Origin of the sequence: Streptomyces sp. NPDC050388 (assembly GCF_040655635.1) — a bacterium.
In the GTDB taxonomy this organism is placed as follows: Bacteria; Actinomycetota; Actinomycetes; order Streptomycetales; family Streptomycetaceae; genus Streptomyces.
In genome coordinates, this window is sequence record NZ_JBFAKH010000025.1 from 1 (window position 1) to 105,516 (window position 105,516).

The following is a 105,516-nucleotide window of genomic DNA, read 5'->3' on the forward strand; positions in this document are numbered from 1 at the left end:
CCCGGGGGGGGGGGGCGGGGGGCCCGGGGGGCCGGGGGGGGGGGGGGGGGGGGGGGGGGGGGGGCGCCGCCCCCCCCCCCCCCCCACGCCGTGGTCCGAACAGCCCAGGTCACCTCCCCCGGCCGCGCAGAAAGCCAAGCGGGCCAAGGCGGCACCGGCCGGGCGTGCGGGCGGCAAGAAGCCTGCCCCGAAGAAGTCCACGGCGAAAACGCTGTGCAGAAGCCGAAGCCCGCGCCCGTGCGCGACCTCGGTGACCGTTTCATCAACCGCGCCGCCCTCGGCTACGGCCCCACGGATGAGACCAAGGGCCCTCGAACGCGGTGAGTGCGTGCCGCCCGCTACTTCAGCGGACGGCACGCACTCAAGTCGCTCAGCACTCCGACGCGAACCGCACGAACTGCCCCCAGCCCTCACGGCCGACGGCGAAGGCCGGGCGGGTCACGTCCTTGGAGTCCCGTACGTGGACGGCCTGTTCCGCGATCGCGACCTCCACGCAGTCGTCGCCCTGGGTGCCGCTGTAGCTGGACTTGAACCAGGCGAGTTCCGACATACCGCTGCTCATAGCTCTCCTCGCAGTCGCTCCAGCAGGTCCCGGGATTCCTTGGGGTTCAGGGCCTGCGAGCGCAGTGTGTCATAGCGTCGGCAGAGCAGACTCATCTCTTTCGCGTCGGAGATCAACCGTCCGTTCTGCTGCCCCTCGGAGTAGCCAACTCGACGTCCCTCCGGGGTTTCCAAGATCCGCATAGGCCCGTCCAGGCACCCGTGGAACTCCAATGCCAACGGCACCACTTGAAGCGTCACGTTGCGCGGCGCAGTGAGCTCAAGCACATGGTCCAGCATGTTCGCCTGGACTTGCACCCCACCCAGCCCGCGCCGGAAAACCGATTCCTCCACGATGAAGCCGAACGGCACGGTCGGCCGCTCCCTCATCATCGTCTGCCGCTCCATCCGTGCGACGACCTGGGCCTCTCGTTGCTCATCAGTCAGCAACGGGATGCTGTTGTCGAACACCGCCCGCGCATACGCCTCCGACTGCAACAACCCCGGCACCAGTCGGCACTCGTACGTGCACAGACTCACCGCTTCCCGCTCCAGCCGCGCCCACCGCCGGAACCACGCCGCAAGCCCCGCCTCCCCCCGCGTCAGATGCCGTGCCGCCTTCCGCAGCGCACCCGTGTTGCCCAGTGCCTCCTCCGCCTGCTCCACGAACGCCTCGTCCGGCATCCGGCGGCCCAACTCCACCGACTCCACGGTGTGTTTGGAGTACTGGACCCGGGCGCCGAGGTCGACCCGGCTGAGCCCCGCGTGCTCGCGCAGCGCCTGGACGAACGCACCAAACGTGCGCAGGCTGTCCGACGGATGCGGTTCCCGCTCCCACTCCCCCGCCGGAGCCACCCGCGCACCGGCGCCCCCGGCCGCCTCCCCCTCGACTCCGACCACGTCCATCCGCCGCCCTTTCCTCCGCTCCGTACCTCACCGCGACGGCTCCTCACGCCGCCCGCGTTCACCTCCAGCCTGACGGACAATCAGACGTACCGCCCACTCTTCGTGTCCGTACGCTGACTCAGCGTACGGGGTGCCACACTCGTCCCCGCCCCGTCCGACCGCCACTCTGAGGTCACGGAGAGCCAGGAGAAACCGTCCGCGTCCGCCGCTCACTGGCGGAAACACCTGGGCGGCCATCTCCCCTCCCGTGAACTCCCGCCCAGAGCGGGCGGCGGCCGGTCCTGGCCGCGTTCAGACGAGCTGGAAGGTGCAGTCATGCAGAACGGAACCAACCTGTACGCGCTCGACATCGGCGGGGCCTCGTTCACGAAGGCCTGCGGCGGCCCCTGCACCGAGGGATGCGTGACGCTGGCCCGGATCGGTGAGAACGCCTGGGCCCTGGGCGACAGCAAGCGGCCGGACGCGCAGCCGCTGCGGTTCACCACGCAGGAGCTGGACGCCGCCGGTATCGACCCGGCGCGCTTCGGCCTCGGCGTCTGACCCTCCTCCCCCTCCCCTCCCCGCCGCCGGCCGGACCGGGTCCCTCCCCGCGTCCGGCCGGCGCTCCTCGAGACGGGAACGGCTCGTGCACCACCACGCCTACCTCTGGACCGGCCCGAAGGCGCGCTTCGACGACGAGGCCCTGCGGCGGCCCCCGCACCCCGAGCCGCCCCCGGCCGGGAGCAGGCCGGAACTGGTCGAGCGTTACCGCCAGGCGGCCGCGGAGTTCCGGACGTCGGACCTCCCGCCCCTGGAGACGGCGTACTGGCTCGTCAAGCCCCGCTCACTGGTACGGGGCACCTGGGACGAGGCGAAGGAGGCGGCGGCCTGGCTCGGTGAGCGGCTGGCCGAGTACACCCCGCGGTTCGCGGCGGAGGCCGACCGGGACACCGCGCGCCTGGCCCGGCTGGTGGACGCCGCCGCCGAACGACTGCGCTCGGGCGCCGACGTGTCGTACGGCCACTACCTCGAACGCCCCTCGTACCTCTCCCTGGCCGTGGTGACCTGCTCCCCGAACCGCACTATGCCCGAACTGCCCTGCCCGTGCACATAGAACAGACTCGGCACTCGTCCCCGCCCTGACCGCACGCCTCGGCGTCAGCCAACCTCAGAGAACTCCACCAAACGGGTGATCACATCCCAAAACCCAACGCATGTTCTCGCATCGCGCATAGTTTCACGCCATGCCCAACGTCAGTCACCGGATTCCTCCGAGGACGCCCCGGCCTTCAGGCCGGGGTGGGGGTACCTCCCGCTTGCGGGGGAGAGTCAGACTCCTGCGGAGCAGGGCAGGAATCGCCGAATCGCCGTCAGGGCGATTCGGCGTCAGCCACGGCGGTGGCGCGCTCAACCTCCAACCGGTAGACGATCTCGGAGTTGAGGGACCTGCGGGCGGACTTGGCCTGAGCGGCCAGCCACGCATGCAGGTCGGCGGGCAGGCGGAGCGTGATTCGCTTCTCTTCATCCATGACCACAGAGTAGTGGATTTCAAGTGGTGAACAAGTGTCAAAATGACACCATGACGACACAACAGAAGGCTTCGGAGGATGCCGGGCATGCCCGGTACACCTACCGTCTCCGTGTGTCGTCGACCGCCCACACGGGCCTGATGGCCGAGTGGGCGCGCTGCCGGTGGATCTGGAACGAGTGCGTAGCCATGTCCCGCAAGCTCCACGCGCTGAATCGCGACGCAGCCGAGAAGGCGACGTGCGGCCCGGCCCAGCTCGACAAGATGCTGACCGCGGCCCGCAACGCCATGACGTGGCTGCGTCAGGGCGCCTCGGTACCGCAGCAGCAGACCATCCGCGACTTCGCCAAGTCCCGCGCCAAGGCGATGAAGGACATCAAGGCGAAGCTGCCGGTCCGGCAGCGCGCCGGGATGCCCCGCATCAAGCGCAAGCGGAACGCGCTGCCCACGCTGAATTACACCGTGCGCGGGTTCCGCCTGAAGGACGGCCGCCTGCACCTGGCGGGCGGCATCGCCCTGACAGTCGTGTGGTCCCGCGAACTGCCCGCCGCACCCTCCTCGGTGCGCGTATACCAGGACAGCCTGGGGCACTGGTACGCGTCGTTTGTCGTCGCGACCGGGACCCAGCCGCTCCCCACCACGGGCCGTGTGCTCGGTGTGGACTGGGGCGTCAAGGAGACCGCCACCACCACATCCGACGCCCACGACCTGCCCCACGCCGAGCGCGGCAAGCGCGCGGCGCAGCGTCTCGCCCGCTACCAGCGGATGATGGCCCGCCGCCGCCCCGCGCGCGGGCAGGCCGCATCCAACGGCTACCGGAAGGCCCAGGCGCAGACCGCGAAGGTACACAAGAAGGTGGCCCGGCAGCGGCAGGACACCGCCCGCAAGTGGGCCAAACACGTGGTCCGGGACCACGACGCCATCGCCGTCGAGGACTTCAAGCCGAAGTTCCTAGCCAAGACCACCATGGCCCGCAAGGCCGCCGACGCCGCGATCGGCGCCACGAAGACGGCCCTGATCGAGATGGGCCGCAAGCACGGACGCGATGTGCGTCTCGTGCATCCCGCGCACACCACCATGGACTGCGCGTCGTGCGGAGCGAGAACCAAGCACGCACTTCCTCTTTCGGAACGTACCTACACCTGCACCGCGTGCGGAGTCGTCTCCCCTCGGGACAAGAACTCCGCGCGTGTGATGCTGGTCCGGGCTGGTCTCAACCCGGCTGGTGCTGATCGTGTAAGAGCTGGAGGACCGCTGGTCCCCAGCCAACGTGAGCCAGGAATCCCCGTCCTTCAGGACGGGGAGGATGTCAAGACACCCTGCACGGCTTGGTAGTGAGCGAGGCATTGGCCCAGGACACGGGCCGCGAAGCGCGGGACGACGTGGCGGGACCGATCGAGAACGGCTTGGGCAGCGAACACATCCCCGGAACATCTGGAGGAACCTGATGCAGACCCTCTTCACCCCCAGGCCAGGCACCATCGTGGGCGACGCCCGCCTCGCAGGACAGGAAGAAGGGTTCAAGGAGGGATTCAGGGAGGGATTCAGGGAAGGACGTGCGGCCGGAAAGGCCGAGCAGTTGCTGCACCTGATGGAGCGCCGCGGCTTCTCGCTGACGGAAGAGACCCGACAGCGCATCACCACCTGCACGGACGTGCCGCTCCTGGATCTCTGGTTCGACCGCGCCATCGACGCCACCACCCTCGACGAGATCTTCGCCAGGCCCTCCGCCACGGACCGCGTCCCCGCTCCCGCCCAGAGCCCCGAGCGCACCGCGGTCCCCAGCCAAGAGCCGAGGAACCCCGGGCCCTCGGCCACCTGACACCAGAAGCGCACACCCGGCCGCACCCCACTCCGGGGTGCGGCCCGCTCGGTTCACGGCCCGGCCCCCAACCCCTCGCACGTGCCCGTTCCGCAAGCGCGCCGACTCCTCTCCGCCGCCGTACGGTCACCCCGCGTACGGGGCGCGGCACTCGCCCCCGCCCCCACCCGGCCGCCAGTCTGACGGCATGAACCACGCAACATCCCCAGTGGGCGCCCCCGCCAGCACCTTCACCCAGCTGCTGTCGTCCACGCGGCGCGGCGCCCGTCTCGCCCGGCTCCTCGCCGTGACCGAACTGCGCTCCCGGGGCGCCTCGCAGGACCTCACGGAACGTGCCGAACTCGTCGTCGCGGAACTCGCCGCCAACGCCGTCCTGCACGGCCGCGTGCCCGGCCGCTGCTTCCGGCTCACCCTCGCCCTCGACCCGGCGGCCGGCCGTCTGCGCGTCGAGGTCACGGACGCCCGCGGGGACCTGTGGCCGTGGCCGGCCCCGGCGGAGGACGGGCCCGGCGCGCTCCCCCTCGGCGGGCGCGGCCTGGCACTCGTCACCGCCCTCGCCGACCACTGGGACTGCGTCCCCCACCCGCCCGGCGGCAAGACCGTCCGGGCGGTGCTGACGACACCGGCCGACGGGTGAGGGTGTCGACCGAGGAGAGCGGAAGCCCGCGCGCCTACGCCTCCGCGGGCAACGCGGGGAAAACGACCACCGAGCCGTCCCTTTCGCGGGCGATCTCGATCGCCACATCCGTCGGGCGGCCGTTGACCGCGACGCCGTCGCCCAGCCCACGGAGCTGGTACGCCGTGCGCATCAGCCGGTCGACCTCACCGGTCGTCAGGACGGGACGCACACTCTTCGGGCGGGCCAGCTCCAACGCCGACAGGCGCAGCAGGACACCGGCAAGGCCCTTCTCCAGCTCGTCGAGGCGCTGCTCGTCGCTCCTCAGCGCGCGGGTGAAGTTCTCGAACAGGTTGTCGGGCTCGCTCTGGGCCTGCTCGACCGCCTGGAGGACGTTGACACGCCGCTTCAACGCGATGGCCAGGGCTGCCAGTTCGAGGTAGGTGCGGAACGTGCCACCCTGTTCGTCCACACCGGGGAACGACTCGGTCAACGTGCCGATCTCGACGGGCTCACCGTCGGGAAGCCGGTCGAGCGCGCTCGTCCACCGGGCCAGGCGGATGTCAGCCTTGCTCAGTGCCGTGTCGATGGCGTGCACCGCCGAGTCGAGTCCCAGCGAGACACCGAGCTTGCCCTGGTCGAGCAGGATGGCCGTGGCCTTGTCGATGGCGGGACGGCAGCCGTTGAGCGCGCTGTGCTCGTCGTCGAGCTTGTCCGCCTGAAGCTGCTCCAGCAGTTCCGTGATGTGCGCGATGGCCTCCTGCCGCTTGGCGTCGGCATGCGCGCTCACCCCGACCGCCACGGCCATGAGCACGAGCGGAGCGGCCACGGTGAGCAGCGTGCCCCCGGCGGCCGCGGCACCGGCGGTCGCACCGGCCCCGCCGACCGTGCCCGCCGCTGCCGCTCCTTCGACCCGCACGAACGTCGGGTTGGCGACGATCTTGCCCGTCGTCGAATTCACGAAGGTGCCGTAGAAGCAACCGGTCGCCCCCTTCGGCACCATGGGGCGAACAATGCCCTGCCCCAACTGCTTGGCGACCTTCGCCGGAACCACCATGCGGTACAGCCCCTCGCCGGCAGCCGTCGCCTTGGCCGCCGCGGCGGAACCGCGCGCCGACTGTGTGATCAGCTGCGACAGGTGCTGTGCCAGCGGACTCGCGGCATCGAGCGAGATGCCCCGGCCGCGGTCGAGCTTGTCCGGCAGCGGATGCACCTCGAGCGTGGCGATCGGCCGGTCGGCCAACGCGGCCAGCGCACCGCGCAGTTCGGCCAGACGCTCAGCCGTCATCGGCCCACCCCCGGCCACCGCCGGCACCTGGACGTCACCTGTCGCCAGCGTCCACACCGGAACGGCTGCCTTCTTGCGGTAGTCGATCATCGTCCCCCCTGACTCATCCCCACGTCAGCCCACAACTGACGTCCCAGCAGAACCGTATAGCCGAATCACAGCACCCGAGTGTCACTCGATCCACATCGGACCGTCCCGGAACCAGGCCGGCTTCCTCGCACGCCTGCACCTTCCGTCGCGTCGTCACCGCGTCTGCGCCCCGTGCGACCCCTTCAGCCGACGGGTGACGCACACCGCTTCGCACCACCCCGTCACGAACGCCGGAACCCCGACCCGCTCACCGCCGGTAACGCCAGATCTGCCGCAACCGCAGGGCCTCCATGGCCCGATGAGCCTCAAGCTCCGTGTCAGGGACCGGCTCCCGGCCGAGGCCGAGGCGCACCTGACGATAGAGCCGGTGCGGGGCGGCGACGGAATGATCGACCAGCGTGGACAGGAGCGGCTCGTCGACCGGTGTGTCCCGGTCCACCGCGACGAGCAACGCGACCTGGTCGTCGGGGTGCAGGAACGGAAACTGCCCACCTGCCCTGAGACGGAGGTCGCCCCAGCTCAAGGGAGTGCCGTCAGCGCGGGCCAGTTCCTCGAGGATGCCGCGGACCGTGATGGCCGACTTGCCGATCCTCTCGGCCGGCAGGCGGTCGTCCTGCGGTGGCTCGGCGGTGCGGCCTGCTCCCGACGACGCGTTCCGCGAGGCGGCCGCGGCCCGGGCGGAGCGCTCGGCGGACACCCGGTTCTCCAGTACGCGTCGCCACCGCCTGAGCTGCTTGGCCTGCGCGACCGGCAGTGGCTGGGCGAACTGAACGCAATGCTTCTCGATCTCCTCAAGCAGCCGCACCAGGTCCTGGGTGGGCCGATTTCTATGGGTCTGACTCAGTTCACCGAGCAGGCGACAAATCTTCCTGAGGAGCGGATCCTTGTTCTCGGCCGGCTTCGGTTCGAGGACCTTGACCGGCTTCGGTTCGGGAGAAACGGTCCGAGGCTCCGTCTTGGCGTAGGTGACGGTGATGGGGCGGCCGATCAGACGGTCGAGGAGGTCCAGGACGCGGTCGCCCTCCCCCAGCCAGGCGCGGAGAGCCCGCTTGCGGGAGCAGACCTCTTCGTACCGCTGGAAATGTGCCTGCCCTTGTTGAATCGCCTGTGACAGGCGCTGGACGCGCGCCCCCTTCGTCCGGGCTCGGGTCTTCGCCGCCTCTTCCAGCTTTTCCCGTATCTCCGCACGCTTTTGGCGTGCCTGACGCAGGTCGCTCTCGAAGGGTGCCTGCTCCTTGGCGGCCGACCGGTTCGTGCCGGACGGCGGAGCGGTCGGCACGCGTGTCGGCCGGCTCCCGTACGCCTCGTGCGTCTTCCTGGTCTCGGCTGCCGCCCACTGCTGCAGAGCGAACTCCGAAGCCGGCTCGGCGGCCCCGAGTCCGCGCAGCACCTGGTCCAGGTAATGAAGGGGCCTGCCCAAGTGAGTGACGACCAGGACGCTCAGCAACGGGCGGTCAGGGACCCGCGGCTTGTCCACCTCGACCAGCAGATCCCGGCGCTTGGGGTTCGGCAGGTCATACAGCGGCATTCCGGTGCGCACGGTCAGCTCGCTCCACGTGATCGTGGCGCCCTTCGCCGCGACCTCCTCCAGCACTTTCCTGAGCACGTCGGCTGTCTGCCCCGATGTGGTTTCCGGCGCTTCCGGCACGCTGGGCACGGGTTCGGTAAGCGGGGTCCGCTCGCGAACGCGGGAGGCACGAGGCGCCGGGACGTGCCTCGCGTCGAGCGCGACGCTGGGACGCCACAGTCCGGTGCGCTCCGCCTCCAGGCCGTTGAGCGGCATCAGGGTGTCGGCCCGGACCGCCCACGAGGAACCGTTTCCCTCGACGACGTCCGTGACCAGCAGCCGGACCGAGCCCACGAGACGGTAGACGTACTGGTCCGTGGGAGCCTGCACCGTCTCGGGCAGGGACAGACAGGCCCGGACGATGCGGCTTCCCGTCGGCTTGACGAAGCCGGGAATCAGGCGCCTGCCCGGCACGTCCAACGGCGACGAGGACAGGGGTGCAGCTTCTGTGTCCACCGCGAACACGACCTGTCCGCTGGGAAGGGACACACTGCTGGGAAGCGGCTCGCAGCCGATGCCGTCGTCGCGGACCGCTCCCTTGGCTCGCAGCTCCTCGAGTTCGGGCGTGACGAGGCCGCTGTCGGTCATCCGACAGTGTTCCAGGGGGTCCCAGCCCGTCTTCTTCCCGTCGGTCACGGTGCCGATGAACACATGACGGTCATTGCCCTCGGTCTCGCACCGTACGAGCAGCGCGTACCCCCGGCGCGCCACCATGTCGCGTGCAAGCGCGTCGTCCCGGCCGAAGACCCACTCGATACGGCCTTCCTTCGCGCCCAGGCTGTCCGCCGCCTTGCGCCAGCTCCGGTAGTCCTCCGGGTGGAGCTCGAACCGGAGGTGCGTTTTCGTGGGACGCAGCCAGAAGTCCACGGCGTCACCCTGGCAATGCCCGAAGCTGCGCAACTCGCCCTGAGCCGCATGCCCCTGCGCGGCCAGCCAGCGAGTGACATGGGCCTTGATGAACAAGTGGTCGGCGCCGTCCGCGCTGTGGGTGGTCCGGTGGCATTCCCCACGGCCGGGGTCGGGTTCGTGGGCGAAGTGGCAGACCTTCGTCACATACCGCTTGGGCCGCAGCGGTTCTCCGCAGCCGCCGAGAAGCGTGCCGCACCAGAAGTCGTCCCTCCCGAACTGGCGGAGGAACTCATCGAGATTGTGCGGCTGTTCAGGAAGGATCACCGGCTGGTCCGAGTCGCGGCCCCCGATGACCGCGGTCTGGATGAGACGGGTGTCGATCTGCCTCAACTTCGAATCCTCCGGTGGACGCGTGAGACGAATGCCGTGCGAAACAAGACTCAAGGAGCCCGCGGATCTTCATGTCCGGAACGTCCTGACCAGTTCTCTCATCGCGGCGCGCCGGGAGTCCTCCTGATCCGTCCGTCCGGAAACCAAGGTCACGGAGTCGAATTCGCCGAGCCAGGACCGAAGGGCACCTCGTCCCCACGATCATCGTCGGCCCAACTCGATGGGGGCTGTCCGAAGATGGTACGTGCGGACTTGATCGTCAGTCGCCCGAAGACGTGGTTGCCGCCGGCGCCGAGCGCGGCACCGACACCGAGTGGCACCTGCTTACTCAGGACCAGGACCCCTTGCTTGGTCCCGTACTTGGTGATGAACCGCGGGCCCAGCACCTTGTTGGCCCGGTTGATCGCGCTCATGGGGATCGCACCGACGATGCGCCGTGCCCAATAGGGACCGGTGCGTCCGACGGCTTTGTCCAGAGCCCTCACCGCTCCGTCGCCGAGGAGGACGGTCAGGACCAGGAGCCTGCGGCGCTCGAGGTCCTCCGGATGCATGCCATGAACCTCGGCCAGCGACAGCGTGTAAAGCACTGACGCTTCGGTGAAGAGCATGACATCGGCCAGAGCCGTCGGGATCCCGGCGCCGGGCACGATCCCAGCCGCGCCGGACGCTCCTCCGGAAGCGGTGACGCCGGCAAGGTAGTAACGGTCCAACCGGCGGATCAACTCCTGTGGAGTGTCACCGGGACGGACTCGCCGCAGGCGCTCGACGTTTCTCTTCGCCAGCGGCTGCTGGGTGAGCAACGCCTTATCGAGAACCTGCTGGAGCAGGTTCTTGGCGTCGTCGGTCTTGGCCATCGAAGTTCTTGTCCTCTCGGATAGCGAGCGCCTCGAGGGCGTCGGTATGGGGTCACGTCTGAAGCAGACGTCGGCGGTGCGGGTGAATACATCAATTCCGAAATGCGATCCGTCACTTCCTCGACCAGTCGATCGGGGCGGACGAAAATACCCACGACCGTGGGCCGGGGGCCGAGCACTCGCTCGGATCATCGGTCGCGGACGGTCATCGCACGCTCGTGGCCGCAGTCGCGCCATCAACGCGTCTGCGCCCACCCATGCAATCCCTCCAGGTGGCGCGGCAACCGGCTGCCCTGCCAGCCCAGGACCAGCCGCTCACGGGCTCGGGTGATCATGACGTAGTAGGCCATGCGGAGGGCCGCGGCCGTGGGGTCCGTGTCGGAGTCGGTCTCGGTGTCGGCGATGACGACGGTGTCGAAGTCGAGGCCCTTGGCACTGGCCCGGTGGACGAGGACGACGCCGGGGCGAGCGAGGTCCAGGTCACGGTAGCGGCCGGCGGAGGCCGCCGAGCTGTAGAGCTGGGGTTCGTGGGCGAGGCCGGCCCGTTCCAGGCGCCGCATCAGGTCGGCCGCGGTGCGCAGGGAGCTGACGATGACGCCGATGCGGTGCTTCGGCTGCCGGGCCGCCATGGTGGTGATGTCCTCGGCGAGGTCCTGGTTGCCGGAGTAGTGGCGGATCACGGGCAGGGTGCCGCTGCGCACGGGCATCTCTGGGCCGGGGCCGCCGGTGCGGAAGTGTTCGGCGAGGGAGGCGATCTCGCGGGTGTTGCGGTGGTTGCCGGCGATCTCGACCCGGCCCGCGGCGCGGCCGAGGGCGTCAGTGATCTCGGTGAGGGTGGAGTTCGTCTCGGTGAGGCGCTGGCACTCGTCGGCGAACACCGTGACGGAAGCGGAAGCGAGGCGGACCATCCGGTAGAAGCCCGGCGGCACGTCCTGCCCCTCATCGACAACGAGGTGGGGTCTGGCGTCGGCGTTCCCTCCGAGGGGGGCGGCGGCCTGGTGGGTGAGGGCCGTCCAGTCGAACCAGCCGTCCTCGGTGCGCGGTGCGTCACGGCCGAAGCGGCGAATGACCCAGCCATGGACCGTGGCGGCCTCGACGGGCGCGCCGGGCACCGTGAGGCCTTCGAGCGTGCCGTGCAGGAGCTGGCGCAGGAGGTTGGAGCGGGACAGCAGCAGGGTGGGGCGGCCGGTGAGGGCGAGGTGAACGGCGCGGTGCGCGGCGAGCAGGCTCTTGCCGCTGCCGGGCGGGCCGCTGACGACGTGATGGCCGGTCAGCGGCAGGTCGTCCAGGCAGCCGCGCTGGGCCGGGGTGAGGTCGGGGTGGAGAACCGGTGCGTTCACAGGAGTCATGGGCGTCGTCCCAGGGCGGTGGCGGCCGCGTACTCGCGGCTGGCGGTGAGGACATCGGTGAAGTAGCCGGGGACCCGGGCGGATCCGACGACCAGGGCGCGGTCGAGGAGGGTGTTGCCGGTCTGGCAGCTCGTCTCAGGCAGCAGGGTGCAGGCGTGGCAGGCGGCCCGGTTGAGGTTGCCGAAGCCCTGGCCGGTGTGCTCGGCGCACAGCGGGTCGGCCGAGCACCAGGCGGCCGCCTCCAGCATCCGGACGAGCGTCTCGGCGAAGTGCGGGGCCTCGCCCTGCCGGACCAGGCCGCCGAGGGTGCCTTCCGCGTCGTCGGCGGCCGTGTAGATCAGCAGGCCGCGCTGGCCGTACTCGGGACGGCCGTACACGCGCTCGCGCAGGCTGGCGGTGGTGTAGCCGGAGTCGAAGGAGAGCTGGCGGATGAGCAGGTGGGCGAGGGTGTGCAGGAGGAGGAAGCGGGGGGAGAGTTCGCTCCCGGCGGTCTCGGCGAGCTGGTCTGCGCGGAACGAGCCGTCGAGGTCGGTACGGACACCGTGGACGTGGGCCTGGACGCAAGAGTCGTCCTCCCAGGCAGTCAGGCGCTGTTCGTCAAGGGTGAGGACGATGCCCTCGCCGTAGACCTCGGTCGCGGGCAGCCAGCGCAGGCGCCCGCTGGTGTCGGCGGGTACGAGAGTGCCGCCCGGGGAGTGGCGGCGGAACCCGGTCAGTGCCCGCACCTCGCGGAGGCGGTCGGCGAGGACGACGCCGTCGACGTGCACGTCGAGAGTGGCCCAGGGCTCCTCGGTCTCACCGTCGAGGCCGAGTCCACCGCGGCGGATTGTGAACTCCTTCGTGGCCTCCGGGAGTTCGACGGCGTCGAAGGCGTACCACTCGTCACGGCTCAGGTCGACCTTCTCGGCCTCCGGCCGGTCGGTGGGCGGCGGCGCGGCAGGGGACCCCGTGGCCTCCGCGACGAGCTGGTCGATGAGGCTGTCGGGAGCCTCTGTGTCCTCCTTGATCAGGTTGCGGAAGGTCTCGGCCCGGGGCGTACCGACCGCGTCGAGCAGGATCGTCCAGTAGTCGTGGCCGAGGACGGCCTCCGCCGCGTCCTGCTGCGCCCGCGGGGGCTCGGCGGACCGGGGGATGTCGAGGGCTGAGTACACGGCCGGGTAGTAGACGTTGCCGGCGGTGCGCTGCACGATGTGGACCTGCTGGCCGCAGGTGGCCTTCCCGTTCGGTCGCTGCCAGGGATTGCGGCCCGCGCAGCGTCCGCCCTGGGGGCCGAGGATGTCGAGCAGGTCGCGCTCGGCGCCGCACGGCTTGCCGTCCTGCCGGGTCGCTCCGCAGCGCACCGAGAGCGCTTCGAGTCCGGAGGCGCGGTCGGCGACGCGGAAGCTGAGCCGGCCCGCCTTCCAGGCGTGCTCCGCCTCGGAGCAGGAGGTCCGCAGTTCGGGCGCGAGCTTGGAGTGGGCCCAGTACCACCAGTCGACGTCGTCGAGGTGCCCGTCCGCACAGATGCGGACGAACCGCATGGGGGTGAGGCGTGGTGCGGCGGCGCAGGACGTGCAGACGGGCGGCTCGCCGGGCTTCTCGTGCTCGCGCAGGAAGCGGACCATGGCACGGCAGGAGCCGCAGAACAGCCAGCCGGGGAAGCGGACGTAGGGGACGCCGGGGCGGTCGGGCCGGTCGTAGAGGTCGTTGAGGGTGTGGGGCGCGGCGAAGAAGCCCTTGACGCCGAGGCGGGCGGCGAGCCGCTCGGAGGCGATGGGGGTCTTGAGATCCGGCCAGTTCTCGATGCCTGCGGCGACGAAGGACTCGCCCTGGACGTCGAGGACGGCGCCGACGCCGAACGGCAGCACGGTCTGCGCCTGGCGGACCCGGAGTTTGCGCGTCACTTTCCTGCTCCCGTCACGGTGATCTGGCACTCGCGGTCGACGCTGCGCATGGAATTGAGGGTCTCCCACAGCCCGTAGCGCTGCTCGAAGGCCTTGAGCAGGTTGTACTGGCCCTTGCCCTGGCTGCGGTAGTGGAGGTCCTTGCCCTCGGCCGCGGCCGTCTCGGCCTGCCGGTACCAGACGTCCAGGAGGTAGCCGAGTTCCGTGCGGACCTCGGCGCGTACGGCGTCGGCGTCGGCTCCCGTGGCGCCGCGCTCTGCGATCGCGGCGCGCCCGGCGAGGGCGTCGGCGATCCGTCCGGCCTCTTCCTTGTGGCGGGTGATCCGTCCGGCCTGGTTCTCGGCGGCCAGGCCGACTCGGTGGCGCACAAGAACGACGAGCGCGGCGTGCAGGGCGCGGCGGCGGGCGGGCAGGGACCACGGGGTGATGCTGGCGGGTTCGACATACCGGTAGAGGGCCCGGTGGTAGTCGTTGAAGGTCTCGTAGTGGGACCGGTCGCGCGGGCGGGTGGCGTTGAAGTAGGTGACGACGAGCCCGGGCACCCGGTGGCGGCCGACGCGGCTGGTGGCCTGGATGTACTCGGCGGTGGTCTTGGGCTGGCCCTGCATGAGCATGTAGGCGAGCCGCTTCACGTCGACGCCGACGGAGAGCATGTTGGTGCACGGTAGGAAGGCCACCGACCGGGGGTCTGTCCAGGGCTTTTCGAGGTGGTCGAGGAGAATGGGCTGCTCGGCGCGCGGCACGGTGCTGTCCAGTTGCTGTACGTCGCCGCCACCGAGCGTGCGGACGCCGGCCCCCTCGTCCAGTCCCCGGAGCTGGGCGGGGATGTCGTCGCCCGCCGCGGTGACGGTGCGGCCGAGTTCGCGCAGGCTGTGGTGGTAGGCGACGAGTGTCCAGTAGTCGTCGCGGTGCTCCTCGGCGAGCTGGTGGACGCCCTGGAGCATGGCCGCCGTGGTGGCGACGGCACCACGACCCGCGGTGTGGCCCTGTGCCATGACGCCGAGATAGAGACGGCCGGGGCGGCCGGTGTCGGGGACGGCGAAGTAGCTGTCGCGGGCGTCGAGTCCGGACGGCGGGAAGAGCTGGACGTCCTGGTGGTGCAGGGCGCGGACCTGTTCGGCAGAGCGCCGGATGGTGGCCGTGGCCGCGACAATCTTGGGCGGGCGGCCGTCCGGGCCGGTGCACAGTTCCAAGATTGCGGCTTCGTAGAGGCCGACCGTGGTGCCCAGCGGGCCGGTGAGCAGGTGCAGCTCGTCCTGGATGATCAGGGACGGGGGCGGGTTGCCGGCGCCGAAGAGCCGGCCGGAGTCGCGTTCCCAGGCGAGCCGGGCGAACTTGTCGACGGTGCCGAGGACGAAGGTGGGCGGGTCCCGGTAGAGGTGCTGGTCGATGACGGCGACGGGCAGGACGTCGTGGAAGGCGCACTCGTCACGGGTGCAGTGGAAGGCGAAGTCGTCCGTGTCGGCGCGGACTCCGTAGTCGGAGCGGACGCTGGACCGGGTCGCCGGCAGGATGCGGGTGCCGCACCAGGGGCAGCGGTCGAGGATGAAGACGTCCTCGGGGTGGCTGGCCTCGCGCTGCTCCTCGAAGGCGTCCTTGGCCGCCTGGAAGCTGTTGGGAGTGGTGCTCTCCCCCACCCACAGGCCGATGGTGATCGGTCGGTCGCCGAGACCGAGTCCGGGTTCGGTGCGGCGGAGGTGCTCCAGGGCGCAGATCGTTGTGGCGGCGCGCTGGAACTGCTGGGTGGTGAGCAGACTGAGGGTGTAGCGGCTGAGCACGGCGGTTCCGTCGCCTTCGTCGCGGATCCGACGCAGGGCGATGGCGAAGGCGGCGAGGAGCAGGTACGCCTCGGTCTTGCCGCCGCCGGTTGGGAACCAGATCAGGTCGGTGGTCCCGCGGTCGCGGTGGCCGGGGTCGGCGACGCCGTCGAGGGCGAGGAGGAAGAAGGCCAGCTGGAAGGGGCGCCAGGTGGCCTCCGGGTCGACGGACGGATCGAGGGCCACGGGGTCCGAGCGGTGGCGGCGCTGACCTGCCTGGTCGGGGGCGGAGTGCCGCATCTGCAGCAGCATGGAGCGCTGGGCGATGCGGAAGGCAGCGAGGAGTTCGGGGCGATCCGGGTCGCAGAGGGTGCGTACGCCCGCTTCGATGCGGATGACGGCCTGGCGGATACGGTCGAGGATCCGGTCTGCCGCCTCCCTCCCCCACGGCGGCACCTCGACGGACCGCTGGCCCACATACCAGGCGTGGTACGAGGCGGCGAACTCGGCGAGCTCCTCGCGGAGTTGATCACTGCTGACGGCTGGGTCGGCCAAGTGGGAGATGGTGAGCACGGGGGCGTCGAGCGGGCCACCGGCCCGGACGGCGGGGACTTCGGCGCGCGGCAGGACTTCACAGGCGAGGAGTTCGACGCCGCCGTCCTCACCGCGGTCCTCGTGGACGGCGCAGCCGTGGCCGACGGCATGGGTGACGACGTGCCGGTACTGCAGGCGCAGTTCGCGTTCCTCGGGGTCGCGGCTGGCGAGCCGGACGCTGGGGTAGGGCAGCACGGCACCGTCGGCGGGGCGGACGGTGAGCCGGCACTGGAACAGCATGTCGTCCCAGCTCGGCGCCTTGCCGTCGGAGCCGTCGTGGTGCGCTTCGTTGACCAGGGCCACAGTGATGAGCGTGCCGTCGCCGTAGGAGCGGCGGGTCAGTTGGATCTTCGCGCGGCCGTCGAGAACGGGTACCTTCTCTCGGTCGAGGCCGATCGTGTAAGTCTCGGACGGGAGGGGGACGCGCTGCCAGCGCCGCCCGCGGCCGGGTTCGTTCCTCTGCGTCTCGTAGTGAGCGGCGGCGCAGCTCACCTCGATGTGGGCGGCGTCGGTGTAGAAGCTGATACCGAGGGAAGCGGGCAGCCAGCTGTTGGTCTCGGGCACCGGGTCGGGGGCCGGGTCCACGTCGGGAGCGTCCTGCTCGGCCCCGGGTCCCTCCGGGTCGTCGCCCGCGTGGGCGAGTTGGCGCTGGAGGTCCGCCTGTTGCGGGTAGAGCGTTCCCATCAGGTACTGCCGGTCGGGCGGTGCGTCGAGCACCTCGTCGTCACCGCCGGCCGGACCGACGAGCTGGCGGGTGAGGTAGTCGACCAGCTCCTGGCGCGGGTCCATGTGCGGGTTCCTTCGGATCGGGTGGGAGCGTGGAAAGGTAACAGCGGCGAGCTCGCCGTGAGACGCGGTCGGTTCAGAGGTGCGACGGGATCATCCCGTGACGAATCAGCTGGCCACGGAACTTCGCCCTGGCCTTAGGTTCGATCTGGCGGATGCGCTCGCGGGTGACGCCGAAGACGGCGCCGATGCCCTCCAACGTGTCCGGCTCGTCACCGTCGAGACCGGTGCGCCGGACAAGGACGTACCGCTCACGCTCGGAAAGGTGCTCCAGGACGTGCCGCAGGCGCGCCTGAAGCTCCTTGCGGATCAGCACGACGGGAGGTCCGGGCAGCCGACTCGGCCCGATGATCAGGTCACCGAGTGCGATGTCGTCGCCGATGATCCGGTCCAGGGAGTCGGTGGGCCTGCTGATCTTGCGCACCTTTTCCACTTCGGCGAAGGTGAGACCGGTCGCGTAGGCCACGTTGTCGATGGTCCTGGGGCGGCCTTCGCCCAGGAGCTTGCGCTCGGCCACAGCGACCTTGCTGACCTTCTCGTGGATGTGTGCGGGAAGCCTGATCAGGGTGCCCTCGTCGGCGATGGCCCGGGTGATGGCCTGCTTGATCCACCACGTCGCGTAGGTCGACAGCTTGTAGCCCTTGGTGGCGTCGAACCTGCGAACTGCGCGCAGCAGTCCGATCGTTCCGTGCTGGACGAGGTCCTCGATGTCCAGTCCGCGCTCTTGGTAGCCCAGCGCGATCTTCCACACGAGCCGCTGGTTGTGCCGGACGAGGCACTCGTAAGCGCGCCACCGCTCGCTGTCCCGGGGCAGCGCCGCGATCTCCTCCGCCGGGACATCGCGGCCGAGGCGGTCGGCACCGCCCCGGAGAAGAACGGCCAGCCCCACTTCCTCTTCCGCCTTGAGCACCACCTTGCCCGGGTTCCGGCGCCACCGGTCCTCCTCCATCACGGCCCGCGCCGCGCGGACGGCGCCGGACAGCCCGTCGTCCACAGCGGAGAGCGGGGAACGGGCGCGCTTCTTGCCGACCGGCGACTTCGAAGATGCGGTGCTCGACGCCGGAGACTCGGACACCGCGGGCAGGCTCGGAGTGCTTGTCACCGTCCGGACGGACGCGCCGAGCGGGCGGGGACGGGTGATCGGGAAGTCGGCGGTCAGCTCACGCGCTTCGGCAGGGCCGAGCCCGTGGAGCCGCACCACACCGTCGTGGGCGAGCTTGCCGACGGCGCCGTCGGCGTCGGCGTAACGGGCCATCATCCGCCGGGCCTGGGCCAGGCGTTCGGCTGCTCCGGCGACAACAGGCCCGGGTTCAGGGGCGATCGGCGGGGCAGACACCCTCGCCGACGGGACCGCAGCACGCGTCTCGAGGCCAGAGGCGGACACGGGGCGGTGGTCCGCCCGCCCCCGGCGCGAGGGCCTCACACGGAGGCCGACAGTGGCGAGCCCGTTGCGGAGCCTTCGCTGCTGCTCGTCGGTCGTGAGTCCGAGCCTCTCCGCTTCCAGGACGAAGGCCCGTTGACTGACGACTCCCGCACGAGACGCGCAGCGCTTGAGCCTTTCGATGACGGAGGGCAACTCCGCCTCGATCACGTGCCGCTCGGCTTCAGTCATCGGCTTCCCACCCATAGCGCCCCCACTTCGACGACCAAGCGCCAGTTCCGCCCGAAAGAGCCGACCGGATACATTCACAACATAGAGTCAACTCGTTTACATCGTCAACATGTTGATCGAATCTTTTCATCTATAGGCATGAAGCGATTGACAACGTCAACAGGTAAGGTGTGCGATGCTCTGCAGACCTCGCCCCACCCGGAGGGCCACCCATGCCGCAGCCCGATCTCCTCCCCGGCACTCCCGAGTTCCGCATCAAGCTCTCCCAAAACAGCGGTGAGGCGCGTGGGCACCTGCTCACCGAGTTCGGCGGCAACGGCACGTACAAGTTCCTCCTCCAGGCAGGCTCGACGGTCGCCGCCGAGGCGTGGCCCGGGCTCGGCGACCACGCACGCCGGTTCCGCGCGGAGCTGCGCGCGAGCGGGGCGCTCGTCGATCCGGACCGGCCGCAGACACCGCCGCGCTGGATGGTGGCCCGGGACATCGAGTGCAACTCCTCCTCGGCCGCCGCCGCGTTGGTGTACGGCTACGACGCCTCCGGCCCGGAGTCCTGGCGCACCGTCGAGGGCCACCCGCTCGGCGACTACCTGTCCACCGGCTGGCGCGCCCCGCGCAAGGCGTGGCTGGTGCGCGGGTCCAACGTCTCGGGGCACAACCTGGTGCGGCGGCTGTGGCTGGAGGAGGGGTTCGTCTCGCTCGCGGGCGCGCACCTGCCGCCTTTGGAGGAGGCCGATCCGACCAAGAGCGCGCTGCGCCGCTTCGTCGAGGAGGGGTACGAGGGGGCGGCCTCGTACCACCAGAAGCATGGCCTGGTCGACGAGTTGCACGCCTTCCTGACGCAGATGCGCGTCGGCGACACGGTGGCCACCATCGGCGACGGCCGACTGCACGTCGGGCAGATCACCGGGGAGGCCGTGCAGAACGCGTCGCCGGGCGGGCTGTCCAATCTGCGCCGGACCGTCGCCTGGCAGGCGGACAGCCACGCGTACGAGGAGCTGCCGGAGGAGGTGCAGCAGAAACTGTCCGTGCAGCACGACGTGGTCGATCTGACCGGTGTCCTGGACGCACTGAACGGGCTCACCGGGCGTACGGGGCCTGTGGACCCGACGGCGGCCGACGGCACCGGCGACCGCCCCGCCGCGGAACGGCCGGCGCAACGGGAGCTGACCCTGCCGGACATCACCGAAGCACTCGCCGCCGACCTCCTCGTCCACGACCGGGCCTGGCTGGAGGAGATGCGCGAACTCCTCCTCGACGAGAAGCAGATGGTGCTCTACGGCCCGCCGGGCACGGGCAAGACGTACCTGGCGATGAAGCTGGCCGAGTACTTCGGCGGCGGCCCGGAGCAGGTCAAGATCGTGCAGTTCCACCCGTCGTACGCCTACGAGGACTTCTTCGAGGGGTTCCGGCCCGCGGAGGACCCGGAGACGAGGGAGGTGGCGTTCCGGCTGACGGCGGGTACGCTGCGGGAGCTCGCCGATCTCGCCTCCCGCGAGGGCAACCGGCACGTCCCGCACTTCCTGATCATCGACGAGATCAATCGTGCCAACCTGGCAAGGTGTTCGGCGAGCTGTACTTCCTCCTGGAGTACCGGGACCGGTCCGTCCGTCTCACCTACTCCGGAGACGACTTCCCACTGCCGCCCAACCTCTTCGTGATCGGCACGATGAACACCGCCGACCGGTCGATCGCGCTGGTCGACGCGGCGATGCGGCGCCGTTTCGCGTTCGTGGAGCTGTCCCCGCGCACCGAGCCGACCGCAGGACTGCTCGCACGCTGGCTGAAGCGCAAGGGCAGGGACTTGGAGCCCGCCCGTCTCCTCGACGCCCTCAACGCCCGTATGGACGACGCCGACTTCGCCGTCGGACCTTCGTATCTGATGAAGCCGGGTGCCTACCGCGACGGCGGTCTCGAACGGACCTGGCGCACGAAGATCCTGCCGCTGCTCGAGGAGCACCACTACGGCGAAGGAATCGACGTCGCCGCCCGCTACGGCCTCGACGCGCTGCGCGAGCAGCTTCCGTGACCGTGACCGTGCCCGTGTCCGTGCCCGAGGTGGCGCTGCGCGAGTACGGGCCTGCCGTCTCCGTCCCGCTGGACGCCGCGGCCGGGCGGACCCTTGCCGCCTCCGGCATCCTGGAGAGCGCGGCCCCGGACCCCGGCCGGGACGGGCACTGGTTGCTGCGGGCGGGCAGCCGGGTCGGCGCCGTGCGCAGCACGCCCGGCGGTCCGGTCATACGGATCACACCCAAGACCCCGGTGAGCCGGCTGTTCTTCCTGCTCGGGTTCAGCCTCGATCCCGCACGCGCCTGGCGCGACAGCCGGGAGGGCACCGTCGACACCGGCGCGTACGACGATGTCGTCCCCGCGCTCGCGCACGCCGTGGAGCGGCAGATCGACGCGGCGCTGCGGCGGGGGGTCCTCCAGGGCTACCGGGAGGTGGAGGAGTCCGCGCTGGTCGTGCGCGGGCGGCTGCGCGAGGCCGAGCAGATCCGGCGGCACTTCGGCCGCACCCCGCCCGTGGAGATCTCCTACGACGCGTACACCGCCGACACCGCCGAGAACCGCATCCTGCACGCCGCCGCCGAGCGGTTGCTGCGGCTGCCCGGTGTTCCCGGTCCCGTCCGGCGGCGCCTGGCCCATCAGCGCGTCCGTCTCGCCGACGCCCTGCCGCTGGTACGGGGGCAGGAGCTGCCGCGTTGGCAGCCGTCGCGCCTCAACTCCCGCTACCAGCCCGCACTCCGGCTCGCCGAGGCCGTCCTGCGCGGCTCCTCGCCGGAACACCGGGCCCCCGCCCCCGGGTTCGAACCGCTCGCCGTGGACGGCTTCCTGCTCGACATGAACAAGCTGTTCGAGGACTTCGTCACCGTCGCCCTGCGCGAGGCCCTTCGGGAGCACGGGCTGACCGCACGCCTCCAGGACCTCCACCACCTCGACACCGCGGGTCTCGTGCGGATGCGCCCCGATCTCGTCGTCCGCACCGGCGACGGCCGCACCCCGCTCGCCGTCGTCGACGCCAAGTACAAGGTCGAGAAGGCCGACGGACTCCTCAACGCCGACCTGTACCAGGCGCTCGCGTACGCCACCGTGCTCGGTCTGCGCGAGGCGCACCTGGTGTACGCGGCCGGACGGCAGCCCGAGCGCTTCCACGAGGTGCGCGGCACGGCGGCAGGGCCGGACGGACAGGCAGTACGGCTGTATCAGCACGGTCTCGACCTCTCCCGCACGCCGGCACAGCTGCTGTCGGCTCTCCGGGGGATCGCCGGACGGCTGGCCGCTGACGCCCCACATCCCCGATCATGAAACGCCGCCAGGCGGAAAGGAAGTGCCCTCATGCCCCGGCTCGCCTTCGCCCAGAGCTTCTGGGACGGCTACGACACCCTGGAGAAGCCGGTCCGAGCCGGAGTGCGCAAGGCCATGGCGAAGTTCCAGGCCATGAGCGTCGCCGAACTCAACGCGGACAAGGGACTGCACCTGGAGTCCGTCCAGAACGCCCGTGACCCGCGGATGCGCACCATACGCATCACCGACTTCTGGCGGGGCGTCGTCCTCGCCCCCGATGACGGCAGCGACATGTTCCTGCTGGTCAACGTCCTGCCGCACGACGACGCCTACACCTGGGCGGCGAAGCGCCTGTACAGCGCGAACTCCGCGACCCGGGCCCTGGAGGTACGCAACGCCGTCGCCCTGGACGAGCTGACACCGCTGTACGAAACGGCCGCACGCACGGCTCCCCGGCTGCTGTTCGCGGACGTCTCCGACGGCACGCTGCGCGAGCTCGGCATCGACGACCAGGTGCTGCGCGCCGCGCGCTCCCTGGTCGACAAGGCCCAACTGGAAGCGTTCTCCACGCTCCTGCCGGAGGATCAGCTGGAGGTGCTGCAGTACCTCGCCGAGGGTTTCGGCCCGGAAGAGGTCTACCGGGACGTCGTGGCCGTCCGCCGACCGGCCGACGCGCCCGCCGAGCCGGTCGAGGACCTGGCCACGGTGATCGCCAACACTCCCGCACGCATCCGCCTGGTCACCGGGCCGCAGGAGCTGGAGGAGGTCCTGGAGAAGCCGTTCGCGGCCTGGCGGGTCTTCCTCCATCCCTCCCAGCGGCGCGTTGCCCACCGCACCTCGTACGGGGGTCCCGTCCAGGTCACCGGCGGCCCCGGGACGGGCAAGACGGTGGCCGCCCTGCACCGGGTCAAGCACCTGCTCGGCCGTTCCGACGACGGCCGCGTCCTGCTCACCACGTACACGAACGCGCTCGCCGCCGGACTGCACGAGATGCTCGGCCTGCTCCTCGACGAGGACGAGAAGCTGCTGGCGCGGGTCGACGTGACGACGGTCGACGCCTACGCGAACGGCGTCGTGCGCGCGAAGTCGGCGGCCGCGCCCAAGCCGATCGGGGACCGGGAACAGCGGCAGTTGTGGGAGAAGGCCGTCAAGCAGCTCGGTCTGCCCTTCACCGACCGGTTCCTGGCCCAGGAGTACCGGCACGTCGTGCTCGGCCAGGACCTGCGCGACCTCGACGCCTACCTCGGTGCGAGCCGCCGGGGCCGCGGCACCGGTCTCGGTCCCACGCGCCGCCGGGAGGTGTGGAGCGGCGTGGAGCGGTTCGAGCGGTTCCTGCGCGACCGCGGCGAGACCACACACCTGAGGGTCTGCGCCCGCGCGGCGGAACTCCTCGCCGAGGAACCGGCTCCCTACGCCCATGTCGTCGTCGACGAGGCACAGGACCTGCACCCCGCCCAGTGGCGCGTGCTGCGCGCCGCCGTGTCCCCCGGCCCCGACGACCTGTTCGTCACCGGCGACCCGCACCAGCGGATCTACGACTCACGGGTGTCGCTCGGCTCCCTGGGCATCGCCACGGCCGGCCGCAGCTTCCGGTTGCGCGTCAACTACCGCTCCACCGAGGAGATCCTCGCCTGGTCGGCGCGGCTCCTCGCACCCGTCACCGTCGAAGCGCTCGAAGGTGAGGGGACGGACTCGCTGGCCGGGTACCGCTCCCTGCTCCGCGGGCGCCGCCCCCAGGCGCAGGGGTACGCGACCCGGCAGGAGGAGACCGAGGCCCTGGTGGACCGGGTCCGGGCGCTGCTCGACAAGGGCCTCGCACCGCACGAGATCGGTGTGTGCGCACGCTTCAACCTCTCCCTGGACGCGGCCGAGAAGAAACTGAGGGCCGCCGGTGTCCCGGTGCTGCGGGTCAAGGGACAGACCCCCCAGGGTGCCGAGGGGGTACGGCTGGCGACGATGCACGCGATGAAGGGGCTGGAGTTCCGGGCGGTGTCCGTCCTCGGCGTCGACGAGGGCGCCGTCCCGTTCGCCCGGGAGGTCACCCCGCGCGAGGCGGACCCACTGCAGCACGACGCCGACCTGCTCCGGGAACGTTGCCTCCTCTTCGTCGCCTGCACGCGCGCTCGCGAAGCGCTGAGTGTCACGTGGAGCGGAGCTCCGAGTCCGTTCCTGCCACACGCCGCCTGAACCGACCGTTCGGCGCGGACCAGTGCGGGCCCGCGTACCCTCCCGGATCCGGCCACGACGGGGCGGCTCGGCCGACCGGCCGTGCCCACCCCTCAGCTTGAGATTCAACCCAGCAGATTCGAACACCTCTGACCGGCGCTTTCAGGCGCGATCAACGCGCCCGCAGCGGGATCGAACCGGGCGAAAGCACCCAGCCGACACGGCAGAAGGTCGTGTTCGAACGGCGAGGTTGAATCTCAAGCTCAGGGCGCGGAGCCGGACCGGGGCGCGGGGACGGCACCCTGCCGTTCCGGTCCTGCTCCCGGCGTCAGTCCGGGTCCGTCGTGGAGATCACCACCATCTTGGTCACCGTGCCGTCGTCACCGACCACGTCGCGCACGTGTCGGGTGCCCAGGCGGCGGCACAGTGCCAGGCTGGCGGTGTTGTCGGCGCCGACCATGCCGTAGACCTCCTTCAGGCCCAGGTTGTCGGCGGCGTGGCGGAGCAGGCCGCGGATCACTTCGGTGCCCAGGCCCCGGCCCCAGTACCCGGGGGCGAGGGCGGTGATCAGTTCGTGGCCGTCGACGTTGCCGGTCTTCTTCACCTCCGCGTGGCCGACGTAGACCTCCTCGCACCACAGTCCCCACACGTCGAACCTGCGCTTCGGGTAGACCTCGGTGAGGATGGCGCGGAACAGCGTGCGGAGGTCGGCCTCCGGCACGCGTTCCTGGCCCATCCAGCGGCAGACCTCCTCGTCGCGCAGCAGGGCCACGAAGACGTCCTCGTCCTCGGGGCGGTAGGGCCGGAACGTGAGTCGTTCGGTGTGCAGGACCGGTGTCATGACGGCTCCTCGGGACGGGCTGGCGGACGGACGGGGCCGAGGCCGGGGTGCGGTGGTACAGGAGGCACCCCGGCCTGCGCTTCGTGGCTGCGCGGGACGCGTCAGGCTTCGGCGTTCTCCATGCGCTCCCGCAGGCTGCGCGGGCGCATGTCGGTCCAGACCTCGTCGACGTAGGCGGAGCACTCCGCCTCGGTGCCCTCCTTGCCGACGGGCTGCCAGCCGGCGGGCACCTCGACGTCCACGGGCCACAGCGAGTACTGCTCCTCGTCGTTGCGCAGCACCTGGTAGCGGGTGTTCTCGTCCATGTCTGTCGGTCTCGCTCTCTCGGGTCGAACGGGTGGGTGGCAACGGGCTGCTGGTGTGGTGGCGGGCGGTGGGGAGCGGGCCGGGGGGCGGGGCGTCACCGGTTGTTCCGGGCGTAGTGGGCGATGTGGCGCAGCGCCTCGGCGAAGTCGTCCGCGACACGTCGCACCGTGTCCGTGGCGTGGAGGGCGGGTCGGTGGTGCCAGGTGAAGGACAGCCGGCCGCCCTGCACCGCGCCGACGACCTCCAGCGGGTGGGAGCCGCTGTCGCGCGGGTCGTGGTGGCGTCCGAACGACCCGTGCTCGGCGCGCACCAGGCCGTCGCCGGAGTGCTCCGGGCGGGCGTCCCACTGGCCCAGGTAGTTGAAGACGACCTGTCCGTGCGCGGCCCGTCCGAGCCGCTGACGCACCTCGGGCGGGCCGAAGGTGCGCAGCGCACCGAAGCCCAGGCCGTTGCCGGGCACGGCGCGCAGCTGGCGGCGCACCGACTTCACCAGGGTCCGCCAGTCCCGGGCGGGGCCGAGGTCGGCGGGTTCGGGCACCTGGAGGGCGACGGGGTGAACGGTGGTGAACCAGCCGACCGTGCGGGAGAGGTCCACGTCGTCGAGGACGTCCTCGCGGCCGTGCCCCTCCAGGTCCAGGCGGACCTCCTCGCGGCCGGTCCAGCGGGCCAGGGCCAGGGCGAGGGCGGCGAGCAGCACGTCGTTGACGCGGGTGCGGTAGGCGGTCGGCGCGGCGCGCAGCAGTGCCTCGGTGTCCGCCTCGTCCAGTTCGACGGTGAGCATGTCGACGACACCCGTCTCCGGCCCGGTCGACGCCTCGACCGGCAGCGGCTCGGCGTTCACCGCCCGTTCCCAGTAGGGCAGTTCGTCGTCGAGGGCTCCGGCCGCGACGTGCGCGGCGAGGCTTCGGGCCCACTCGCGGAAGGAGGTGCTGCGTTCGCCGAGCGCGACGGTCTCGCCCTGGACGGCCTGCCGGTAGGCGGCCTCCAGGTCGTCGCGCAGGATGCGCCAGGACACGGCGTCCACCACCAGGTGATGGGCGACCAGGAGGAGGAAGGCGGGTCGGCCGGCGTCCCCGGTGAACAGGGCCGCCCGCAGCAGCGGGCCGCGCGCCAGGTCGAATCCGGTGTGCAGGTCGTCGGCGGCCTTCTCCATCGCCGCGTCGGCCTCGGCGGGGTTCAGCCCGCTCAGGTCGTGGCGGTTCAGGAGCCGGTCGCGGTCGGTGTCGGACGGCGGCGGATTGAACTGGCGCCAGCCGTCCTGGTCCTCGGTGAAGCGCATGCGCAGGGCGTCGTGGTGGTCGAGGAGGGCGTTCAGGGCCGTTTCGAGGGCGGTGGCGTCCGGGGCGGTGCCGAGCTCCAGCAGCAGCGACTGGTTGAAGTGGCTGTGACCGGCGCGCGGGCTGGTCAGGAACCACTCCTGGATGGGGGTGAGCGGCACGTCTCCGCTCACCGGGCCGTCCCCCGAGTGCTGGGGCGCGCCGGTGACGACGGTGGCCAGTTCGGCGACCGTCTGGTGGGTGAACAGGTCGCGGGTGGCCAGGTGCAGTCCGTCCCGCCGCAGCCGTGACACGACCTGCATGCTGAGGATGGAGTCGCCGCCGAGGTGGAAGAAGTTGTCGTGCGCGCCGACGTCCGCCACACCGAGGACGTCGGCCCAGATGCGGGCGATACGGCGTTCGGTCTCGGTGCGCGGTGCCGTGGGCGGCCCGGCGGCGGCGTGCGTGGGTCCGGGTTCGGGCAGGGCGCCGCGGTCGGTCTTGCCGTTCGGGGTGAGCGGCAGGTGCTCCAGCGGGACGAACGCCGACGGGACCATGTGCGGCGGGAGCAGCCCGGCGAGGTGGTCGCGCAGCTCCGGCACCGGCAGCTCCTGCGTGGTGCCCTCGGCGGGCACGACGTAGGCCACGAGCCGTCCGCCGGACCGGCCGTCCGGGCCGGCCCCGCCACCGCGTACGGTGACCACCGCCTCGCGCACCCGCGGGCTGCGGCGCAGCGCGCTCTCGATCTCTCCGGGCTCGATGCGGAAGCCGCGCAGCTTCACCTGGTCGTCGGCGCGTCCGGCGAAGCGCAGTTCGCCGGACGCGTCCCAGCGGGCCAGGTCGCCGGTGCGGTACATCCGCTCCCCCGGTGCGCCGAACGGGTCGGCGAGGAAGCGCGAGGCGGTCAGGCCGGGCCGGTTCAGATAGCCGCGGGCCAGTCCGGGTCCGGCCACGTACAGTTCGCCGGTGACGCCGGGCGGGACGGGGCGCAGCGCGGCGTCCAGGACGTGGACGCGGGTGGCGCCGGCCGGGCGGCCGATCGGCGGGGCGCCCGTGCCCGGGGCGAGGGGGCCGGTCCAGGTGGCGACGACGGTGGCCTCGGTCGGTCCGTACGAGTTGATCATGCGTCGGCCGGGGGCCCACCGTTCGACGAGGTGGGCCGGGCACGCCTCGGCGCCCACGATGAGGGTGCGCAGGTGCGGCAGGGCGTCGGAGGTCTCGGGGGCGACCGTGGCCAGGGCGGCGGGCGGGATCAGCGTGTGGCTGACGCTCCGCTCGGCGAGGACCTGGGCGAGCCGCTCGCCGACGAGTGGGCCTTCCTCCCCGGTGACGAGGGTGGCTCCGCCGAGCAGGGACACGCACAGCTCCAGCACCGAGGCGTCGAAGCTGGGCGAGGCGAACTGCAGGACCCGGTCGCCGGGGCCCGCGTCGTAGCGGTCGGCGGCGGCCGCGGCGAAGGCGGCCAGGCCGCTGTGGGTCACCGTCACGCCCTTGGGTGTGCCGCTGGAACCGGACGTGTAGATCACGTACGCCGGGTGGGCGACGGTCAGCGCGGCCGTGCGGTCGGCGTCCGTGGGCGCGGTGTCCGGCCCGTCCGCGTCCCGTACGGTGGCGGGGTCGTCCAGGACGAGCCAGGCGTCCGCGTCGCGCAGCATGAACTCCCGCCGCTGCTCGGGGTAGTCCGGGTCGACGGGCAGGAAGGCACCGCCGGCCTTGGCCACGGCGAGCTGGGCCACCACCGTCTCCGTGCCGCGGGGCAGGGCCAGCGCCACGACCCGCTCGGGCCCCACCCCCCGGGCGATGAGCCGGTGCGCCAGCCGGTTGGCGGCGCGCTCGACCTGCGCGTACGTCAGCTCGCGGCCGTCGGCGTCGGCCAGGGCCACGGCGTCGGGCGTGCGGGCGGCCTGCTGTTCGAACAGCTCCGGCAGCGTCGCCGCCGGTACCGGGCGGGCGGTGCCGCGCCCCTGGCCGAGGACGGCCTCGAGTGTCTCGCCGGTGGCGAGGGGCAGGGCGCCCAGGGGCCGGTCGGGGTCGTCGGCGACGGCGGTCAGGAGCGTGCCGAGCTGGTCGGCCATCCGTTCGGCGGTGGCCGCGTCGAACAGGTCGGTGTTGTAGGTGAGCAGGCCGTGCAGTTCTCCGGCGGGGGTCTCGGCGAACTCCAGGGTGAGGTCGAACGCCGCGTGCCGCAGGTCCGTGTCGACGCCGGCGACCTCGATGCCGGGCAGGTCGAGGTCGGCGGCCGGGGCGTTCTGCAGCACCACCATGACCTGGAACAGGGGGGTGCGGCTGGTGTCGCGGACCGGCTGCACCTCGTCCACCACCCGCTCGAACGGCGCCTCCTGGTGGGCGAAGGCGTCCAGTACGGTCCCGCGTACCTCGGTGAGGAACTCGGGGAAGGGACGGTCGGGTTCGATGCGCGAGCGCAGGACGAGGGTGTTGACGAAGAACCCGACGAGGTTCTGGGTCTCGGCCCGGTCGCGGCCTGAGGTGACCGTGCCGACGGTGATGTCCCGGCCGCCGGTCAGCCGGGCCAGATAGGTCTGGGCGGCGGCGACCAGCGTGGCGAACAGGGTGGCCTGCCGGTCCCGGCCCACCTGGACGAGGCGGCGGGTCACACCGCGCGGCAGGGCGAGGCGCACGGTGGCGCCGTCGTGGGTGCGCACCGCCGGACGCGGCCGGTCGGTGGGCAGGTCCAGCGTTTCCAGGCCGGCCAGGTGCTCCTTCCAGTACGCGAGGTGTTCGTCCGTGCCGCTGCCGCGCTGCCAGTGGGCGTAGTCGGCGTAACTCACCGGCAGTGGCGGCAACTGCTTGGCCGCCGCGCCCAGTTCGGCCCGGTAGAAGTGAGCGAGGTCGCCGGTGAGCACTCCGGTGGACCAGCCGTCGGTGACGATGTGGTGCAGGGTCAGCGTCAGGACGTGCTCGTCGTCCGAGAGCCTGATCAGCCCCGCGTGCAGCAGCGGGCCGCGCCGCAGGTCGAACGTGCGGGCACGCTCGGCCTCCAGCAGCTCCTCCAGCCGGGCCGCCCGGTCGGTCCCGGCCGTTCCCGACAGGTCGTGCAGCGGCAGCGGCACGTCCGGCGCCGGGTGGACGATCTGCACGCCGTGGCCGTCCACCGTGTCGAAGGTGGTGCGCAGTGCCTCGTGCCGCTCCACCAGGGCGCGCAGGGCCGCGGTGAGAGCGGGCACCTCGAGCCCGCCGCGCAGGCGCAGGGCCAGCGCGGTGACGTACTCGCCGCTGCCCGGTGCGAACTCCTCCAGGAACCACAGGCGTTGCTGGGCGTACGACATCGGGGCGGGCGTGTCACGGGGGACCGGGACGATCGCGGTGGGCGCGGCGTCGCCGGACGGCTCCGCGGTGAGCAGGGCGGCGAGGGCGGCGGGGGTGGGGTGGGTGAACACCGCGCGCGGTGACAGGTCGGTGCCGAACGCCTCGGACAGGCGGGCGGCCAGCCGGATGCTGAGGATGGAGTCGCCGCCCAGCTGGAAGAAGTCGTCCTCCACGCCGGGTTGTTGCACGGAGAGGACCTCCGCGAAGACGTCGGCGGTGCGCCGCTCGGCGTCGGTGCGCGGCGCGGTCGGCGCGTCCCGCCGGTCTCCGCCGACGCTCTCCGGCGCCGGAAGCGCGGCCCGGTCGACCTTGCCGTTGCCGCTGAGCGGCAGCGCGGGCAGGGCGACGAACACCGAGGGGACGAGGTAGTCGGGGAGCGAGCGCCGGGCGGACTCCCGCACGGCCGTGAGGTCTTCGGGGCCGACCACGTAGGCCACCAGGCGCCGGCTGCCGGGCCGGTCCTCGTGGGCCACGACCGCCACGTCCGCGACGCCGGGATGCGCCGCGAGGGCCGCCTCCACCTCGCCGGGTTCGACGCGGAAGCCGCGGATCTTCACCTGGTCGTCGGCGCGGCCCAGGAACTCGACCGTGCCGTCGGGGCGGCGGCGGGCCAGGTCACCGGTGCGGTACATGCGCGTGCCGGGCGGGCCGGCGGGGTCGGCGAGGAAGCGGGCGGCGGTGTCGCCGGGACGGCCCAGGTAACCACGTGCCACGCCCTCGCCGGCGAGGTACAGCTCGCCGGCGCAGCCCGGCGGTACGGGTCGCAGACGGCCGTCGAGGACGTGGACCCGCATGTCGTCGAGCGGGTGGCCGATGGGCACGGTGTGGGGGACGGCCGTCGCGTCGGTGAGCGCGAAGGACGTCGCGAACGTCGTCGTCTCGGTGGGGCCGTAGCCGTCCACGACGGTCAGGCCGGGGCAGGCGGACAGCACGCGGCGTACGGCCGCGGCGGGCACCACGTCGCCGCCGGTCCACACCTGGCGCAGGCCGGCGAAGCAGTCCGGCGCGTCCTGCGCCAGCAGCCGGAAGAGGCCGGCGGTCAGCCACAGCGCGCTCAGGCCGCCGTCGCGGACCAGGTGCCGCAGCAGCGCCGCGTCCATGGGCCGGGGTGGTGCCACGACCACGCAGCCGCCGGTGAGCAGGGGCGCCCACACCTCGAAGGTGGCGGCGTCGAAGGCCACCGGGGAGTGCAGCAGCACCCGGTCGCACACCCCTCCGGCGAAGCGGCTGTCGGTGGCGAGGGCGGCCACGTCGCGGTGCCGTACCGCGACCGCCTTGGGCTCGCCGGTCGACCCGGAGGTGAACATCACGTACGCCAGCCGGTCGGCGTCCGCGGGAACGGCCGCGGGCGCGCCCGGCACGGGGGTGCGTGCGGCGACGACGTCCGCGGCGGTCAGTTCGGCCGTCGCGCCCGCCCGCTCGACCAGCGTGCGGCGTCGCTCCTCGGGGGCACGGGCGTCCACCGGTACGTAGGCGCCGCCCGCCTTGAGGACGGCGAGCTGGGCGACGACGAGTTCGGCGCAGCGGTCCATCAGCAGCGCCACCCGGCCCTCCGCCCGCAGACCGTCGGCGAGGAGCCGGGACGCCACGGCGTCGGACCAGTCGTCGAGGCGGCGGTACGTCAGCTCCGTGTCGCCGTCGCGCAGGGCGGGCGCGTCGGGGGTGCGGCGGGCCTGCTCGGCGAACAGCTCGACGGGGCTGCGCGGCGCCGTCCGCCGGGCGGTGGCGTTCCACCGCTCCAGCAGGGCGCGGTCGTCCTCGGTCAGCAGCTCGAGGCCGGTCACCTCCGCGTCGGCCTCGATGCCGTCGGCGAGGGCGGTCAGGACGACCACGAGCCCGGCCGTGAGGCGTTCGGCCGTGTGCGCGTCGAACAGGCCGGCGTCGTAGGCGAGGTCGATGCCGAGCCGGTCGCCGAGGTGGGCGCGCAGGCACAGCGGGAAGGTCGGCGCGTCCTCGGCCCGCACCTCCTCGACGTGCACGCCCGTCCGGGCCGTGGCGGACTCGTCGACGGGGTAGTTCTCGAACACCACCATGCTGTCGAACAGCGCCTCGCCCGCCGGGACCTCGCTCAGCGCCTGGATGCGGGGCAGCGCGAGGAAGTCGAAGCGCCGGGCGTCGCTCTGCCGCTCCTGCACGCCCCGCAGCCAGGACGCCGCTCCCCCGCCCGTGACGCGGATCCGGGTGGGCACGGTGTTGATGAACATGCCGATCATCGCCTCCACACCCGGCAGTTCGGCCGGACGCCCGGAGACGGTCGTGCCGAACACGACGTCGTCGCGTCCGCCGTGGCGGGCCAGCAGCAGCGCCCAGGCGCCCTCGATCACGGTGTTCACCGTCAGCCCGGCCCGTGCCGCCGTCTCCCGCAGCCGCGCCGAGACCCGCTCGTCCAGCTGCCGGTGCACCGTGGAGGCGGCGCGGGCGCGGTGTGCCTCGGCCGGTGTGCGGTCGTACGGCAGCGGGGTGCGGGCCGGGAAGCCGGCGAGGGTGCCGGCCCAGTACGCCTCGGCTGCCTCCTCGGCCGAGGCGTGCTGGTCGCGCAGCCAGCGCAGGAAGTCGGAGAACGGGCGCCTCACCGGTGCGGGGGCTTCGCGGCCGCCGGTGAGCGCGGCGTAGCGCTCGCACACCTCGGTGAGCAGCTGCCCGGTGCTCCAGCCGTCCAGGATCAGGTGGTGGGAGGACCACAGCAGCAGGATCTCGTCACCGGGCAACGCGGCCAGGGTGATGCGGGTGAGGGGTGCGGTGGTGAGGTCCATGCCCGCCGCGCGGTCGGCGGCCAGCAGTTCCTCGGTCTCCCTCTCTCGCTGCTCGGGCGTCAGATGCCGCCGGTCCAGGTGGGTGACGGGCAGCTCCACGTGGTGGTGGACGACCTGGACCGGGTGCGGCAGGCCCTGCCAGTGGACGCTGGTGCGCAGGGCCTCGGTGCGGTCGGCGACCTGCTGCCACGCGACGGCGAAGGCCTGCGGGTCGGCCACCCCGGACAGCCGTACGGCCGTCCGGTCGAAGTAGGCGCCCGCCGTGTCCACCAGGCCGTGGAAGAGCATCCCGGTCTGCAGGGGCGTCAGCGGCAGGACGTCCGCCACGTTCCGGCCGTCGCCCACCAGGCGGTCCAGCTCGCTCTGGCCGAGCCCGGCGAGCGGGAAGTCCGACGGGGTGCGGCCGCCCGCGTCCGGGCGCGCGCAGTGGGCCGCGATGTCGCGCAGCGCCGCGCACATCTCGTCGGCGAGCCCGCGGACGGTGGACTCGTCGTAGACGGCCGGCGGGTAGGTCCAGCCGAGCTCGAGCCTGCCGTCCTGGACCACGCCCGTGATGTCCAGCAGGTAGGGGCGGGGTGCGTCGGGGTCGGTGTCGGAGCCGGCCGGGGGCAGGACGGCGCCGTAGAGACCGCTCCCGCCGCCGTCGGCGTCCCACCGGCCGTGGTAGTTGAAGCCGACCTGCGGCACGGGAGCGCCGGTCAGCGGGCTGTCGGGCAGCAGGTGGCGCAGCGCGCCGTGGCTCAGACCGTGCAGGGGCACCGCGCGCAGTTGCTCCTTCACCGAGCGCAGGGTGTCGTGCCAGCCGGCGTCGGGGGCGACCCTCAGCGCGAGGGGGAACTCGGCGGTGAACCAGCCGACCGTCCTGGAGAGGTCCACGTCGTCGAAGAGGTCCTCGCGGCCGTGGCCCTCCACACCGACCAGCACGGTGTCGCGCCCGCACCAGCGGGCCAGGGTGCGGCCGAGGGCGCTGAGCAGGACGTCGTTGACCTGGGTGCGGTAGACCTCCGGGACCCGGCGCAGCAGGGCCTCGGTCGTCTCCGGCTCCAGCAGTACGGTGACCGTGGCGGCGGTGCCGTGGGTGTTGGGGCCGGGCCGGCCGGCGGGCAGGCCGGCGGGGGCCGCCGCGGTGCGCTCCCAGTGGGCGAGGTCGCCGTCCAGGGCGCCGGAACGGGTGTGCGCCCGGAGCCGGGCCGCCCAGTGCCCGTACGCGGTGGTGGCCGGGGGCAGGTCGACGGGCCGTCCGTCCGCGGCCGAGCGGTGGGCGGTCTCCAGGTCGGCCAGCAGGATCCGCCAGGAGACGCCGTCGACGACCAGGTGGTGGACGGTGACCAGAAGGTGCGCGGGCAGGTCCGGGCCGCGGTCGAAGAGCAGGACGCGCACCACCCGGCCCTCGGTCGGGTCGAGGGAGGCCCGGGCCGCGTCCGCCGCGCGCCGCACCTCGGCCTCCAGCGCGGGGCCGTCCAGGCCGGTCACGTCGTGGTGGGTGAGGAGGCCGTCCGGGACGTCCGGCAGGACTTCCTGGCGCCAGCCGTCCTCGGTGCGGCGGAAGCGGGTGCGCAGGGCCGGATGGTGGAGCACGAGGGCGTCAACGGCGGGGCGCAGGGCGGACCGGTCGGTTCCGGGGGCCAGTTCGATCCGCTGCGACATGGTGAAGCGCAGCGGGTCGTCGGGGCGGCGGCCGTCGAGGTACCAGCGCTGGATGGGCGTGAGCGGTGCCTCGGCGGGCCAAGCCGCGTCCGCCGCCGCGGGGGCCGCCCGGGTGACGCGGAGGGCGAGTTCGGCGACGGTCTGGTGACGGAAGACGTCCTTGGTGGTCAGCGCCAGTCCGGCCCGGCGGGCCCGGGAGACGATCTGGATGCTGAGGATGGAGTCGCCGCCGAGCGCGAAGAAGTTGTCCCGCGCGCCCACCCGTTCCACCCGCAGGACGTCCGCCCAGATCTCGGCCAGCGCCTCCTCGGTGCCGGGGCGCGGTGCCACGTACGTCGTGGCGGGGTCCGGCTGCGCGGGCGGGGCGGGCAGGGCGCGCCGGTCGGTCTTGCCGCTGCTGGTGCGCGGTATCCGCACCAGCGGGACGAACGCCGTCGGCACCATGTGGTCCGGCAGGGTGCGCCGGAGCGCGAGGCGCAGTTCGTCGGCGGTCGGGACGGCGTCCCGGGCGGGCACCAGGTGGGCCACGAGCATGAGCCGGCCCGCGTGTTCGCGTGCCGTCACGACGGCCTCGGACACGTCCGGGTGGGCGAGCAGCGCGGCCTCGACTTCGCCGGGTTCGATGCGGAAGCCGCGGATCTTGATCTGCTCGTCGGCGCGGCCCAGGAACTCCAGCAGCCCCCGCTCGTCCCAGCGGGCGCGGTCGCCGGTGCGGTACATCCGCTCCCCGGGCGCGCCGAACGGGTCGGCGAGGAAACGCGACGCGGTCAGGCCGGGGCGGCCCAGGTAGCCGCGGGCCACCTGTGCGCCGGCGAGGTACAGCTCGCCGGGCACGCCGGGCGGCACCGGGCGCAGGGCGCCGTCGAGGACGTAGGCGCGCAGGTTGCGGCCGGGGCGCCCGATGACCGGTCGGTCCGGGTGTTCGGCGCAGCGCCCGTACGTGGCGTCGACGGTGCACTCGGTGGGCCCGTACATGTTGTACGCGGTGACGCCGAGGCCGGCGGCGGCGCACAGCTCCCGCCAGGTGTCGGGGCCCGTCGCCTCACCGCCGACCAGCAGGACGCGCGGGTGGTGGCGGCCGGGTGCGAGGAGTCCGGCGGCGGTGAGTTCGCGCAGGAAGGACGGGGTGACGTTCACCAGGTCCAGGCGGCGTTCGGTGACCTGGGCGCAGAACGCTTCCGGGTCCAGGCGCACGTCCTCGTCGACGAGGTGGACCTCCTGCCCGAGGGCGAGCAGCAGCGGCCCCTCCCAGGAGGTGTCGAAGGAGAACGAGGCGCTCAGCGCGGCGCGCAGCCGGCGCCCGTCCGCGGTGTGCGGTGCGACGAGCCCTTCGCGGTGGTCGTGACAGAGGTTGACCAGGTGGCGGTGTTCGACGACGACGCCCTTGGGGCGGCCGGTGGAGCCGGAGGTGTAGACGATGTAGGCGGCGTGGTCCGGGCGCAGCGGGGCCGGGCGGTCACGGTCGGTGGGGTCGTGGGCGGGCAGCCGGTCCCACGGCACCTCGCGCAGCGCGTCGGCGGTCAGCACGGTGTGCGGGGCCGCGTCCGCGAGGAGGTGGGCGACGCGTTCCTCGGGCAGGTCGGGGTCGAGGCAGAGGAGGACGCCGCCCGCCTTGACGACGGCGAGCACCGCCACCAGCAGGTCGGAGGTGCGCGGCAGCCGTACGGCGACCACCCGCTCGGGGGCGACGCCCCGGGCCACGAGGTGGTGGGCGAGCCGGTTGGCGCGCTCGTTGAGGGCCGCGAAGTCGAGCGTGGCGTCCCGTGCCACCAGGGCGGTGACGTGCGGGGTGCGGGCGGCCTGCGCCTCGAACAGGGCGGGGAAAGTGGTCCCCGGAACCGCGCGCCGCGGCCCCTGCCAGTCGTGGAGGACCCGGCGCCGCTCGGCCTCGGTCATCAGCTCCAGCGCCCGCACGTCCCGGTCGGGGTCCTGCGCCGCGGCCTCCAGCAGCAGCCGCAGACGGGCGGCCAGGCGCCGGACGGTGTCCTCGTCGAACAGGCCGGTGTCGTACTCCAGGTGGCCGGTGACGCCGCCGTCGCCCTCCACGAAGTCGAAGGCCAGGTCGAACGTGGCGCGCCGGACCGGCGGCACGACCGGCTCGACGTCCAGGTCCACGAGCGCGGGAGCCTCGACGCCCAGGTTGTGCAGGGCGACCATGACCTGGAACAGGGGGGTGCGACTGGTGTCCCGCTCGGGCTGGAGGACGTCCACCAGCCGCTCGAAGGGCACGTCCTGGTGGGCGAACGCCTCCAGGACGGTGCCGCGCACCTGCTTCAGCAGCGCGCGGAACGACGTGCCGGGGCGCACCCGGTTGCGCAGCACCAGCGTGTTCACGAACATGCCGACCACGTCGTGCAGTTCGGGGCGCTCACGGCCCGCGGTGACGGTGCCGACGGCGAAGTCGTCCTGGTCGGCCCAGCGGGACAGCAGGGCCGTGCAGGCGGTCAGCAGCGTCATGTACAGGGTGGCGTCGGCCTCCCGGCCCCGCTCGCGCAGCCGGTCGGTCAGCTCCGCGGGCAGGGTGAAGGTCACCAGCGCGCCGTCCCGGGTCCGTACGGCGGGACGCGGCCGGTCGGTCGGCAGCTCCAGCGGGGGCACCGCGTCCAGCGTCTCGCGCCAGTGGGCGAGTTGGTGCTCGACGCGGTCGGCGCGGGCGCGCTGCCAGGCGGCGTGGTCGGCGTACCGGACGGGCAGCGCGGGCAGCCGGGGGCGGCGGCCCTCGTGTGCCGCCGCGTACAGTTCGCCCAGGTCCCGGCCGAGGACGCCGAGCGACCAGCCGTCGGTGACGATGTGGTGGACGGCGAGTACGAGAACGTGCTCGTCGGCGGCCGGGCGGGCCAGCCGGGCGCGCAGCAGCGGCCCGGCCGCCAGGTCGAAGGGCGTGGCGGCCTCGCGCTCCAGCAGCGCGTCCAGCGCCGCCCGCGCGTCCGGGGCCGTGGTGAGGTCGTCCACGGGCAGGTCGACCCGGTACGACGGGTTCACCGACTGCCGTGCCTGTCCGTCCTGTTCGGTGAACGTGGTGCGCAGCGCCTCGTGCCGGGCGACCAGGCCGTCCAGCGCGGTGCGCAGGGCGCCGGCGTCGAGCGGTCCGCGCATGCGGAGCACGGACAGCGTCGTGTACTCGGTGCTGCCGGGCTCGAACCGGTCGAGGAACCACAGGCGTTGCTGGGCGTACGACAGCGGCGCCGGGGTCCCCGGGGCGGTCTCCGGTATCGCGTCGGCCTGCGGGGCGGACGGGTCGTCGGCCGGTTCGCCGAGCTCGGCGGCCAGGGCGGCCACCGTGGGACGGGTGAACAGCAGCCTCGGGGAGACCTCGGGACCGAACGCGGCGCGCAGCCGGGCGGTGACGCGGACGGCGAGGATGGAGTCGCCGCCGAGCGCGAAGAAGTCGTCGCCGGCGTTCACCTCCTCGACTCCCAGCACGTCCGCCCAGGCGGCGGCGACCAGCCGTTCGGCGGGCGTGCGCGGCGGCGTCCGGTCGGTGCCGGTGGCGTAGCCGTCCGGTCCCGGCGCGGGCAGCGCGCGCCGGTCGAGCTTGCCGTTGACGGTGAGCGGCAGCGCGTCCATCGGCACGTGGGCGGCGGGCACCATGTGGGCGGGCAGCAGGCGCTCCAGGTGGGCGCGCAGCTCGGCCGCCGCGGGGGCCTCGCCGCCGGAGCCGACGACGTGCGCCACGAGCCGGCGGGTGCCGGAGGCGTCCTCGAACACGCCGACCGCGGCCTCGGCGACGCCGGGGTGGGTGTGCAGGGCCGCCTCGATCTCGCCGGGTTCGATGCGGTAGCCGCGGATCTTCACCTGGGCGTCCGCGCGGCCCAGGTATTCCAGGGTGCCGTCGGCCCGCCACTTCGCCCGGTCGCCCGTGCGGTACATGCGGCTGCCGGCCTGTCCGAAGGGGTCGGCGAGGAAACGGGCGGCGGTGAGGCCGGGGCGGCCCAGGTAGCCGCGGGCCAGGCCCTCGCCCGCCACGAAGAGTTCGCCGATGGCGCCGGGCGGCACCGGCGCCAGGTCCGCGTCGAGCACGTACACCCGCAGGTCCTCGATGGCCGTGCCGATGGAGCCGGCGGGGCCGTCCGCGTCGGTGGCGGGGCCGAGCGGGGCGTGGGTCACGTGCACGGTGGTCTCGGTGATGCCGTACATGTTGACCAGCCGCGGGGAGGAGGCCGGGTGGCGCGTCCACCAGTCGGCGAGCCGGCCGACGTCCAGGGCTTCGCCGCCGAAGATCACCGTGCGCAGCGCGAGGCGGGCGCCGGTTTCGGGGTGTTCGGCGTCCGCGCGGATCAGCGGGTAGAACGCGGACGGCGTCTGGTTGAGGACGGTGACCTGCTCGTCCGCCAGCAGGCGCAGGAAGTCCTCCGGGGAGCGGGCGGTCTCGTCGGGCACGACCACGAGCCGGCCGCCGTGCAGCAGCGGGCCCCACAGCTCCCACACGGAGAAGTCGAACGCGTAGGAGTGGAACATCGTCCACACGTCGTCCGCGCCGAAGCCGAACCGGTGGCTCGTGCGGGTGAACAGCCGCACCACGTTGGCGTGCGGGATCACCACGCCCTTGGGGCGGCCGGTGGAGCCGGAGGTGTAGATGGCGTAGGCGGGGCTCTCCGGCAGCGGGCGGCGGGCCGGGGCGGGACCGGTGACCGGGCGGCGGGCGAGGTCGGCCTCGACGTCCGGGTCGTCGAGGAGGAGGACGGGCACGTCGGTGCCGTCGGCCCGTGCCGCCGTGCCGGCCGTGGTCACCAGCGTCACCGGGGAGGCGTCGGCGAGGAGGTGGCCGATGCGTTCGGCGGGCGAGGCCGGGTCGATCGGCAGGTAGGCCGCGCCGGTCTTCAGCACGGCGAGGACCGCGACGACCTGGTCGCAGGAGCGGGGCAGCGCGAGGGCGACGAACCGCTCGGGCGCGGCGCCGAGTTCGGCGAGCCGGTGGGCGAGCCGGCCGGCGCGGGCGTCGAGCGTCGCGTAGTCCAGGTGCTCGGCCCGGCAGGTGACGGCGACGGCGCCGGGCGTGCGGGCGGCCTGCGCCTCGAACAGGTCCACCAGGGTCTGAGCGGGGCGGCCCCGTTCGGTGCCGTTCCAGTCGGTCAGCATCCGCCGCCGTTCCCCGGCCGTCGGCCGGGCCAGGGTGCGCAGCGGCCGGTCGGGGCCGTCGGCCAGCTCCGTGAGCAGCAGGCACAGCCGGTCGGCGAGCGAACGGACGGTCGCCGCGTCGAACAGGGCGGGATCGTAGGCGAGGTCGAAGCCGAGGCGTTCGCCGTGGTGGGCGCGCAGGACGAGCGGGTAGTTGGTGGCGTCGCGGGAGGTCACCTCGGTCAGGCGCACCCCGGAGCCGGCCGTGCGGGCCTCGTCGAAGGGGTAGTTCTCGAAGGCGACCATGCTGTGGAAGAGCGGGCTGCCGGACGGCACGTCGCTCAGCTGGGTCAGCTCGGCCAGCGACACGGCCGCGAACCGCCTCGACTCGGCCTGGGCGTCCTGCAGTTCCCGCAGCCACGCGCCGGCCGTGCGTTCGGCGTCGACGCGTATTCGGGTGGGCACGGTGTTGATGAACATGCCCACCATCGACTCGACGCCGGGCAGGTCCTCGGGCCGGCCGGAGACGGTGGTGCCGAACACCACGTCGTCCTCGGCGCCGTACCGGGCCAGCAGCAGCGCCCAGGCGCCCTGCACGACCGTGTTGAGGGTGAGTCCGGCGTCGCGTGCGGTGCGCACCAGCCGGGCCGACGTCCCGTCGTCCAGGCCGGCCGTGTGCACGTCCGCGGAGCGGGCCAGGTGGGCCTCGCGCAGGGGGCGGTCGACGGGCAGCGGGGTGGGGGTGGCGAAGCCGGCGAGGACCTCCTGCCAGTGCGCGCGGGCGACGTCGGGGTCCTGCTCGGCGAGCCGGCGCACGTAGTCGCCGAAGGGACGCCGTACCGGCGGCCGGGACTCGGCGCCGACGGTGAGCGCCGCGTACTCCTCGCACACCTCGGTCAGCACCTGGGCCAGGCTCCAGCCGTCCAGGATCAGGTGGTGGGAGGTCCACAGCAGGCGCAGCCGCGCGTCGGGCAGCCGGACCAGGGTCAGCCGCATCAGCGGCGCGGCGGCGAGGTCGATGCCGCGGGCCAGGTCGTCCGCCCGCAGCCGGGTGAGGCGCTCGGCCCGCTCCGGCTCGTCCAGGTCGCGCCAGTCGAGGTGGGTCACCGGCACCCGCACGTCCCGGTGGACGACCTGGAGGGGCACCGGTACGTCCTCCCAGACCACGCGGGTGCGCAGGGCGGGCGTCCGCTCGGCGACGCGCTGCCAGGCCGCGGCGAAGGCGTGCGGGTCGGCGACGCCGTCCAGCAGGAGCGCCGCCTGGTCGACGTAGACGTCCTCGGGGCCGCCGACCAGCCGGTGGAAGAGCATGCCCTCCTGCAGCGGGGTCAGCGGCAGTACGTCCTCCACGTCCCGCCCGTCGCCGACCAGCCGGTCCAGGCGGTCCTGGTCGAGGCGGGCCAGCGGGAAGTCGGACGGGGTGCGGCCGCCCGCGTCGGGGCGGGCGCAGTGATCGGCGATGGCGGCGAGCGCGCGGGTCATGCCGTCGGCGAGGGTGCGGACGGTGCCCTCGTCGTGCACCTGGTCGCTGTAGTGCCAGGTGATCTCCAGTTCGCCGCCGGCGACCACGGCGGAGATGTCCAGCAGGTGGGCCGGCGGCTCGTCGGCGGCGATGTCACGGCCGGGCGCCTCGTCCGCCGGGGCGAAGTCCCGCCCGTCGCCGGCCTCCCACTGGCCGTGGTAGTTGAAGCAGACCTGCGGCAGCGGCAGGTCCCGCAGGGCGCGGGCGGCCGGGTCGGGCGAGCCGAGGCGGGCCAGGGCCTCGTAGCCGAGGCCGTGCCGGGGAACGGCCCGCAGGCGCTCCTTCACCGTCTTGAGGGTCGTGCCCCAGTCGGGCGCGTCGGACGGTCCGGCGGGCGCCAGGGTGACGGGGTACTGGGCGGTGAACCAGCCCACTGTGCGGGACAGGTCCAGCGTGTCGTCCTCACGGCCGTGGCCCTCCAGGGCGACGGTCACCCGCTCGGTGCCCGTCCAGTCGGCGAGGACCCGGCTCAGCGCGCTGAGCAGCACGTCGTTGACCTGCGTGCGGTAGACGGCGGGCACCTGGCGCAGGAGGGCCTCGGTGGTGGCGCGGTCCACGCGGGTGCGGAGGGTGCGGACCGAGCCGGCGAGCGGGGTGCCGTGGCGGTCCACGGGCAGCGGGGTGCGGGGTTCGGCGGCCTCGGCCGTCCAGTGCGGCAGGTCGGCGTCGAGGTCACCGGCGCGTACCCGGTGGGAGAGGTGCGCGGCCCAGTCGGCGAACGGCGTGGAGACGGGCTCCAGTCGGGGCGGATCGCCCTGGGCCGCCTGCCGGTAGGCCTGTGCGAGGTCGGCGAGGAGGATGCGCCAGGAGACACTGTCCACCGCCAAGTGGTGGACGGTGAGGAACAGTTGGGGACGCTCGCCGGGACAGGACAGCAGGGCGGCGCGCAGCAGGGTGCCGGTCTCCGGGTCGAGGGCGGCGCGGGCGGCCCCGGCGGCCTCTTCGCGGGCGGCCGCCCGGTCGGCGGCGCGGGAGAGGTCGTGGCGGGTGAGCAGGCCGGTGGCCGGACCGTCGCCGGGGTGCTGGCGCCAGGTGTCCCCCGAGCGGGCGAAGCGGGTGCGCAGCGCGGGGTGGTGGGCTACCAGTGCCTCCAGGGCGCGTTCCAGGGCCCGCTCGTCCAGGTCGTGCGGCAGGTCCAGCAGCATCGACATGCTGAAGTGCCGCAGCGGGCCGTGCGTGGCGAAGAACCACTCCTGGACCGGCGTCAGCGGCGCCGGGCCCTCCTCGCGCGGCCGCCGGGGCGCGGGCACGTCGGCGGTGCGCGGGGACGCGGCGGCGGCGGCGAGGTCGGCGACGGTCTGGTGGCGGAAAACGTCCCGCGAGGTCAGGTGCAGGCCGGCCGCGCGGGCGCGGGAGACGGCCTGGATGCTGAGGATGGAGTCGCCGCCCAGCTCGAAGAAGTTGTCCGTCACGCCGACCCGGCGCGCACCCAGCACCTCGGCCCAGATGCGGGCGAGGGTCTCCTCCTGCGGGGTGCGCGGGGCGACGAACTCCTTGTCGCGTTCGCCGCCGTCGAGGTCGGGGGCGGGCAGGGCACGCCGGTCGATCTTGCCGCTGACGGTCATCGGCAGGGCGTCGAGCACGGTGAAGGAGGACGGCACCATGTGGTCGGGCAGCACGCGCCGGCAGGCCGCTCGCACGTCGCCCGCGGTGAGCCGCGCGTCGCGGCCCGCGGGGACGAGGTAGGCGGCGAGCCGGGTGTGGCCGTGCGGGTCGGTGACGGCGACGACCGCGGCGGCGGCGATCTCGGGCCGGTCCGTCAGGGCCGCCTCGACCTCGCCGGGTTCGATGCGGTGGCCGCGCACCTTGACCTGGTCGTCGGCCCGCCCCAGGTGGTCCAGGCGTCCGTCGGCGGTCCAGCGGGCCAGGTCACCGGTGCGGTACATGCGGGCTCCGGGCGGTCCGAACGGGTCGGGCAGGAACCGTGCGGCGGTGAGCCCCGGCCGGCCCGCGTAGCCGCGCGCCAGTTGCACGCCGGCCAGGTACAGCTCGCCGCCGACTCCGGGCGGCACGGGCCGCAGCCGGTCGTCGAGGACGTAGGCGCGCACATTGGCGAGCGGCCTGCCGACGGTCGGACGGCCGTCGCCCTCGATGCGGCAGGCCAGGGCGTCGACCGTGCACTCGGTGGGCCCGTAGAAGTTGTACGCGGCCACGTCCCGCCGCTCGGCCAGCTCCCGCCACAGGCCGGGCCCGACGGCCTCGCCGCCGAGCATCAGCACCCGGGGGCGGTGGCGCGGGTCGGTGAGCAGTCCGGCGGGCAGCAGTTGGCGCAGGTGGGTGGGGGTCAGGTCGAGGAAGTCGATGCGGTGCTCGACGACGTACTCGACCAGCGCGGCGGCGTCCAGCCGGGTCGTCTCGTCGACCAGGTGCAGCGGGTGGCCGTCGGCCATCAGCAGCACGCCCTCCAGTGAGGTGTCGAAGGAGAACGACGCCGTCAGCGCCACCCGCAGCGGCCCGCCGCCCGCCTCGGCGACGAAGCCCTCGCGATGGCCCGCCAGGAGGTTCGCCAGGGACCGGTGCGCCACAACCACGCCCTTGGGGCGGCCGGTGGAGCCGGAGGTGTAGATGACGTAGGCGCTGGTGTCGGGGTGCGGCGGGGCGAGTCTGCCGGCGGCCGTGTCGGGGGCCGTGCCCGGGACTTCCCGCAGCGCGGCTTCGTCCAGGACGAGCGCCGGCCGCGCGTCGTCCAGCAGGAACCGCACCCGGTCCTTCGGCAGCGCGGGATCCAGGGGCAGATAGCCGGCGCCGGCCTTCCAGACGGCGAGGACGGCCACGATCATGTCGGCGGTGCGCGGCAGCCTGAGGGCGACCAGCCGCTCGGGGCCCGCGCCGCGCGCGATCAGGTGACGGGCCAGACGGTCGGCTCGCGCGTCGAGCGTCGCGTAGTCCAGGCGTACGTCCCCCGCGACCAGGGCGGTGGCGTGCGGGGTGCGGGCGGCCTGCCGCGCGAACAGCTCGGGCACGGTCTCCTCGGGCACGGGCCGCGCGGTCGCGTTCCAGTCCCTCGTCACCTGCCGCGTCTGCCGGGGCGAGAGCAGGGGCAGGGCGCCGAGCGGCCGGTCCGGTTCGGCGGCGGCGCCGTCCAGCGTGCGCAGCAACTGGTCCGCCATGCGCTCGGCGGTGGCCGCGTCGAACAGGTCGGTGCGGTACTCCAGCAGGCCGGTCAGCCCGTCCCCGTCCGGAACGAACTCCACGCTCAGGTCGAACGTGGCGGCCCGCCGGGGCACGGCGACCGGGGCGGTGGCCAGGCCGTGCGGGTCGGGTGCGGCGGGCGGCGCGGGGTGCAGCAGGACCATCACGTCGAACAGGGGGTTGCGGCCCGCCTCCCGGGTCGCGCCGACGGCCTCCACCAGCCGCTCGAACGGCGTGTCGCCGTACGCGAAGGCACCGTTGACGGTGTCCGCGGCGGCGGCGAGCAGATCGCGGAAGGAGCCGCCGGTCTCGACGCGGGTGCGCAGCACGACGGTGTTGACGAAGAACCCGACGGCCCGTTCCAGGTCGGTGCGCCCGCGTCCGGGGGTCAGCGAGCCGACGGTGATGTCGTCCTGCCCGGACCAGCGGGCCAGCAGGGCCTGGCAGGCGGCGACCAGGGCGGTGAACAGCGTGGTGTGCTGCTCGGCCGCGAGGTGCTTCAGCCGGGTCGCGGTGGCCGCGGGCACGGTGAAGGTGTGCACCGCGCCCGCGCCGGACTCCTCGCCGCGGCGCGGCCGGTCCAGCGGCAGCTCGGGCGCCACCGCCCCGGACAACTGTTCTTTCCAGTAGTCCAGTTGACGCTCCAGCCGGGTCCCGGACAGCTGCTCGCGCTGCCAGACGGCGAAGTCCGGGTACTGCGTGGCCACCGGCGGCAGCGCGGGCCGCGCACCCCGGGCGAGGGCGTCGTAGGCGGCGCACAGCTCCTCCAGCAGCACGCCCATCGACCAGCCGTCGGTGACGATGTGATGGGCCGTCAGCAGCAGGACGTGCGCGTCGTGCGCCTCCCGCAGCAGCAGGGCGCGCAGCAGCGGCCCGGTCCGCAGGTCGAAGGGGCGCTCGTACTCGGCCTGCAGCAGCGCGTCCAGGTCCGCTGGCCCGTCGCCGGGAGCCGTCAGGTCCCGGACGGGCAGCGGGAGCGGCCCGGCGGGGTGCACGGTCTGCGCGGGTGTGCCGTCGGTCTCCTGGAACGTGGTGCGCAGCGCCTCGTGCCGCCCCACCGCGTGCTCCAGCGCGCCGGACAGGGCGGTGTGGTCGAGGGTTCCGGTCAGGCGCAGCGCGACGGCGCTGTTGTAGCGCGAATCCCCGGGGCGCAGCCGGTCCAGGAACCACAGGCGCTGCTGGGCGAAGGACAGGGGCAGCGGCCGGCTGCGGTCCGCCCGCCCGATGGTCTGCCGGGCGGCGCCGGGGGTTTCGGCGGCCCGCCCGGCGAGCCGGCGGCGGAGCACTTCCTGGAGGTCCTGGGGCAGGGCCTCGGCGCGGTTTCGCTTCGAAGACGTCATGGTCGTCCGGTCCTCACCGTTCTTCGTGGTCGCTGTCGCCGCGTACGGCGTCTTCGAGTTCGCTCAGCACCTGTTCCTCCACCAGGTCCGCCAGGGCGGCGACGGTGCGGTGGACCAGGACGTCGCGGGGCGTGAGGGTCACGCCGAAGGTGTCGCCCGCGCGGGAGGCGATGAGCAGGGCGCGCAGGGAGTCGCCGCCCAGGGCGAAGAAGTCGTCCTCGGCGCCCACTGCGGTCCCCAGGGCCTCCTCCCACAGGGCGGCCACGGCCTCCTCGGTGGGTGTGCGGGGCGGCACGTGCCCGGCGGTCCGCTCCTGCGCCCGGGGGCCGGGCGCGGGCAGCGCGGCCCGGTCGGTCTTGCCGTTCTCCGTGAGCGGGAACCGGTCCAGCGTCACGAACGCCGAGGGCACCATGGGGCCGGGCAGGGTGCGGGCGGCGAAGGCCCGCAGCTCCGCGCCGGCGGGCGGCTCGGCGCCGGGCGCGACGAGCAGGTGGGCCACCAGGCGCGGCAGCCCCGGTTCGTCCTCCCGGATGCTCACCACGGCGTCCAGCACCGCCGGGTGGCGTACCAGGGCCGCCTCCACCTCGCCGGCCTCGATGCGGTGGCCGCGCAGCTTGAGCTGGTGGTCGGTGCGTCCGAGGTGGTGCAGTTCGCCGCGGGTGTCGCGCCGGACCAGGTCGCCGGTGCGGTACATGCGGCTGCCGGGCGGTCCGAACGGGTCGGCGGTGAAGCGGGTCGCCGTCAGGCCGGGGCGGCCCAGGTAGCCGCGGGCCAGGGCCGGTCCGGCGAGCCACAGTTCGCCGGGCACGCCGTCGGGGACGGGGCGCAGACGTGCGTCGAGGACGTAGGCGCCGGTGGCGGGCAGCGCGCGGCCGATGGGTGGCGCGGTGCCGTCCGGTTCCAGCGGGTCGGACCAGGTGGCGACGACGGTCGCCTCGGTGGGCCCGTAGGAGTTGACCATGCGGTGGTGCGGTGCCCACCGGGCGACCAGTTCGGCCCGGCAGGCGTCCGCGCCGACGATCAGGGTGTGCAGGTCCGGCAGGGTGCCGGGGGCGTCCGGCGGGAGGGTGGCGAGCGCGGCGGGCGGCAGCAGGGTGTGCGTGATGCGCGCGGTGCGCAGTACGTCCGCCAGCTCGGCGCCGAGCAGCGGGCCGGGCGGCGGTACGACGAGGGCCGCGCCGCTCGGCAGGGACATGCACAGCTCCAGCACGGAGGCGTCGAAGCTGGGCGTGGCGAAGGCCAGGACGCGGTCCGCGGCGCGGACCTGGTAGTGCGCGGCCTCGGCGGCGGCGAAGCCGGCCAGTCCGCGGTGGGTGACGACGACGCCCTTGGGGGTGCCGGTGGAGCCGGAGGTGTAGATGACGTACGCCGGGTCGTCGAGGTGGAGGGGGCGGACGCGGTCGGTGTCGGTGGGCCGGTGGCCGGGTGTGCCGTCGGGCTGCGCGGCGAGCAGGCCGGCGACCTCCTCGGCGGTGAGGGTGACGGCGGGGTCCGCGTCGCGCAGCATCAGCGCGACCCGTTCGGCCGGGTAGCCGGGGTCCACCGGGAGGAAGGCGGCGCCCGCCTTGGCCACGGCGAGCTGGGCGAGGACCATGTCCACCGAGCGCGGCAGGACCAGCGCGACGATGTCGCCGGGCCCGGCCCCGCGTGCGATGAGCCGGTGCGCCAGCCGGTCGGCGCGTGCCTCCATTTCGCTGAAGGTCAGCAGCGACTCCCCCGTGTCGAGGGCGGTTCGGTCGGGCCACCGGTCGGCCGCGGCCTCGATCAGCGCGGGCAGCGTCGCCGGGGTCACCGGCGGCAGCTGCGGGCGTACGGGGCCGTGCAGCAGCCGGTGCCGTTCACCGGGCGGCAGCACCTCGACCGCGTGCAACGGCACCCGGTCACCGGATGCGGCCAGGGCGGTCAGGGTGTGCATCAGCCGGGCGGCCAGGGCGCGGGCCGTGGTCTCCTCGAAGTACCGGGGGTCGTAGCCGAGTTCCACGCTCAGCTCGTCGCCGGGCGAGATCACCACGGTGAGCGGGTAGTTGGTGGCCTCACGGGCGTCGAGGTCCCGGATGCGCACGCCGTGCGCGCCGGCCGTGGCGTCGCCGACCGGGTAGTTCTCGAAGACCAGCAGGCTGTCGAACAGGGATGTTCCAGGGGGGAGTTCGCTCCACTGGTGGAGGTCCGTCAGCGGAACGTGGTCGAAGCGCCGGTCCTCCGCGCGGGCGGCCTGGAGCTCCCGCAGCCATGCGGCGCAGGGCGTGGACTCGTCCACGGTGACCCGCGCGGGCAGGGTGGTGATGAACAGGCCGGTGATCGTGTCGGCGCCCGGCAGGTCGGCGGGCCGGCCGGAGACGGTGGTGCCGAAGCACACCTCCCGCTCGCCGCTGAAGCGCGCCAGCAGCAGCGCCCAGGCGCCCTGCACCAGCGTGTTGAGGGTGAGCCGGTGGCGGCGGGCGAAGTCCGTCAGCCGGGCCGTGCGCTCGGCGCCGAGCCGCTGGGACAGCCAGGTCCCCGACCGGGTGGCGGCGCCCGGGGCGGGCCTGCGGTCGTACGGCAGCGGGGTGGGTGCGGCGTGGTTGGCGAGGGCGGCCTTCCAGTGTTCCTCGGCCGCGGCGGTGTCCCGGCCGGCCAGCCAGGCGGCGTAGTCCGCGAAGGGCCGCCGTTGCGGCAGCCGCGGCTCGGCGCCGGCCGCGAGCGCGGCGTGCGCGGCCATCACGTCCGACAGCACGTGGAAGACGCTCCACCCGTCCAGCAGGACGTGGTGGAAGGTCCACACCACACGCACCTCGTCGGGGCCGAGCCGGATCAGGGTGACGCGCAGCAGCGGGGGGCGGTCCAGGGCGATGCCGCGGGCGCGGTCCTCGTCGAGCAGCCGCTCGAGTTCGGTGTCCCGGCGCGCCGGGTCCAGGCCGCTCCAGTCGAGTTCGGTGACGGGCAGGGTGACGCGGCGGTGCACGGTCTGGAGGGGGACCGGGGCCTCGCCCAGGGCCACGGCGGTCCGCAGCACGGGCGTGCGGTCCACGACGTGCTGCCAGGCGGCCGCCAGCAGCCGGGGCTCGCGCACGCCGTCCGCGACGAAGGTGATCTGTTCGACGTACAGGCCCTCGCCGGGCTCGTCCATGCCGTGCACGACCATGCCGGTCTGCGTGGGGGTGAGGGGGTAGACGTCCGCCACGTCACGCCCGTCGCCGGCGAGTCGGTCGACGGCCGCCTGGTCCAGTGCGGCCAGCGGGAAGTCCGACGGGGTGCGGCCACCCGCGTCCGGCTCGGCGCAGTGCCGGACGATCCGCCGCAGTTCCTCCACGGTCTCCTCCGCGAGGCGTGCGACGGTGTCGTGCCGGTGCACCTGCCGGGAGTACGACCAGGTGAGCTCCAGCCGCTTGTCGGTGACCCGGCCGAGGACGTCGATGAGGTGCGGCCGGTCCGCCGAGCGGTCCATACCGCCGGTCAGCCCGCCGTGGGGCGCGCGCAGCAGACCGCCCTCGGTCGCGTTCCAGTCCTGCTGTCCCAGGTAGTTGAAGCCCACCTGCGGCAGGCCGGGCAGCTCACGTCCCGCCGTGGGGTGCAGGTGACGCAGCGCGCCGTAGCCCACTCCCCCGCGCGGCACGGCCCGGAGGTTCTCCTTGACCGTCTTCAGCGCGGTCTTGAGGTCGGCGTCGCGGGGCACGTCGAGGCCCACGGGGAACATGGTGGTGAACCAGCCGACGGTACGGGCGAGGTCGACGTCGTCGAAGAGGTCCTCGCGGCCGTGGCCCTCCAGCGCGACGACCACCCGGTCCTGTCCCGTCCAGCGGGCCAGGACCCGGCCGAGGGCGCACAGCAGGACGTCGTTGACGCGGGTGCGGTAGGCGTCCGGCACGTCCTTCAGCAGCCGACGGGTGTCCTCGCCGCCCAGGCTCACCGTCACGGTCTCCTCGTGGGCGGCGGTGTTGCCGCCGGTGAGGTCGGTCGGCAGGTCGGTGGGGCGCAGGCCGCTCCAGTGCGCGATCTCGTCGTCGAAACCGCCGTCGGCGGTGTGCGCCGCCAGGCGCCGGGCCCAGGTGCGGAAGGAGGTCGTCTTCGCCCCCGGATCGGGCGTGACACCGGCACGCAGTGCCCGGTGGGCGGCGTCGAGGTCCTCCAGGATCACGCGCCAGGACACCGCGTCGACGACCAGGTGGTGGGCGGCCAGCAGCAGGACGGGCGGCCGGTGGTCGTCCGGGCGGCACAGGGCGGCCTTGAGCAGCGGCCCCCGTGTCAGGTCGAATCCGGAGCACAGGCCGGCGGCCACGACGGCCGGCGCCTCGGATGTGTCGTGCACCTCGAGGTGCGGCACGGCGCCGGGCGGGGTGCCGTGCTGGCGCCATCGTCCGTCGCCGGCCGGTTCGTAGCGCATGCGCAGCGCGTCGTGCTGTTCCAGCACCGCCGCGAGGGCGGCGCGCAGCAGCGTCTCGTCGGTGTCGGACGCCAGCTCGAAGGAGACCGTCTGGGTGAAGCGGGCCGGGTCGCCGGTGAGGGTGTCGAACAGCCAGTGCTGTACGGGCGTGAGGGGGACGTCTCCGACGACCGGACCCTGTTCGGCGCTGACCGTCGCGGCCGGGAACTCCTCGACCGCCATGGCCAGTTCGGCGACCGTCTGGTGCTGGAAGAGGTGCCGGGGGGTCAGCGCGAGTCCGGCCCGGCGGGCAGCGGAGACGATCTGGATGCCGAGGATGGAGTCGCCGCCGAGCGCGAAGTAGTTGTCCGTCGCGCCCACGCCGGCCACGCCCAGCACCTCGGACCAGATCGCGGCGAGCGTCCGCTCGGTGGCGGTGCGCGGCGGCCGGGTGCCCCCCGTGGTGGTGGCGGCCGACCACACCGGTTCGGGCAGGGCCCGCCGGTCCAGCTTGCCGGTGGCGCCCAGCGGCAGTCGCTCCAGCTCCACCACGACCGCCGGTACCAGGTGGTCGGGCAGCGTCCGGGCGAGGAAGGCACGCAGGTCGGCCGGGGCCGGGGCGCCGCCGCGGGGCACGGCGTAGCCCACGAGGCGTTTGTGGCCGTCGTGTTCCACGACCCGGGCGGCGGCCGCGGCCACCTGCGGGTGCCGGGCCAGCGCGGCCTCCACCTCGCCGAGCTCGATGCGGAAGCCGCGCACCTTCACCTGGTCGTCGGTCCGGCCGAGGTACAGCAGGTCGCCGTCGGCCGTCCAGCGGACCAGGTCGCCGGTGCGGTACATGCGGCTGCCGGGCGGGCCGAAGCGGTCGGCGAGGAAACGGGACGCGGTCAGGCCCGGCCGGTTCAGGTAGCCGCGGGCCACGCCGGTCCCGGCGAGGTACAGCTCGCCGGGCGCCCCGACGGGCACGGGTCGCAGACGTGCGTCGAGGACGTAGGCGCGGGCGCCGCCGACGGGCCGGCCGATGGGCGGGACCCGGTCGGGGTCCGCCGGGTCGCAAGTGAACGCGGTGGCGTAGACGGTGGCCTCGGTGGGGCCGTAGATGTTCATGACCCGACAGCCGGGGACCGCCGCGCGCACCTGGCGGACGGCGCGGGCGGGCAGCGCCTCGCCGGCCAGGACGACGGTGCCGGCCGTGACGTGCACGGTGTCCTCGGCCAGCAGGCGGCTCAGGGCGGAGGGGACGGCGCTGAGCAGTCCCGCACGCCACGGCTCGGGCCGTTCGGCGAGGGCCAGCAGGTCGCGGACGACCTCGACGTGGCCGCCCGCCAGCAGCGGCGAGAGGATCTCGAACACCGACACGTCGAAGGTGAGCGACGTGGAGGCCACCACGTGGGAGAGCCCGCGGCCGGTGAACTCGGCGGCGGCCCAGTCGGTCAGCGCCACCACCGAGGCGTGGGAGACGACGACGCCCTTGGGGCGGCCGGTGGAGCCGGAGGTGTGGATGACGTAGGCGGGGTGGTCCGGCAGCAGCCTGCCACGGCGCTCGCCGTCCCCGACGGGGTCGGCGGACGCGGCGGCCAGACGCCCGGCGCAGGCCGCGTCGTCCAGGGCGATCCGCGTGTACGGGCCGTCCGGCAGCCGCGCGGAGGTCTCCGCGCAGGTGATCACCGCGTCGGGCCGCACGTCCTCGAAGAGGAACGCGAGGCGCTCCGCCGGATGGCCGGGGTCGACCGGAAGGTAGGCGGCGCCGCTCTTGAGGACCGCCAGGAGCGCCACGACCAGGTCGGCGGTGCGGGGCAGGGCCAGCGCGACGAACCGCTCCGGTCCGACCCCGGCCTCGATCAGGAGGCGGGCCAGCCGGTTGGCGCGCTCGTCGAGCTGCCGGTACGTGAGGTGCTCGGCGCCGGCGGTCACGGCCGGGGCGTCGGGGGTGCGGGCGGCCTGTGCCGCGAAGGTGTCCGGGAGGGTGCGGTGCGGCAGCCCCCTCACCGGTCCCGCGAGCCGGTCCAGCAGGCGGCGCCCGTCGTCCGCCTCCAGCGCCGACAGGTCGGCCAGGCGGTGGTCGGCGCCGTCGGCGATCCGCGTCAGCAGTGTGCGCAGGCTCGCGCCGAGCCCTTCGACGGTGGCGGCGTCGAAGGCCGCCGGGTCGTAGTCGAGGGACACCGTCACGTCGTCGCCGGGGGCGACGACCACGCTGAGCGGGTAGTTGGTCGGCTCCAGGTCGCGTTCCTGCTCGACGGCGATCCCGTGCCGGGCCAGGGCGCCTTCGTCGAACGGGTAGTTCTCGAAGACGACGATGCTGTCGAACAGGTTGGTGCCGCCGGGCACCTCGCTCCAGGTCTGCAGCTGGGCGAGGGAGACGAAGTCGTGGCGCCGGGCCTCCGACTGGGCGGCCTGCACCTCGCGCAGCCATTCCAGCAGGGGGCGTCCGCCGTCGATCCGCAGCCGGGTGGGCAGGGTGTTGATGAACAGACCCACCATGGAGGTCACGCCGGGCAGTTCGGCCGGGCGGCCGGACACGGTCGTGCCGAAGACGACGTCGTCCCCGCCGCCGTAGTGGTGCAGCAGCAGCCCCCAGGCCCCCTGGAGCACCGTGTTGACGGTCAGCCCGGCCCGCTGCGCGGTCTCCTTCAGCCGCGCCGACACATCCTGCCCGAGGGCCACCCGGACCGTTCCCGACGAGGACGTGCGGTGGGCCTCGGCGGGGCGCCGGTCGCGCGGCAGTTCGGTGGGGACGGCGAACCCGGCGAGGGTCTCGCGCCAGTGGCGCTCCGCACGACCGGTGTCCTGGGCGGCCAGCCACCGCAGGTAGTCGGCGAAGGGCGCCCGGTCGGGCACCTGCGGGCGGTGTCCGGCGGTCAGGGCCGCGTACCGCTCGCACACCTCGTCGAACACCTGGGCCGCGCTCCAGCCGTCGAGCAGGACGTGGTGGAACGTCCACACCATGCGCACCCGGTCCGGTGCCAGCCGGATCAGCGCGAGCCGCATGAGCGGGGCCGCACCGAGGTCGATCCCGGCCCGCCGGTCCGCGTCGAGCAACGACTCCATCTCCCGCGCGCACCGCTCGGCGGGCCACCCGGACCAGTCGTGGTGGGTGACGGGCACGACGGCCCGCCGCTCCACCACCTGGAGGGGTTCGGCGGTCTCCTGCCACACCAGGCGGGTGCGCAGGATCGGGTTCGCGTCCGCCGTGCGCCGCCACGCCTCGGCGAGCGCGTGCGGGTCGGTGACGCCGCACAGCACCACCTGCACCTGGTTCACGTAGGTGCGGGCCTGGGGGTCCATGAGGCTGTGGAACAGCATGCCCGCCTGCATCGGCGTCAGCGGGTACACGTCCTCGACCGTGCGTCCGTCTCCCACGAGCCGGTCGACGGCGGCCTGGTCGAGCCGGGCCAGCGGGAAGTCCGAGGGCGTGCGGCCGCCGGCGTGCGGGGCGGCGCAGTGCGCGACGATCTCCTCCAGTGACCGCAGCATGCCCTCGGCGAGGGAGGCGACCGTCCCCTCGCGGTGGCGTCCGCCGCTGTAGTGCCAGGTGATCTCCAGCTCGTCGTCCTCGACGCGGGCCACCACGTCCAGCAGGTGCGCACGCGGCGCCCCGGGGTCCTCGGCGCCGCCCAGGCCGCCGGGAACGGCCCGGACCAGCGCGCCGTCGTCGGCCGACCAGTCGAACCGTCCCAGGTAGTTGAAGCTGATGCCGGGCAGCGGGGCGGCGGCGAGCCGCTCGTCGCCCGCCAGGTGGCGCAGGGCGCCGTAGCCGACGCCCCGGTCGGGTACGGCCCGCAGCTGTTCCTTCACGGACTTCAGTGCGGCGCCCCAGTCCCCCTCGGGCAGTTCGAGGGCGACCGGGAAGAGGCTGGTGAACCAGCCGACCGTGCGGGACAGGTCGAGGTCGTCGAAGAGCCGGTCCTCGCGGCCGTGTCCCTCCAGTCCCACGGCGACCGTGCCGCGGCCGGTCCAGTCGGCCAGCGCGCGGCCGAGGGCGGTCAGCAGGACGTCGTCGATGCGGGTGCGGTAGACGCCGGGAACCCTGCGCAGGAGGTCGTCGGTCCGTCGGCGGTCGAGGCGTACGGTCACCGCGCGCAGGTCGGCGGCGGTGTTGCCGCCGTCGAGGTCCACCGGCAGCGGCTCGGCGCAGTGCCGCGACACGGTCTCCCAGTGGGCGCGCTGAGCGGCGAGGTCTCCCTCGCCGGTGCGCCCGGTGAGCCGCCGCACCCACTCCCGCACGGACGTCGTGCGCTGCGGCAGCCGTGTCCGCTCGCCGGCCAGGGCCTGCCGGTAGGCGGTCTCCAGGTCCTCCAGAAGGACGCGCCAGGAGACACCGTCGACGACCAGGTGATGGGCGGCCAGCAGCAGGCGTGCGGTCCGGTCCCCGCCGGTGAACAGTCGGGCGGCGATCAGCGGGCCGGTGTCCAGCCGGAAGCCGGTGTGCGCCTCCTTCGAGAAGCGGGCCTCGGCCTCCTCGGCGGCCCCCGCGTCGAGTCCGTTCAGGTCGTGGACCCGCAGCAGCCGGGGGGCCTCGGTGTCCGGGGCGGCGTACTCCTGGTGCCAGGTCCCGTCCGCGGCGCGGGTGAAGCGGGCGCGCAGGGCGTCGTGGTGGGCCCACAGCGCGGTCAGGGCGGCGCTCAGCGCGTCGGCGTCCACGTCCCGGGCCGTCTCGACGACCACGGACTGGTTGAAGTACTCCGGGCGCGGCGGCTCGGCGTCGAGGAACCAGCGCTGGATCGGGGTGAGTCCGACCTCGCCGGCCACCGGGCCGGTGTCCGCGACGGCCTGGGCGGCGCCGGTCGCGGCGGTGGCCAGGGCGGCGAGCGTGGGGTGCCGGAACAGGTCCCTCGGGGTCAGCGCGAGCCCTGCGGTGCGGGCGCGGGAGACGACCTGGATGCTGACGATCGAGTCGCCGCCCAGCATGAAGAAGTTGTCGTCGACGCCGACCCGTTCCACGCCGAGGAGTTCGGCCCAGACACCGGCGAGCACCCGCTCGGCTTCGGTGCGCGGCGCGCGGTAGGCGGCGTCGGCCGCCACCGCCGGGTCGGGTTCGGGCAGGCGTCGCCGGTCGACCTTGCCGTTCGCGGTCAGGGGCAGCTCCGCCACGGTGACGAACGCGGCCGGGACCATGTAGTCGGGCAGTTCGCCGGACAGGCTCTCGCGCAGCTCGGCCGCCGGCGGCACCGCCGCGCCGGGGGCGGGCACCAGGTGGGCGACCAGGCGCTTGCGGCCCGCGTGCCGCGACACCGACACCACCGCCTCGGCGATCGCCGGGTGCGCGGTGAGCCGGGCCTCGACCTCGGCGGGTTCGACGCGGAAGCCGCGGATCTTGATCTGGTCGTCGGCGCGTCCCACGAAGTGCAGTTCGCCGTCGGCGCTCCAGCACACGATGTCGCCGGTGCGGTACATCCGTGTGCCGGGCGGGCCGAACGGGTCGGCCAGGTAGCGGGTCGCCGTCGCGCCGGGGCGTCCGGTGTAGCCACGGGCGAGTCCGGCGCCCGCGAGGTACAACTCACCCGGAACGCCCGGTGGTTGCAGTTGGAGCGCGCTGTCCAGGACGTACCCGCGGGTGTCGTCCAGGGGGCGGCCGATGGGCAGCGTCGCGGGCAGCGCGTCACCGGCGCGGAAGGCCCGCCGGGTGGCGAAGGCGGTGGTCTCGGTCGGGCCGTACACGTCGACGACGGTGAGGTCCGGGCAAGCGTCCAGCACGCGCCGTACGGCGGAGCCGGGCACGGCCTCGCCGCCGGTCCACACCTCGCGCGCGCCGGTCAGGCACGCGGGGTCCTCCTGGGCGAGGAGGCGGAACAGGCCCACCGTCAGGAACAGGCAGCTCACCCCCTGTTCGGTGATCGCGTGGCGCACGGCGGCGGCTTCCAGGTCCCCCGGCGGGGCGAGCACGGCCGTGCCGCCGCGCAGCAGCGGCACCCACACCTCGTAGGTGGAGGCGTCGAAGGCGTGCGGGGAGTGCACGAGGACCCGGTCGTGGCGGGCGAAGGCACGGTCGAGGGCGAGCGCGGCGACGTCCCGCTGCCGCGCCGCCACGCCCTTGGGGTTGCCGGTGGAGCCGGACGTGAACATGAGGTACTGGACGGTGTCCGGGTGCACGCGCGGCACAGCCGTGGGTTCCGGGACCGCGGCGGCTGTGTCGTCCGGGTCGTCCGGCCGCAGCACACGGCCTTCCGGGAGGAGGGCCGCAGCCGTCTCTTCCCAGGCCCGGTCCGTGAGCAGCAGGTCGGCACCGGCTTCACCGAGCATCGTGCGCAGCCGCTCCCGCGGCGCCCTGCCGTCGAGCGGGACGTACACGCCGCCGAGGCGGGCGAGGGCGACCTGGGTGACGACGAGGCCGATCGAGCGGTCCATCAGGACGCCGACGGGGACCTCCGGACGGACCCCGAGCGCGGCCAGCCGGCCGGCCAGCGCCCCGGCCCGGTCGTCGAGTTCGCGGTAGGTGAGCCGCTCGTCGCCGGCCAGCAGCGCGACGGCGTCGGGGGTGCGCCGCACTTGCGCGGCGAACAGGTCCGCGGTGGTCGCCGCAGGGGTACCGGTGGCGGTGTCGTTCCACGCGTGGAGCACCTGCTCACGCCGGGCGGCCGTCAGCAGGGGCAGGCGAGCGGGCGCGCTCCGAGGTGCGGTGACGAAGCCCTCCAGCAGGACGGTGAGGTACTCGGCCATCCGCTCGACGGTGGCGGCGTCGAAGAGCTCCGGGTCGTAGCCGAGGCGCAGGGCGAGCCCCGTGCCGGGGTAGGCGACCAGGCTGAGCGGGTAGTTGGTGGTCTCGATGCCGTCCAGGCCGCTGAGCCGCAGCCCGTGCGCGGCGGCGAGACGGTCGTCGACCGGGTAGTTCTCGAACACCACGATGCTGTCGAACAGGGCGACGCGTTCGGGCAGTTCGGTGAACCCTTTCATGTGGTGCAGCGGCACGTGGTCGTGGCGGCGGTCCTCGCTCTGCTCCTGCTGGAGCCGGCCCAGCCAGGTGAGCAGCGTCTCGTCCCGCGGCACGGTCACGCGGGTGGGCAGGGTCGCGATGAACAGACCGGTCATGGCGTCGGCCCCGGGCAGCTCGGGCGGCCGTCCGGAGACGGTGGTGCCGAAGACCACCTCGTCGCGGGCCGCCAGGCGGCTCAGCAGCAGCGCCCAGGCGCCCTGCACGAGGGTGTTCACGGTCAGGCCCGCCGTCCTGGCCAGGCCCTCCAGTGCCCGGGTGGTGGTCTCGGGCACCGTGACGCGTACCGCCCGCGTCGACTCCGCGCGGTGGCTCTCGCGGGGTTCGCGGTCGAAGGGCAGCGCGGTGGCCTCGCTCAGGCCGTTCAGGCGGGTCCGCCAGTGCCGTTCGGCCTCGGCCCGCTCGGCGCGGTCCTGCAGCCAGGCGACGTAGTCGCGGAAGGGGCGGCGGTCGGGCGGCGGGACGTCCGCGGCGCCCGCCAGGCCGGCGTGGCACGCGAAGACGTCGGAGAGGACCTGGAACAGGCTCCAGCCGTCCAGGATCAGGTGGTCGAAGGACCACACGACACGGACCGCGCGGTCGGAGACCCGGGCCAGCACCAGGCGCTGGAGCGGCGCGCGCGTCAGGTCGACACCGCGGGCGCGGTCGCCCTCGAGCAGTTCGCGCAGCCGCTCGTCCCGCTCGGCGTCGGTCAGGCCTCGCCAGTCCGGTCGCTCCACCGGCACGGCTGCTCCGCGCTGCACCACGAGGAGCGGCTCGGGCACGTCCTGCCACACCACACGGGCGCGCAGCACCGGCGTGCGGTCCGTGACCCGCTGCCAGGCGTCCGCCAGCACGGCCGGGTCCTCCACGCCGTCCAGGACGAACGTCAGCTGCTGGAAGTACACGCCGCGGTCGTCCTGCGAGAGCCGGTGGAAGAGCATGCCGGCCTGGGTGGGCGTGAGGGGGTGGACGTCCTCCACGCCTGCGGGGTCCTCGCCCGCGATCCGGTCGACGTGCGTCTGGTCGAGCCGGGCCAGCGGGAAGTCGGAAGGGGTGCGTCCGGCGGCGCCGGGCCGGGCCGCGTGGCGGGCGAGGCCGGCCAGCGCGTCGGCGAACCGTCCGGCGAGGTCCGCGACGGTGTCCCGCCGGTGCAGCTCGTCCGAGTAGAACCAGGTGAACTCCAGGCTGTCGCCGTCCAGCCGCCCCACGACCTCCAGGGCGTGCGGGCGTGACGCCGAGGCGTCGGCGTCCAGCTCCAGCGGACGGAACGGCCCGTCGTACAGCCCCTCGGAGGTCTCCGAGAGCCCGAAGCGGCCCAGGTAGTTGAAGCTGATCTGCGCGGTGGTCGCCGGGAGCTGTGCGGCGTCGCGGCCCGGCAGGGCCAGGACGCCGTGGCCGAGGCCGTGCCGGGGCACCGCGCGCAGGTGCTCCTTGACCTGCTTGAGCACGGCGTCCCAGTCCGCCTCGGGCGGGACGGCGAGGGCGACGGGGTGGCGGGTGGTGAACCAGCCGACGGTGCGGCTGGTGTCGACGTCGGCGAACAGTTCCTCGCGGCCGTGGCCTTCGACGTCCACCAGTACCCGGTCGTGACCGGTCCAGCCGCACAGCACCCGGCCGAGGGCGGCGAGCAGGACGTCGTTGGCCCGGGTGCGGTAGGTCTCGGGCAGGGTGCGCAGCAGCACGTCGGTGTCCTCGGGTCCGAGGCGTACCGTCACCGAGCGCTGGGAGGCGTAGGTGTTGGTGCCCGTCCGGTCCGACGGCAGGGCGGCCCGGGCGCCTTCGGTCGCCCGCGTCCAGTAGGCCTTCTCGTCGTCGAAGCCGCCGGCGGCGGCGTGCGCGGCGAGGCGCTCGGCCCAGTGCCGCAGCGGGGACGACTTCGGGGGCAGTGCCGCCGCTCCGTCCCGGCCGGCGCGGCGGGCGCGGTAGGCCCGGTCGAGGTCCTCGAGGATCAGGCGCCAGGAAACCCCGTCCACGACGAGGTGGTGGACGGCCAGGTGCAGCACGTGCGGCCGTCCGGGGCCCCGGTCGTGCAGTACGGCACGCAGCAGCGGGCCGTGGCGCAGGTCGTGGGGGCCGAGGTGCGGGGTGTCGGTGTCCGGACCGGTGTGGCGCGCGAGGCGGCAGCGGGCGGCCGGGACGTCGATCAGCCACCGTACGTCCGCCTCGTCGGTGAGGAAACGGGAGCTCAGGGCGTCGTGGTGGGCGATCACGTCGTTGAGGGCGTCTTCGAGTGCCCGCGCGTCGACGCCGGCGTGCAGTTTCACCGAGAGGGTCTGGCCGAAGTGCCCGGCCCGCCCGGCGGCACTGTCGAAGAGCCAGTGCTGGATGGGTGTCAGCGGCGCGGAGCCGGTCGCCTCGACGGGTGCGGACGCGGCGGCGGGCCGCCGGCTTTTCGCCTCGTCGGCGCAGCGGGCGAGGGCGGCGACCGTCTGGTGCCGGTAGACGTCCCGCGAGGTGATCGTGAGGCCCGCCTGCCGGGCCCGGGAGACGATCTGGATGCTGAGGATGGAGTCGCCGCCCAGCGCGAAGAAGTTGTCGTCCGCTCCGACCCGCTCCACGTGCAGGACGTCGGCCCAGATGGCGGCGAGGGTCCGTTCGGTGGGGGTGCGGGGCGCGACGTGGCGTGTGACGGGTTCGGCCGGCGCCGGGTCGGGGAGCCTGCCGCGGTCCAGTTTACCGTTGGGGTTGAGCGGCAGGGCGGGCAGCACCACGACGGCCGAGGGGACCATGTAGTCGGGCAGGGTGCGCCCGAGTTCGCGGCGTACCGCCTCCGGTTCCACGCGGGCGCCGGGGGCGGGGACGACGTATCCGGCCAGGCGGCGGTGGCCGTCGCCGTCGCGGACGGTCGCGGCGGCCTCGGCGACGCCCGTGCAGCGGCGCAGGGCCTCCTCGACCTCGCCCAGTTCGATGCGGAAGCCGCGCACCTTGACCTGCTGGTCGATGCGGCCGAGGTACTCGAGCCGGCCGTCGGCACTCCAGCGCACCAGGTCGCCCGTGCGGTACATGCGGTCGCCGGGGACGCCGAAGGGGTCGGCGACGAAGCGCGCGGCGGTCAGACCGGGGCGTCGCAGGTAGCCGCGGGCCAGTCCACCACCACCGAGGTACAACTCACCGATGACACCCGGAGGCTGGGGGCGCAGCAGGCGGTCCAGCACGTAGGCGCGGGTGCGGGCGACGGGACGGCCGATGGGCGGGGCCTGATCGGGGACGGTGCCGTCGGCGAACCAGGCGGTGGCGTAGACGGTGGCTTCGGTCGGGCCGTAGATGTTCGCCACCTCGGCCGAGGGCATGGCGTCCCTGATGTCCCGCACGGTCCGGGCGGGCAGGGCCTCGCCCGCCAGGAGCACGGTGTCCGCCTCGACCGCGCTGTCGCCGCCGAGCACGCGGGAGAGTACGGACGGGACACCGCTGAGGAGTCCGGCCCGGCGGGGTCCGGGGCTGTCGGCGAGGGCCGGGAGGTCGGCGACCACCTCGACGCTGCCGCCGGCCAGCAGGGGGCACAGCAGCTCGAAGACGGACACGTCGAAGTTGAGGGAGGTGGACGCGACGACGTGCGCCAGCCCGCGCGGGCCGAACGTCTCCTCGGCCCAGGCGGCCAGCGCGGCCACGCTGCGGTGGGTGACGATCACGCCCTTGGGGCGGCCGGTGGATCCGGAGGTGTAGATGACGTAGGCGGGGTGGGACGGGTCGAGTGGCCGGGCCCGGTCGGCGTCGGTCAGGTCTGCGGTCAGGTCGGCGGAACCGGCATCGGACGGCTCGACGTCCTCCAGGAGCAGCGCGTCCTCCAGGAGCAGTGGCTCGCAGTCGTCGGGGAGCGCGTGGGCGGTCCCACGGGTGGCGACGACGAGGGCGGGGGCCGCGTCGGCGAGCATGAAGCGGATCCGCTCGGCCGGGTAGCCGGGGTCGACGGGCAGGTATCCGGCGCCCGACTTCAGGACGGCCCACAGCACCGGCAGCAGGTCGGCGGAGCGCGGCAGGCACAGCGCCACCAGGGACTCCGGACCCGCGCCGTGCGTCGTCAGCAGCCGGGCGAGCCGGTTGGCACGCCGGTTCAGTCCGGCGTAGTCCAGCCGGGCCTCGTCGCAGGTCACGGCGGTCCGGTCGGGAGTTCGGGCCACCTGCGCCTCGAACAGCGCCGGGAGCGTGGCGCCGTCGGCGTGGTCGCCGGCCGGCGCGGGCGGGTTCCAGGAGTCGAGGAGCGTGCGCCGCTCGTCGTCCGACAGCAGCGGCAGTTCGGCCAGCGTCCGGTGCGGGCCGTCCGCCATGCCTTCCAGCAGGCGGTGCAGCTGCCGGCTCATCCGGGCCGCGGTCGCCGCCTCGTACAGGTCGGTGTTGTACTCGACCGTCAGCTCGCAGCCGCCCCCGGCGCGCGGCGCGAACTCCAGCACGAGGTCGAAGCGGGCGGCCGGGCGGGGCAGCGGATGCTCCTCGATCCGCGCCCCGGCCGCCAGCGGAGGCCGGACGGGCGCCGCCTGCTGCACCACCAGTACCTGCACCAGCGGAGTGCGGCTGGGGTCTCTGGGCGGGGCCAGTGCCTCGACCACCCGGTCGAACGGCACGCCGTCGTGCACGAAGGCGTCCAGCACGGTCGCGCGCATGGACTCCACGAACCGGTCGACCGTGACGGTGTCGTCGACCTCGCCGCGCAGCACGACGGTGTTGGCGAAGAAGCCCGTCACGTCCTCCAGTTCGCGGCGGTCCCGTCCGTTGGTGACGGTCCCGAACGCCACGTCCCGCTGCCCGGAGTAGCGGGAGAACAGCACGGCCGCCGCCCCGGCGAACAGCGTGAAGACGGTCGTGCCGCGGCCCTGGGCCAGTTGCCGCAGCCGGTCCACCAGGTGCTCCGGGAGGTGGTGGCGGTGTGCCGCGCCCGCGGTGGTGCGCACCGCCGGCCGGGGCCGGTCGGTGGGCAGTTCGAGTTGCTGCAGGTCGGCCAGGTGGCGCTTCCAGTAACCGAGGTCGTCGGCGTCCGCGTCGCCGGTGCGCCGCTCGCGCTCCCACAGCGCGAAGTCCGGGTACTGCACGCCCGGCCGGGGAAGGCCGTCCGGCTCGCCGCAGGCCTCCGCGCGGTAGAGCGCCGTCAGGTCCCGGGTCAGGACGCCGACCGACCAGCCGTCGGTGACGATGTGGTGCTGGGCCAGCAGCAGGACGTGGTCCTCGGGAGCGCGGCGGACGAGCAGCGCCCGGGTCAGGGGCCCGGTCGTCAGGTCGTGGGGGCGGCGCAGTTCCTCGGTCAGCAGGCGTTCGACGGCATCGTCCTGCCGGTCGGCGGGCAGGTGTTCGACGTCGGAGGTGCGCAGGGGGAGCACCGCCTCGAGGGCGATCAGCTGGACGCCCTGTCCGTCGACGGTGGCGAAGGTGGTGCGCAGGGAGTCGTGGCGGGCGGCGAGCCGGCCCAGGGCGCGTCGCAGGGCAGGCGTGTCGAGCGGGCCGCGCAGCCGCAGCGCCACGCCGGTGTTGTACTCGGTTCCGCCGTCGGTGAGGTCGTCGAGGAACCACAGGCGTCGCTGGGCGCTGGAGAGCGGGACGGGCTTTCCGCGCGGGGCGGAGGGGATCGGGTCCGGCGGCGCGGCGGCGGACGGCTCGGCGGCCAGCGGGGCGAGCGCGGCGACGGTCCGTGCGGTGAACACGTCGCGCAGGGAGAGCCGGGCGCCGAGGACTTCCCGGATCCGCGCCAGGGTGCGGGCGGCGAGGATCGAGTCGCCGCCCAGGTCGAAGAAGTCGTCGGTGACGCCGACGGCGTCGACGCCGAGGACGTCGGCCCAGATCGCGGCCAGGGCCCGCTCGTCGCCGGTGCGCGGCTCGACGTGCTCCTCGGTCCGCGCGCCGCCGGGGGCGGGCAGGGCCCGCAGGTCGACCTTGTGCTGCGGAGTGAGCGGCAGCGCGTCCAGGACGACGACGGCGGAGGGCACCATGTGGGCGGGCAGGGCGGCGGCGAGGGCGGCGCGCAGCCGGGCGGGCTCCGGCCTGCGGGCCGGATCGTCGGGCGTGACGTAGCCGACGAGCCGGCCGCGGGCGGGTTCCTCGTCGCGGACCACGACCACGGCCTCACGGACGCCGGGGGAACGGATCAGGGCGGCCTCGATCTCGCCGGGTTCGATGCGGAAGCCGCGCACCTTGACCTGCCGGTCGACCCGGCCGAGGAACTCCAGCTCGCCGTCCGGCCTGTGGCGCACCCGGTCGCCGGTGCGGTAGAGGCGGGCGCCGGGCGGTCCAAAGGGGTGGGCGACGAACCGGGTCGCGGTCAGGCCGGGGCGGCCGAGGTAACCGCGGGCCAGCCCGTCGCCGCCCACGTACAGCTCTCCCTCGGTGCCGGGCGGCACCGGGCGCAGTGCCGCGTCCAGGACGTGGGCCTCGGTGCCGGGCAGCGGGCTGCCGATGGCCGGTGTGCCGGTGCCGGCGGTGAGCGGTCCGGTCCAGGTGGCGACGACGGTGGCCTCGGTCGGCCCGTAGGAGTTGATCATGTGGCGGCCGGGTGCCCACCGGTCGACGAGCGCGGCCGGGCACGCCTCGGCCCCGACGATCAGGGTGCGCAGGTGCGGCGCGCCGCCGGTGTCCACCGGGTCGGGCAGGGTGGCGAGGGCGGCCGGCGGTATGAGGGCGTGGGTGATGCGGTGCTCGTCCAGGACGGCGGCCAGTTCGTCGCCCAGCCAGGGCCCGTCCGGCGGCACGACCAGCAGGGCGCCGGACAGGACGGAGACACACAGCTCCAGTACGGAGGCGTCGAAGCTGGGTGAGGAGAACTGCAGCACGCGGTCGCCCGGACCGACGGCGTACCGCTCGGCGGCGGCCGCGGCGAAGGCGCCGATGCCGCGATGGGTGACGGTGACGCCCTTGGGGGTGCCGGTGGAGCCGGAGGTGAAGATGACGTACGCCGCGTGGTCGGGGAGCACCCGGCTCCCGGGCGGGTCCGCCTCCTGGCCCCCGGCGCTCATCAGCGCGCGGACCCGGTCCGGGTCGTCCAGGACGACCGCCGGTGCGGCGTCGGCGAGCATCAGGGCACGCCGTTCGGCCGGATAGTCGGGGTCCACGGGGAGGAAGGCGGCACCGGCCAGGGCCACGGCCAGCTCGGCGGCGATCAGTTCCATCGAGCGCGGCAGGACCAGCGCCACCGTCCGCTCCGGTCCGGCGCCGCTGCCGACGAGGTGGGCGGCAAGGCGGCCGGCCCGCCGCGCGAGTTCTCCGTATGACCAGGTGCGCCGACCGTCGGTCACCGCGGGGGCGTGCGGATCACGCGTCACCCACCCGGCGAACAGCTCACCGAGCGGGACGGGACGGGTGGCGTGGTCCGCGCGGGCCGCCGGGCTCGTGTCGGCCGGGGCGGAAGCGGGCGCGGCGGGGCGCTGGGCGTGCGGGTACGTCATCGGGGTGAAGTCCTTCAGGCGTGGGGCGACGCGCGGACCCGGCGCGCCGGTCTCGGGCAGCCCGTGGGCACACCGGAGCGGTGCGGGGATCCGGGCGTACGGGGCGGGTGCGTGACGCGGGCTGTCAGACGGTGCCGGTGCGGCGCGCGGTGCGCCCGGATATCTGCAGGCGGTCGATGGTCCCGGTGGCGGGGTCGCGGTGGAAGCGGCCGCCGGGTTCGTGCCGGCCGGTTGCCGGGTCGACCAGATCGCAGGACAGGTCCGGGTAACACACCAGCGGTATGGGGCAGTCGCCGTCGACGGACAGGGTCGGCGTGCCGGCCCCGTCGAGCTTGACCGCGTACTCGGCGCCCCCGTTGCGGTAGGTGCCGGCGCACTCCGGCAGCGGTACGGCGCGGCCGCGGCGGGCGGTGACCGGGGAGGTCGGCACGCGTATGCCGGTGAGCCGGGTGAGGTCGGCGGCGAGGTCCCGCCACAGGGCGGTGGCGCCGCCGGCATTGCCGGTGAAGGCGACGACGACACCGCTGTCCGGCTCGGCCCGCAGATGGCAGGAGGTGCCCTGGGCGTTGCCGTCGTGGCCGCACCACACGCGGCCGTCCTGCTGGAAGAGGGCGAGGCCCAGGCCCCAGGAGTCCGCCAGGGCACCGGGGTCGGCGGCCGGTTCGGAGCGGCGCATCCGGGCGGCGGCGGACGCGGGCAGGACGGTGGACCGGCCGGTGACGGCCCTTCCCAGGGTCACCAGGTCCTCGGCGCTCGCCAGCAGGGCTCCGGCCGGAGCCTCCACCGGGGCGAGGTTCTGGTGGGCCGGGCGCACCAGGCCCGTGGCCGTGTTGAGGGCGTGGCCGGTGGCGACCGGCCGCGCGGGGGTGGCGTCGCCGAGGAGGGCGGGGACGATGCCGAGGGGTTCGAGGAGGAGCGCTCGCAGCGCTTCCTGCCAGGTCATGCCCGTCACTTCGGACATGATCCGGCCGACGGCGACGTAGCCGGCGTTGGAGTAGGAGAAGCCGGTTCCCGGCGGGAACAGGGCGCTCTGCGCGGTGCAGACCGCCGAGAGGTAGCGCGTGGTGGTGGTGCCCGCGGCGCTGTCGGAGTCGGGCCCGGTGGGCAGGCCGGCGGTGTGGCTGAGCAGGTGACGCACGGTCACCTCAGGCAATAACCTGAATTCGGGCAGCAGTTCGGCGGCGGGCTCGTCGAGGTCGAGGTCTCCGTCGTCGGCGAGGAGCAGCACGGCGGCGGCCGTGCCGAGCTTGGTGACGGAGCCCAGGGGTACGGCCGTGTCGGCGGTGAACGGGGTTCCCGTCAGGGCGTCGGCCGTTCCGGTGTGCACGCTGAGGGTGTGCGTGCCGGTGTGGACGGCCAGTTGGGCGCCGGGCACGCGGTGGACGCGCGCGAGGGAGTCGAGGCGGCTCTGTAACTCCTGGCGCAGCGGGGACAGCGGTCGGTCGGCGGCCGGAGCGGCGGCGGTGTACAGCATGAGCAGGGGACTCCTGGGGAGAGCGGGTGCGGGGAGAGAACACGGCCGGGCCCGCGGGTGAGCGGTGCGGAACCTGGGCGTGTCGACGCGCGTCACGGTCTGGTGACGGCGATCGGCAGGTGGCGTACGCCGACGATGACTGCCGGGTTCTGGTACGTGACGTCGTCGTAGGAGGGGACCGTGAGGGTGGGGAAACGGTCCATCAGCATGTGCAGCGCGATCCGTGCCTCCAGCCGGGCCAGCGGTGCGCCGAAGCAGAAGTGGATGCCGTGGCCGAAGGTCAGATGGGGATTCGGACTGCGGGCCACGTCGAAGACGTCCGGAGCGGTGAAGCGGGAGGGGTCACGGTTGGCGGCACCCAGGTGCGCCATCAGCAGGGTGTCGGCCGGGATCTCGTGGCCGCCGAGCACCACCGGCCGGGTGGTGCGCCTTCCCAGTTCGGGGAAGGGCGGCAGCCAGCGCAGTACCTCCTCGACGGCGTCCGGCAGCCGACCGGGGTCCTCGCGCAGCGCGGCAAGGGTTCCGGGATGCCGGTCGAAGGTGACCACGGCGTTGCCGAGCAACGCGGTGGTGGTGACGTGCCCGGCGACCAGCAGCAGGGCGACGAATCCGACGATCTCCTCGTCCGCCAGGCGCACTCCGTCCACCTCGGCGGTGAGGAGTCTGCTGGTGAGGTCGTCCCCGGGGTGGGCGCGGCGGCGCCGGATGTGGTCCAGCACGTAGCCGTTCATCTCGCGCACGGTCGGGGCGATGGCCTCCAACGCCCGTTCCAGGTCGGCCATGTCGAGACTGTCGCCGAGCTGGTCGCCGCCGAAGAGGGTGCCGGCCCACTCCTGGAACAGTCCGTGGTCGCCGGCGGGGATGCCGAGGAGTTCGGCGATCACGACGATCGGCAGGGGGTGGGCGAGGGTGTCGACCAGGTCGAACCGGTCCCGGTCCGCGACACCGTCGAGCAGGCTCGCGCACACGGCCTCGATGCGCGGTTCGAGCCCGTGGACCACTCTGGGGGTGAAGGCCTGGCTCACCAAGGTGCGGAGTTTGCGGTGTTCCGGCGGGTCCATGCCGACGAAGTTGCCCTGCCGGAAGGTCTCGAAGTCCTGCTGGGTGGGGGTGATCGGTGTGAGGTCGGACGAGTACGTCGCCGGGTCGGCGAGGACGGCGGAGACCCCCTGGTGGTCCACGACGCGCCACTGCTTCTGCCCTTCGTCGTAGGTCACGGGGCCCGCCTCGCGCAAGGACCGCCACCGGTCGGCCAACGCGTCCAGGGGCGATTCGGTCCCGGACAGTTGTGTGCTGGTCACCGTTCCTCCTTGGGTGAGGGCGTGCGGGCCCGGCGGTGGGTCACCGACGGCACTGTGGGGCCGCCGGGCAGGGCGGGAAGCCGTGGCCGTCATGGGCGTGGTCAACGGGTATGGCACCGGTCGGCGGTCCTCGCTCCGCGCCAGGCGGCCGACTCGTGGTCAGGCTGGGCCGGCCGCCGCTCGGGGCCGCCCGCCCGTCCGCCCCGCACGGAATGCGGGTGGCTTCCCGGGGCGTCAGCAGACCTCGGGACAGGTTCCGTACGACGGGGCGGCTCCGAGCGGTCTGGACGTCCGCCGTGCGGCCGACAGGTCCGCACGCCCGCAGCCTGGTGACACGTGCGCCAGGCACCCAACAGACATCACCGCATCCCCCCGACTTTCCTGCGCAGCGGCCCCGCGCAGAACTCTCCTGTTCCACGATTCAGTGCTTTTTTTCGTGCCAGAACACGCTTCGACCCGATACCTCCGGGCCGAATGCGCTCACAGTTTTCACGTTGGGTCACACAATGGCAACCCCCCGAAACCGGAGGGGAGATGCCCAGTCAGCGGCCCGCCGCGAGGGGCGTGTACCCGTCGACTCGCACTCAAACCCCTTGCACCAACGGGGAATTCACTTCTCTCGTGACAACCGGGCCATGACCGCCGCCACCTGCACCATCCGCCACTGAGGCATGGTCACCCACCCCGTGGGTTTCGGCCAGATTCGGCAGCGGCATGTCTGAACGCCGCCCGTGCCGAACCCCTTGACGGACACCCGGCACACGGGCGAACGACCCGGCGCGTGAAGGAAGCCACCGGCGCTCACGACCCCGTGCGTGCGCGGGCGTACACCAACCCGCTCGCTGCAGTACCGCAAGCCCCCGCGAGCCGCGAACATGCCGTCCGTCATCGCCCGTCGGCGTCGGCGCACTCGGCGACGAGCCGCACGACGGTGTCCGGATGGTCCGCCAGGAAGAAGTGCTCCCCGGGGAGCGTTTTCAGCCGGAAACCGGCCGTGGTGTGACTCTTCCAGGCCGCGGCCTCCTCCGGCGCGACCTGCGGGTCCCGGTCCCCGGTCAGGCAGAGGACGGGCGTGTCCACCACGGCGTCGGGGACCGGCCGGTACCGGGTCACCGCCCGGTAGTCATTGCGTATGACGGGCAGGAACAGGTCCATGAGATCCGGGCTGCGGACGATCTCCGGGTCGGTGCCGCCGAGACCGGCAAGGTGGTCGAGGATCTCCTGGTCGGAGTCGAAAGCCGGGATCTCGCGCGGTGCCGACGGGGCGGTCCGGCCGGAAACGACGAGACGGCAGTGTGCCGTCAACCGGTCGCGCCCGAGCCGGAGTACCGACTCGAAGGCAACGGACGCCCCCATGCTGTGGCCGACGAGCACGAGCGGCACGGGCTCCGCCGCCCATCGCCGCAGGGACGGCAGCAGCCGGTCGGCGAGTCCTTCGACGGTCGCCACGAACGGCTCGTCGAAGCGCTCCTGCCGCCCCGGGTACTGAACGGCCGCGACATCGTACCCCTCGGGGAACCGCCGTGCGAACGGCGCGTAGAACGAGGCGGCGCCACCGGCGTGCGGAAAGAAGAGCACGCGCGCGTGAGGTGGCACGGCACCGCGCAGTGGTCTGATCCAGGGGTCCTTGCCCTCCATCGGAGCTTCCCGCCCTTCTTCTCTTCCCTGCGGCCGGAGTCGCCCGCCCGGCAGGCCCGGTGTGACCATCGCCGACCGTACGGTGCCCGCGCGCCGACCGTCGAGGGGCACCTCGCGGGGCGCGACCGCCAGGTGCCCGGTGCCGGGGGCGGCAGAGATCGGTCGACCCACGGGAGGCAACCACCAAGATCCACCTGGCGGCCGATGCCCGTTGCCGGCCCCCGTGTTCGCCCTCACCGTCGGACAGGTCGGCCGACCCCGGTCAGACCGGCCGGGCACCGACGGCACGGCCCTCGGCGGGGGGGGCTGGACGACAATGACGTCGGCCCGGTCGCAGACGTCGAGCATGTGGAGACACGTACCGGCGCCACCGTGCGCAGGCGTCGGGTCCGGGCCGTGTGATCGACACCGGTCGCCTCGGGTCTGCCGCAACAGCAGTCCCGGCACGACGATGCGGCACGGAACCGGTCCGGCCGCGGTTGCGCCCGCCGGCTCCTCGGTCGTCGCCCCGGTCGGCGCTGCGGGCACGCCACGCCCTTCGTGTCTCCGGTGAGATCCGCCCCGGTGGTTCGTCGAGGGGCGACCGCGTGAGTTCCCTGGCTCTCGGGTCGAGGCTCGCCCCGGCCTTCCCACCCGCCCCGGGCAGTGGCCTGTCGGGATCCGCTCACCGGTCCCAGTGGCGGGACCGCGCCGGATTCACACCGGCTTCCTCGCTCCGCCGTCGCCCTGTCGCCGGCCAGCCCTCCACTCGGGTGGCGCCCGCACCACGATGGCCTCTGCCCGCCCCGGGGTACGGCCCGGCCGAAGGGCCGGGCACCTCGCCCACCGGCTCGGGCCGAGCGGTCATTCCGTTTCGGGGGCGTGCGGGCTGCTCACGGGCGGCTCGGTCAGGCGGTCCCGGCCGCCGTCGTGGCCGGACGCCACCACCGCGAGGAGACCGATCACGACGGCCGCGGCGGCGACCCGACCCGCGGCCCGCAGGCCCCAGCCCGGCAGGGACCCTCCCTGGCACCGGCCCGGCGCACCCAGCCGCTCCGCCCGCCGGGCCGGCCGCAGCAACCGGAGCAACAGCATGACGGCGACCGGCAGTTGCAGCAGCCACAACACGGTGCGCGGCCACTCGCCGTACCAGACGTTGGTGCCGTACAGCAGGGTGTGCCACACGCTCAGCACGTACACGACGATCACGAAGCGGTGCAGTCGGCGCCAGGCGTTCGCACCGATGCGGTGCCGGACGTAGAACAGCAGCCCCAGGGGGATCGCCAGGTACAGGGCGCCCTGCCCGAGGGGGATGGCGATGCGGCCGGTCCCGGAGTCGTACCAGCCGGGCACGAAGGCGTCCGCGAAGCCGACCCACAACCGCTCGGCCCACCCCACCTGATCTTCGTAGCGCACGAGTTCGGCCGAGAACATCAGCGCGTGCGCGAACATCAGCGCCATCGTGGTCAGACTGGTGGTGCGGTGCCAGCGTTCCAGGACCTGCCGGGAGACGGGCAGCCGGGCCGGGCGCGGCCCCGACAACAGCAGCCCGAGCATGACCGTGCCCCACGCCCACAGCAGCCCCGACCAGCCGAACGCCTGGCTGAGCAGGTACATCCAGTACGTACGCGGGTCGTCCATGAACGGCATGACCGCGACCGTCGCCGACTCGCCCGACTCCATGCGCGCCCAGAAGAACACGAACACAGCCGCCGTGAGGACGACCGCCGCACTCGCGTCGACCAGTGCGGCCCGCAGATCGGCCCGCAGGGTGACGCGGGCCGCGGGGGGCCGGTCAGGGGTGGGCGGCGCGGTCGTCCCGTCGTCCTCGGGCGTCGTCTCTGGCAGCATCCTCGGGCTCCCCGGCGCGGGCCACCGTTGAACGGTGTGCAGGTGTCGTGGAGGAACAAGTGTGGCCGGTGTGAAGGAGATTCACCGAGACGACATCCGGCCAGAGACGCTGGACGAGGCCGAGGAGTTCGGCGCCCATCTGCTGCGTCGCGCCATCGTGAGCGGGCGGCTGCACACGTTCACCACCCGCTCCTGGACACGGCCGCCGGGGGACGGCGAGACGTACACGGTGATCCGCATGCGCCTGGGAGCCGCGCGCCCGGCGGACGGCGGACGAACGGAGAACGCGGGGCCGGAAAGCAGCTGGAGACCGGCTGCCGCGGCAGTCTCCTCACCGGGGATTCCAGGGGTTTCACCCCCAGACTCCGCTTACGGCTGGAAGTACTCCGACATCAGGCGGCTGACCCATTCCGGCTGCTCGATGTCCACCGGGCGGAACTCCGCCATGGCCGGCTTCAGGTCGATGACCGGGGTGCCCGAGACCGCGTCGAGGCCCACCACCGTCAGTTCGCGGCCGCGGACGGATTCGACGGCGCAGCACGTCGACCCGATGCGGTTCGGTCTGCGGGGGCCGCGGCCGGCGAAGACGCCGACGGGCGGGAGGTCGGAGCGGCCGCGGTAGGGGCGGGGTTCGCGGTGGTCGTCGAGTTCCGGGAACCGGTCGAAGACGAAGAGGACTTCCACGTGGGAGAAGCCCTCCAGACCCTGGAGGCAGGCCTCGCCGAAGCGCTCGTCGATGGTGATCGTGCTGCGGACGGCACCCCAGTTGTCCGTGTGCTGGACGTCCGTCCGGTTGTTTCGGACCGTACCTATCGGTGTGATCTCGAAGCTCGGCATGGGTGGAGGCTACCCCCGCCGCGCCCACGCCGGCGTCTCCTCGGGGGCGGAGGCCCGGCGGATCGACCGTCGGCCGCGGCCGGGCCGACCCGGCCACCGACCGGACCGACTCCGTCCCGGACCGACTCCGTCCCGGTCCGGCCCGGCCCGGTCCGTCGAGGCGCCCGCCCCCGAGGAGCCGCCGGTGGTGGGCACCCGGCGGGGCAGCCACCTCCGCAACCAGGGCAGGACACGGCTCGGGCTGGACATCACCTCGTCCGACGGCGGTGTACCGGAAGCGGTGTTCGGGTTCTCCGCGCATCCCGACAACCCCGATGCCCCCACGAATTCTTCGCCATGATCGGCTCGTACGAGGAAGGCCGAACGGTCCTGCGCGGGGACCCGCCGGATCGAACGGGCCGGCAAGGGCCTCGGCGTGACCGGGGCCGGCTTCGGGTCGGCCGGTCGGCGCGGGCGCGTCCGTCTCAGGTCGAGCCGTAGACCTCGCGCACGTTGTCGCGGGGTGCCGGCCGGGTCTTGGCGGCCGGTCCCTCCGCGAAGGCCCGGAGCAGGTTCTCGGTGGCGCGGGTCACGAAGGCCCCGGTGCGCGCGTCCATGCCGTGGTTGCGGCCGTTCTCCCCCGTCCCGGCCATGAGGCCCTCGACCCACCGCATCGTCCCGGACGCGAAGACGCCGGCCCCGCTCGGCACCGTGTAGTACGCCGAATCGGAGTGGCTTCTCCTGCCGTTGCAGACCAGGGGGGAGTGGGCGATGATCTCGATCGGCGCGTCCGGAAGCGACCCCGGGGTGACACGGTCGTACTCGACGCCGACGAGATGGGCGAAGGAGTCGCCCCGCTTCACTCCGGTGCCCGCGAAGAGCCAGTGCCCGGCGTTGCGGACGACATAGGGGGCGTTCACGGGATAGCCCTCGTAGAGGACCCCCGTCAAGGACGATTCCGGGTCGGGGTCGGGTGCCTGGCGGAAGTCGGTGGTCACCAGGGCGCCGTGGCGGGGATACAGGGGATCGTGGCGGTAGTCGGTCTTGTAGCAGACCACGGTGCGGTCCCCGTCCTCGAGCCTGATCCGGCGGAAGCAGGTGTTGGCGCCGAGGAAAGCCAGGTTGGTTCCGGCGTCGCGGGCCCGGGTCATGGACTGCCGCTGTCGGGGTGTCCAGTATTCGTCGTGGCCGAGCACGACCGCGGACACGGCACCCCGCAGCACCGCCGGGTCGCGGTGGATGTCGACGCCGGTGGTGTACGCCAGCGGTATGCCCAGCCGCTCCGCGAGGACGACCACGGCCCGCTCGTACACCAGGAACTTCTCGGCTCCGTCGCTGTCGTAGGGCCGGGCGAAGGAGACGGCCAGGGAACGCGTCCCGTACGATCCGTCGTCGCCCTCGTAAAGGCTGTGGCCGCCCCACAGGTTGTACGCCTGCCAGGTCGCCGGCGCATGGATCAGCAGGGTCCTCCCCCTGGCGGTCGCCGAGCGGACGATCAGGGGGACGTACCGCTGGTGGCCGCTCGAAGCGTCGAGACGGAGCAGGTAGGCGCCCTCCGGCCAGCCGTCGGTGTGGATGAGGACCGTACGCTTCCAGCCCGCCCGTACCGTGCGCGTCCTCGGAGCCGGCTCCGGCTCTCTCTGGACGTGCCCGGCCACCCTGTCGGAGCGCCAGACCAGGCGGGCCTGCGCGCCTCTGTACCAGCCCATCCGGTACGCCGAGACACGGAACTCCGGCGCAGTGGTGGACACGTACAGCCCGAAGTCCTCCCCCGGCAGGACGCTCACCTTGTCGGTGTAGCCGAGAACGGCCTCGGGCGGACCCTTTGAACGGATGCGCCAGCCGGAGTCGCCCGGACGGGAAGCCTCGGACGGGTCGGCCGGTGCGTCCGGGTCGCCGCCGGACGCCGTGTCGCAGCCGGTCAGCGCCGTGCCCGCGGTCCAGACGCCGGCCGCCGCGGTCACCCCGAGGAACCGCCTGCGGTCCAGGCCTGTCCCGTCCCCGCCGCTTCCGGAGCGTTCCCGCTCCGCGTCCGTCGGACCATCCATCGGAACCGTCCCATGTGCCGGAGGTCTCGCGTGCTCTCGCCGCAATGGTGAGTGGGCATCACGTCTCCCGCCACCGGGGAGAGGCCGATGCGCGGCCGGTGGCGACGAAGGCGGTGTGAACGGAATCGCGCGGTGGGCGGCGCAGGAATCCTGGGCGAGGAGACGGGCGCGGGCCCCCTGATCACGGCATCGCCCGACCCGCCGTGCGCTGCTGGAACCGATACGGACCCTGTCGAGGCGGAACCATGGGGAACGGCCGCCAGACAGGCGTGCATGGATGTGGGAGGTCATGGTGGCGGAGCATCCGGTGATCGGTTATCTGGTCTGGGCGGTTCTGTTCGGCGCCCTGTTCGCCTGGGAGGGCGTCGGCCTGCTGCGGGCCGGCGACGCGTTCCCCACCCTCAGTGACACACTGCGCGCGGTCATGCGCTATCCAATGGGGCGGTGGGCCCTGTTCGCGCTGTGGCTGTGGTTCGGCTGGCATGCTTTCGTCCGCGGGTGGCACTTCCTGCTCCGGGACGGACACTGAGGGGTGTGAAGATCAGTCCCGCACCGGAAGGAGGGACCTTCCCTGATCCCCGTGCATCTGAACGTCGCCCTCATGCTGGCCGGCTATCTGCTGGTCATGGGGTACCTGGCCCTCGGCCTGCGGGTCCTGCGCCGGGACACGGTACGGCCCGTGCCCACCGACAAGCGGGGCTGGCCCGTTCTGATCCGCAAGGTGGCCGGCACCGCTGTCGGCGGCTACGCGCTGCTGATGGGCGTGGTGGTCGGCTACTACCAAGGCGTGGCGCGGGTGGGCGGCCTTTTCCTGGCGAGCGCGTTCACCGGCTGCGCGCTGCTGATCGGGGTGACCCTGCCGGCCTTCCTCACCGCCTCCTGGCTGGCCGAGCGGTGGCACGCGCGGTCTTCCGGGCGCGTCGACCGCCGGGGCGCCAAGGGGTGAGGCGGACGTTGCCCGGCTTCCAGGCCGGGGACAGGTGCTCATCGAGCCGGACAAGGCGGTGTTTGCCGGAAGCGAAGGGAGAACGCCTTCGCCGGCACCGCCTGCGCCCCCGTCCACTGCCGCAGACCAGGTGGGGGTGCCGCGGTGGGCAACTGGCGGCGCCGCACGGCTCCTTCCCCAGCGCTTCGGCGGCACGGACGTCGGCCCTCCGTCGTCCCCGGCCGAGGTCGAGCAACGGCTGCGGGAGAACGGCAGACTCGGCACCGTCGGCGGACCGGCCGTGCAGCGCTGACGGTCGGGACAGTCCCTCGGGGCGGGCCGGCTACGGCACGCCGAGATCCAGGTCGTCCCGCCACGGCCGCGAGACAGCCGTCCAGGGGGCTTCCTGCCCCGGACAGCCACGTTGTGCGCCGCGAAAGCCCGTCGATCCGTCAGGCGAAGCGGCTGTCAGCCGGCGTACCCACTGGCGCGGGCCACTCCGCTCCCGCTCCACTCGCCGTCCGCTTCCCGGTCGGCTCGGCGCAGGCGCACCTCGACCTGCCCGTCGAGGACCCGGGTGTCGAAGGCGGGCTGCGGCGCGGTGGCCGGGCCGCGGACGTTCCAGCCGTCCGCGAGCCGGAAGACACTGCCGTGCCACGGGCACCGGACACATCCGTCGGCGACCGTGCCCTCGGACAGCGGACCGGCCAGATGGCTGCACCGCTCGGCCAGCGCGTGGATCGCCCCGCCGGACTCCCGGACCACCAGCACCGGCACGTCGTCCACGACGCGCCGCACGGGCCGCCCGGCCGGGAACTCGGCCACGGCCCCGATCCGGTGCCAGCCCTCCCGGACGACGTGCGCCACCTCTTCCGCGTGGTTGGCCCCGGACGCCTGCCGGTAGGCCAGGTGGCCGCCCAGCATGCCGCCGAGCCCCACCGCCGTCAGCCCCAGGACGCCGTACACCCGGCCGGCCCCCGCACGCCCCGCGAGCCGGCAGCCGAGCGAGGCCGCGTACAGGCCCACGGCCGCCCAGTTCGCCGCGGCGTGCACCAGCCCCACCCGCGCCTGCTCGCGGTGCAGCTCCGCCCAGTCGACGGCGCCCGCCAGCGCGGCGGGCCCGGCCGCGGCCAGGCCGACCCCGACCAGCAGCCCCGCCTCGCGGGAGCGGCCGGGCACGGCGTCCAGCACCGCCGCGGACAGCCAGCTCCCGACCGGCACCTGCACCAGCAGCGGATGGAGCGGGTGCCCCAGCCCCCTGCCGTGCAGCACGTCCCGTCCGCGCCCCAGCGGCAGGGAGCGGACCGCCGAGCGAAGAGCGTCGATCGCCGGGTCCGCCCGAGGCGCCCGTTCCAGACGGTCCAGGAGCGACAGCACCCGGTTCTGCTGCATCCGGCGACGACGTGGCTTTGCAGTCATGGGCCCCGAGTCCCCACCTGCGCACATGACAAACGCGGGCGGGTGCCGGTGCCCGAGGCATGAACGACGGCCCGGCGGGGCGGTCGCCTCGGCGGGCCGTCCGTCTCTCAGGGCCGTTGTCGTCCTGGCGGCCGGGATCACCTCCGTCAGCTTTTCGACCGATTCGGTGACGGGGCATCAAAAGCGAGTGGTTATCGGGCAGATGACTCCTCCCGGCGCGACGAAGCAAACGTGACCTGGTGGTCCGGACGGGGCGCGCCGTCCCTACACTCACGACCATGACCTCTGAAGCCACCCTCTCCGGGGCACCGACCGGCGACACCGCCGAACCGACCCTCTTCGCGACCATGTCCACCATGCGGGCCATGCGGCGCCTGCGGCCCGACCCGGTGCCCGACGAGCTCCTGGACCGGCTGATACAGGCGGCCGTCTGGGGCCCCAGCGGCGGCAACATGCAGCGGTACGAGTACGTCGTCGTCACCGACCCCGCGGTCATGGCCGACCTCGCCCCGTTGTGGAAGCGGTGCGTGGACGCCTACCTGGCCACGACCGGCAAGTACGCCCCCGCCGGCATGGACGAGGCCGCGTACGGACGCATGGTCGCCGCCATCGAGTACCAGCGCGACCACTTCGCCGAGACCCCGGCACTGATCATCCCCTGCTACCGGTTCCCGGAGCCGAGGATCGAGGAGGAGGGCATGCGGCGCTACGCCGAGGAGCTCGGCGCCGAGGGGACGGCACGCATGGGGCGGATCCAGGAGCGTTTCGCCGCCCTCGCGGAGGGTTCCTGCGTCTACCCGGGCGTGCAGAACCTGCTGCTCGCCGCGCGGGGCCTGGGCCTGGCCGCCAACATCACCATCTGGCACCTGATGCTGGAGGAGGAGTGGAAGGCCGCCCTCGGCATTCCCGACGACATGAACACCTTCGCAGCCGTCCCGGTGGGGTGGCCGCGCGGCAGGTTCGGTCCGGTGAGCCGCCGTCCGGTCGAAGAGGTCGTGCACCGCAACCGCTGGTAGGCCGCGGACACCGGACCGCCACCGGGCCGGCGGCACAAGGCGCTCCCGCACCGTCCGCTCCGGCACCCGGGGCGGGCGGTCGCCTCACGCGTCGGTTGCCTCGGCACAAAGGGGGGCGTGCCTCAGGCCCGGTCGGGCTGCACATACCGGCCCGGGAGCGCAACCGGTCGGCGCCCGACGTCACTCGCGGGACGGACAGATGTCCCGCACGCGGCGCAGGACGTGTTTCGAAGACCGGCCGAAGGGTGACTCCGAGACTGACGTGGACACCACGGCCCCCTGGTGAAGGTGGCTGTCCACGCCCGAAGACCGTCTCCCAGCAGGCCCGCCCCCTCCCCCCAGAGGCCCATGTCCACCTCAGCCGCCGGCGTGATCCGGACCCGCGACGCCACCGTGCCGGAGCCGTCCCCGGAGCAACTCGACGCGCTGCTGCGCGAGCTCTCGAAGCACCCGCCGGGACTGCGGCGTGCCGCCCTTCGGGACCACGTCATCCGCCTGCTGCTGCCGATGGCCCACCGCGTCACGCGCCGCTTCCGACGCCAGGGGGAGGAATTCGACGATCTCCTCCAGGTCGCGTCCCTGGGACTGATCAAGGCCGTCGACGGCTACGACCCCACCCTGGGCCACGCCTTCCTGTCGTACGCGCTTCCCACGGTCACCGGTGAGCTCCGGCGGCACCTGCGCGACCGCACGACCGCCGTACGGCTGCCCCGGCCCCTCCAGGAGGCGAGCGGCCAGATCTTCCAGGCCGTCGAGGAACTCGAACAGCGGCTCGGCGGCTGCTCGCCCACCTCGGAGCAGATCGCCGAGCACACCGGGCTCGAACGAGGCCGCGTGCTGGCCACACTGCGGGCGGTGCACGAATGCCGTCCGCGCTCCCTCGACGAGCCCACCGGGCACGACCAGGAGGCCTCGCTCGCCTGCCTGGTCGGTGCCGAGGACCCGGCGCTCGGTCGAGTCCTCGACACCGTGTCCCTGGCTTCCCTGGTGAAGCGACTGCCGGAGCGTGACCGCCAGGTCCTCTACCTGCGTTTCTACCGGGAGCGCACCCAGCAGCAGATCGCGGATGCCGTCGGCGTCTCCCAGATGCAGGTGTCGCGCATCCTGAGGCGCTGTTTCGACCGGCTCCGCGAGGCGCTCCTGGCGAGCGAGCCGTGTGCGGGAGACGGCGAGGAGACGCGGGTGCGGGTCACCGGCCGGGCGGACCGGCCGGTGCGCTCGTCGTGCGGTCCCCGTGGCGCGGCAGAGCCGGTACGGCCCACGGGCTCCACCGGTCCGGCACGTCCGGCCCCCTGTCCCGCGGCCTCCGCGCACCCGGCGGCGGGCCCGGCCCCGGGTGTCGCGGTCGGTGCGGGGCGCCGGCTCCCGCCCGGCGGAAGGCGCCCGGTCCAGCGGCGGTCCGGCTGCGCGCCGTGGCCGCGGTCCCGCCGAGGAAGTGACGTCGACGTCTCCTTCGGCTCGCGGCGGCGCAGGTGCGCCGGTGCTGTGCCGCGCACCAGGAGGGCTCGGTCCCCTCCTGCCGCCGCACGTACGAAGAGACAGCACGTTTCCCGCCCTCGGCCGCTGAGGCGGCATCACCACGCTCGCCCGCGGCCCCGCCCACCACGACGGCTTCATCCAGGTTTGCCCCGCATGCCGCCAGGTGACACAGGCGCGTGTACGCGAGCCGACGAAGGAGCGCACCGTGAGGCGTCACCTGCGCACGCTCCGGCACGGATGGGAGTGGCTGGGTGTCCACATCCTGCTGCGGCGCGGCCGTGACCTGGAGCTGATGCACCGCGCCCTGGGGTTCGCCACGCTGGCACTGGTCACGCTGGCGCCCCTGCTCATCGTGGTCGCCGCCGCCGATCCGCTCGGGCGGGGCGGCTTCGCGGCCTGGCTCGCGGACGGCATGGGCCTGTCCGGCCGGTCCGCGCGCCTCCTCGCGGAGATCATCAGCCCGCCGCGCGAGGTGGTCGGCACCACCAGCGTGTGGGGCGGGCTGGCACTCGCCGTGTTCGGTGTCCCGTTCGGTGGGAGCATCCAGAACGGCTACGAGCGGATATGGAGCCTGCCTCCCGGGCCGTGGCACCGGATCTGGCGGCAGGCGACCTGGCTGTGCGTCCTGACCGCGTTCCTCTACCAGGAAGTGCTGACCCGCCACACCCTGCAAGGGCCTGAACGGATCATCCTCTCGCTGGTGACCGGCGTCCTGTTCTTCTGGTGGGGGCAGCGCTTCCTGCTGGGCGGCCAGGTCCGCTGGTGGCACCTGCTGCCGGGTGCGATCGCCACCATGACGGGCCTGATCGGTCTGCGGGGCTTCTCCTACTTCGTCTTCACACCGCTGATCGTCGAGAACGCGATCAGCTACGGCACGGTCGGTGTCGTCCTCATCGTCGAGTCGTGGCTCATCGGCGTGGGATTCGTCATCCTCGGCGGCTCCCTGTTCGGCCGGTGGCTCCTCGACCACCACGGGCACCGGTTCACCGACGACCTGCCCGCGGGGGCCGGGACGGGACCGGCCGGCGACGACTGACGCGTGCGGCACGTCGTACCAGGCCTCGGTGTGCAGGGCGTCGCCGTCCGGGGAGTCGGCGCCTCTTGCCGGCTGTTCCGGCGGATCACACGGGGGACGTGTCGGCGAGTGCGGCCACCCGTGCCAGCACGTCCCCCCGGAAGAGCTCCCGCCCGCGGGCGATCCGGCGGTCCCGGCACGCGCCGTCCGCCGACAACCGCCGCAGGGCGCGCAGCAAGGTGGTGGCGTCCGGAGCGATCTCCGAGACGCCGAGCGCCGCCATCCGTCGCACGCCCTCCCTCCCGTGCCCGGGCAGCGGGCGGTAGCCCACCACGGGCAACCCGGAGGCGAGAGCCTGTACGGCGGTCTGACCGGCGGCGTTGTCGACCAGGACGCGGGCCGCACGCAGCAGGCCGGGCATGTCGGTGACCCAGTCCGGTACGAGCACACCCGGAACCCCGGCCAGGCGGGCTCGCAGGCGTTCGTTCCGGCCGCACAGCACGACGGGGAGGAAACCGGCAGCGGTGAGCAGCCGAGCCGTCCCGTCCAGCGCCGAAGCCGCGCCCCAGGCTCCGGCGGACAGCACGACGGGCGGGCGCCCGGGGGCGTACCGCTCGAAGCGCAGTCGCCATGCCGCGGCCCCGACGGCCGGCGCGAAGAAACCGGGCGCCACGACCGGTCCGGTCGTCTCGACGGGCACCGTGGTGCTCCGGCCCACGTCCCGCGCGGCCTCGTCGGTGAGGCAGAGGTACAGGTCGTTGCCGGGATGGAGCCACTGCCGGTGGACGGCGAAATCGATCGCGAAGACGGCGCTCGGGGGCCGCAGGCGCCCACGGGCCCTCAGGTGACCGGTCAGCTGGGCGGCCAGATGGAAGACCGGGACGACCACGTCGGCGCCCGTCCGCTCCGCGAGATCCGTCAGGCGCCCGCCCGCCAGCCGGGCGAGGGGAAGACCACTGGGACGGCGGCGCGGGCCGGGGCGGAACAGCACGTGGTAAAGGCCCGCGTACGCCCAGGGAAAGTACCGCACCGACGACTGGTAGAAGAGGCGCACCGCGGTGCCCAGGCCGTGCGGAAGCAGCCGCAGGAGGTCCACGACCTGCGCGTCGTGGCCTTGTTCCCGGGCACGGCGGGCGAGTTCGCCGGCCACCGTGTCGTGGCCGGCTCCCATGCTCGCGCTGACGATCAGCAGCCGCTGCCTGCCGTCCGCCGACGCGTACCGGCGGGGTGCCGAGGACGGTGAGTGCACGGGGTGGTGGGTCTCCTTCCGCTACGCCGGTGAAACATGCTCCCCCGCGTTTCGGCGGCCGGGCCCGGGATACTTCTCGGGTGCCCCCGCCGAACGCCGGGGGCGGCCGCAGGCAGCGGCTCCTCCGGGCGTTCTCCCTCGCAGCCAAGGTGCAGCCCATGTCTCACGCTTCTCGTGACGGCACAGCCGACGCGTCGTTCCCCCGGACGTCCGTCGCCCCGGCCGACGCGGTGCCGGGGTCCCCGGCCGGCGGAACCGGGCGTCCGGGCGCGGCACTGGTGACCGGTGCCTCCTCGGGCATCGGCACCGCCGTGGCCCGAACGCTCTCCGCGAAAGGGTGGCGTCTCGTCCTCAACGGGCGGGACGCGGCACGCCTCCACCGGGTCGCGGAACGGGCCCCGGCCTCGGTCTTCCCGGCGGATCTGACCCGGCCCGGCGCCGAGCGGCAGCTGACCCGGTTCGCCCTCGAGCACGTCGGCCGAGTGGATCTCCTGGTGGCCGGCGCCGGTGTCGGCTGGGCCGGGGACTTCGGCGCCATGCCCCCGTCCGCCCTCGAGGAGGTCGTCGAGGTCGACCTCCTGGCCACGTTGCGCCTGGTCCGGCAGCTGGTGCCGCACATGGTGGAGGCGGGCTCCGGGCGTGTGGTGCTCATCGGGTCCGTCGCGGGGATGGTGGGCGTGCCGGGAGAAGCCGTGTACTCGGCGGCCAAGGCGGCGCTGGCCGTCTTCGCCGACGCCCTGCGGTACGAGCTGCGCGGCAGCGGCGTCGCGGTCAGCCTGGTGGTGCCCGGAGTGGTGGACACGCCGTTCTTCGAACGGCGCGGCGTCCCCTACCGGCGGTCGTGGCCCGGGCCGGTGCCGCCCGAGCGGGTCGCCGACGCCGTGTGGAGCGCGGTCTCCCGGGGGCGGGACGAGGTCTACGTCCCCGGCTGGCTGCGCCTGCCCGTCCGGGTGCGCGGCGCGGCACCGGCCCTGTACCGGCGGCTCGCCACCGTGTTCGGCTGAGCGGTGGTACGGCGTGCTGGTCGTCGTCCTGGCCCTGCTGGCGGCACTGTCCAACGCCTCGTCCTCGGTGCTGCAGCGGCGGGCCGCGGCGGAGGAGCCGGAGGGCGGCGCGGGGCTGCGCCAGGCCGCCCGCTGGCTCGGGCGCGTACTGCTGCGGCCCCATTGGGTGGCGGGTGCCGGGCTGCTCGCTCTGTCCACGGTTCTGCAGGCGGCGGCTCTGGGCAGGGGCAGTCTCGCGCTGGTCCAGCCGCTCATGGCCACCGAGTTGCTGTTCACCCTGGTCGTCGGCAGCGTGGTCTTCCACCGTCGTCCGGACCGCGGTATCTGGCTGGCGTTCGCCGCCCTGGCCCTCGGGCTGGCGATGTTCCTGACCTCGGCCGATCCGATCGTCGGCCGGTCCACGGCCTCCGCGGGGCTGTGGACGTCGGCCGCGGGGGCGGCGCTGGGTGCCGTGGCGGCGCTGGTGCTGACGGCCCGTGCGGTGCGGGGCGCACCGCGCGCGGCGCTGCTGGGGCTGGCGTCCGCGATCTCGTTCGCCCTGACCGCGGCACTGCTCAAGGAGATGACCGGCAGGTTCCCGGACGGGCTGGGCGCCCTGCTGGCGTCGTGGCCTCCGTACGCCACCGCCGTCGCCGGGACCGTCGCCTTCCTGTTGCTCCAGAGCGCGTTCCGGGCCGGGACGCTGGCGGCGTCCCAGCCCGCCCTGACCCTCGGTGACGCGCTGACGAGCGTGGTGCTGGGGTGGGCGCTGTTCGGGGAACAGATCATGCTCGGCGTGCGGGCGGCGCCCGCGGTGGTCGGCGTGGTGCTCATGGGGGTGGGCGCCGCCGGGCTGGCCCGCGCCCCGTCGGTCTCCGGCAGCTGGGACGCGGCGTCGCGGCACCCGGGCACCGACTCGGTCCGGCCGGTGCCGTAGGGATCCCGACCACCCCGAACGCACGGCAAGGAGGCCCGCCCGATGTCCACCTCCCCCGGTCGCTCCCCCGCCCGGCGCGCGGCGGCCGTGCTGACTCCGCTCGCCGCCGTCGCCGCGGCGCACATCGCCCCGGCGGCCACCTGGCTGCCCGTGGTGCGCCGCTGTTCGCCCGGCCTCGCCGGCGTCGGACATCCCGCCCACGTCGCGCTGACCTTCGACGACGGGCCCGATCCCGAGTCCACCCCGTGCTTCCTCGACGCGCTGGAGGCGCTCGGGGTCCGGGCGACCTTCTTCGTCCTGGGCGACAGCGTCGTACGGCACCCCTCCGTGGTGCGTGAGACCGTCCGCCGCGGGCACGAACTGGCCGTGCACGGCTGGAGCCACGAGCATCCCTGGCGGCCGGCCCCGGCGGACGACGTGCGTGCCCTGCTGCGGGCGGCCGGCGCGGTCCGGGACCTGACGGGCCGGCGCCCCCGGTGGTACCGCCCGCCCTACGGCATCCTCACCTCCGGGCGCTGGGCGGCCGCTCGTACGGCGGGCCTGCGGCCGGTGCTGTGGACCGTCTGGGGCAGGGACTGGACGGCCGAGGCCACCCCGGTGTCGGTGCGCTCGGCCGTCGCGGCCGGTCTGCGCGGCGGCGGCACCGTCCTCCTGCACGACACGGACAGGATGTCGGCCCCGGCCTGCTGGCGGGCCGCGCTCGGCGCCCTGCCCGGCATCGTGGACGACTGCCGCGACGCGGGCCTGTCGGTCGGCCCGCTCGCCGAACACGGGGTGCCCCCGCCGTGTCCCGGGCTCCGGTGAGCGGATGCCGGAGCCCGGGGGCTGACCGTGCGGGCAGACGGTCGCCCCCGCGTCACGGCCGTCGGCCGACTCGCCGCGACGGGCGCGGGCGCGCTGGTGCGGCCACGATCGACCACAGGGGGACAATCGGGGCGAACACAGGGAGGAACGATGGTGGGCACGGACGGACGGCAGGGACGGCAGGAAACAGAACGGTTGCACTGTCTGGTCACCGGGGCGTCCGGGTACATCGGCGGTCGTCTGGTACCCGAACTGCTGGAGGCCGGCCATCGCGTCCGTTGCCTGGCCCGTTCCCCGGACAAACTCCGTGACCATCCCTGGGCGGGGGAGGTCGAGACGGTGCGGGGCGACGTCACGGACGCGGACTCGGTCGCCACGGCCATGCACGGGATCGACGTCGCGTACTACCTGGTGCACGCCCTCGCAGGCGGTTCCGGCTTCGAGGAGACCGACCGCCGTGCGGCCCGTGTCTTCGCCGAGCAGGCGCACGCCGCCGGCGTGCGGCGGATCGTCTACCTGGGCGGGCTCACCCCACCGGACGTGCCCGAAGAGTCGCTCTCCCCTCATCTGCGCTCGCGGGCCGAGGTCGGGCGCATCTTCCTCGACGCCCCGGTGCCCGCCACCGTGCTGCGGGCGGCGGTCGTCATCGGCTCGGGGTCGGCCTCCTTCGAGATGCTGCGCTATCTGACCGAGCGGCTGCCGGTCATGGTGACCCCCCGTTGGGTGCACACCCGGACCCAGCCCATCGGGGTACGGGACGTCCTGCGCTACCTCGTCGGCTCGGCCACCATGCCGGACGACGTCGACCGGGCGTTCGACATCGGCGGGCCGGACGTCCTCACGTACCAGGAGATGATGCGCCGTTACGCCACCGTCGGCGGGCTGCGGCGGCGGCTCATCGTGCCGGTGCCGGTCCTCACCCCGAGGCTGTCCAGTCTGTGGATCGGCCTGGTCACCCCGGTGCCCGCCTCCATCGCCCGGCCGCTGACGGAGTCGCTGCGGCACGAGGTGGTCTGCCAGGAGCACGACATCGCCCGGTACGTGCCCGACACCCCGGGCCGGCCGTTGCCGTTCGACGAGGCGCTGGCGCTGGCCCTGCGGCGGGTACGGGAAGCACAGGTGGCCACCCGTTGGTCGTCGGCGTCCGTACCGGGGGCCCCGAGCGATCCGCTGCCCACCGACCCGGACTGGGCCGGCGGCAGCCTCTACCAGGACGAACGGCAGCTGCCGGTCGACGCGTCACGCGAGGCGCTGTGGAAGGTGATCGAGGGCATCGGCGGCGACAACGGCTGGTACTCCTTCCCGCTCGCCTGGGCGGTCAGGGGCTGGCTGGACCGGTTCGTCGGCGGGGTCGGGCTGCGGCGCGGACGACGCGACGCCGAGCACCTGCGGGCCGGGGACTCACTGGACTTCTGGCGGGTGGAGGAGATCGAGCCCGGGCGGCTGCTGCGACTACGGGCGGAGATGCGACTGCCGGGCCTGGCGTGGCTGGAGATGTACGCCGAGACGGACGCAGGGGGCCGCACCCGCTACCGGCAGCGCGCGCTGTTCCACCCACGCGGTCTGCCGGGCCACGCCTACTGGTGGTCCGTCGCCCCCTTCCACGCCGTCGTCTTCGGCGGCATGGCCCGCAACATCACCCAGGCCGCGGCCAAGGGCATGAGCGCACGCGGGGTCGGATCCCGGCCGACCGCGTCCGGCACTCCCCCGCCGGGCGGAACGTCCGGAAGCAGCACCCACGGCACCGCTTCACGACACCAGGAGTGACGTCATGACCGTCGCGGTCGTCCTGTTCACCTCGGACCTGCGTCTGCACGACCATCCCCCGCTGCACGCCGCCCTCGCGGCGGCGGACGAGGTGGTGCCGCTGTTCGTACGCGACCCGGGTGTCCGTGCGGCCGGCTTCGACGCACCCAACCGCAGCGCCTTCCTCGCCGACTGCCTGGCCGACCTCGACGCCTCACTGCGTCGGCGCGGCGGCCGGCTGGTGGTGCGTACGGGGCCGGTCGTGCGGGAGGTCCGCGCGCTCGCCGCGGAGTGCCGAGCCTTTGAGGTGCACATGGCCGCCGGGGTCACCGGATACGCCCAGCGCCGGGAGGAGCGGCTGCGCGAGGGACTCGGCGACCACGGCGTGGCACTGCGCGTGCACGACGGCGTGATCACCGCTGTGGGCGCGGGGACCGTGACTCCGGCCGGCTCCGACCACTACGCCGTGTTCACGCCCTACTTCCGCCGCTGGTCACGAGAGCGGTTGCGGGACACCTGCCCGACGCCGCGCACCGTGCGCGTCCCGGAGGCGGTGCGCGGCGAGCCGCTGCCGTCCCGTGACGGCTTGTCCGGCGTCTCCCCGGACCTGCCGTCCGGCGGGGAGAAGCGGGGGCGTGAGCGGTTCTCCCGGTGGGCCCGCGAGGACCTGTCCGGGTACGAGGACCACCACGACGACCTGGCGGGCGACGCGACCTCCCGGCTGTCGCCGTACCTGCACTTCGGAGCCCTCTCGCCGGTGGAACTCGTCCGGCGGGCCCGCGCGCACGGCGGGCCCGGGGCGGACGCGTTCGTGCGCCAGTTGTGCTGGCGCGACTTCCACCACCAGGTACTGGCGGCACGGCCGGCGGCGTCCGCCCGGGACTACCGCACCCGGCACGACCGGTGGCGCACCGGGGAGGAGGCGTCCGAGGACATCGCCGCGTGGCGGGAGGGCCGTACCGGTTATCCGGTCGTCGACGCGGCGATGCGCCAACTGCGCCACCAGGGCTGGATGCACAACCGGGCACGCCTGCTGGCAGCCAGTTTCCTGGCCAAGACCCTGTATGTGGACTGGCGGATCGGCGCCCGGCACTTCCTCGACCTGCTCGTGGACGGCGACATCGTCAACAACCAGCTCAACTGGCAGTGGGTCGCCGGAACCGGCACCGACACCCGCCCCCACCGCGTGCTCAATCCGGTCGCGCAGGGCAGGCGCTTCGACCCGCGGGGAGCGTACGTACGCCGCTGGGTTCCGGAACTGCGGGACGTGGCGGGCAAGCACATCCATGAACCGTGGCGGCTGCCCGAGCGTGAACGCGCACGCCTGGACTACCCCGGGCCGCTGATCGACCTCGCGGACGGCCTGGCACGGTTCAAGCACGCACGCGGCCGGGACTGAGGAAGGGAACTTCGTGCCCGGCTCGCACGGCCGGGATGCGAGCCGGGCACGACAGCCCCGACCGCCCCGCTGACCCGTGGCCCCGGGACCGCGGCCGGCGGTCCTCAGCAGATCCGCGGCAGTTGCTCGCCGAGGGGCAGGTCCACCACCCTGGTGCCGCCCAGTGCGGTGCGGGCGACGACCATACCGGGGTGCGCGTCGGTCACCTCGCCGATCACAGCGGCCTCGGCGCCCAGCGGATGTGCGCGCATGGCGGCCAGGACCGCGTCCGCGTGGGCGGGCGGCACGAACGCCACGAGCTTCCCCTCGTTGGCCACGTACATCGGGTCCAGCCCCAGGACCGCGCACGCGTTGGTCACCGCCTCGGGGACCGGCACGGCGCGTTCCCGCACCACGATGCCGGTGCCGGAGGCGGCGGCGATCTCGTTCAGCGAGGCGGCCAGTCCGCCGCGGGTGGGGTCCCGCAGGGCGTGCAGGTCGGGTGTGACGGCGAGCATCGCCTCGACGAGGCCTCCGAGCGGTGCGCAGTCGCTCAGGATCTCCACCCCGAACTCCAGCCCCTCCCGCACGCTCATGATCGCCACCCCGTGGACGCCGATCGCCCCGCTGACGAGGACGACGTCACCCGGGACCACCCGCTCCGGCCGCAGGTCCACGCCTGGGGGGATCAGTCCGATGCCGGAGGTGTTGATGTAGACGCCGTCGCCGTGCCCTGCCTCGACGACCTTGGTGTCGCCGGTGACGACTTCCACCCCCGCGGCCCGGGCGGCGGCGCCCATCGCCGCGGCGACCCGTCCGACGACGTCCGTACCGGTTCCCTCTTCCAGGATGAAACCGCAGGACAGATAGGCGGGGCGGGCCCCGCTCATGGCGAGGTCGTTGACGGTGCCGTTGACCGCGAGGTCCCCGATGCTGCCGCCGGGGAAGAACAGCGGGCGCACCACGAAGGAGTCGGTGGAGAAGGCCAGCTTGGCCCCGCCGAGTTCCAGGGCGGCGGAATCGGTCAGCGCCGCCGGTGCCGGGCCGCCGAAGGCGGGTGTGAAGAGCTGCTCGACGAGCTCGGCGGACAGGGCTCCGCCGCCGCCGTGGCCCATGACGATCCGCGGTTGGTCGCGCAGCGGTGCGGGGCAGGTCCAGTTGAGCATGTCCGGGCGGGTGTCCTCGGCCTGCCGGACGGCGCCGGGGACGGGGACGGTGGTGTCAGACAACGGGGCTGCCCTCCAGGGACGCGGCCGGCATCGCCGGGGTGTTCAGCTCGAGCCGCCGGTAGAGGTAGTACGCGGCGCAGGCACCCTCGCTGGAGACCATGGTGGCGCCGAGCGGTGAGCGCGGGGTGCAGGTGGTCCCGAACGCCTCGCACTCGTGCGGCTTGATCAGCCCTTGCAGCACTTCGCCGCTGCGGCAGGCAGCCGGTTCGCGGGTGGTGATGCCGTCGACGGCGAAGCGGTGCTCGGCGTCGTAGTCGCGGTAGCGCGGGGACAGCCGCCAGCCGCTGTCCGGGATGACGCCGATGCCGCGCCAGGCGCGGTCGGTGACCTCGAAGACGTCGTCGAGCATGGCCCGGGCCGCCGGGTTGCCCTCCGGGCGCACGGCGCGCGGGTAGGCGTTGTCGACGGTGTGCTCGCCGCGTTCCAGCTGGCGGACGGTACGGCGGACGCCTTCCAGGATGTCGAGCGGTTCGAACCCGGTGACGACGATGGGCACGCCGAAACGCTCGGCGAGTTCCGGGTACTCGTCCATCCCCATGACGCTGCACACGTGTCCGGCGGCGAGGAACGCCTGCACACGGCAGTCCGGCGACTGCATGATCGCCTCGATCGCCGGCGGCACCCGTACGTGCGAGACCAGCAGACTGAAGTTGCGGATGCCGAGCTTGCGCGCCTGGTACACCGTCATCGCGTTGGGCGGAGCGGTCGTCTCGAAGCCGATGCCGAAGAAGACGACCTGCCGGTCCGGGTTCTGCTGGGCGACGCGCAGTGCGTCGAGCGGGGAGTAGACCACCCTGACGTCCCCGCCGGTGCCGCGCACCTGGAACAGGTCGCGTCCGGTGCCGGGTACGCGGAGCATGTCGCCGAAGGAGCAGAAGATGACATCGGGACGGGAGGCGATCTCCAGTGCCTTGTCGATCACCTCGAGCGGGGTGACGCAGACGGGGCACCCGGGGCCGTGGATCAGCTCGACCTCCTCGGGGAGGAGTTGGTCGATGCCGTGCCGGATGATGGTGTGGGTCTGGCCGCCGCAGACCTCCATCAGCGCCCACGGGCGGGTGACGGTGGCCCGGATGTCGTCCAGCAGCCGTTCGGCGAGGTCGGGGTCCTGGAACTCCTCGATGTACTTCACTGCTGTACCTCCCGGGCGGTGGTGTGGTCTGAGGGCTGCTGCGCGGCGCCCTGGGCCGCCGCCTGTTCCCAGGGGTCGCCGAACTCCTCCTGGAGCATGCCGAGGTTCTCGAACAGCTCCAGGGTTCTGCGGGCCGATTCCTCGTCGAGCCGCTGGAGCGCGAACCCGACGTGGACGATGGCGTACTCCCCGACCTCCAGGTCCGGCAGGTACTCCAGGCACACGTCCTTGACGACTCCTCCGAAGTCGACCGTGGCCATACGGGTTCCGTCCCGGTCCTCGACGTCCAGCACTCTGCCGGGTACCGCAAGACACATGCGTTCTCTCCTCACTGTCGCGTGTTCGGGCCCGGCTCCGTCACTCGGTGGCGGCGGCTCCGGTACGGGCGGCCACCATGAGCTGGCCCACGGCGAGTCCTCCGTCGCCCGGCGGGATGCGCCGGTGGCGCAGCACGGTGAAGCCGTCGCCGCGCAGCCGTGTCGCGCACGCCGACGAGAGCAGCACGTTGGCGAACACCCCGCCGGTCAGGGCCACCGTCTCCAGGCCGAGTTCGTCGCGTGCCCGGCTGCACACCTCGTGCACGAGCCCGGCGACGGCGTGGTGGAAGCGTGCCGCGACGAGGGACGGCCGGGCGCCGCGCCGCACGTCGTCGGCGACCGCGGCCAGCAGGGGCGCGGGATCGGCGGCGAGGGGGGTGCCGTCCCCGCCGGTGAGCCGGAAGGCGTAGCGGGCGTCGTCCGCGCAGGCGTCGGCCGTCACTGCGGCGGCCTCGAGTTCGACGGCGGCCTGCGCCTCGTAGCCCGCGTGGTGGCACACTCCGGCGAGGGAGGACACGGCGTCGAAGAGGCGGCCCATGCTCGATGTGGGCCGGCAGTTCAGTCCGCGCGTCAACTGCTGCTCGAGAAGGCGGAGTTCGTCGGGCGGGCAGGCAGCCTCGCACGGCAGGTCCCCGTCCCACGGGATGCCCGCGGCGCGCAGATGGGCCAGGGCCATCCGGTACGGGCGCCGGACGGCGGCGTCCCCGCCGGGCAGCGGCACGTAGGCGAGATGCGCGAAGCGGGAGAAGCCGGTGTAGTCCGCGGCCAGGAACTCACCGCCCCACACGGCCCGGTCGTCCCCGTAGCCGGTGCCGTCGAAGGCGACCCCGAGGACGGGGCTGCTGCCGTCGAGGCCGTGCTCGGCCATGACGGACGCGACGTGGGCATGGTGGTGCTGGACGCGCAGGACGGGCCGCCCGGCGGCGTGCCGTTCGGCCCAGCGGCCCGAGCGGTAGGCGGGGTGGCGGTCGGCGACGAGACGTTCGGGCCGTACCCCGGTGATCGCCTCCAGTTGCCGCTCGGCGCGTGCGAAGGCCTGTTGGGTGGCGAGGTCGTCCATGTCCCCGATGTGCGCCGACAGCCAGGCCTTGCGGTCCTCACCGAGGCAGAAGGCGTTCTTGAGGTCGCCGCCGACGGCGAGCGCCGGGATCACGGGGACGGGCAGGGCGAGCGGCAGCGGGGCATGGCCTCGGGAGCGGCGCAGGGTCAGCGGCTCACCGTCGCAGACCCGCACCACCGAGTCGTCGCACGGCACGTGGATCGGCCGGTCGTGCAGCAGCCAGGCGTCCGCCAGGCCGGACAGCCGTTCCAGCGCCTCCGCGTCGTCGGTGACGATGGGTTCGCCGGCGAGGTTGCCGCTGGTCATGACCAGCAGCCGCGCTCGCGTGGAATCGTGGTCGTCGTCGGCTTCGAGCAGCAGGTGGTGCACGGGGGTGTACGGGAGCATGACGCCGAGGTCGGGGCTGCCGGGAGCGACCTCTCGGGCGGGCCGTGGACGGCCGGGGTCCGGGGCGCCGGTGCGGCGACGCCGCATCAGGACGATGGGCCGCTCCTTGGCGGTGAGCAGGTCGCACTCCGCCGGTCCGGCGTGGACCAGGTGCGCGATGTCGGCGACGTCCCCGGCCATCAGGGCGAACGGCTTGTCCCCGCGGGCCTTGCGGCGGCGCAGTTCGGCCACGGCCCGGGGGTTGGTCGCGTCGCAGGCCAGGTGGTAGCCGCCCAGGCCCTTCACCGCGAGGATCGCTCCGTCGGCGAGCAGGTCACGCGCTGCGCGGATCGGGTCGGCGGGTTCGGGGCCGCCGGCCTTCCCGGGGGCCCCGGTCAGCCGTAGCCGCGGCCCGCAGGCGGGGCAGGCCACGGGCTGCGCGTGGAAGCGGCGGTCGGCCGGGTCGGCGTATTCCCGGGCGCAGTCGGCGCACAGGGGGAAGCCGGCCATGGTCGTGTGGTCGCGGTCGTACGGGAGGCCGGTGACGATGGTGAACCGCGGCCCGCAGTGCGTACAGGTGATGAACGGGTGCCGGTGGCGCCGGTCCGCCGGGTCGGCGAGTTCGGCGAGGCAGTCGTCGCAGGTCGCGGTGTCCGGCGAGACGAGCGTGCGGGCGGGGCCGCCGGCGCGTGAGGGGACGATGGCGAACCCGTCGGCGCCGGTGGTGGGCACCTCGGTGGCGTCGACCGATTCGACGAGCGCCAGGGGCGGGGCGTCGGGGGCGATGCGCGCGCAGAACCGGTCCACGGACGACGGGTCGCCCTCGATCTCGACGACGACGCCGTCCGCGGTGTTGGTCACATGACCGGAGAGCCTGAGTTCGGTGGCCAGGGTGTACAGGTACGGCCGGAAGCCGACGCCCTGCACCACGCCCCGCACGACGACCCGGCTGCGCCGCGGGGCCGGCGTGCGGTCGGCCACGGGCCGGGGAGCGGTCACGCCTGTACCCGGGCCATCACCGGGGCGTGGGGCACGGTGCCCTGCGCCGCCGCGAGCGCCCGGTCGAGCAGTGTGCCCACGCCCGCTCCGGTGCGCACGGAGGTGAGGACCACCTCCACGCCCGGGTTGACCTGCTGGACGTTGGCGCGGAAGGCCGCCTCGTCGAACTCGGCGGGTGCGGCCAGGTCGGTCTTGGTGACGATCACGAGCTGGGCGAGGCCGAAGGCCGTCGGGTACTTGAGCGGCTTGTCCTCCCCCTCGGTCACGGAGGCGAGCACGACCCGCAGCGATTCACCGAGGTCGTACGAAGCCGGGCAGACCAGGTTGCCCACGTTCTCCACGAACAGCAGCCGGGTGTGCTCGGGGAGCCAGTCGTGGAGGTGCCCGGCGAGCATGTCCGCCTCCAGGTGGCACAGCCCGTCGGTGAGGACCTGTTTGACGGGGACGCCGGAGCGGGCGAGCCGTTCGGCGTCGTTCTCGGTCGCCAGGTCCGCGGTGAGCGCGGCGGTGGTGACTCCGCGTTCCCGGGCCAGCAGCAGTTCGCGTTCCAGCAGGGCGGTCTTGCCGCTGCCGGGGCTGGAGAGCAGGTTGACGACCGTGGTGCCTCGGGCGGTCAGCTCGGAGCGCAGCAGCCGGGCGACGGTTGTGTTCTTGGCGAGGACCGCCTGTTGGAGATCGACGACTTTGCACATGGTTCGGCTCACCTCGAAGACGGGTTCACGTTGCGTCGGCCGACCGGGACGTGGCCGACGCGGACTGGTGTTCCGGTACGGCCCACCGCACCTCGCTGATGCACAGTTCGCGGCCGGAGAGCAGTTCGGCCGCGGCCTGCCCGCAGGCGGGGCACAGCAGGTGGGGAGGCATGCCGACCTCCCACACGTCGCCGCACCCCGTGCAGCGCGCCGTGCCGGGGACGGTTCGGGTGGTCAGTTCGGCGCCTTCCAGGACGGTGCCGGCGCAGGCCAGTTCGAAGCAGAAGGCGAGCGCGTCCGGGACCACGCCGGCCAGTTCGCCCACGTCGAGGGCCACGCGTACAACGCCCGTGACCCCGGCGGGCCGGGCCGCCTGTTCCACCTGGTCGACGACGGCCAGCGCGATGGACATCTCGTGCATCGGTCTCCGTCCTACGCCCGTGGCTGCCTGTCCGGCGCCCATTACAGACGCGCTCCCCCGGGCCGGCCGACCGGCGCGCCGGGATCACACGCCTGCGTACGCCGTTCGGTTCACATCCTGCGGATCCGCGGGGAGCGCCCGAGGTCGGGGAGGACTCACCTGACGAAGGCGGTGGCGGCAGTGACGGCGGTGACGGCGGCAGCGCCGCCGATGAGGGTCTTCTTCACGGGGTGCTCCTTGTTCCTTCTGCGACGGCGTGTCATGCGGCGGCCTCCTGCCGGACGAGGTCGGTCACCATCCGCACCGCCTCCGGTACGGCGGCGGCGACCTGGGGGCTGAGCCCGAGGGTCTCGTCGAGGCAGGCGGGTTCGCAGCCGACGACGAGGGTGCGGCGCGGGGGCGTGGCGCCGGTCCCGGCGCACAGGGTGGCGAGCAGGGCGAGGACCGCGTCGGGCGACATGCGGTGCCCGTCGAGCAGGACGTCCGCCGTCGGCCCGGTGCCGTCCGGCGTCCCGGCGTCGATCAGGTACAGCGTTCCGGGTTCGCCGCCGCGTGCGGTCGTGTCGACGATGACGAGCGTGTCGTAGCCGTCGAGGAGTCGGTAGGCGAGGTGCACACCGCGGATGCCGATGTCGGCCACCTCGACACCGGCCGGCAGTTCCTCCTGGGCGAGCCGGCGCGCGGTCTCGACGCCGAAGCCGTCGTCTCCGAGGAGAATGTTGCCGACACCGGCGACGAGGGTGCGGGCGCCGTCTGGTGCGATGGGGGTCACGCGTCCTCCAGGGCTTCTGCCTTGTCGGGCTGGAAGTGGTCGAGCGCCCCCCAGCAGCCCGGCGGCACCCGGCGGCGGCCCGCTTCCCCGTATCCCGGCAGTGCCTCGTGGAAGAAGTCGAATCCGCGCATGAAGACGCTGTGGCCGCGGAAGACCGACGAGGCGCTGTAGCACTCCGCGACCCGCTTCTGCTGGAAGTCGGTCTTCGTGTGGATGCCGAGGTCGCCCACGATCCGGGTGATCGGGTCCCAGGCCGTCTCCGCCGGGCCGGTTCTGCCACCGGTCGTCGTCGTTGCCATGGTGCGTGCGGTGCCCTTCGTCAGCTGTTCGTGCGGGAGGCGGGTTCGGTGTGCGGTGCTGTCACCGGTGGTGCTGTCACCACGGCGGCCGGCAGCCGGTAGTGATCTCGTCTCCCGTGTGGCGCCACCTCGGCTCCTTGTCCACGGTCCGTGCCGCGGTCTTCGGCAGACCTGACAGCCCCGGAGCGCCCTCTCCTCGATGCTCGGCTGTACGGCCGCGGTCAGGGCGGCGGGATCGCCGTCCCAGCTCGGCCCGGCGTTGCTCCAGAGGATGTGGATCGGCTTCTCCTCGGAGCCGGACGTGCCCGTCGCGCCGGGCTCCTCGACCGTGGTCGGCGTTGCTGCGTTCATGGGGAACGCCTCCTGGAAGGTGCGGCAAGACCCGTGCTCGGGTCTTCGTTCGCGGCTAACAGTCGGCCCGTCCGGCGAGGGCCACATCCGGACTGCCTCCGTCGGTGGCCGCGGATTCCTTGCGCACGAAGGCCCGGCGCAGGGCGTGGTAGGGGGCCGCCGGGTCGTCGAAGATGCTCCGCATGCGGGCGAGTTCCTGCTCCCGGTGACGAGCGAGGGGTGAGGTGGCCTCACGGTGCTCGGCTTCCGCCTTCTTGGCCGCGAGACGCGTCTGGACGGAGGGGAGGGCCGCCAGGTGTACGGCCGTTCGGGTGACGTTGTCGGTGAAGTCGTCCGGGCCGCAGTGAAGGACCCGGTCGACGAGCCCCATGCCGAGCGCCGCCGAGGCCGTCAGCGGCGCGGCCCCGCCGGTGAGCCGTTCCGCCGTGGCGGCGCCCACCCGGCGGGGCAGGGTGTACGTCCAGTACTCGGAGCCGTACAGGCCCATGAGCCGGTAGTGCGGGTTGAGGACCGAACCGGAGCGGCACCAGACCTCGTCCGCGGCCAGGGCGAGCATGACCCCGCCGGCGGCCGCGTTGCCGCCGATCGCGCTGACGACGAACCGGTCGGTCGTGGTGAGGACGGCCTCGACGAGGTCGTCCATGGCGTTGATGTTGGCCCAGGACTCGGCGGCCGGGTCGGCCGCCGCCTCGATGACGTTCAGGTGGATGCCGTTGGAGAAGAAGTCCCGGCCACCGCCCAGTACGAGGACGCCGGTGGGGCGGGAGCAGGCCGCCCGGTAGGCGTCCAGCAGACGGTGGCAGTGGTCGGTGCCCATGGCACCGCCCGGGAAGGAGAAGGTCAGGAAGCCGACCTGCCCCTCCTCCCGGTAACGGATGTCCTGCCAGGTCCGGGCTCCGGGAGGTGGCTGCGGTGCCGCGGGGGCTTCGGGCAGGGCGGGCAGGCAGCCGGCGAGGGCGAGGGTGGCGGGCAGTTTGCAGGCCCGGGGACGTCCCGGGCCGGTGCGGGCCCGCAGTTCCGGGATCCAGACCGCGCCGTCCGCCGTGGCCCGGCAGATCGCACCGGCGCGGGTCGCCAGGAGTTCACCCGGGCGGCCGCGGAGCCGGTCCTCCGCATGACCGCCGTGCAGGAACCATTCGCGGCCGAGGAGTTCGTCGCGCACGCCCGGCTGGGAGTCCGCGGCGCGCAGCTTGCGCAGGACGGTCTCGGTGGAGTCCGTGTCCCAGGAGATGCCCCGGTCCTTCTGCCGCAGCGGCGGCCGGGTCCTGGCACCCGGCAAGCGGGTGAAGTCGTCCTGCGGCCGGGGCACGTACGTGCCGGAGGCGAATCGGTCGACCGCGAGCAGGACGGCTTCCAGCGCCGCGTCGGACACCTCGCCCCGGTACAGGTCGCTCTTCGCCACGTCCGGTACGGCGAAGTTCGTCGTCGCCCACACGGGGCCGGCGTCCATCTCGGCCACGGCCTCCAGCACGGTGACGCCCCACTCTCCGGCTCCCTCCTGGACGGCCCAGTCGAGTGAGGACGGCCCACGGTCCCCCACGGGGCCGGGATGGACGATCAAGCAGGTCCGCGCCGCCCAGACGTCAGGCGGCACGACGGCCTTCAGCATGGGGGCCACGACCAGGTCGGGATCGTGCCGGTGCACGGCACGGCGCACGTCGTCGCCGTGCGGTGTGACCTCCACAGCGACGGTGTGGCGACGTTCCGACAGCCCGGCCAGCTCGGCGTGGACACGTTGCGTGAGGCTGTTGTACGCGCTGGCGACGAGCAGAATACGCATGGCGGCTCTCCCTCGAAGGCGCGGCCGCCGTCGTACCGCGGCCGTCTGGGGATCGTCGGACCCTTGCGCCCTCCAGTGGTGGCATGACCCCCGGGCATCGCTCGCACGGGTGACACTTCGGCTCCACCTGGCCGGGAGGCGGGCTCGCCGCCGGTGGGGCAGCGGGTGCGATGTCGGCACTCGACGGGGTGGCCGACACGACAACCGACAGGCAGGCCGGAACACGTCCGGGAAAGAGAACGGGAAAGAGAAGTCGTCGCAGCCTTCGCACGGCGGGGGCCCGAGCCGCCACCAGGGCACCGAGCTGCACGGCTGGGCTCCCGACGTCGACGGGACACGCCGGCAGGACAACCCGAGCGCCCGGCGCTCCTTCCACACGGACGAGCACGCCCCGCCCTCCGGCAAGGGACGCAGGAAGTCCGGGCAGGAACGTGGATCCGTCCCCGGGGACACGGCCGAGCGCGGCGCGAAGAGCGGCGAGGAGCACGGCGACGACGCGGAGAAAGGAATGCGCGACACCGGACGCCGGGGTCGCTCCCGGCGCCCGAGCGGCACCAGGGACGACTCCGCCTCCACCGGCGTCGACCCGGGCACGGACAAGGACCGGCGCCGCCCCGGCTGACTCCGGGCGTGCGGTGCGCGCCCCGCACCGGATGCGCATCACCGGGGACGGCCGGGAAACGGTCACCGGCCGTTCGGGCCGCGCCGCCCGGAGCCGGGGTCACCTCCGGGCGGCGCGGCGGGCGGCGCGGGCTCGGGGCAGGTAGCGCAGGCGCTCGGGCAGGAGCGGGACCACCGTGCGGACGACGGCGCCCAGGCGGCGCAGTCGTCGCTCGTCCCGTGCCGTCCAGGCCAGGCCCAGGTGGTCACGGACGGTGGGCGGTAGCAGGCCGGTCGTGACGAAGACGTGCAGCCGCGCCAGGGGCGGGCGGAGCACCGGCCAGAGCCGGCGCAGGAACGTGCCCGCTCCGTCCGGCGGCGGGATCGGCCGCCGTGGGTCGAGCAGTTCCGTCACGACGGCCGTCTTCTCCAGTTCCTCGCGCACCATCGTGTCGAAGTACGGCCAGAACTCCTCCGGGGTGCGCGGCATGTCGCGCTGCTTGATGCCGAGGATGGCGCCGAGGTTGAGGAGTTCGCCGTAGAGGCGGCGTTCGTCCGGTTCGTCGAGCGGGCGGGACAGGTACTGCGCGGCCCTCAGGAAGACGGGGTAGGCGGTGGCGTGCACCCAGGCGTAGTAGGCGGGAGTGAGTGCGTGGTAGGCGCGGCCGCGGGTGTCGGTGCCGCTGATGCCCTTGTGCAGCTCGCGGAGCCTGCGGCCCTCCTCGAGGGCCTGTTCGCCGCCGTAGACCCACAGTTGCAGGGAGTTCAGTGAGCGCTCGGCCCGGCCCCAGGGGTCGGTGCGGAACACGGAGTGGTCGTCGACGCCCGCGCCGACCGCCGGGTGGGCGACCTGGAGCACCAGGGCGGTCGGCAGGGAGAGCAGGGTCCGGACGTCGCCGGTGATGTCCCAGAGGAGGGAGTCCGGCGCGAACGGGACGGGCTCGGAGCGGGTGTCCGGGCCGGGTGCGGGGCCCGTGCCCGGGCCGGTGTGTGCGTGGTCGTAGGCCATGTCACCACGCTCCCAGAGACCGTCGTGCTCGTCCCCTGCGCCCTGGTCGTGGGGCTGTGGAGCCGTGGGCATCTCCCTCCGCCCGGGGGGTCGCCGCCTCCTCCGCGGCGGCCGGCACCGCGTTCGAGGTGCGCACCGAGGGGAGCACCGCGAACGGCGTGTCCTCCTTCCCATCCTCCGTCGGCTCCGGCCGCGACGCCAAGCCGGTCCTGCCGACCGCCGTCGAGGACGGCGCGGAGGAGGTCCTTCCCGGCGCCGGGTGAGTCCCCCGAGGGGGCGTGACGAGCGCGGAGGCCCTCCGGGCGTTCCGCCGGAAGACCTCCGCACTCCGCCGCCCCACAGGGCGTGCGCGCCTCAGCCGACGCCGGCCGTCGATGCCGCCGCACCGGCGGAGTCCGCGGACTCCGCGGTGAGCCGCTCCATGCCGCTGGTGTCCTTCAGCGGCTTCTCCCTGATGAACAGCACGGCGATCACGGCGAGGGCCGCGACGGGCGTGGCCACGAGGAAGAGCTCCGCGGTGGCGACCCCGTAGGCGCGCTCCACGATCTCCCGCATCGGCCCGGGCAACGTCGCCATGTCGGGCACTCCGCCCCCGCCGGACTCGTTCGCACCGGCCGGGATGCCCGCTTCCGTCAGGCTCTTGGTCATCTCGGTGGCGACCCGGTTGGCGAGGATCGCCCCGAGCACACTGGTGCCGATGGTGCCGCCCATGCTCCGGAAGAAGGACAACACCGAGGTGGCGGCGCCCAGTTCGGTGGCGGGAACGTCGTTCTGGGCGGCCAGCACCAGGTTCTGCATCAGCATGCCGACGCCGATGCCCATGACCGCCATGTAGGTGCCGAGCAGGCCGAAGTGGGTGTCGACGTCGATGGTGGACAGCAGCCCGAGGCCCGCCGTCATGATGAGGGAGCCCGCGACCAGGTACACCTTCCACCGGCCGGTCTTGGTGATGATCTGCCCGGCGACGGTCGAGGAGACGAGCAGGCCCAGGATCATGGGCAGGCTCATCAGGCCCGCGATCGTCGGGGACTTGCCCAGGGAGATCTGGAAGTACTGCGAGAGGAAGACGGTGCCGCCGAACATGGCCACACCGACGAGGAGACTGGCGACGGTGGTGAGCGTCACGGTGCGGTTGCGGAAGATGCCCAGGGGGATGATCGGTTCCGGCACGCGCGACTCGACGACGACCGCGGCGATCAGCAGCAGCACTCCCCCGCCGGTCAGAGCGGCGGTCTGCCACGAGACCCAGCCGAACTCGGTCCCCGCGAGCGAGACCCAGATGAGCAGGGCGCAGACACCCGCGACGATCAGGAAGGCGCCCAGGAAGTCGATCCTCGCCTCACGGCGGACGGTGGGCAGCTTCAGGGTGCGCTGCAGCAGCGCGATGGCGAGCAGCGCGAACGGCACCCCGATGAAGAAGCACCAGCGCCAGCCGAGCCAGGACGTGTCCACCAGGACACCTCCGATGAGCGGTCCGGCCACGGTGCCGACCGCGAAGACGGCACCGAAGACGCCCGCGTACTTGCCGAGCCGGCGCGGCGGGATGATGGCCGCCATCACGACCTGCGCCAGAGCCGTGAGACCGCCCGCGCCGATGCCCTGCACCACGCGGCTGAAGATCAGCAGTCCCACTTCCTGCGAGAAGCCCGCGAGCAGCGAGCCGACGATGAAGAGGGACAGGGACAGCTGGAGCAGCAGCTTCTGGTTGAACAGGTCCGACAGCTTGCCCCACAGGGGCACCGTCGCCGTCATCGCCAGCAGTTCGGCGGTGATGACCCAGGTGTAGGAGGACTGGCTGGCCTCCAGGTCGGCGATGATGCGCGGGAGCGCGTTGGCGACCACGGTGCCGGCCAGGATGGCGACGAACATGCCCGCCATCAGCCCCGACATGGCCTGGAGTATCTGCCGGTGGGTCATGGCGGTGGGTGACGCCTCCACGGGCGCCGGTGTTGAGTTCACTTCGGTTCTTTCGCAGCGGTCAAGAGTGTGAGAGGGAAGAGTGGGAGGGACGGATCACGCGTGCCGGGGACGACGCGCAGCCGTTCCGTGAGAGACGGAGGGGGTCAGGCCCCTTCGACGGGTTCGGCGGGCTCGGCGGGCTCGACCGGTCCCGGGAGTCCGGTGGCCACGTGGTCGAACACCGACCGGAAGACCTCCTCGAAGGGAGCCTCGTCCTGCCGCACGCACCAGTGCTCCACGGCCACGCGGACGGCCGTGGTGCCGACGGCGGCCAGCAGCCTCGGATACAGCCCCAGGGCCCTCCTCCGCAGTTGGCCCTCGGCCGACCCGAGAGGGGGACGGCCCCCCGTGAACAGCGGCGATCCGGCGCCGATGCGCTCCGCGAGCGTCTCGGCCAGAAGGAACTCGTCCTCGACGTGGGCACCGAGACTCCGCGCCAGCAGGTGCGGTGATCGGCGCAGCACCTCGGAATGCAGGCGCCACAGCTCGTGCTGTTGTTCCACTTCCCCCAGCTCCGCGGCCAGCGCGTCACGCAGCGCCACCAGCGGGGGCGTGCCGGCGGGCGCGGCGAGCACCGCCCGCCGGACGCGCACGCCCGACTCCGCGCCCACCATCACGAACGCCTCGTCACGGGAGTCGAAGTAGTTGAAGAACGTGCGGGGTGAGACGCCGACCGCCTCGCTGATCGCGTCGACGGTGACGTTCTCCGCGCCGTGCTCGGCCGCCAGCCGCACCGCGGCCGCCACCAGGGCGGCACGGGTCGCCCGCTTCTTGCGTACCCGAAGCCCGCCGGCCACCGGGTCTCTGTCGTTCACGTCGTGCAGGATACGCAAATATGCAGAGCCTGCAAAAATACGGAATGCCTCGACCGTCGTCGCGGCCCGGGCCGTGTGCTGTCACAGCCGTCGGTCGCGCGGTGTCTCCATGCCACGGCCGGCCACGACGAGACAAGACGTCGTGCGACGGACCGTGACGAACCATGACGGATCATGACGGATCATGACGGAAGGGGCCGTTACATGAGCGACGGCGACCATGCCACCGACCCGGCGACCGAGGCGTTCGTCGCCCACCGCAACCTGCTCTTCACCGTCGCGTACGAGATGCTCGGCTCGGCGGCCGACGCCGAGGACGTGCTCCAGGAGACCTGGCTGCGGTGGATCGGGGTCGACCTGGCGCAGGTGCGCGACCGGCGCGCCTACCTGGTCCGGATCACCACCCGGCAGTCGCTGAACCGACTGCGCACCATGAAGCGCCGCAAGGATGCGTACGTCGGCCCCTGGCTGCCCGAGCCACTGCTCACCGCGCCGGACGTGGCCGAGGACGTCGAACTCGCCGAGAGCGTGTCGATGGCGCTCCTGCTCGTCCTCGAGACGCTCTCACCGACCGAGCGGGCCGTCTTCGTGCTGCGCGAGGTGTTCGACGTCGGGTACGACGAGATCGCGGCCGCCGTCGACAAGAGCCCCGCGGCCGTCCGCCAGATCGCCCACCGTGCCCGTCGGCACGTCGATGCCCGCCGTCCACGCCGGATGGTCTCCCCGAGCGAGACCCGGGCGGCTCCGGAATCGTTCCGGCGTGCGCTCGAGAGCGGGGACCTGCGGGCCCTCCTCGACGTGCTTGCCCCGGAGGTCGTCCTGCTGAGCGACGGCGGCGGCATCAAGCAGGCCGCGGTGCGGCCGGTCGACGGGGCCGACGAGGTCGCCCGCTTCATGATCGGTGGCCTCGGCGGGAACCGGCTCCCGATCACCGCCGGACCCACCGTGGTCAACGGCGGCCCGGCCCTCGTCGTGCACCTGGACGGCGGGCTCGACGGCGTCCTGGCGGTCCGGGGCGAGGACGCCCGCATCACCGGCCTCTACTACGTCCGCAACCCGGAGAAACTCTCCCGCGCCGAAGCCGAGACCCCCCTCACCCTGCGCTGACCCACCGGCGGACGCGACGGAGCCCGGTCACCCGCGGGGTGACCGGGCTCCGCTGTCGGGGCCGGGGAGGTCAGTCGGTGATGTCGACCTTGCCGCCAGCGGGATCCACGGAGGTGTGCTCCGCGGGAGCCGGTACCGTCGGCGTGCCGCGCCGGGCGATCCCCTGGAGGAGTTCACCGAGGTCGACTCCGGTGGTGGAACTGAGGAGTTCCATGCCCTGCGCGACGTTGTCGGCGACGGTGCGCGGGAGCTGTCCCGCGCCGTCCGTGGAGATGACCGTCAGCTTGTCCACGGCGGCCAGCGGCTCGGCGGCCTTGCCGACGACCTGCGGCAGCACCTCGACCAGCATCTGGAGCACGGCCGCGTCGCCGTAGCGTTCGAAGGCGTCGGCCTTCTTGTGCATGGCCTCGGCCTCCGCCGCACCCTTCGCGGAGATCGCGGCGGCTTCGGCGTCACCCTCGATGCGTACGGCGTCGGCGAGCGCCGCGCGGTGGGCCTTCTCGCCCTCACCGGTGAGCCTGGCCCGCTCGGCGGCCGCCTCGGCCTCCTTGACCGCGGCGATACGGCGGGCCTCGGCCTCCTGCTCGGCCTGGTAGCGGGCGGCGTCGGCGGGCTTGCGGACCCGGGTGTCGAGTTCACGGTCGGTCAGCGCGGCCTGCCGGGTGGCGACCTTCTCCTGCTCCTGCAGGACCTCCTGCTGCCGGGCGGCCTCGGCGAGCGGACCGGCGGCGTCGGCGCGGGCGGCGGCCTCGTCCGTCTCGGCCTTGATCTCGGCCTGCTTCAGCGCGAAGGTGCGCTGGGCGATCGCGATCTCCTCCTCCGCCTTGAGGCGGGCCTGCTCGGAGGCGCGCCGGGCGACGGCCTCGGCGATGTCGGCCTCCTGCTTGGCGCGGGCCGCCTCGGGCCGGCCCAGGTCCTCGAGGTAGGAGCCCTCGGTGGTGATGTCCTGGATCTGGAAGGCGTCCAGCACGAGGCCCTGCCCGGAGAGGCTGGCCTCGGCCTCCTCCGCGACCTGTCCGGCGAAGGCGGCGCGGTCACGGATGATGTCCTCGACGGACATGCGTCCGACGATGGAGCGCAGCGCGCCGGACAGCACTTCCTGGGTGAACCCGACGATGCCGTCCTGCTGGTCGAGGAAGCGCTGGGCCGCGGCGCGGATCGAGTCCTCCGTGCCGCCGACCTTGACGATGGCGACACCCTCCAGGTTCGCCTTCACTCCGCGCAGGGTGACCGCGCCCCGGACGGCGACCGGGATGTGCCGGCTGGAGAGTTCGAGGGTGAACTTCTGCTGGACGAACGGGACGACGAAGACACCGCCGCCGACCACGACCTTCTGGCCGCTGTTGTCGGTGAAGATCCGGCCGGTCTCGGGGTCGGTGGACTTCTTGCCGCGCCGGCCGGTGACGATGAACGCCTCGCTGGGGCCGGCGACCTTGTAGCGGGTGACCACCACCAGGCCCAGCAGGACCAGGAGTACGACGACTCCCACCACGGCGATCAGTACAGGACTCATAGGTGTGGAATCCCCTCAGCCTTCCCCGGGGGACGGCGATGTGGTTCGGATGGGACGGGAAAGCGGGCACTGCGGGAGGTGCCGGCATCCCGGCGGGCCTCGACGGGTGACGTGTCGTTCCGCGGGGACGTGCCGATCGGCACCGGTCAGCGCTCGACCGGGCGGACCGCCACCGAGGTCGCGGACAGTGCCGACTCCACCCAGACCTCGGCGCCCCGCGCGACGGGCACGGCGCTCTTCGCGGACAGCTTCAGCGGCTGCCCGGCGAGATACACCAGCACCTCGCCGTAGCCCTCGGCCGGGATGGCGGTCACCACCGAGCCGGAGGTGCCGACGAGGTCGCCGCCCCGCGGGGTGGCAGCGGTCTGCTCCCGCATCAGGGCCCGGCTGAACTTCCAGGTCAGCCACCCCGCGGCAACTCCCGCCAGCACTCCTGCCACCGTCGCGCCGGTGACCCCGAGGTCCGTCGTACCGAGGACGATCGCGCCGCCGAAGCCGAGCATGGACACGAACCCGGCGATCACCGGCAGGGACAGCAGCCCGTCGAACATGCCGTCCAGCACACCGCCGAAGACGCCTTCCAGGAGTCCGTCGAAGATCAGTGAGAACAGCAGCAGAAGCAGTCCCGCGATGCCGAGACCCACAAACCACTCCATTCGGGCCTCACTTTCGCCGACCGACCTCCCGCATGCGGATGCTCTCACACACCCGGACTCGAACTCATTGCCAGAACTCGGCAATCTTTACGCGCCCTTCATGCCGCCTTCCGCCGGAGCCCGCCGTTCCGCCCCTGCTCGGGCCACGGCACGGGTCACCGGGCACACGGCGGACGTGTCCCCGTCGCCACCGGTGCCCTTCCGGGAACCTCCGCACGGAACCGCGAGGACCTGGACCCTTGCCCGCCTCCGGCAGTTCATCCGGGCGCCGTCCAGCGGGGGGACGTCTCGGCCCAGGCCCTGTCCCAGTCGGCCAGGTTCCGGCGGCGTACGACGAGACGGGTCACGCCGTGGGCGGCGGCACCGGTGAGGGCGACGCCGGTGCCGGAGAGGAGGGCCCAACCCATGCTGCGGCTGCGGATCTCCTCACGCGTCAGCGGTGGCCCGGTGGCCTCGCCGTCGGTGGTCACCCAGATGCGGACCGGGCTGCCCGCGGGCAGGCTCGGCCGCACCTCGGCCCGGGTGGTGCCGGTCCGTCCCTCGTGGGTGGTGAAGCGGACCCCGACCGGGTAACGGGCCAGCTCCTCCTCGTCCGATCCCGGCTCCGGATGGCGCGGGGCGTCCTCGGTGAGGGTCGCGGTCGTCTCGTACCGGGTCAGGCTCTGGTGGCGGGCCGTTTCCTCGTAGTGGCGGTGGGCGAGTCGTGAGACGACGACGGCGACCACGGGCGCCACTGCCAGGACGGCGAGCAGGATGCCGAGGCCGATCCAGACCCGGAGTACGTCGGTGCGCCGGCGCAGGGGGTTGTGCCGGCGGTGCCACGGCGGAGGACGGTCGGGCGGTCCGAGACGGGACCCCGGGGGCGGTTGCGCGGGAGGAACGGTGCCCGCCACGTCGTGACTCCTTCGGGTGTCGGGGCGCGGACGGATGGGAGTGCGGGCGACGGGTCAGCCGGGTCCGGTGGCCAGGGGGTGGTGGTGCGCCGCGGCGAGCAGGCCGGCGGCGCCCCGGACCGCGGCGGTGTGCGGCGACGGCACGGGCTGGACCGGGCAGCCGAGCCGGTCGGGCAGGCCGTGGGTGATCTCCGGGCGCAGGGCGCCCCCGCCGGACAGGAGGATGCCCCGGCGCAGGGCGGTGCGGGTGGTGGCGCTGCGGTCCTGCCGCAGCATCGCCGTCACCATGTCGACCACCGCGTCGGTGAGGTCTCCGGGCGGGGTGCCGTAGTCGCCCAGGTCACCGACGCCCAGCGCGGTGCGCCGGGCGTCGGTGACGGCTCCCTCGGCGAGCAGCACCACCTCGGTGAGGTGCGCACCGAGGTCCACCACCAGGAGCGGGCTGGAGTGGTCGGCGCCCGCGGCGAGGGCAACCGCCCGCGCGCCCGGGACAGTGTGTACAGCGCGCGGGCGGAGGATTTCGACGGCCGTGCGGGCCGCTTCCCGGAAGGCGGGCCCGTCCAGGACCGGCGTCGTGACGACGACCAGGGGGCGGCCGAAGCGGGGCAGCCGGTGGCCGAGCAGCCGGTCGAGCATCCGGGCGGTGCCGGAGGCGTCGACGATGGCGCCGCGCTGGATGGGGTGGATGGCGCCGCTGCCCGGGAAGGTCACCGTGGGTACGTCGAGGACCATGCCCCGTCCGGCGATCCACGCGCGCGTGCGGGAGCTGCCCAGGTCGAGTGCGATGCCGGAGCACCGGCGGCACCGCGGCCAGGGGCTGTGCCGCACGGCCACCGTCCTGCGCGGACGCCGGATCACGGTCATCGTCCGCTCCTTCGGCCCGTGCTCATCGCGCGGCCTCCCTCACCTGCTGGCAGCGGGCGCAGTAGCGGGCCTGGGGGACTATCAGCAGCCGGTCCCGTTCGACCGGGCCGCGGCACAGGTGGCAGCGGCCGTAGCCGCCGGTGTCCATCCGGACGAGCGCCGCCTCGACGTCGGCGAGCACCATCCGGGCGGACGCGGCGAGCCTGACGTGCACCTCGAGTCGGCCGGCGGCCTCCTCCCCGAGTGGCTCGCCGGGCCCCGACCCGGCATCGGCGGCGAACTGCCGCAGCTGCTCCTGGCGGAACAGCAGTTGCTCGCGCAGGTTCGCTCGCAACGCCGCGAGGTCCTCGGATGTGAGGACCTCGTCGTGCTCGTCGATGGTCTGGTGGGCCACCACTTCACCCCCTTGGGCGGAGCAGGAGAGCAGAGCGGGACGGGAGTACGGACGGGGCGCGGGTCAGGCTGCGCGGCTCTGGCAGGTGACGCAGTACGGGGTGTGCGGAAGGATCTCGAGGCGCTCCGCCGGGACGGGCTTGGAGCAGCCCAGGCAGGTGCCGTAGCTTCCGTCCTCGACGCGGGCGAACGCCGCTTCGATCTCCGTGAGGGCGCGCTTGATGCCGTCCTTCTGGTTGGACATCAGGTGGTCGTCGGGACTCCCTCCTGTTTCGTCCAGGGCCTTGAGCTGGGCCAACCGCGTGGTGCGCGCGTGCTCGAGGCGCTGACGGATCTCGTCGGCGGCGGTGTGGGCGGAACGCGGTTCGGTGCGCGGCAGGTCGATCGACACGGGGGGTCTCCTCTGTTGGCAGACGGGTGATCTCCCACCGTCTCCCTTTCCGCGCCCGGCGCCCATCGGGCGCGGGACCCATTTCCGTCCGTCCGAGGACCCACCCCGCTCGGGGGGGGGGCGCGGCGGGCCGGGCAAGGGGTGGGGGGGGCCCGGAGGGGGGGGGGGCGGGGGCGGGGGACTGTGC

The 105,516-nt window shown here is 73.5% G+C and carries 61 protein-coding genes, 4 pseudogenes and 1 riboswitch; of the genes and pseudogenes, 23 read left to right on the forward strand and 42 right to left on the reverse strand.

Annotated features, from left to right (window positions below; all coding sequences use genetic code 11):
- Nucleotides 1-370 precede the first annotated feature (370 nt).
- Nucleotides 371-562 carry a DUF397 domain-containing protein gene (locus AB0I73_RS16550; RefSeq protein WP_350849464.1) on the reverse strand — a complete coding sequence of 64 codons (192 nt, stop codon included), beginning with the start codon at nucleotides 560-562 and terminating at the stop codon, nucleotides 371-373.
- Nucleotides 559-1,446 (reverse strand): helix-turn-helix transcriptional regulator, encoded by an 888-nt coding sequence (locus tag AB0I73_RS16555; protein WP_363037899.1) that lies wholly within the window; start codon nucleotides 1,444-1,446, stop codon nucleotides 559-561. The genes AB0I73_RS16550 and AB0I73_RS16555 overlap by 4 nt, the downstream gene beginning before the upstream one ends.
- A 315-nt stretch (nucleotides 1,447-1,761) precedes the next feature.
- Here AB0I73_RS16555 and AB0I73_RS16560 point away from each other — a divergent pair, with 315 nt between their 5' ends.
- Together AB0I73_RS16560 and AB0I73_RS16565 are read left to right on the forward strand one after the other, a co-directional pair.
- Nucleotides 1,762-1,986 carry a DUF397 domain-containing protein gene (locus tag AB0I73_RS16560; protein WP_363037901.1) on the forward strand — a complete coding sequence of 75 codons (225 nt, stop codon included), beginning with the start codon at nucleotides 1,762-1,764 and terminating at the stop codon, nucleotides 1,984-1,986.
- Between the two features lie 85 nt (nucleotides 1,987-2,071).
- Nucleotides 2,072-2,539 (forward strand): hypothetical protein, encoded by a 468-nt coding sequence (locus AB0I73_RS16565; RefSeq protein ID WP_363037903.1) that lies wholly within the window; start codon nucleotides 2,072-2,074, stop codon nucleotides 2,537-2,539.
- Nucleotides 2,540-2,795: 256 nt separating this feature from the next.
- On the opposite strand, the gene AB0I73_RS16570 is transcribed toward AB0I73_RS16565, so the two are convergent.
- On the reverse strand, nucleotides 2,796-2,954 hold the full coding sequence (locus AB0I73_RS16570) for a toxin-antitoxin system HicB family antitoxin (protein ID WP_363037905.1): 159 nt from the start codon (nucleotides 2,952-2,954) through the stop codon (nucleotides 2,796-2,798).
- A gap of 50 nt (nucleotides 2,955-3,004) precedes the next feature.
- Between AB0I73_RS16570 and AB0I73_RS16575 the strand changes: the two genes are divergently transcribed.
- The 3 genes from AB0I73_RS16575 (at nucleotide 3,005) to AB0I73_RS16585 (ending at nucleotide 5,412) form a co-directional block, all read left to right on the forward strand.
- Nucleotides 3,005-4,288, forward strand: a complete 1,284-nt coding sequence (locus AB0I73_RS16575) for a transposase (RefSeq protein WP_363037907.1) — start codon at nucleotides 3,005-3,007, stop codon at nucleotides 4,286-4,288.
- Nucleotides 4,289-4,400: 112 nt separating this feature from the next.
- The gene (locus tag AB0I73_RS16580) at nucleotides 4,401-4,775 is read left to right on the forward strand and encodes a hypothetical protein (protein WP_363037909.1); all 375 of its coding nucleotides are present in this window, start codon (nucleotides 4,401-4,403) and stop codon (nucleotides 4,773-4,775) included.
- A 187-nt stretch (nucleotides 4,776-4,962) separates the two neighbouring features.
- Complete coding sequence (locus tag AB0I73_RS16585) at nucleotides 4,963-5,412, forward strand: ATP-binding protein (protein WP_363037911.1); 450 nt, start codon at nucleotides 4,963-4,965, stop codon at nucleotides 5,410-5,412.
- A 34-nt stretch (nucleotides 5,413-5,446) separates the two neighbouring features.
- Here the strand turns inward: AB0I73_RS16585 and AB0I73_RS16590 are convergent, their stop codons facing one another.
- The 7 genes from AB0I73_RS16590 to AB0I73_RS16620 all read right to left on the reverse strand — a co-directional run bounded on the left by AB0I73_RS16590 (nucleotide 5,447) and on the right by AB0I73_RS16620 (nucleotide 18,134).
- Nucleotides 5,447-6,769: a hypothetical protein gene (locus AB0I73_RS16590; protein ID WP_363037913.1), complete on the reverse strand. Its 1,323-nt coding sequence runs from the start codon at nucleotides 6,767-6,769 to the stop codon at nucleotides 5,447-5,449.
- A 247-nt stretch (nucleotides 6,770-7,016) separates the two neighbouring features.
- Nucleotides 7,017-9,575, reverse strand: coding sequence for a hypothetical protein (locus AB0I73_RS16595; protein ID WP_363037915.1), 2,559 nt, complete (start codon nucleotides 9,573-9,575; stop codon nucleotides 7,017-7,019).
- Nucleotides 9,576-9,724: 149 nt separating this feature from the next.
- Nucleotides 9,725-10,429 carry a hypothetical protein gene (locus tag AB0I73_RS16600; RefSeq protein WP_363037917.1) on the reverse strand — a complete coding sequence of 235 codons (705 nt, stop codon included), beginning with the start codon at nucleotides 10,427-10,429 and terminating at the stop codon, nucleotides 9,725-9,727.
- Nucleotides 10,430-10,665: 236 nt separating this feature from the next.
- The gene (locus AB0I73_RS16605) at nucleotides 10,666-11,778 is read right to left on the reverse strand and encodes a hypothetical protein (RefSeq protein WP_363037919.1); all 1,113 of its coding nucleotides are present in this window, start codon (nucleotides 11,776-11,778) and stop codon (nucleotides 10,666-10,668) included.
- Nucleotides 11,775-13,661: a DUF1998 domain-containing protein gene (locus tag AB0I73_RS16610; protein ID WP_363037921.1), complete on the reverse strand. Its 1,887-nt coding sequence runs from the start codon at nucleotides 13,659-13,661 to the stop codon at nucleotides 11,775-11,777. The genes AB0I73_RS16605 and AB0I73_RS16610 overlap by 4 nt, the downstream gene beginning before the upstream one ends.
- On the reverse strand, nucleotides 13,658-16,801 hold the full coding sequence (locus AB0I73_RS16615; RefSeq protein ID WP_363037923.1) for a helicase-related protein: 3,144 nt from the start codon (nucleotides 16,799-16,801) through the stop codon (nucleotides 13,658-13,660). The genes AB0I73_RS16610 and AB0I73_RS16615 overlap by 4 nt, the downstream gene beginning before the upstream one ends.
- Before the next feature lie 73 nt (nucleotides 16,802-16,874).
- Nucleotides 16,875-18,134 carry a sigma-70 family RNA polymerase sigma factor gene (locus AB0I73_RS16620; protein WP_363037925.1) on the reverse strand — a complete coding sequence of 420 codons (1,260 nt, stop codon included), beginning with the start codon at nucleotides 18,132-18,134 and terminating at the stop codon, nucleotides 16,875-16,877.
- Nucleotides 18,135-18,622: 488 nt separating this feature from the next.
- Between AB0I73_RS16620 and AB0I73_RS16625 the strand changes: the two are divergent.
- From AB0I73_RS16625 to AB0I73_RS16635, 3 genes and pseudogenes are all read left to right on the forward strand, one after another.
- Nucleotides 18,623-20,436 (forward strand): annotated as a pseudogene (locus AB0I73_RS16625) (DUF4357 domain-containing protein).
- A gap of 2 nt (nucleotides 20,437-20,438) precedes the next feature.
- Nucleotides 20,439-21,713 carry a restriction endonuclease gene (locus AB0I73_RS16630; protein ID WP_363038003.1) on the forward strand — a complete coding sequence of 425 codons (1,275 nt, stop codon included), beginning with the start codon at nucleotides 20,439-20,441 and terminating at the stop codon, nucleotides 21,711-21,713.
- A gap of 30 nt (nucleotides 21,714-21,743) precedes the next feature.
- Nucleotides 21,744-23,879, forward strand: a complete 2,136-nt coding sequence (locus AB0I73_RS16635) for a UvrD-helicase domain-containing protein (protein ID WP_363037927.1) — start codon at nucleotides 21,744-21,746, stop codon at nucleotides 23,877-23,879.
- Between the two features lie 307 nt (nucleotides 23,880-24,186).
- Here the strand turns inward: AB0I73_RS16635 and AB0I73_RS16640 are convergent, their stop codons facing one another.
- From AB0I73_RS16640 to AB0I73_RS16685, 10 genes and pseudogenes are all read right to left on the reverse strand, one after another.
- Nucleotides 24,187-24,699 carry a GNAT family N-acetyltransferase gene (locus AB0I73_RS16640; protein WP_363037929.1) on the reverse strand — a complete coding sequence of 171 codons (513 nt, stop codon included), beginning with the start codon at nucleotides 24,697-24,699 and terminating at the stop codon, nucleotides 24,187-24,189.
- 101 nt (nucleotides 24,700-24,800) lie between these two features.
- Nucleotides 24,801-25,004, reverse strand: coding sequence for an MbtH family NRPS accessory protein (locus tag AB0I73_RS16645; protein WP_042166983.1), 204 nt, complete (start codon nucleotides 25,002-25,004; stop codon nucleotides 24,801-24,803).
- A gap of 95 nt (nucleotides 25,005-25,099) precedes the next feature.
- Complete coding sequence (locus tag AB0I73_RS16650; RefSeq protein ID WP_363037931.1) at nucleotides 25,100-45,040, reverse strand: non-ribosomal peptide synthase/polyketide synthase; 19,941 nt, start codon at nucleotides 45,038-45,040, stop codon at nucleotides 25,100-25,102.
- A 13-nt stretch (nucleotides 45,041-45,053) separates the two neighbouring features.
- A complete protein-coding gene (locus AB0I73_RS16655) occupies nucleotides 45,054-63,653 on the reverse strand; it encodes a non-ribosomal peptide synthase/polyketide synthase (RefSeq protein WP_363037933.1) in 18,600 nt (6,199 codons plus the stop codon).
- A gap of 124 nt (nucleotides 63,654-63,777) precedes the next feature.
- A complete protein-coding gene (locus tag AB0I73_RS16660; RefSeq protein ID WP_363037935.1) occupies nucleotides 63,778-65,127 on the reverse strand; it encodes a serine hydrolase domain-containing protein in 1,350 nt (449 codons plus the stop codon).
- A 92-nt stretch (nucleotides 65,128-65,219) separates the two neighbouring features.
- Nucleotides 65,220-66,428, reverse strand: a complete 1,209-nt coding sequence (locus AB0I73_RS16665) for a cytochrome P450 (protein ID WP_363037937.1) — start codon at nucleotides 66,426-66,428, stop codon at nucleotides 65,220-65,222.
- An 885-nt stretch (nucleotides 66,429-67,313) separates the two neighbouring features.
- On the reverse strand, nucleotides 67,314-68,066 hold the full coding sequence (locus AB0I73_RS16670; RefSeq protein ID WP_363037939.1) for an alpha/beta fold hydrolase: 753 nt from the start codon (nucleotides 68,064-68,066) through the stop codon (nucleotides 67,314-67,316).
- A 265-nt stretch (nucleotides 68,067-68,331) separates the two neighbouring features.
- Nucleotides 68,332-68,519: pseudogene (locus tag AB0I73_RS16675) on the reverse strand ((2Fe-2S) ferredoxin domain-containing protein); the annotation flags it as partial.
- 136 nt (nucleotides 68,520-68,655) lie between these two features.
- Nucleotides 68,656-68,778: riboswitch (cobalamin riboswitch) on the reverse strand.
- 131 nt (nucleotides 68,779-68,909) lie between these two features.
- Nucleotides 68,910-69,896, reverse strand: coding sequence for a ferric reductase-like transmembrane domain-containing protein (locus AB0I73_RS16680; protein ID WP_363037941.1), 987 nt, complete (start codon nucleotides 69,894-69,896; stop codon nucleotides 68,910-68,912).
- A 369-nt stretch (nucleotides 69,897-70,265) separates the two neighbouring features.
- Nucleotides 70,266-70,733, reverse strand: coding sequence for an SAM-dependent methyltransferase (locus AB0I73_RS16685; protein ID WP_363037943.1), 468 nt, complete (start codon nucleotides 70,731-70,733; stop codon nucleotides 70,266-70,268).
- Between the two features lie 184 nt (nucleotides 70,734-70,917).
- Here AB0I73_RS16685 and AB0I73_RS16690 point away from each other — a divergent pair, with 184 nt between their 5' ends.
- Nucleotides 70,918-71,073, forward strand: coding sequence for a hypothetical protein (locus tag AB0I73_RS16690; protein ID WP_363037945.1), 156 nt, complete (start codon nucleotides 70,918-70,920; stop codon nucleotides 71,071-71,073).
- 124 nt (nucleotides 71,074-71,197) lie between these two features.
- On the opposite strand, the gene AB0I73_RS16695 is transcribed toward AB0I73_RS16690, so the two are convergent.
- Entirely contained in the window at nucleotides 71,198-72,760 is a 1,563-nt protein-coding gene (locus AB0I73_RS16695; RefSeq protein WP_363037947.1) for a N,N-dimethylformamidase beta subunit family domain-containing protein, read from the reverse strand.
- Nucleotides 72,761-73,037: 277 nt separating this feature from the next.
- Between AB0I73_RS16695 and AB0I73_RS16700 the strand changes: the two genes are divergently transcribed.
- From AB0I73_RS16700 to AB0I73_RS16710, 3 genes are all read left to right on the forward strand, one after another.
- Nucleotides 73,038-73,289 (forward strand): DUF6186 family protein, encoded by a 252-nt coding sequence (locus AB0I73_RS16700; RefSeq protein WP_363037949.1) that lies wholly within the window; start codon nucleotides 73,038-73,040, stop codon nucleotides 73,287-73,289.
- 51 nt (nucleotides 73,290-73,340) lie between these two features.
- Nucleotides 73,341-73,706: a DUF6256 family protein gene (locus AB0I73_RS16705; protein WP_363037951.1), complete on the forward strand. Its 366-nt coding sequence runs from the start codon at nucleotides 73,341-73,343 to the stop codon at nucleotides 73,704-73,706.
- 136 nt (nucleotides 73,707-73,842) lie between these two features.
- Entirely contained in the window at nucleotides 73,843-73,998 is a 156-nt protein-coding gene (locus tag AB0I73_RS16710) for a hypothetical protein (protein ID WP_363037953.1), read from the forward strand.
- 155 nt (nucleotides 73,999-74,153) lie between these two features.
- On the opposite strand, the gene AB0I73_RS16715 is transcribed toward AB0I73_RS16710, so the two are convergent.
- Complete coding sequence (locus AB0I73_RS16715) at nucleotides 74,154-75,104, reverse strand: Rieske (2Fe-2S) protein (protein WP_363037955.1); 951 nt, start codon at nucleotides 75,102-75,104, stop codon at nucleotides 74,154-74,156.
- 278 nt (nucleotides 75,105-75,382) lie between these two features.
- On the opposite strand from AB0I73_RS16715, the gene AB0I73_RS16720 reads away from it, so the two are divergent.
- The 3 genes from AB0I73_RS16720 to AB0I73_RS16730 all read left to right on the forward strand — a co-directional run bounded on the left by AB0I73_RS16720 (nucleotide 75,383) and on the right by AB0I73_RS16730 (nucleotide 78,635).
- Nucleotides 75,383-76,120, forward strand: coding sequence for a nitroreductase family protein (locus AB0I73_RS16720; protein ID WP_363037957.1), 738 nt, complete (start codon nucleotides 75,383-75,385; stop codon nucleotides 76,118-76,120).
- Nucleotides 76,121-76,468: 348 nt separating this feature from the next.
- Nucleotides 76,469-77,881 (forward strand): sigma-70 family RNA polymerase sigma factor, encoded by a 1,413-nt coding sequence (locus tag AB0I73_RS16725; RefSeq protein WP_363037959.1) that lies wholly within the window; start codon nucleotides 76,469-76,471, stop codon nucleotides 77,879-77,881.
- Nucleotides 77,805-78,635, forward strand: coding sequence for a ribonuclease BN (locus tag AB0I73_RS16730; RefSeq protein ID WP_363037961.1), 831 nt, complete (start codon nucleotides 77,805-77,807; stop codon nucleotides 78,633-78,635). Before AB0I73_RS16725 ends, AB0I73_RS16730 begins: the two co-directional genes overlap by 77 nt.
- Nucleotides 78,636-78,720: 85 nt before the next feature.
- Here the strand turns inward: AB0I73_RS16730 and AB0I73_RS16735 are convergent, their stop codons facing one another.
- The gene (locus AB0I73_RS16735; protein ID WP_363038005.1) at nucleotides 78,721-79,785 is read right to left on the reverse strand and encodes a galactosyldiacylglycerol synthase; all 1,065 of its coding nucleotides are present in this window, start codon (nucleotides 79,783-79,785) and stop codon (nucleotides 78,721-78,723) included.
- A 236-nt stretch (nucleotides 79,786-80,021) separates the two neighbouring features.
- Between AB0I73_RS16735 and AB0I73_RS16740 the strand changes: the two genes are divergently transcribed.
- From AB0I73_RS16740 to AB0I73_RS16760, 5 genes are all read left to right on the forward strand, one after another.
- On the forward strand, nucleotides 80,022-80,867 hold the full coding sequence (locus AB0I73_RS16740) for an SDR family NAD(P)-dependent oxidoreductase (protein ID WP_363037963.1): 846 nt from the start codon (nucleotides 80,022-80,024) through the stop codon (nucleotides 80,865-80,867).
- A 13-nt stretch (nucleotides 80,868-80,880) separates the two neighbouring features.
- The gene (locus AB0I73_RS16745; RefSeq protein ID WP_363037965.1) at nucleotides 80,881-81,783 is read left to right on the forward strand and encodes a DMT family transporter; all 903 of its coding nucleotides are present in this window, start codon (nucleotides 80,881-80,883) and stop codon (nucleotides 81,781-81,783) included.
- 42 nt (nucleotides 81,784-81,825) lie between these two features.
- Nucleotides 81,826-82,587 (forward strand): polysaccharide deacetylase family protein, encoded by a 762-nt coding sequence (locus AB0I73_RS16750; protein ID WP_363037967.1) that lies wholly within the window; start codon nucleotides 81,826-81,828, stop codon nucleotides 82,585-82,587.
- A gap of 150 nt (nucleotides 82,588-82,737) precedes the next feature.
- Complete coding sequence (locus tag AB0I73_RS16755; protein WP_363037969.1) at nucleotides 82,738-84,354, forward strand: SDR family oxidoreductase; 1,617 nt, start codon at nucleotides 82,738-82,740, stop codon at nucleotides 84,352-84,354.
- A 4-nt stretch (nucleotides 84,355-84,358) separates the two neighbouring features.
- Nucleotides 84,359-85,732, forward strand: a complete 1,374-nt coding sequence (locus AB0I73_RS16760) for a deoxyribodipyrimidine photo-lyase (protein WP_363037970.1) — start codon at nucleotides 84,359-84,361, stop codon at nucleotides 85,730-85,732.
- A gap of 104 nt (nucleotides 85,733-85,836) precedes the next feature.
- Here AB0I73_RS16760 and hypE read toward each other — a convergent pair whose 3' ends face one another.
- From hypE to AB0I73_RS16810, 10 genes and pseudogenes are all read right to left on the reverse strand, one after another.
- Nucleotides 85,837-86,877, reverse strand: a complete 1,041-nt coding sequence (gene hypE / locus AB0I73_RS16765; RefSeq protein ID WP_363038007.1) for a hydrogenase expression/formation protein HypE — start codon at nucleotides 86,875-86,877, stop codon at nucleotides 85,837-85,839.
- Nucleotides 86,878-86,932: 55 nt separating this feature from the next.
- On the reverse strand, nucleotides 86,933-88,072 hold the full coding sequence (gene hypD, locus AB0I73_RS16770) for a hydrogenase formation protein HypD (protein WP_363037971.1): 1,140 nt from the start codon (nucleotides 88,070-88,072) through the stop codon (nucleotides 86,933-86,935).
- Nucleotides 88,069-88,389, reverse strand: coding sequence for a HypC/HybG/HupF family hydrogenase formation chaperone (locus AB0I73_RS16775; protein ID WP_363037973.1), 321 nt, complete (start codon nucleotides 88,387-88,389; stop codon nucleotides 88,069-88,071). The genes hypD and AB0I73_RS16775 overlap by 4 nt, the downstream gene beginning before the upstream one ends.
- 40 nt (nucleotides 88,390-88,429) lie before the next feature.
- Complete coding sequence (gene hypF, locus AB0I73_RS16780; protein WP_363037975.1) at nucleotides 88,430-90,814, reverse strand: carbamoyltransferase HypF; 2,385 nt, start codon at nucleotides 90,812-90,814, stop codon at nucleotides 88,430-88,432.
- Nucleotides 90,811-91,506 (reverse strand): hydrogenase nickel incorporation protein HypB, encoded by a 696-nt coding sequence (hypB, locus tag AB0I73_RS16785; RefSeq protein WP_363037977.1) that lies wholly within the window; start codon nucleotides 91,504-91,506, stop codon nucleotides 90,811-90,813. Before hypB ends, hypF begins: the two co-directional genes overlap by 4 nt.
- Nucleotides 91,507-91,531: 25 nt before the next feature.
- Nucleotides 91,532-91,927 (reverse strand): hydrogenase maturation nickel metallochaperone HypA, encoded by a 396-nt coding sequence (locus tag AB0I73_RS16790; RefSeq protein ID WP_363037979.1) that lies wholly within the window; start codon nucleotides 91,925-91,927, stop codon nucleotides 91,532-91,534.
- Nucleotides 91,928-92,186: 259 nt separating this feature from the next.
- A complete protein-coding gene (locus AB0I73_RS16795; RefSeq protein ID WP_363037981.1) occupies nucleotides 92,187-92,699 on the reverse strand; it encodes a hydrogenase maturation protease in 513 nt (170 codons plus the stop codon).
- Nucleotides 92,700-92,815: 116 nt separating this feature from the next.
- Nucleotides 92,816-92,998: pseudogene (locus AB0I73_RS16800) on the reverse strand (hydrogenase); the annotation flags it as partial.
- 192 nt (nucleotides 92,999-93,190) lie between these two features.
- Nucleotides 93,191-93,349 (reverse strand): annotated as a pseudogene (locus AB0I73_RS16805) (hydrogenase expression protein HypE); the annotation flags it as partial.
- A 55-nt stretch (nucleotides 93,350-93,404) separates the two neighbouring features.
- A complete protein-coding gene (locus AB0I73_RS16810) occupies nucleotides 93,405-95,129 on the reverse strand; it encodes an enoyl-CoA hydratase-related protein (RefSeq protein WP_363037983.1) in 1,725 nt (574 codons plus the stop codon).
- Between the two features lie 109 nt (nucleotides 95,130-95,238).
- On the opposite strand from AB0I73_RS16810, the gene AB0I73_RS16815 reads away from it, so the two are divergent.
- A complete protein-coding gene (locus AB0I73_RS16815) occupies nucleotides 95,239-95,751 on the forward strand; it encodes a hypothetical protein (RefSeq protein ID WP_363037985.1) in 513 nt (170 codons plus the stop codon).
- Nucleotides 95,752-95,850: 99 nt separating this feature from the next.
- On the opposite strand, the gene AB0I73_RS16820 is transcribed toward AB0I73_RS16815, so the two are convergent.
- Complete coding sequence (locus tag AB0I73_RS16820; RefSeq protein ID WP_363038009.1) at nucleotides 95,851-96,738, reverse strand: oxygenase MpaB family protein; 888 nt, start codon at nucleotides 96,736-96,738, stop codon at nucleotides 95,851-95,853.
- 56 nt (nucleotides 96,739-96,794) lie between these two features.
- On the opposite strand from AB0I73_RS16820, the gene AB0I73_RS16825 reads away from it, so the two are divergent.
- Nucleotides 96,795-97,001 (forward strand): hypothetical protein, encoded by a 207-nt coding sequence (locus tag AB0I73_RS16825; protein WP_363037987.1) that lies wholly within the window; start codon nucleotides 96,795-96,797, stop codon nucleotides 96,999-97,001.
- A 91-nt stretch (nucleotides 97,002-97,092) separates the two neighbouring features.
- Here the strand turns inward: AB0I73_RS16825 and AB0I73_RS16830 are convergent, their stop codons facing one another.
- Both AB0I73_RS16830 and AB0I73_RS16835 read right to left on the reverse strand, forming a co-directional pair.
- On the reverse strand, nucleotides 97,093-98,697 hold the full coding sequence (locus AB0I73_RS16830; protein ID WP_363037989.1) for an MDR family MFS transporter: 1,605 nt from the start codon (nucleotides 98,695-98,697) through the stop codon (nucleotides 97,093-97,095).
- A 104-nt stretch (nucleotides 98,698-98,801) separates the two neighbouring features.
- Nucleotides 98,802-99,521: a TetR family transcriptional regulator gene (locus tag AB0I73_RS16835; protein WP_363038011.1), complete on the reverse strand. Its 720-nt coding sequence runs from the start codon at nucleotides 99,519-99,521 to the stop codon at nucleotides 98,802-98,804.
- A gap of 195 nt (nucleotides 99,522-99,716) precedes the next feature.
- Here AB0I73_RS16835 and AB0I73_RS16840 point away from each other — a divergent pair, with 195 nt between their 5' ends.
- The gene (locus AB0I73_RS16840) at nucleotides 99,717-100,619 is read left to right on the forward strand and encodes an RNA polymerase sigma-70 factor (RefSeq protein ID WP_363037991.1); all 903 of its coding nucleotides are present in this window, start codon (nucleotides 99,717-99,719) and stop codon (nucleotides 100,617-100,619) included.
- 70 nt (nucleotides 100,620-100,689) lie between these two features.
- On the opposite strand, the gene AB0I73_RS16845 is transcribed toward AB0I73_RS16840, so the two are convergent.
- The 6 genes from AB0I73_RS16845 to AB0I73_RS16870 all read right to left on the reverse strand — a co-directional run bounded on the left by AB0I73_RS16845 (nucleotide 100,690) and on the right by AB0I73_RS16870 (nucleotide 105,329).
- Entirely contained in the window at nucleotides 100,690-102,132 is a 1,443-nt protein-coding gene (locus tag AB0I73_RS16845; RefSeq protein ID WP_363037993.1) for an SPFH domain-containing protein, read from the reverse strand.
- A gap of 146 nt (nucleotides 102,133-102,278) precedes the next feature.
- Nucleotides 102,279-102,788: a hypothetical protein gene (locus AB0I73_RS16850; protein ID WP_363037995.1), complete on the reverse strand. Its 510-nt coding sequence runs from the start codon at nucleotides 102,786-102,788 to the stop codon at nucleotides 102,279-102,281.
- 257 nt (nucleotides 102,789-103,045) lie between these two features.
- Nucleotides 103,046-103,681, reverse strand: a complete 636-nt coding sequence (locus AB0I73_RS16855) for a hypothetical protein (protein WP_363037997.1) — start codon at nucleotides 103,679-103,681, stop codon at nucleotides 103,046-103,048.
- Between the two features lie 54 nt (nucleotides 103,682-103,735).
- Nucleotides 103,736-104,545: a rod shape-determining protein gene (locus AB0I73_RS16860; RefSeq protein WP_363037999.1), complete on the reverse strand. Its 810-nt coding sequence runs from the start codon at nucleotides 104,543-104,545 to the stop codon at nucleotides 103,736-103,738.
- A gap of 22 nt (nucleotides 104,546-104,567) precedes the next feature.
- On the reverse strand, nucleotides 104,568-104,939 hold the full coding sequence (locus tag AB0I73_RS16865) for a TraR/DksA C4-type zinc finger protein (RefSeq protein ID WP_363038001.1): 372 nt from the start codon (nucleotides 104,937-104,939) through the stop codon (nucleotides 104,568-104,570).
- A gap of 63 nt (nucleotides 104,940-105,002) precedes the next feature.
- Nucleotides 105,003-105,329, reverse strand: coding sequence for a TraR/DksA C4-type zinc finger protein (locus AB0I73_RS16870; RefSeq protein WP_109378111.1), 327 nt, complete (start codon nucleotides 105,327-105,329; stop codon nucleotides 105,003-105,005).
- Nucleotides 105,330-105,516: the final 187 nt, after the last annotated feature.

Bases quoted from the DNA above. Each gene is read 5' to 3' on its own strand.
- AB0I73_RS16550 (WP_350849464.1), bottom strand. From the start codon at position 562: ATGAGCAGCGGTATGTCGGAACTCGCCTGGTTCAAGTCCAGCTACAGC.
- AB0I73_RS16555 (WP_363037899.1), bottom strand. From the start codon at position 1,446: ATGGACGTGGTCGGAGTCGAGGGGGAGGCGGCCGGGGGCGCCGGTGCG.
- AB0I73_RS16560 (WP_363037901.1), top strand. From the start codon at position 1,762: ATGCAGAACGGAACCAACCTGTACGCGCTCGACATCGGCGGGGCCTCG.
- AB0I73_RS16570 (WP_363037905.1), bottom strand. From the start codon at position 2,954: ATGGATGAAGAGAAGCGAATCACGCTCCGCCTGCCCGCCGACCTGCAT.
- AB0I73_RS16575 (WP_363037907.1), top strand. From the start codon at position 3,005: ATGACGACACAACAGAAGGCTTCGGAGGATGCCGGGCATGCCCGGTAC.
- AB0I73_RS16580 (WP_363037909.1), top strand. From the start codon at position 4,401: ATGCAGACCCTCTTCACCCCCAGGCCAGGCACCATCGTGGGCGACGCC.
- AB0I73_RS16585 (WP_363037911.1), top strand. From the start codon at position 4,963: ATGAACCACGCAACATCCCCAGTGGGCGCCCCCGCCAGCACCTTCACC.
- AB0I73_RS16590 (WP_363037913.1), bottom strand. From the start codon at position 6,769: ATGATCGACTACCGCAAGAAGGCAGCCGTTCCGGTGTGGACGCTGGCG.
- AB0I73_RS16600 (WP_363037917.1), bottom strand. From the start codon at position 10,429: ATGGCCAAGACCGACGACGCCAAGAACCTGCTCCAGCAGGTTCTCGAT.
- AB0I73_RS16605 (WP_363037919.1), bottom strand. From the start codon at position 11,778: ATGACTCCTGTGAACGCACCGGTTCTCCACCCCGACCTCACCCCGGCC.
- AB0I73_RS16615 (WP_363037923.1), bottom strand. From the start codon at position 16,801: ATGGACCCGCGCCAGGAGCTGGTCGACTACCTCACCCGCCAGCTCGTC.
- AB0I73_RS16635 (WP_363037927.1), top strand. From the start codon at position 21,744: ATGCCCCGGCTCGCCTTCGCCCAGAGCTTCTGGGACGGCTACGACACC.
- AB0I73_RS16640 (WP_363037929.1), bottom strand. From the start codon at position 24,699: ATGACACCGGTCCTGCACACCGAACGACTCACGTTCCGGCCCTACCGC.
- AB0I73_RS16645 (WP_042166983.1), bottom strand. From the start codon at position 25,004: ATGGACGAGAACACCCGCTACCAGGTGCTGCGCAACGACGAGGAGCAG.
- AB0I73_RS16650 (WP_363037931.1), bottom strand. From the start codon at position 45,040: ATGACGTCTTCGAAGCGAAACCGCGCCGAGGCCCTGCCCCAGGACCTC.
- AB0I73_RS16655 (WP_363037933.1), bottom strand. From the start codon at position 63,653: ATGACGTACCCGCACGCCCAGCGCCCCGCCGCGCCCGCTTCCGCCCCG.
- AB0I73_RS16660 (WP_363037935.1), bottom strand. From the start codon at position 65,127: ATGCTGTACACCGCCGCCGCTCCGGCCGCCGACCGACCGCTGTCCCCG.
- AB0I73_RS16670 (WP_363037939.1), bottom strand. From the start codon at position 68,066: ATGGAGGGCAAGGACCCCTGGATCAGACCACTGCGCGGTGCCGTGCCA.
- AB0I73_RS16680 (WP_363037941.1), bottom strand. From the start codon at position 69,896: ATGCTGCCAGAGACGACGCCCGAGGACGACGGGACGACCGCGCCGCCC.
- AB0I73_RS16685 (WP_363037943.1), bottom strand. From the start codon at position 70,733: ATGCCGAGCTTCGAGATCACACCGATAGGTACGGTCCGAAACAACCGG.
- AB0I73_RS16695 (WP_363037947.1), bottom strand. From the start codon at position 72,760: ATGGATGGTCCGACGGACGCGGAGCGGGAACGCTCCGGAAGCGGCGGG.
- AB0I73_RS16700 (WP_363037949.1), top strand. From the start codon at position 73,038: ATGTGGGAGGTCATGGTGGCGGAGCATCCGGTGATCGGTTATCTGGTC.
- AB0I73_RS16715 (WP_363037955.1), bottom strand. From the start codon at position 75,104: ATGACTGCAAAGCCACGTCGTCGCCGGATGCAGCAGAACCGGGTGCTG.
- AB0I73_RS16720 (WP_363037957.1), top strand. From the start codon at position 75,383: ATGACCTCTGAAGCCACCCTCTCCGGGGCACCGACCGGCGACACCGCC.
- AB0I73_RS16725 (WP_363037959.1), top strand. From the start codon at position 76,469: ATGTCCACCTCAGCCGCCGGCGTGATCCGGACCCGCGACGCCACCGTG.
- AB0I73_RS16735 (WP_363038005.1), bottom strand. From the start codon at position 79,785: ATGGGAGCCGGCCACGACACGGTGGCCGGCGAACTCGCCCGCCGTGCC.
- AB0I73_RS16740 (WP_363037963.1), top strand. From the start codon at position 80,022: ATGTCTCACGCTTCTCGTGACGGCACAGCCGACGCGTCGTTCCCCCGG.
- AB0I73_RS16750 (WP_363037967.1), top strand. From the start codon at position 81,826: ATGTCCACCTCCCCCGGTCGCTCCCCCGCCCGGCGCGCGGCGGCCGTG.
- AB0I73_RS16755 (WP_363037969.1), top strand. From the start codon at position 82,738: ATGGTGGGCACGGACGGACGGCAGGGACGGCAGGAAACAGAACGGTTG.
- AB0I73_RS16760 (WP_363037970.1), top strand. From the start codon at position 84,359: ATGACCGTCGCGGTCGTCCTGTTCACCTCGGACCTGCGTCTGCACGAC.
- hypE (WP_363038007.1), bottom strand. From the start codon at position 86,877: ATGCTCAACTGGACCTGCCCCGCACCGCTGCGCGACCAACCGCGGATC.
- AB0I73_RS16775 (WP_363037973.1), bottom strand. From the start codon at position 88,389: ATGTGTCTTGCGGTACCCGGCAGAGTGCTGGACGTCGAGGACCGGGAC.
- hypB (WP_363037977.1), bottom strand. From the start codon at position 91,506: ATGTGCAAAGTCGTCGATCTCCAACAGGCGGTCCTCGCCAAGAACACA.
- AB0I73_RS16790 (WP_363037979.1), bottom strand. From the start codon at position 91,927: ATGCACGAGATGTCCATCGCGCTGGCCGTCGTCGACCAGGTGGAACAG.
- AB0I73_RS16810 (WP_363037983.1), bottom strand. From the start codon at position 95,129: ATGCGTATTCTGCTCGTCGCCAGCGCGTACAACAGCCTCACGCAACGT.
- AB0I73_RS16820 (WP_363038009.1), bottom strand. From the start codon at position 96,738: ATGGCCTACGACCACGCACACACCGGCCCGGGCACGGGCCCCGCACCC.
- AB0I73_RS16840 (WP_363037991.1), top strand. From the start codon at position 99,717: ATGAGCGACGGCGACCATGCCACCGACCCGGCGACCGAGGCGTTCGTC.
- AB0I73_RS16845 (WP_363037993.1), bottom strand. From the start codon at position 102,132: ATGAGTCCTGTACTGATCGCCGTGGTGGGAGTCGTCGTACTCCTGGTC.
- AB0I73_RS16850 (WP_363037995.1), bottom strand. From the start codon at position 102,788: ATGGAGTGGTTTGTGGGTCTCGGCATCGCGGGACTGCTTCTGCTGCTG.
- AB0I73_RS16860 (WP_363037999.1), bottom strand. From the start codon at position 104,545: ATGACCGTGATCCGGCGTCCGCGCAGGACGGTGGCCGTGCGGCACAGC.